Origin of the sequence: Polaribacter sp. L3A8, from assembly GCF_009796785.1 — a bacterium.
In the GTDB taxonomy this organism is placed as follows: Bacteria; Bacteroidota; Bacteroidia; order Flavobacteriales; family Flavobacteriaceae; genus Polaribacter.
In genome coordinates, this window is sequence record NZ_CP047026.1 from 3,385,247 (window position 1) to 3,500,589 (window position 115,343).

Genomic DNA, 115,343 nt, shown 5'->3' on the forward strand with positions numbered 1-115,343 from the left:
TACGTAGATCTTAGGTTTTTTTATTAGATAGGTGATTAATGATAATGCTACAGCAACTATTAAAAACCTGTTTAAGTTCTTATATTTTTTAAGTTTATAAAATGTTGAAAAGAAAAGACTTAAAAGAATAAACTGACCAATAAAAAAATAATGGCTTAAAAAAAGGTTGTGTTCATTTAAATTAGATAAATACGAGGAATAATACTGAATTGTACAACAAAGTATTAGATACATAATAAAGTATTTTAAAGCTTTGTCTTTTTTTGTATAACTTATTATAAATGAGAGGGTGTTTATAGCTAAAAAAAAATAGCCACCATTTGTAAGAAATTCATCAAAAGTCATTTAGTTCTTCGTATTTATAAATTTCTATTCGTGTTTTATAAAAGTACTATTTTTTATGTTTTTTTTTAATTTAAAATTTTTATACCATTCTATAAAGATTAAGATTTGGTAAACTAAATAGAGTATGGCATTTAAAATCCAAACATATTTTTTAAAAGAAGATAATGACAAGTTAACAATATTACCAACAGAAAATAAAAAAGTACTAGAAATTAGATAAATAAAAACGCCACAATTTAAATAAATAAATTTTTTTGAAGAATTTAGATTTTCAGAAAAATAAAAAATAGAGAATAATACAATGGGTAGTGATGTTAAGATTACTTCTATTAAGTTAAATTTAAAATAGTTTAAAGGATTTATTATGTATAGAATAATAATAACAATAGGAATCGTGCTTAAAAAAAAATTAACAACTCTTTTTTTTATTTGAGACTTTAAAATTTCTTTATAAAAAAAACTCAGAAAGAGAAATTGCCCTACAAAATAATAATGCGATAAATAAAGGTTGGGTATATTATGAGCGCTTAAATAAGTTGCGTTTAATTGTATTATTAAACAAAACAATAGGTAAAAAGGTATAATTTTAAAAGCTATCGATTTTTGTCGATAGCTTTTAAAAAATAAAAATGTATTAATGGCTAAAACTAAATAGCCTAAATATATAATAATTTTAAATAGAGGCATTTAGTTCTTTAATTTAGAGGGCTGTCACCGTCGCAAGCAGAAGGACAAGGGTCTGTAAAATCGAAAATACCACTATCATCTGCACTTTCTGCAGCTAAAGTATTTCCCTTAGTAGCACTAGGCAACATATCTTTTCCGTTTTCATCTACGCCTACAATCATTAATTTTTCTTCATATTCCTTTTCACCTTTACTGTTTGTAGATTCTTTTACACCAATATATGCGCGTATACTTTCTACTCCGTCTTCCGCAAGAACTTCTTGTAAATCTATTTTTGGGATGTTAAAAGCACGACATTTATGGTATTTGTTGTAGTCAGATTCTAAGTTTCTCCAATTTTCTGCCCATTTTTTGGCTTCGTCTAAAGAAATGGTGTTTACCTTAGAAGGTGTTGGTACTGGAGTCTTTTTTTTAGTACCATTAATATTAATGTTAAAAGTAATGTTGGTGTTTTTGTTGTTTTTTACAGTTAAGTCTACACTTTCTTTTAAGTTTTCTAAGTTTTCGTTACAATTACACATAAGGCAAAATTTAAGTTTGGTTAAAATTATATTTAGTTAGGCCATAAAGTTATGTAAAAATAAATATAATAGTAGGGGAAACCATAATATAAACTAAAAGTAGGTGTTGTTATGCTATAATTCTATTATATATTGGTTTAAAAATCCGTAATTTCGTGCAATGCCTACACCTTTAGAACTTCAAATTAAAACCTTACCAAATGAACCCGGAGTTTATCAATATTTTGATAAAGAAGATGTAATTATTTATGTAGGTAAAGCTAAAAATTTAAAGAAAAGAGTAAGCTCTTATTTTAATAAGCATCATGAAAATGGTAAAACCAGAGTTTTAGTAAAAAAAATTGTTAGCATTAAGCATATTGTGGTTAATACAGAAACAGATGCTTTATTATTAGAAAATAATTTAATTAAAAAATACAAACCACGTTACAATGTTTTACTAAAGGATGATAAATCGTATCCTTGGCTTTGTATTAAAAAAGAACGTTTTCCTAGAGTTTTTATGACACGTAGAGTTATAAAAGATGGATCAGAATATTTTGGTCCTTATACTTCTATAAAAACGGTGCGAATTTTATTAGATTTAATAAAAGAGTTATACCCGCTAAGAACGTGTAAGTACGATTTAAGTCATCAGAATGTAAATGAAGGAAAATTTAAAGTCTGTTTAGAATATCATTTAAAAAATTGTAAAGGTGCTTGTGAAGGCTTAGAAACAGAAAGTCATTACAGTAATTCTATTGCAGAAATTAGAAATATAATAAAAGGTAATTTTAAAGAAAGCTTAGATAAGTTTAACCAAATGATGTTTGACTTTGCAGCAAAAATGGAGTTTGAAGAGGCGCAGAAAATTAAAGAAAAGTTACACTTATTAAGCAATTATCAATCTAAAAGTACCATTATAAATCCGTCTATAAATAATGTAGATGTTTTTTCTATTATTTCTGATGAAACGCATGGATACGCTAACTTTTTAAAGATTTCTAACGGATCTATTATTCAGTCTCATACTACAGAAATTAAGAAAAAATTAGAAGAAACAGATAAAGAATTATTAGAGCTTTTTATTGTTGAAATTAGGCAACGATTCGACTCTCAATCTCCAGAAATTTATGTTCCTTTTAAAGTAGATTTGGGAGGCATTGTAAAGGTTACGATTCCTAAATTAGGAGATAAAAAGCGCATTGTAGAATTGTCTGAAAGAAATGCAAAATATTACAGACAAGAGCAATTTAAGCAAGTACAAATTGTAGATCCAGACAGGCATGTAAAAAGAATTATGGCGCAAATGAAAAAAGATTTACGTTTGCATGTAGAGCCACGTCATATAGAATGTTTCGATAATTCTAACATCCAGGGTACAAACCCTGTGGCAGCTTGTGTTGTTTTTAAAGACGGAAAACCAAGTAAAAAAGATTACAGACATTATAATATTAAAACAGTTGACGGACCAGATGATTTTGCATCTATGGAAGAGGTTGTCTATAGAAGATATAAACGTTTGTTAGAAGAAGAGCAGCCTTTACCACAATTAATAATTGTTGATGGTGGAAAAGGACAATTATCTTCTGGTTTAAAAGCGTTAGAGGCTCTAGGCTTGCGGGGTAAAATAGCAATAATAGGTATTGCAAAACGTTTAGAAGAAATTTATTATCCAGGAGATCCAATTCCTTTATATCTTGATAAAAAATCGGAAACGTTAAAGATTACGCAGTATTTAAGAAACGAAGCACATAGATTCGGAATTACGTTTCACAGAAATAAGCGTAGTAAAAGTGCCATTAAATCTGAGTTAGAACAAATTCCTGATGTTGGTAAGCAAACAATTACAACTTTATTACGTAAATTTAAGTCGGCTAAACGTGTTAAAGAAGCTTCTTTAGACGAATTAAAAGAAGTTATAGGAAATGCTAGAGCTATAAAAGTATATCAATTTTTTGAGCTTCAAAAAAAATGAAAAAATTATTAGTACTATTTATTGTGCTGTTTTCGGTTAGTTTTTATAGCCAAGAAAAACAACCAAAAGTTGGGTTAGTTTTAAGCGGAGGAGGTGCAAAAGGCTTTGCTCACATTGGTGTTTTAAAAGAAATAGACAAAGCTGGTTTACAGATAGATTATATTGGAGGCACAAGTATGGGCGCAATTATAGGTGGCTTATATGCAATAGGATATTCTGCAGATCAAATAGAACAGATTGTTTTAGAAACCGATTTTGTTTCGTTATTACAAGATAAAATACCCAGAAATTCTGAACCTTTTTTTGAAAAAGAATTTGGAGAGAAAACAGTATTTACCCTTCCTGTTCATAAAGGAAAAATAGGGTTGCCTAGAGCGGTTTCTAAAGGGCAAAATGTACTCAATTTTTTAATGGAATTATTAGCTTCTGTAGAAGGTATTTCTGATTTTAAAAAATTTCAAATTCCTTTTTTTTGTATTGCAACAGATGTAGAAAACGGAAACGGTGTTTTATTAGAAAAAGGTTCTTTGCCTTTAGCCTTAAGAGCTAGTGGTTCTTTTCCAACATTATTAAACCCTGTGGTTTTGGGAGATAAATTACTGGTAGATGGTGGAATTGCAAATAATTTTCCTGTAAGTGTTATGAAATCTAAGGGGGTAGATGTTGTAATAGGCGTAGATGTAGAGGGTAAGCTGTACGAAAAAGAAAATTTAAACTCCGTGGTAGCTATTATGAACCAGATTGTTAGTTATAAAATGTATGGTAAATCTGACGCAGAAAAAGAAAAACTAGATGTGTACATACATCCAGATATAAAGGATTACAATGTTGTTAGTTTTGATAAAAAAGAAGAGATTTTACAAAAAGGGATAGAAGAAGGAGTAAAATTTAGTAAAGTTTTTGAAGAATTAGCCTTAAAACAAACCTATAAAAAAAAGCTTAAAAAATTAAATTTTGATGATCAGAAATTTAGAATTACTGATATAGATTTAACTGGATCCAAATATTATACAAGGGCTTTTGTTTTAGGTAAAATAAAAATAAAAGAAGGAGATAGTCTGTCTAGAAAAGAAATTACAAAAAGAATTTACTTTTTATCATCAACAAAAAATTATGAAAGAATAGCATACAAACTAAGTAAAAAGGATGATAATAGCTATAGTTTAAAATTACATTTAAATGAATCTGATGAAAATGCTAATTTAAAACTAGGGGTTCATTATGATTTTTTATATAAATCTGGAGTATTGGTAAATTACAATCAAAAACATTTATTATTAGAGAATGATTTATTTTCCGTTGATATGATTTTAGGAGATAATTTAAGATATAACTTAGATTATTTTGTTGATAATGGGTTCTATATTAGTTATGGTCTTAGATCTAGATACAATCACTTTAGATCTAATTCTAAGTTTAACCCAATTACTTCTCAGTTTCCTGATGTGAGTAGTATTAATTTAAAATATACAGATATAACCAATCAATTTTTTCTACAAACTACTTTTAATAGAAGGTTTGCTGTAGGTTTAGGTTTAGAGCATAAGTATGTAAAAGCAACCACAGAAACAATTGCTTCTGCCAGTAACCAAGAAACTATTTTTGATGCGAGTCATTATTTAAATAGTTTTGGGTATCTAAAATTAGATACGTATGATAAAAAGTATTTTCCTACCACAGGTTATTTAGCAGATTTAAACTTTAAGTGGTATATGGCTTCATCAGATTATAATGAAGATTTTACACTTTTTGCACAAACAAAAGGAACCTTAGGGTTTGCAACTACTTTTTGGGATAAACTTACCTTACAAGTAACAAGTGAAGCTGGTTTTACTCTAAATGACACCAATTCTGATATTTTTGATTTTTATTTAGGAGGTTATAACAAAAACTACATTAATACCTTTGTTTCTTTCTATGGATATGATTTTGCAGAACTGTCTGACAATACTTTTTTAAAGTCTGAGTTTAATTTTAGATACTCATTTGTAGACAAACATTATGTGTCTTTTATTGCTAATTATGGACGATTAGAGGATAATGTTTTTAGAAATATAGATCTTTTTAGAGATGTTAAATCTGGTTATGCTTTAGGCTACAGTTATGATACTTTTATAGGCCCGTTAGAAATAAAATACAGTTGGTCTCCAGATAATAAAGACAGTTATTGGTTGTTTAACTTAGGTTTTTGGTTTTAAAAAAATGTAAAGATTAATTCTATTGATGTAATAAAAGCTTATTAAATTATTATATGTTATAAAGGTGTTTTTTTATGAATTATTAGAGTTTTAAGTGGTGGTTAGTTTAAATGTATCACTTCTTATTTTAAATATAATAAGTCCTTAAAACAACTTAAAGTAAGTGTTACAAAGTATTTTTAATTGATGTTGTAAAATGATACTGTTTTTATCAAAAAAAAAGCCCTGTTAAGTTTTAAAGCTTAACAGGGCTAGTAAGTAAAATAGTGTCTTTATTTTACTTGTTTTGTACTTAAATGAAACTCTTCGTAAGTTTCTAATAAATTCATTAATGCTTTAATTAAATCTTTTGTTTCTAAAAGAATACTAAAGTATAATGTTGTGTTTTTAGGACTTGTTTCATCTGTTCTAATTCTTGCAACTTGCTTTTCTATAGATGATGATACATTCTTTAACAACTCCGTTTTTTCTATTAAAAGCCCATTAAGATTATCTAAATCTCTTTTTTCGAAGATTGTAGCTTCTTTGGTTAATAAAGTAGATAATTGAGCGCTAATTTCTTTTAGATCAGTTATTTGTGCTTTCTTTAAATTTTTATGATTATTATTTACGTGCTTATAACTTGCTCTAGAAATATAACTAATAGATTGTGCTACATCTTGTAAATAACCCAATACCATAATATAGAATCTACTTGCTTGTACAGAAGTTTCGTCTAAAGATTTAATAAAGTAGAAAACACCGTCTTTTAAACCATCAATTTCATCATTAAGTTTAGCAACGTGTTTGTCTGTTTTACGTAGTTTATTTAAATCGTGGTTAGTTAAATCATTTACAACATTTGTATATAATTTATTTACACGGTTTACAACCTCAGAGATATGATCTGCACTTTCTTCAATGACTCCGTTAATTGTAATTAATTCTGCTCTTTCTATAAACTCTTGTTTTTTAACTTCTTTAGATTTTTTTCTATGGTTTAACGTGTTTCTACCTATTAAGAAGGCAACAACTGCTAATAAAATAGGAATCATAATCATGTCCCAACTTATTAAATAAGCAACTAAGGCTGCCGCTAAAAATGCTATAATTGCTGTTAAGAACCATCCTCCAACAACATTTATTACACCTGCAACTCTATACACAGCGCTTTCACGTCCCCAAGCTCTATCTGCTAAAGATGTTCCCATTGCAACCATAAAAGTTACGTAAGTAGTAGATAAAGGTAATTTCATTGATGTTGCAATAGATATTAAAATACCTGCAACAATTAAGTTTACAGAGGCTCTAACCATATCAAACGCAGGTAACTCATACGTTTTGTCTTTTGGTAACTCTATAACCGGTTTCTGAAATTTAGCATCAATAAAAGTCAATGCTTTTTTAGGTACCACCATGCTGATTCCTGTATTTAAAAACATTGCAAATCTAACAACAACTCTAGATAATGGGTTTGGCTGAAATTTTTCATGTCCTTCTCCTTGTCTAGATAAATCGATACCAGTTTTTATTACATTCTGTGCCTTACTAGAAGTCCATAAGGTAACTACCATAATTCCTCCAGCTGCTAATAATAACCAAACATTAGATGGTACTTTCTTAGCTAAAATTCCCATAGAAAAAGCATCCGCAGTTAATTCAGGAACTAATATTTTTGCTTTCATAAATTCTTGATAAGAATTTAAAGCAGCAATTGGTACACCTACAAAGTTTACCAAATCGTTTCCAGAAAACGCCATTGCTAACGAAAAAGTACCAATACCTATAATTAACTTTAAAATATTAACGTTAAAGAATTTTATTAAAACTTGAGAGATAACAGACCAAATAAGAAAACTACCTGCTATAATTAATATGGTGTTTCCTTCAATTAAATGTTTTACATCACTATAAAAAGGAGTTCCTTTCATTCCTTTTATAATAATAAAGTAAGTGATTGCTGTAATAGCAAACCCACCAAACAAAGCGCTAATATAGGTAGCTCTTTTATTAAAGTTAAAGGTATAAATTAGTCTAGAAACAAACTGAACAATTGCTCCAACAGAAAAGGCAACTACAACGGATAATAAAATTCCACTAATAATTTCTAAAGCTGTTTCATGGTTAATGTATTTCCAAATATCAGAGAATGATTGCGCTTCATTTGCAGATATTTTAATTAATGAAATACAAACCGCGGCTCCTAATAATTCAAATACAATAGAAACGGTAGTTGAGGTTGGCATACCAAGGGTATTAAAGATATCTAGTAATAGAATATCTGTAATCATTACGGCCATAAAAATGAACATAATGTCTTGAAACATAAACATATTAGGGTTAAAAATTCCTTTACGTGCAACTTCCATCATTCCACTAGAAGTAACGGCTCCAAAAAACACACCTAAGCTAGCAATAATCATTATATTTCTAACAGATAATGCTTTTGAACCTATTGCTGAATTTAAGAAATTAACAGCATCGTTACTAACACCTATTACTAAATCTACAATAGCTAAAATAGCTAAAGCAACTAACATTAAAATATATGGATCTCCCATGTTGTTTATTTAATTTTTTTTGTGTCTGCAAATTTACAAACACAAAAAATTGTGAATGTTACCTTTACGTTATTATAATTTATTTTAAAAATGAATATCTACTTGTAATCTAAATAATAGTTGATTTGACTTGAAGCCAATATCCGTATAGCTTACATCTGTTTGTACTTTTAATTTATGACCTGCAATATATTTAGATACACCTAAAGTGTATTGATTTTCTGCACCTTTACCTGTAATATTTTTATCTAAAGTAATGTTGGTATAACGTGCAGATACTTCTACTGTTTTAGATAAAAGATAACCAGATTGTAAATTTAATCCGTTTCCAACTTGTACAGTGTCTCCCGTTAAAGTACCATCAGCATTTTTAGCAAATGCATCATCCGCTTTTCTAGTTGCATATTCTGCCATTAAAGAAAACCCTTTGTATTTATACATGGCATCAATAAAAACATTAGAAACATCTGTACTGTATAATGAACCACTGTTGTTTATCATATAGTCACCTTGGTTTCCTCTAGTTCTAGCAGCGTCTTTATTAATGTTGTATCCAAATGCAACAGATAGTTTTTGATGCTCTTCAAATTTTAAATCACTTCCTTTATAATCACCTTTGCTTGTGAAATCTCCAAAAGGGAAAAACTCAACTCTTGCGGTGTATTGATGACCACCTTCATTTCCAGTAGTAACATTTCTTCCTTCACCTTGAGAGATAGAAAGTGTTTCTTTCATTAAAAAGGTTTCAGATAGCTTGGTTTTATGTTTTAATTGAAGTCCAATATCTCTGTCTATATTAAATCTACTATTTAATAAAGAACGATCTATCATTTGTAAATTTCCAGAAGAAATAACACGTTCTCTATTTCCAGGTAATTTTGTTTGTCCAAACCATAAGACAAAATTTCCAGAGAAATTCCATTTTAAAACAGCATCCATTATATATCTAGGTGAGTTGTGTGTGTATTCAGATCCCCCAGATAGATCTCTATTAGATAAACCTAATTCTACTTTGTATTCTAATTTAGGCGAATAAGCAAAACCATTAAATTTTAAACGAGATCTTCTAATTAACATCGAAGTTTCTGGATTAGAAAGACCATTATTTACATCCCATTGAGAAGTTGCTAAGGTTTGGAATCGGAAACCTACTTTCATGGTCCAAGTACTATCTTTACCTACTAAGTTAAATAGCCCTTTACCAAACTTTGGGGTATTAGTTTCTTGTCCGTTTGTGTTTAAGAAAGTACACATACAAACAAATATTACTGCTTTAAGCAGTATAGGAAATTTCATAATTATTAGTTTTTGTCACTGCAAAGAACCGATAATTATGTTAAATTAGTTAAAGAATCCTTAAAAATAAATAAAAGAAACTGCCTTGGCCAAAGGCAGTAGTCATATAAAATAGTCGACAAAAACTAATTAATTTATGATGACATTTCATCTTTAAAGATGTTACAAAAATGCAATCAATTATTAAGTCTAATGTTTTCTTTAGATTAACTAAAGGTTAATTAAATTTTTATTGTTAACCTTTAGTTAATGTTTCTGTAATACAAGCATAATTTTCAACTAACATATAATTTACAAATGCGGTGGACTTTTGCGGGGTAAATTATACGAAAAAAATGAAGAAATTTTTATTTATTACTTTTTTAGCTTTCAGTCAATTATTAATTGCGCAAAGCAAAGGGACGTTAAAGGGTTTATTAACGGATAAGGAAACAAATAATGAGCCGCTGCCATTTGCAAACGTGTTTATTAAAGGTACTACAGTTGGAGCAACTACAGATTTTGATGGAAATTATAGTTTAATTGTACCTGTAGGAAAGCATACCGTAGTTTTTAGTTTTTTAGGATATAAAACAATTGAGAAATCAATTACAATTGTTGCAGGAGAGACCGTAACTGTTAACCAAGTATTATCTGCAGAAGAAGGCGTTTCTTTAGATGAGATCGTTTTAAAATCTTCTACTAGTAAAGAGAAATTAAGTGCTTTAATTCTAGATCAAAAGAAAGCGGTTTCTATTAAGACTACTATTGGGGCGCAAGAGTTAGCAACCAAAGGAGTTTCTGATGCAGAAGGAGCGGTAACAAAAACTGCAGGAGTTTCTAAAGGTTCTAAAAATGTAATTGTAAGAGGTTTAGGAGATAGATACAATTCTACAACTTTAAACGGATTGCCTTTGCCTTCTGAAGATCCAGAATACAAAAATATTTCTTTAGACTTTTTTGATACTAGTATCATTAAAAATATTGGTGTAAATAAAGTGTTTACAGCAGATCTTAATGGAGATGTTGGTGGAGCAAACATAGATATTGTTTCTAAAGAATTGGTAAAAAAGAGTCTTTTGAGTGTAGGTGTTTCTTTGGGAGCAAATACACAAACTGTATCTAAAAGTTTTTTAACTATAGATGGTACAAATAGATTTGGTACGCAGAGTACAGGGATTCCTGTAAATGATTTAACAAAGTATTCTTTTAATAATTCTTGGAAACCACAAAGCCAAGACTTTCAGTTAAATAATAGTATTTCTTTTGCAGGAGGAAAGAAATTTGATATTGGTGAAGATACTTTTAGCTTTTTTGTTGTTGGTGGTTTTGATGGGAGTTATAATTATGTTGATGGTAATATAAAACAAACAACAAGTTCTGGGGAAGTTTTTCAGGACCAAGATTTTCAAAAATATGACTATAACGTATCGCAAATCTTAATGGCAAACTTAAAATATAAGTTTGAAGAAGGACATAGTATTGCATACAATCATTTGTTTATTCATAATAATAAACAATCTATTGGAGATTATTTAGGGTCTAATAATCCTGAGCAAGATGGAGATTTAGAATATCAAAGAAGACAGCAAACTAACAATAATGAGTTGTATGTAAATCAACTTATTGGAAACGTAGAATTGTCTGATAGATTAAATCTTGAAGCAAAGGGTTCTTTAAACTTTATTAGAGGTAGTGAGCCAGATAGAAGAACTAATAAATACCTTTTTAGAGATGATTTTTATAGTCCTCAAACAAGTTCTGCAGGAGAAAATGAGCGTTACTTTGCTAAGTTAGAAGAAAATGATTATGCTGCTAAAGGAAAGTTTTCTTATAAATTAAAAGAAGATGATGAAGATATTAGTGTTTTTGAGTTTGGAGGAGATTACAGATATACAGAACGTTTATTCTCTTCAACAATTTTTAATCATGATTTTTCTAGTAGAGTCGCAATAGACTTAGAGGACCCAGATGCTATCTTTAATCAATCTTCTATTGATAATAATATTTTTGATTTAGAAACAGGTAGAGGTGGTTCTAGTAATCCTTCTGCATTTTTACCATTTACTTACAGAGGTAAAAGACAAATATTTGGTGCATTTGGTAACTTAGTATATCAACTTGGTGATAATTTAATCGCTTCAGCAGGAGCAAGATTCGAGAAAATTCAACAAAGAGTTACATATAATACAAACATTGCACAATCTGTAGTAGACGGAGCATCAAACCTAGATAATACCTATGTTTTACCAAGTTTTAATATAAAATACAATTTTAACGATAATAGTATTTTTAGAATTGCAGGTAGCCAATCTTATACATTTCCTCAGTTTAAAGAAACTGCACCATTTAAATATCAAGATATTAGTTTCTCTTCTCAAGGTAATCCAGATTTAAAACCATCTGATAATTATAATTTTGATGCAAAGTATGAGTATTACTTTTCTTCATCTGAATTGGTAACGGTAACAGGTTTTTATAAAAACATACAAAACTCTATTGCAAGAACAGAAATTCCTTCTGGTGGTAATACATTAACTTACTTAAACGTTGGTAATGCTTCTGTATATGGTTTAGAAATAGAAGCAAGAAAAAATTTATACGAAATAGAAGATAAAGATTTAAAAATTGTGGGTGGTTTAAATACTTCAATTTTAGTTTCTAATGTAGATTTAGATAAAGGTTCTATAGCACAATTTACAAATGCAACTAGTAATTTAGAAGGAGCAACACCTTTATTACTAAATGCAGATATTTCTATCAATAAAAAGTATAATGATAACATTTTTATCTCTTCTTTAGTCTTTAATTATTTTAGTGAGAGAGTTTACTCTATTGGTACAAGAGGGTTTGAGAATATTTTAGAAAAAGGGATACCAACCTTAGATTTGGTTTCTTCGTATAATTTTAATAAAAATTATAGTATTAAATTAAAAGCAACAAATATATTAAATCCAGATTATCAGTTAACCAGAGCTGGTTTTGATGGAGGTGAAAACATTGTGTTAAGAAATTATAAAAAAGGTGTTAACCTAAGTTTAGGATTTTCTTACAATTTCTAAGCAAACCCTTATTTTAGTAACAATTCTTTAAGATTTAGATAAAACAAAATAGACATTGTTAGTGCAACTTTGCAAAAGTTAATAGAACTAAATAATTTAAATAAATTAATAAAAACAAAAATGAAAAAATCAATTTTATCAATCGTTGCAATTGCATCTTTAGTATTAAGTAGTTGTTCTTTAAGTGATGATGACGCTGCAGTAATTGTTGGAGGGGAAGTAACACCACAAAACCTAGCAGGAAATTTAACGTCTGATTTAACTTTAAGCTCTGGTGTTGCTCATAATTTAACAGGAGCACTTTTAGTAAAAGATGGCGCAACTTTAACAATAGAAGCTGGTACAACGATTAACGCATTAGCTGGTGGTACAGATGTTTACATTTTGGTAGAAAAAGGAGGTAAGATTATAGCAGATGGTACTGCAGAGAATCCTATTAAATTTACTTCTAGTGCAACTGTTGCAAATGCAGGAGATTGGGGTGGAATTATCTTAAACGGTAATGCTCCTTTAAGTAGACAATCTGGTGCAGAGAGTAATGCAGCAACAGAGGTTAAAAATTCAATTTTATTTGGAGGTTCTGATGTTGATGATAATTCTGGTATTTTAGATTATGTAATCTTAGAGTATACAGGGGCAAGAATTGATGACGAAGCTGAACACAATGGTTTAACTTTAAACGGAGTTGGAGCTGGTACAACAATCTCTAATATTGCTATTTTTAATGGTGATGATGATGGTATCGAATTTTTTGGAGGTACTGTAAATGCATCTAATATTTTAGTGGTAAACGCAAAAGATGATATGTTTGATTTTACTCAAGGTTATGCAGGTACTTGTACAAACTTATACGGAATTAGAGAAAACGGTTATACTGCTGTAACTTCTGATCCAAGAGGAATTGAAGCTGATGGTAATTTAGATGGAAATTCTCCTTCTGATATTAATGAATCTGTTTTTACTATTAATGGTGTTACAATTATAAATAATGCTGATGGTGTAGAAATGTCTGACGGAATTAAAATTAGAAGAGGTGCTACTGCAACTATTACTAATGCATATTTAGCTTTAGGAGCTGGAGCATTATTTGGAGATGTTGTAGACTTAAAAGATGGTAAATCTGATTCTGCAGAACTTACCTCTATAACTGGTGTTGCAAATACTGCAAACGGTTTAGATATTGCAGATATCAAAAACACTACTGTTGGTGGAGCTAGTATTATTTTAACAGTTGGTACAACTGGTGGAGCAGATAATTCTGTATTTTCTTGGACTGGTTATAACTTCTAAGAAGATATAATAAATAATTTACTTTAATAAAAAGCAGGCTTTTAAGCCTGCTTTTTTTGTAATAAATTTTTGTTTTTTAAAAGTAGATTTACATTTATACTTTTAATAGTTAACGTTAATAACAATATTATTGTAGTATTTCTTTTAAAGATTCTTTACAGCAGGCAACCGTTTTAAATTTTCTACTTCATTATATTTTGTATCAATAGGCAAAGAACAATAAAGAGCTAAATACACCTCAAAATTACCAAGAGTTATGTCTGTTAAGAATTAATATTTCTTTTAACAGGGCACTTTAAAAAGAGCTTAGAATAAGAAAAAGCACCTTAAATTATGCAAAGTCCTAAGAAATCTATTTTCAGAATATAAAAAGATCAATTGTAAGCTACAAATTGGTTTGTTTAAAAGAAGAAAAGAGGTGTCATTCTATAGTATTTATAAAGTTCAACAAGTTGATGATTCTTTAGGGTAAGAATTGTAACAAGTTTTCTTTAACCAAAAAAAACGCACTCTAGAGTGCGTTTTATAAATTATAAAGTAAACGGTAATTTAGAATCTCCAACCAACATTTACACCTATTCTAGGCACTAATGTAGGTGCAGCTGTACTAAATAAGTTTCTACCAATACCAGCATGTACATCAATTGTTAAACCGCTTTCTGCAATGTATTTTGTACCAACAGCAACACCTAAAGCACCATCTGTATATTTTTCATAAGTAAAGTCGCTACCTCCATTATTAGGTAGTTTTTCTTTTCCCCAATTGATCCCAAAAAAAGCTTCACCAAAAAAGTTCCATTGTTGGGTTGCAGAAAAATAATTACGGTAATAAGGCGTAATCATCGTATTTTCATTGTACCTAAATTTAGCTTCTTGTTTTGCTAAGTTAAAAGCAGTAGAAACCCCAAAAGAAGAGTTTTCTGTGATGTAACTTTCGTAAGAAAATTCTAAATTTTTTATAACCAATGCATCTCCAATATCTAATTTAATTTCTTGTTGAGCATAACTTAAAGAACTAACTAAAAGTCCGAAAGCTAAAAGTAATTTTTTCATGTTTTTATTTTTTTGTATTTCCTTTTATTAAACAGCAAATTTAGTAAATAAGATTGATTTTTAGAATCTGTACCCTAAAGATATTCCTCCTCTACCAACGGCCTCTAAAGAGCTGTTATTTCCACCTAAATTACGGCCTAAGCCTAAGTAAATTTCTGTAGTAAAGCCTTTTTTAGAAATAAATTTTCCACCAACAGAAATACCAACGGCAAATTCTGTATTCGTTTCGTTATTACCGTTGTTTATATAATTACCATTGTAATCATCATAATAGTCGTAATTATTTTTTTCATAAGAATGTAACATTCCAAAACCTTCCACAAAAAAACCTCTAGCAAATTTACTAGAAAAGTATCTTCTATAATAAGGCGTTAAAGAAAATTTTCTATATTCTGCTATGTCACTATCATTATTAAAACTAACTAATGCGCCTACACCAAAAGAAGACTCTTCATTAATTAAATATTCATAAGAAACATCTATCCATTCAAAGGCTAGAATTCCCAAAACGTTTAATTTTACTTCATGTTTTTTGTTAATGTCTTGTGGGTGTTTTTCTTCTTTCTCTTGAGCAACAATAATTGTGCTAATAAATAATAAAAGTAATAGTGTAATTTTTTTCATTTTCTTTTTTTTGGTTGATGTTGCAAACATATCTTAAAAAAAGCCATTAATCTAAAAAATAGCTCTTAATTGCACGTTTCCGGTATGTATGGTTTTGGTGTTTTCGCTCTTTCTACCTAAATAATTTAAATTTAGATTTAAAAAAGAATTTAGTTTTTTATTAAATAAAAGATTCCAAGTATAATTTTTTCCTGCTTGTAAACCTTCTAACATTTGGTAGGCAACGGGTGTATTTGTATCTCCTGTAAAATCATTTAAAAATACATTTACATTGGCAGAAATTTGATTCTTTTTACTGTTGATATAAAAATATTCAATTCCGAATTTTTGTTGCTGCAATAGTTCAAAATCTTGCAACTTATTTTCTTTGTTTTTAAAGTGATAAAAAGCGGTAAGACGATTGTTTTCATTATACAAGAAACTAATTTTAGGCTGAATCTCATTGGCATTAATCGTATAGTTTCTGTTGTTAAAATTTTGAGTTTCTAAATCATTTTTAGATGTTTTTCCCATCAACTCAAACAGCCAAAAAGAGGCAAATTTATGAGCAAAATCTATTTGATGTAATTTTATATTGTTTTCTTGATTACCTATAAAATATTGTTGCTTACTTCTGTTTTTTCCGTAGGTGTATGTTGTACTATATTTCTGAAGATTTTTGTTAAAATAAAGGCTGTTTCTAATACTAAAATTAAGTCCTATTAGTTTGCTTTCGTCAAAATCGAAAGGATTAAAATTAAACGAATTTCCTATTCTTTGTTGTTCATTTTCTACACTTAAAAAACTCTGATTGTAAAATTTAGAAAGTACTTTTTTAATTCCGTTTTTAGACGCCCAAACTCTTGGGTTTACCGTTATAGATTGTGTAAACTTTGCTCTTTGCGTAGCAATAAATTGCAAATTTGGTTTTGGTAAACGTAAATAAGATGCTTGATCTTGAAATTCTGCAATTTCAAACTCATCAAAATCCTTAACGCCATCGCTGTTATAATCTATCCAAGTATAATAGCCCAAACCAGGTTCTGTTTTTATATAAATGTATTCTTGTCTGGCAATATTACCAGATGAGGTTTCATAAACAGTACCTAAATTAACGAAACTATTAAATAATTCTTGATTTAAAACAACTTTAGAATTTAACGATTTTTTGTTGTCTGTAAACTTGTTTTCTGTAAGTCTGTAATTGGCAAAAATACTTAAATTAGTCTGCTTGCTTTGTATTATTTTACTGTTGAAGTAAAACGTTTTTCTATTATTAACTTCTGTAAAAGAATTCGATTTTATACTATCATTATTTCGGTAGTTAAAACCAAATTTAGCGTAGACGTTTGTAGAATCTCCAATACCAAAATAGGTTTCGTATTCTTTAAATTTATGACTTGTTTTGATGAATTCTTGCGAGGTAATATCTTTTCTACTATTGGTTTCGAAGTTGATAAACGCACCCAACCACCTTTTATTAAAATTGTGTTCTGCTTTTGCTTTAGCGGTAAAAAAGGTATCGTCTTCTGTAGTTGAGGTGTTTTTTAAAAAACTACCATTTATATAAAAAGACGTATTTTTTAACTTCATTTTAGATTGTAACTCATGTTTGTTTCCAGAAAAAACATCCTTGTAGGTTAAGTTGTTGTATCGATATAAAAGAAAGCCTGTTTTTTTATTTTGTAAAGAAAATTCAGATTGAAAGAAACTTTTGGTAGCATTATTGGTTAATAAATTCCAATCTCTATTAAATTCTACAGACTCCCAACGTTGTGCTGTTTTAAAGCTTTTTTGTACAAACTCATGACTGATATTACTTTGCAATTGCCACTTTTTATCAATCAATGTTTGTTGCCAATCTACCTTTGTGGCTATGGCTTTGTTTTCTGTATCATCTAATGTAGAAAACAGATTTGCATCATTATTACTTAAAGCTACTTCTGTATTAATTGTTGTTTTATTAGAAGGATTATAGGCCGATTGCACTATAAATAACTGCGATTTTGTGGGCGGAATTAAACGAATTATGGGCTTGTAATTTCCTAGATTTGTGCCTACAAACAAAAAAATATTTCCAGTGGCAGTGGTTTTATCTAAAATGTAGTCTCCTAAATTTGTACCAACGTTAGAAAAAGTTACCGTGTATAATTCATCTGTTGAATTTGTGGAGTACTCAAAAACTTCTTCAGTGCCATTTAAAACTTTTTTGTAGAGAATTTTATTTTCATCAAAAGTATCTTCATAAGCACTTTCTGCCACCATTAAATAGGTATTATTACCTGCATTTTCTAAGATTATTTTTTGCTCTGTAGTTAAACTCTGTTGTATTGGTTGGTTTTTTGCATCATTTTCCGAATAAAAATAACCAGCAATACTAAACTTTTCACTTTCGTAAGAAGCTTCATTATAGGTTACAAATCGGGTGTAGTTTTTTTCTGAATATTGAAAATCAATAGCTATTCTCATATCATTGGTTATCGGGTAAGTAGTGTTAAATTCTATTTCACCAAGGTTGTAATCTATTGTATAATCATTCTCTTCGCCACGTTTAATTAAAACTCCATTAATGTACACTTTCTCGCTACCTTCAATAATTAAAATAGCACTTTCATTATTAGCACCTAATATTTTATACGGACCTTGATTTCCTTCTACTCCAGTAATTTTGTAAGTACTAAATCGTCCTCTAACTACTGCTCCAGAAGCGGCTACTTTTAAGTTGTCATTAATTTGGGCTTGTACCAATAAACCAGAAACTTGTTTGGTTAATGGTAAGAAATAACTTTTTGTATTTTCTAGTGAAATATCACCAGCTCTTACACGCCAATTATCGGTAAACATTTCAATAAAAATACGATCGAAATCGGTGATGTTTTGCGAATATCCGTTTTCTTGAATAGGAATATTGGTGTCAAAAATATTGGCTCTTAATGTTACGTCTTTAGAGAGTTTACCCGATATTTCTAAATCTAAAGCAGAGTTGGTAACCGCATTCTGATTGTTACCTGTGGTAATGCCTCTACTAATATAACCTTTGGTTTGTAAACCATCAAACAATTTTATTTCTGATGCTTTTTTGTTGGTGGTTAAACTGTATAATTTACCTGTATTTGTGCCATTCGGAACCATAAATTTTTCATCGAACGGTGTATATATTTTTGTGATAAAATCTGGTAGACGAAAATATTCAACAGTAATTTCTGTATATTTTTTAGAGTTGATGATTAAAACCGCATTACTAAAATCTACCGTATATTCTGATGGAGGAATTACTTTTAAAAATGTATTTAAGACTTTAAATTTATGAGGATTTAAAGCCACAGAATCTAATTGAATCGTATCGTTTTCAATTAAATATTTTTGAACTCTAAAATCTTTAGATACAGTTTGAGATTGGATTGAGAATCCAATAAAAAGTAAAAAGAAGAAGAGAATTCTTTGAATCATAAAAAACTATATGTTCTAAACGTAAAAATATGTTTTTTAATGTTTGAAAATAAAAATTAAAATAATGATTGTTGCTTTACGGGGTTTTCGTGCGCTAACAACCATTTTTTACGCCAAATTCCGCCAGCATATCCTGTTAAAGAACCATCCGAACCAATAACTCTATGACACGGAATGATAATCCAAATTGGGTTTTTACCATTTGCAGAGGCAACCGCTCTAATGGCTTTTACATCTCCCAAAGCTTTGCTTTGTTCTAAATAAGTTCTCGTTTTATTAAATGGAATATTTAATAATTCTTGCCAAACTTGCTTTTGAAAATCGGTTCCTTGCGGATTCAATTTTAAATCGAAATCAATTCTTTCTCCAGAAAAGTATTGACCTAGTTGAGTGACACACTCTTGCAAGCATTCAGGGATTTCAGAATTTGTCACTTCGAGCGCAGTCGAGAAGTCTTCATCTAAAACCGAAACCGATTGAATTCCGTTTTCATCACCCTCAATTTTTGCGGTTCCTAGTGGTGTTTTGTAGTATGTGGTTTTTAAACTCAATTAAAGTTGTATTTTATTCTTAGTTCTTTTGCCTCTTCGTCAGATGAATAATTCATCAGTAATAAGCCTTCGACAGTTTTTATCTTATTGTTCTTAATTTGTTCTGCAATATAATTTCTTGCTGCTGTTGTTTTCTTAAAATTGTCAGTAAAAATAGCAATTAACTGTTTCGGATTTGCTTTTGTAAACTTGTTTTTTACAATTTGTGCAGATAAAAAATCAGAAATTAAATGCGTCTCTCTTAAGCTACAAATTTGAATTTGTTTTTCTATTTTTTTATCATCCGTAGAGATCTCTACAAAATTATTAACACCTATGCTATACATTGGTTTAATGCTAGAATGTGTGTTTTTTGCTCTTCCTTCATAATCATCAATAGATAATTTAATTGAAATAACATCAGTGAAATTTATTTTTTCTTTATCAATAATAAATTCATCCGAAGTTATTTTTAGGTATCCTGTATAATTTATCAGAATATCTTCTTTAGAAAACATTGTAAAAAATACAGAAGCGATAAAGGTTATAAAATAAATAACAGCTACTGGATAAAAAATAGTTTCTATAAAATCAAATTCTAAATATACTTTGTTGATTGAAATAATTACAAAAGCAAAAATTCCAATTGCTAGTCCTAAATTAGTATACGTTTTAGGGTGCTCAAAATTGAAGAATTTTTCTTCTGTTGTAATTGTATCAAATACCATTTATATACCAAAAACATCTTTAGAATTCTGAGTTGTAATTGCAGCAATTTCATCAAAAGAAAGACCGTAAATATCTACTAGTTTGTCTACAACATTTGTAATATAAGCACTTTCGTTTCTTTTACCTCTATAAGGAGTTGGTGCTAAATAAGGCGCGTCTGTTTCTAAAACAATGTGTTTTAAATCAATTTTATGTAGAAACTTATCAATCTTACCATTTTTAAAAGTAGCTACACCACCAATACCTAATTTCATGTTATAAGAAATAGCTTGTTTTGCTTGGTCTAAATTTCCTGTAAAACAGTGAAAAATCCCTCTTAAATCATCGCTTTTTTCAGATTCTAAAACTTCAAAAACTTCATTAAAAGCATCTCTACAGTGAATGTTAATAGGCATTTTTTTCTCTTTTGCCCACTGTATTTGTGTTCTAAAAGCGTTTTGTTGCTCTTTTAAGAAACTTTTATCCCAAAATAAGTCCATGCCAATTTCGCCTACGGCGTAAAATTTCTTTTTATCAAGCCATTCTTTAACGTGTGCCAACTCTTCTAAATAGTTTTCAGCTACAGAAGTAGGATGTAGGCCCATCATTAAAAAAACATCTTTTGGATACTCTTTTTCTAATTGTAACATTTTATCTGTATATGAAGCATCAATAGCAGGAATAAAAAACCTAGTAACACCAGCGTCTTTAGCGCGCTGTATCATAGCAGGTTGGTCTTCGTTATACTGGCTAGAATATAAATGGGTATGTGTATCTGTAATCATTTTGTGTAAAAATTTCTAGTGCAAAACTACTAAATATTCTTAGTGAAAAGGGCTATTGTTTAGCGTTTTATAAAACGTACCTTTGCAGAAAAATATTAAGAATGACTTTTCAAGATTTAGGAATCTCTAATCAATTACAATATGCTATTGATGATTTGGGGTATGTGAACCCAACACCAATACAAGAACAAGCATTTTCTGTTGTAAGATCGGGGAAAGATGTTGTGGGAATTGCGCAAACAGGTACAGGAAAAACTTTTGCGTACATGATGCCTATTTTGCAAGATTTAAAATTTGCTACGCAAAAACACCCAAGAGTATTAATTTTAGTGCCAACGCGTGAGTTGGTTTTACAGGTGGTAGAACAGATAGGACAATTATCTAAATATATTAATACACGTGTTTTAGGGGTTTATGGTGGTGCAAACATCAACACACAAAAACAAGCTATTTTACAAGGACAAGATATTATTGTTGCAACTCCAGGACGTTTGTATGATTTGGCGTTGAGTAATGCTTTAAAGCTAAAATCTATTCAGAAATTGGTAATTGATGAAGTTGATGTAATGTTAGACTTAGGTTTCCGTTTTCAGTTGATGAACATTTTTGATGTGATACCTGCAAGAAGACAAAACGTATTGTTTTCTGCAACGATGACAGAAGATGTAGATGCCTTAATTTATGATTTTTTTAAAAACCCGGAAAAAATATCTGTAGCCGTAAGTGGAACGCCGCTAGATAATATTGAGCAAGTTTCTTATAATATCCCTAACTTTTTTACCAAAGTTAATTTATTACATGAGCTTTTAGCAGATAAAGAAACGTATAATAAAGTATTAATTTTTGTTGGTTTTAAGAGAACGGCAGATTTATTGTTTAAACATTTACAAGAAGTGTTTAATGATGAAATGTGTGTTATTCACTCTAATAAAACTCAGAATTATAGAATTCGTTCTATAAAACAGTTTGATGAAGGTAAAAACAGAATTTTATTAGCTACAGATGTAATGGCTCGTGGTTTAGATTTTGATAATGTTTCTCATGTTATCAATTTTGATACTCCAGAGTTTCCAGAAAACTATATGCATAGAATTGGTAGAACGGGTCGTGCAGAACGAGCAGGAAAGACCATCCTTTTTTCTACACCAAAAGAGCAAGAAACAAAAGCAAGTATAGAGGCTTTAATGGATTATGAGATTCCGGTTTTAGATTTACCAGAAGAAGTTGAAATTTCTAAGTTATTAACGGAAGATGAACGTCCGAAAGAAGACCAAGGAATTTCTAAAAACAGAACTTCTTTAGAGTATGTTCCTGGACCTGCTTTTCATGAAAAAAGTGAAAAGAATAGTCAAGTAAACAGAGGTGGTTCTTATAGAAGAGAAATTGCAGCTAAATATAAGAAGCCTAAAACCAGAGGAGATAAAAATTACAATAAACATAACAAGAAAAAGAAAAAATAATGCAGGTTTTAACAGCACAAGAATTGCATAATTTAGCAATGAATATTGTTGGCGAGAAGCTTATAAAAATGGGGTATGAGTTTCAGGCTATTAATAGTCAGTTAAAAAGACATCCTCAGTTTGTGTTATTTAAAAAAGGAGCACCTACTATTTTTGTATTGGTAAAGGCGTCTAGTAATATTCAGAATCCAAATGAATACGATGCTATTTGGATGGAAACCTTTATAAATCATGCAAAGAAACAAAATGCGAAAGTTTGGTTTGCAGGTGTAGGAATTGCCAATGCAGAAAGTGTGGAAAGTCCGGTTTTTAAAGATCAACCTTACTATGTGGCTTTTGAAGATTTTATTAAGGTGTTGGAGTAAGGTTCGTTTAACGTTGTTTTGTTATGAAAAGTTGCGTGTTTTAAGCCATAAATTTTGTAAACAAAACACAGATTTAAAGCCTGCGAGAACTTTCGTAAATAAGCAATAACTAGCAATAAATTATATATGGTGTTAGGCAACGTTTTTATTCCAAATCATTCTTTTTTATCAAGTTAAGTGTAAAGTCCATTTGAGTATCTTTTTGATTCAGATAATCCTCATATGTTTGAGTCACATTATAGTCGGGAATAGTTCCTCTATTATAAAATTGATTGGGCTTCTTAGGAACATCTTGTTCAATATTATCTATGGAAAACTCTGTCGCAATTTTTGATTTAGGCAATATGTATTCAAATGAGGTATGTCCATTGTGTCCGTAATATCCGCCCATAGTTTCTTCTCCAATGGTAATGGTGTTTTGATTACCTGCAACCATAGCTGAAAATAAACTACCTGCCGAAGCAACTCTTGGACTTATTAAAAGATAAATGTTTCCTGTAAAAGCATTTTTATTAGGTTTTCTAACTTTCATTTCATTTGTTTCCTTGCTTATGAAATATTTTCCGTTTTTTTCCGTTGGAAACCTTTTTTGAAAATAACGGTTGAATTTTCCAACACCCAAAGGTCTTAAAAAAGCAGGAATTGGTGAATCGTAATATTTTAATAGTGGAATTTTCTTGAAGTTAATCCAAACCTGTTTACTTTCTTGGAATTTTCTTGAAGTCAAGTAAGAATATGTAATTACATCATTTGGATCTGTTCCTCCACCATTATTTCGTACATCGACAATAAGGTTTTTGATACCGTTTTTTTTGATGTTTACAAAAATGCTATCCAACCAATTTTTGTATATTTTATGCTCTGCTGCCTCTTCATTTCCTCCAATATCGAATGAGTTTACTGTTAAAACTGCAGTGTTTTTGTTTATTTGTTTATAGTTGTAAATTTCATCTTCGTTTGGGTCTTCATATTGTAAACGATCGAAAGGTTTAGAATGTCTATTTTTAAAGTTTTTTCGATAGTCAGAATATCCTACACCTTTTACAATGATAGTTTTTTTTGTGTCCGAACTTTTAGTTTTGAAAGTGATTTTAAATTCGTTTTCAAGCCCAAACAAGTATCTATAATATTTACTGAAAGAACCATTAATTCCAATTTGTTTTCCCGTTTTGTTGATTCCGTCAGTTGTATAGAATTTATATGTGTTCGGAATTATATCGTTAATTTCCAGGGCGTTAATCGAAACTATTTCAGCGCCTAAAGGGATTTCGCTTGTTTGGAAATTGAGCAGGACTTTATTTTCTACAATTTTTACTGGAAAAGGAAAATATCCTATATATTCTTTTTTTATTGTTTCAAATCTCTTTTCTGGAAAAAAGGTGTTATTGTGTAAACTTCCTTCATAATCGGTAAGAGTGGAAATTAGGTTATAAAAATCTATGTAAGTCGATAGATTGTTAATTTCCTTTTCTGCCCAATTATAGATACTGTCAATTTGTTCTTTAGTTCGGTATTTGTATAGCCCAGAGTTAGCTTTTAGGCGTATATTTCTAAATATCTCTAAATCTTTTTGCATTTTTATTTGTGAAAAAGAATCGTCAATAGATTGAGAAAATGAAATGTTAGATATTATAAAAAAGAAAAGAGATAAATAGGTTACTTTGTTCATTTGGATATTATTTTTCTCCAAATGTAATTTTAAGAGATTGTAACCACTTGTATAATATTGGTTACTTCATTTTTGCAATTATACTTGCTTTATATTTTTTTGGTGAAATCCCAATAAAGCGTTTAAACGTTTTAGAAAAATGAGCCATATCTGTAAAGTTATATTGATATGCTATTTCGGTAAGTTCTGAATTTGAATTAATCGCTTTTTTGCTAGAAAATATTTTCCTCATTAAAATATAATTCATTGGTGTCATACCTGTTGAAGTTTTAAATTTTTTTGCAAATCCAAATTTATTTATGTTTGCTATTTTTGATAATTCATTTAGTTGAATTTTATCATAAATATGATTTTCAATGTAGTTGTTAACTTGACTAAAACTATCGAAATTTAACTCTGAATATTCTTTTTCATTTTCTTGAGAGTAAAGTTTCAAGACATTAACGAATTGTGATAGAGTAAACTCAATTACTTTATCATTTTTTGTGTCCAAAGCGTTTTTTAGTTCCAAGAACAATTGGTTAGCTTTTTTACTCTTAATTTGTCGGTTTACAAATTTGATGTTTTCCCCATTTAAAACCGCCTGCATTAATTCATTCGGTATATAGATAGTATCGAAATTAAGGTGTGATTTGTCCTCAATTACAGGATTAGAATGTATTTCGTAGGGATTGGTAATTGATATACTTCCAGCTTCAGTAAAAAGACTTTGATTTTCAAAATCAATTTGTTCAACTCCTGCGTGGATAAGTGAAACACAAAACGTATCGTGAAAATGTTTTGGAAAACTAGTTTTTTGGTTTTCAATACTTATATATTCTAAATTATCAAATATCATTCTTGTTTTCTCGGTGTTTCTGTATTGTCCTGATATAGGTTGACCTTTTTTTAGGTTAATTTATACCGTTCAAACTATTTTTTTAGCCGTTTAGAAGGCAAAAAATATTTTGAACTATGTTTGTTTTTAAATTGTAAGTTCAGTCAAATTTACATTATTTTTTCGATACGATTTGTATTTGATGTTTGGATTTAAATGTACTTCTGCTGGTTTTCTTAAGTCTAGGCTAAAATGTGTTCTTAAATTGTTGTAAATATCTACAGCCTGTTTAGCTGAATTTTGAGCAATAAGAGTGTTTTTAAGACAGTTTCTAAGTCCGTATTCATATTTCAAAGTTCTATTGATTCTCTCTGCAATAGCGTTTTCATATGGGTCATATTGCTCTGTCATGCTCATTGTTATTCCATTATTTTCAGCAAACTGGGTATATTCTGTGCAACAGTATTGCATACCTCTATCAGAATGATGAATCAATTTTTTTGATGGATATTTTCTGTTTTTTAAAGCCATCTTTAAAGCGTCCTTACAGAGTGATACTTTCATATGGTCCTCTAGTTTGTAGCCCATAATTTTCTTTGAATATGCATCAGTTACAATTGCTAAATAGTTGTGTCCTTTTTCTGTTTTAATGTTTGTAATATCACTTACCCAAAGTTGTTCGGGTCTAGTAGGTATTTTGTTTTGAATGAGGTTTTTATATTTTTTAAATAGATGATTAGAGTTTGTGGTAGTTATGTAGTTTTTGAGTTTAGGTACGAGTAAATTATGCAGTCTTAATACATCAAAAAACTTATCTCTACCGATTTTAATATCTAGTTCTATCAACTGATTTTTAAGTTCTTTATAGAGTTTTTTTCCTCCAGTTCTGGAGCTTACTTTTTTACGATATTCTTTAACCATCGTAATTATTTTAGTGTCGTTTATAGCTTTACTTTGTTTTACTTTTTCTCTTTTGTAAAAGGCTTGTTTACTAATCCCAAAACACTGATAGAACCATTTTCTTTTAAACGGTTTTTCTTTTTTAGTTCTATCTCTTTCGCTAATGTTTTGGGTAACGACTTTTTTGATAAATCGACGCCAGTAATAATTTCCATATCTGCAATAATATCTTGCTGAAAATCCTTTACAAACTCCAGTTCTTCAATACGCTCCTTTAGTTTTTTAATTTCATCTAATTTACTCATACCTGTGTTTTGTTGGACTAAAGTACTATATTTTTTGATCCAATACCCAATTATTGTTCTTGGAACGTCATATTTTTTGGAAGCAAAGTTAGTAGAAATCTGGCCATTTTGAATTTGGTCAACGACAGATAATTTGAGTTCAAGTGTTGCTTTTTGATAGCTTTTTTTTCGCCAGTGTTCTTTTTGTGTTTTCATAAGTGACTATAATTAAATGTTTAATTTTTAGTCAACCTATTTCAGGACGCTTCTTGGAGTAAGGTTCGTTTAACGTGTTTGTGTATGATTAGTTGCGTGTTTTAAACAGTGAATTTAGTAAATAAAGCACGAACGGCGAAATTCCGAAGGAATTTCCCAAGTGAGCTAAAACTAGCAATTAATTATACACGTTGTTACCACACGTTTTTATTTTATTTCTTCAATCGGAATGTTCAATAAATCTCCATCGTAATGAACTTCGTTTTTTTCAAACTGTTCTTTCGTAAAAGCTTTTAATTTCTTTTTAGGTTTTAAATATTCCCCAAAATAGTTTATGTCAATTAATTCATTAAAATTCAGTTTAGTTTTCACTATTTCAAAGTCCGTATTTGGGAATTTTCGTGAATATTGTAATTCGTCAAAATATTGTCCTTGTAGATATAATGTTTCATTTTCCGATATTTTAATATAAAATCCAGAACCCAAATCGTAAGTTTGCTTTCTCTTAATTACTTTTTCCGTTTTGATTTTCAGAATTTGTGCTTTTCCGTTTTTTATTTCGTTTTCAACTTTTTTATTCCAACCTATTTCTCCGTTTTTATTCATAAGATAAACAACAATTCCGATTGAAATTATTAACAAAGGAATTGAAGTCAGAAGTTGTATTTCAGAAGAAACTTTTCCAACAACTTTTTCATAAATTAATAATGGTGCTAAAAGTATTAGTGTTATAAAAATCCATTTCATTCCGAAGTTTTCAAAATGTTGCCAAAGAGAATTTTTCCGACTTCTCAAAGTTTTAATTTCTTCTAGATTATATGGGCGTTCGGTTTTTTTCAAATGTGTGGTAACTATAATGATATCGAACGTTTTAATGTTTTATATCAGAAGTTAAACGAAGTTAGTTGATTTTTTTGAGAAAGTCAAGTCGATAAAAACAAGAAACCATCTTAAAGTGGTATTAGAATAAGTTTATAATTTTAAATACAAATGAGGTATAAAATTGTTGAATAATTACAATTTTATACCTCGTTTTTGTTCAAGTTGTAATTACAAACTTATGGGTTTGTAGACCATAAAGAAGCACCTTTAAGCATGGCTCTTCTTGGTAATTTTAATCCTGCAACAATTAATTCTGCAAAATCTTCTGGCTGTAAAACACGGTCTTCAGAATCTTTATTTGCAATACCTAGTTCTATAGACATGTCTGATGCAATAGTACTAGGTGTTAGTGTGCAAACTCTAATATTGTTTTTACGTACTTCTTTCATTAAAGATTCCGACATACCGATAACTGCAAATTTAGATGCTGAGTAAGCAGATGTGGTTGCGTTTCCGCTAAGTCCTGCAGTAGATGCTACATTAAATATATCACCTTCGTTTTTAGCTATTAAATAGGGTAAAACTTCTTTAGTAACGTAATACATACCCATTACGTTGGTCTGAATAATTTGGGTCCATTTGCTAACTTCCATATCGTTAAGCGTTCCAAAAGCAGCAATTCCTGCATTGTTTACCAAAATATCTACAGTACCAAATGTGTTTATAATGTTATTAATTCCTGTTTTTACTCCTTCATAATTGCCAACATCAAAAACAGCGTAAATAGCGTTAACACCAAGTGCTTTTAATTCTGCAACCGTTTCTTTTAAAACAGTTTCATTTCTACCTGTAATGGCTATATTAATTCCTTCTTTAGCAAATGCAAGTGCAGTTGCTTTTCCAAGACCTCTTCCTCCACCAGTTATAATTGCTTTTTTGTTTTTTAATTTTTCCATTTTTTATTGTAATTTATTTTTTTAAATCAAAAAAACCATCTGAGTTTCAGATGGTTTTTTACTGTTATTTAAGAATCAAATTACTCTTTATCTTGCTCTAACAAATCAAAAAATTGATTTAATTTAGGCATGATAATAATTTTTGTTCTTCTGTTTTTTGCTTTGTTAACACTAGAATCATTAGGTACTAATGGTACATATTGACTTCTACCCGCAGCAATTAATCTTGCTGGTTTAACACCAAATTTATACTGTAAAACTCTTGTTATAGAAGTAGCTCTTAATACAGATAAATCCCAGTTGTCTTGAATTAAATTTCTCTTTATAGGAGTTGTATCTGTATGTCCTTCAATCATCACTTCCATTTCTGGTTGATCTTTAATTACTTTCGCAATCTTATCTAAAACACTGTATGCATTTTCGTTTACGTTATAACTACCGCTTTTAAATAATAATTTATCAGAAATAGAAATAAATACTACCGTTTTTTCTACATTTACTTCAATGTCTTTATCTTGAATTCCGTCTGTTAAGTTTTTAGTTAAATGATACTTAATAGCAAGATTTAATGAATCTTTCTGACTCATTGCTTTTCTAACACCGTTAATATATTTGTCTTTTTCACTTAATTGAGAAATAACATTTTTAATGTTATCAGAAGACGATTGAGTTAAAACTGTTAAGTTTTCAACTTGTTTTAAGGCACCTTTTTTATCCTCTTTTAATGTTTTTACCTGTTCTGTTAAGGTAAACACTTTGGTAGACTCTTTTTCGTTTTCAATTAGACACTTTTGTAAACTAGCTTTTGTATCTAATAACTCTGTTTTTGTTTCGGTATGTTCTGCTTGTAAAGAAGCAAATTCTTTTTTAGAAACACAAGAACTTACCGTAATAGCAGTTAATAATAAGAATGATATTTTTTTCATTTATAAAAGATTAAATTAAGTTAACAAATTTAGCGAATTGTAGGAACAAAAAAGAACTATTATTGATATTTTATGAAAACTTTATGTTCTATTTTTGTAGAAATATTTTACAATTTATGATACTTAAAAATAAAATTATTTTTATAACATTTATATTGGTTCTTATTTCTTGTGCTGAAAAAAAGACAACAAAAGATTTTACTTTAAAAGGATATGTTTTTGGAACATCTTATAAAATAGTGTTTTTAGATGCACCTCAAAACTATCAGAAATCTATTGATAGTTTGTTTTTTTTAATGAATAAGTCATTATCAACCTACATGCCTGAGTCTAATATTTCTAAAATTAATAAAGGAGATTCTACCGTTGTTGTAGATGATTTGTTTTTGGAAGTTTTTAAAAAATCGAAAAGAATTTATAAAGAAACCGATGGGTATTTCGATCCAACGGTTGGCAACCTTGTAAATGCTTGGGGTTTTGGACCAAAAAGAGAAAAAATAAATTTAACGGAAGCGCAGGTAAAACAAGAAATGCTCTATGTTGGTTTAGATAAAGTTACCATTGTTGATGGTAAAGTTAAAAAGCAGGATCCTAACATTTACTTAGATTTTAATTCTATAGCTAAAGGATTTGGAATTGATGTGGTTGCTCGTTTTTTAGATCGTAAAAATATTGCCAATTATTTAGTGGAAATTGGAGGCGAAATTAGAGCAAAAGGAGTAAAAAAGGAAAACCATCCTTGGGTTATTAAATTGGTAAACCCCATAAAAAAAGATAGTACTAAGGGGTTTAGAAATATCAATTTATCTAACAAATCTATGGCAACTTCTGGTAATTATAGAAAATTTAGAATCACCAAAGATGGGCGAAAATATGTGCACACAGTAAATCCGAAAACAGGGTATGCAATAGAAAGTAGTTTGTTAAGTGCTTCTGTAATAGCTAATTTAGATTGTGCAGATACAGATGCGTATGCTACTGCTTTTATGGCAATGGGACTAAATAAAGCTAAAGAATTTTTACAAAAACATAAAAATATAGATGCTATTTTATTGTTTATTGATGAAAAAGGAAAATTAAAAGAATATAAGACAAATGCCTATGAGTAGTGAGTTTTAAATGATGTCTTTTTATTATATTGCATTTTTTAACTTAGACTATTTAGTATTATTATGAAAAAATTATTTCTTACACTTTTATGCTTATTTACTTTTACACTTACCAATGCGCAGTCAAATCAAGATATTGCTAATGTGTATATTAAGAGAGCTAATGAAGCAATAGAAACAAGTATTAATTACAAAGAAGCTTTAGTACAGTTTAACAAAGCTTTAAAATTTATGGATACCATAACAGATAGAAATGTAGCATCGTTAGCATCTCTTATCTATTATGAAAATCACTTGTATCAAAGTACAGAAAAAGAGAAATTAGATTTTTTAAAAAAATCAGAATCTTATAGTAGAGAATACTTTTTACTTACCATTGATAAAACTTCTGAAGAATATGCAAATAACTTAGACAATCATATTTTAATAAAGGAAACTATTGAGGAGTTAGAAATTAAGATAAAGAAACAAGAAGATGAACGTATCAGAAAAGAAAAAGAGCATAAAAAAATAGATTCACTAAAAACTATTTGGAGTAATAAATCGGAAACTTTATCATTAAAGGTTGATAGTATTTATAATTTTAATGCAAATAATATTGCGTTATACACCAAAGGAGAAAATTTTGGAGTTATAGATGATAGAGGTAGAATTCTTGTAGAAGCTAAAACATATAAAGATGGCATCAATTCTGAAGGTTTTATTTTGTTGAAGAATAAAAAAGAAGAAGCTACTAAAATTTATTGTTTTAATACAAATGATAAAAATGGTTTTCTTTTACCAGATGTTTTAGCGTTTAATGCTACTGCTACGCATTATGGTAAGCTAATGTTACCAAGAGGTAATGGTAGGTTGGTTAGCTATCCAGATAATTCTAAAGAGCCAATGGTGTATGATTTAAATGTAAAGAAAATAGTTAGAGCTTCTGATAATACAGCGTTGTTTAAATCCTTAAAAAAGAGTGATATCATAGATAAGTACAATAAAGATGGAGAGGTTAAAGTACAAAAAGAATGGTATCTATTTGGAGGTGATTTAGGTGGTGGAATATATCCTTTATATGCTGAAGATAGATCTGATATACATTCATTTTTATGTGCAACTAATGGAAAAACATTAAATTCAGAATCGGGTTATGAATATGTTGGTGCTTTTTATGAAGATAAGAGCCAAGTAATTAAAAAAGGTAAAGTAATTTGGATAAACCAAGAAGGAGCAAAAGTAAGTGTCGCAAAAGATGCCTATGAAAAATATGCAGGAGATTCTAAAGTTGTTAAATTAGAATTAGGTAAATATCAGATTTTAAGAAATGACGTAATTGTGCTAGGTGATGAGGAACTAGAGAAAATGGGAGAGTTTTTAAGAAAACATAAAGGCAATTAACTCTTATAGCATACCGGAAGAATTTCGTGCTTCATTAAACAAAATCGTTCTAGTTTTTTTGGAGCGATTTTTTGTGTATAATCAATTTCATCAACCAAAAAACCTATAGAACGTAATTTGTTAAAGTAATCTCTACCGTAAACTCTCACGTGATCATATTGTCCGAATATTTTAGCACGTTCTTTTCTGTCTGTAATAGAATTGTCTTCAAACGTTTTTTCTCTTGATAAATCTTGCGGAATCTGAAAAATACCAAATCCGCCTTTTTTCATCACTCTAAACAGCTCTTGCATTGCTTTAGTATCATCTGTAATATGTTCTAACACATGGTTACAGAAAATAACATCAAAAGAGTTGTCTTCAAAAGGTAAGTCGCAAATATCTGCTTTAACATCTGCAATTGGAGATTCTAAATCTGATGTTGTGTAAGCCAAGTTTTTTTGCTTTCTAAAAATATCTAAGAAACACTGCTCTGGCGCAATATGTAAAGTTTTTAGTTTTTCTTTTGATGTAAAAAAAGTAGTTTCGTCTCTTAAGAACAACCACATTAATCGATGTCTCTCTAAAGATAGCGTAGAAGGAGAAAGTGCATTTTCTCGCTGTTTTCCATATCCGTATGGTAAAAATTTACGAAAACTTTTACCATCTATAGGATCTGTAAATGTATCGCCCTTTAAAGAAAAAGCAATTATAGGCCTTACTAGGTAACTAGCTTTTATTAACCAAGGTCTTGGGATGGTATTTAATATGGATTTAAAGAGTTTCATGGTTGTTGTGTCACAGAGATTCGCAGAGAATTTTCACAGAGAATCACAGCGTTTTAAATTGTGTTTATAAAACGTTTTAATCCGTTTTTTAATAGTTTTGTATGGAAATTAATTAATAATCCTAATGGGTAATTGCCTAATTTCATATATGTTAAAATTTGAGCAGAATGAACATCTGTTAAAGACTCTACCGTTTTTAGTTCTAAAACTATTTTATCTTCAACCAATAAATCAATTCTATAACCGTGATCTAATTTTATTTCTTTATACATTATTGGTAGTGAAACTTCCTTTTTTACGTTTAAACCTAGATTTTTTAGTTCAAAGAATAAACACTCTTGATAAGCAGATTCTAACAAACCTGGCCCAAGAGTTTTATGAACTTCAATGGCTGCACCAATAATCTTTTCTGTTATTTTATTATCCATAGTTTATTTACGAAATGGTTTTATAATATAAACAATTTCTCTGTGAAACTCTTTTACATCATAATAAAATAAACTCTGTGAATCTCAGTGTAAATACTTATTGTCTAAATGCATCCTCTTCATCGGTAACAATACCCAATGCGTCATGTACATATTTAAATGTAGAAAGTAATTCTGGTTTACCGTTAACAATTGCTATATCATGTTCAAAATGAGCAGAAGGTTTGTTATCTAAAGTAGTAATGGTCCAACCATCTGCATGTTGTTTAATTTTATGAGTTCCTAAATTTGTCATTGGTTCTATAGCAACCACCATTCCTTCAACAAATTTCTTTCCTCTTCCTCTTTTACCGTAGTTTGGCATTTCTGGATCTTCGTGCATTTCTCTACCTAAACCATGACCTACCAATTCTCTTACAACTCCGTAACCATGATCTTCTGTAAATTTCTGAATAGCAAAACCTACATCGCCAACTCTATTACCCGCTTTAAACTCGCGAATACCAACATATAAACTAGCTCTAGTTACGTCTAAAAGTTCTTTTGTTTCTGGTGCAATTTCTCCAACAGCAAATGTATAGGCATGGTCTCCGTGAAAACCATTTTTATATGCGCCACAATCTATAGAAATAATATCGCCTTCAATTAAAGGTTTTTTATTTGGAATACCGTGTACTACCTGAGAATTTGGGCTCATACAAAGTGAGTTTGGAAAATCGTATAATCCTAAGAAACCAGGTACAGCACCTTCAGCTCTAATAAAATCTTCGGCAAGTTTGTCTAAATACAAAGTGGAAACCCCAGGTTTTACTTCTTTTGCAAGCATACCTAATGTTTTAGAAACGATTAAGGCACTTTCGCGCATAAGTTCTATTTCTTCTCTTGTTTTTATCTTAATCATGTTAAAAAAATTGAAAAGCAAAGTTACTATATTTTAGGCGAAAATAGGAGTGTTTATCTATTTGAAAAAAGAGAAAAATCCTTTCTTCTTTTTTTTAGGTGGTTCGTAATTAAAGATAGATTTATAGATGGCTGTCCATCCTAAAAAACCGCCAACATTTCTATCATCTATAAATAAGTCGGCATGAATTTTACGACTGTGTTTTTCATCAAAAACTTCTTCTGGAAAATTCTTATTTACGGCATAGAATTCAAGGTCGTTTTCTTTACAAAAAGCAACAGCTTCATCGAGTCTTTTTCCATGTCTGTAAGTCCATAAGATTAATCTATGGCCTTCAGATTGTAGTTTTTTTAATGTGTAAAAGGCAAAGATTAACTCTTTGCCTATTTTTGGGTATGCATCTTCTACAATGGTGCCGTCAAAATCTACAGCAATTATTAATGGATTTTCTGGCAGCATTAATGGTCGTAAGAATGTTTATAGATATCACCTGAAACAATTTTTAGCATGTCTTTTTCTAAAGATTCGCGAGCATATTCTACATATCTACCAATTTCTTTTCCTTTTTTATAAAAGATAAAAGTTGGTACTCTTTTTATGTTGAAACCCTCTTGTAAGTTATCAGGTGTTTTTTTACTTCTGTTTACTGTAATTAGTTCAAAATTATTTAAATTAAAATCAGTTTGTTCTAAGATTTTAAAAAAACGCGGAGTTTCTCTTTTACTATCTCCACACCAAGTTCCCATAAAACCTTTAATTGTAACCCCTTCTAATTCCTTTTTAAGGGAAGCAATTGTTGCTGCATCTGGAGTATAAATATCAAATTTTTGATCAAACCAAGTTTTGTAAGGAGTTTGTTGAAAAGACGCTTTATTTGCTAATCCAATTAAATCTCCTCTTTGGTTTTTTACTGCAGTTGCTTTTTTTGTTTCAGTTGCTTTTTGTTGTACGTTGCAAGATGCAAGTACAACAAAGCAAGCTAATAAAAAGAGTTTTTTCATTCTTTAAAAAAAGATTAAATTATAATAATGAATGTTGTGTCATTTCTTTAGGCTGTTCTAAGCCCATTAAATCTAAAATAGTAGGAGCAATATCACCTAAAACACCACTATTTATCGATTTTATTTCTTTATCAATTAAAATAAAAGGAACTGGGTTTGTTGTATGCGCTGTATGAGGAGATCCATCAGGATTCATCATTGTTTCACAATTACCATGATCTGCAATTAATAAAATAGAATAACCATTATCTAAACCAGTTTCTATTACTTCTTTAGCACAAATATCTACAGCTTCACAGGCTTTTATTGCAGCATCCATCATTCCTGTATGCCCAACCATATCTCCGTTTGCAAAGTTTAAACAAACAAAATCAGCTTCACCTTTCTTTAAATCATCACACAAAGCGTCTTTTAATTCGTACGCAGACATTTCTGGTTTTAAATCGTAAGTAGCTACTTTTGGTGAGTTTCTTAAAATTCTAGATTCTCCTTTAAACGGTTCTTCTTGTCCTCCAGAAAAGAAAAATGTTACGTGAGGATATTTTTCAGTCTCCGCAATTCTAATCTGTTTTTTACCAGCTTTAGATAAAACTTCACCTAAGGTATTTTTAATGTTATCTGTGTTGTAAATAGTGTTTATCCCTTTAAAACTTGCGTCATACAAAGTAATGGTTGTGTAATATAGGTCTAATTTTTTCATTCCAAATTCTGGAAAATCATTCTGAGATAAAGCGTTTGTTAATTCTCTTCCTCTATCTGTTCTATAGTTAAAGAATAAAACTACATCACCTTCTTTAATTTGTGTTTTTGGCGAACCATCTTCATTCGTTACAATGATAGATTTATGAAATTCATCTGTAATTCCGTCTTCATAATTCTTGTTCATGGTTGCAACAGCATCCGTGGTTTTAGTACCAACACCATTAACAAGGCCATCATAAGCTTCTTTTACACGTTCCCATCTATTATCTCTATCCATTGCATAATAACGCCCAGTTACAGAAGCCAATTCTCCTGTGCTTTCTTTCATGTATTCCTGAATGTCGTTAATAAAAAAGGTTCCAGATTTAGGGTCACAATCTCTACCATCTGTAAATGCGTGTAAATACACATTTCCTATTTCGTTTTCTTTTGCAACATCTAACAATCCTTTTAGGTGATCTATATGTGCGTGAATTCCTCCGTTAGAAAGTAAGCCTAATAAGTGAACATCCTTTTTATTTTCTTTGGCATATTTAAAAGTATCTAATAATACTTTTTCTTTACCTAAAGTTTTTTCTTTTACCGCTTTATTGATACGAGCTAAATTCTGATAAACAATTCTACCAGCACCTAAATTCATGTGACCAACTTCCGAATTACCCATTTGTCCTTCAGGTAAACCAACATGTTCTCCATCTGTCCTTAATTGAGCATTTGGGTACTTCTCATATAAACCGTTAATAAAAGGTGTTTTTGCATTGTAAATAGCAGATACTTTAGGGTCTTGTGTAATTCCCCAACCATCCAAAATCATAAGGATAACTTTCTTGTTCATTGTCTTAAAATTGAACAGTAAAATTAAGAAATATTTTATCGCTTTTATTGATTTTATCAATTTTTTACGAAACCGATAACGTAAATAAACTTTATAAATTTAGAATAAATAGTAGGTGAGTAGAATTTAACGGTTATTGAGTTTTTCTTGGTAAATGCTATTAGTTAAATACTTGTTAATTGCTGTTGGTTGTAGAAACATAACAAAGCGTTAATAGTCTTTTAAGTATCAGAAACAAATTAATTATAAACCCAAAACTTATTTATTATGAAAAAATTAATCTTACCATTATTACTTTGTCTTTTTGCCTTTGGATCTGTAAATGCAACAGCTCTAAAAAACGAAAATCCTAAGAGCGTAGTCACAATTAAATCGCAATATAATGTTAGTGCTTTTTTTAAGTTGATACGTATGGGGAATTATGAAGCTGTAAAATCTCTGATTGAAACGGGAGAAAATGTAAACAAAAAATCGAATGGTTTAACGCCTTTAATGTATGCAGCTAGGTATAATAAAGTTAGAGTTGTACAGTTTTTAATTGATAATGGAGCAAAATTAAAGACAAAATCAGACAGAGGAAACATGACAGCATTAGATATGGCAAAAAGATCGAAAGCTTTTGATGCAGTTAAAGTTATAAAAGAATCGCTTTAGTCTTATTATTTGAATTAATTAATCTAAAGCAAAACAGGCTATCTTTTTAAGGTAGTCTGTTTTTTTTGTTATAAAGAATAGTCCATATAATTTAAAGTGATTAAAAGAATAGTAATTAATAGTATTAGGATCATTACTTTTCTTTTGAAAGCAATTTCATTTTCTTTGATAAGTTTTTCTTTGATTTTTTTTAATTGAGATGGGCTTGCCTTGTTATTAAAATGGAGGGCTGTTTTTTTACTTTTTTTAGAATTTTTAATTTTATCAAAAGTAGAAATATGAGATCGTTTATTTGTATTTAAACTTGCAATCATGTGTGCTATAAATCCTCCTCCTGCCATAATTAATAATTTTGTATTTAGTTATAAGTAGTGAAAAAGTGTAAAATGTTACATGTAGTTTTTTAGAATAAACTTAAAAAATAAAGTTTTACAAGAAGTTAATTGTGAAATTAATATTTTAAGATGTAATTTCGTAAGAATAATTCAATACAAATTTAATGAGCGTCCATTTCGAACTAAAAGAAGTTACTAAGAAACTACCCAAACATTTACATAAGTTCGTGGTAAAACAACCTTATGATGAATATACAGCACAAAATCAAGCTGTTTGGCGTTATGTAATGAGAAATGAATGTAGCTTATTTGAGTAAGGTAGCACATAAATCTTATATGACAGGTTTAGATAAAACAGGTATTTCTTTAGAAAACATTCCTTTTATGGAAGGTATGAATAGAATATTAAAAGAAATAGGTTGGGCTGCAGTTTCGGTAGATGGTTTTATTCCGCCAAATGCTTTTATGGAATTTCAAGCTTATAATGTTTTAGTAATTGCTTCAGATATGAGAACCATAAATCATATAGAATACACGCCTGCACCAGATATTATTCATGAAGCAGCTGGTCATGCACCTATAATTTCGAATCCAGAATATGCTGAGTATCTAAGAAGATTTGGAGAAATAGGAAGCAAGGCAATTTTTTCTTCTAAAGATTATGAAATGTATGAGGCAATTAGGCTTTTATCAATCTTAAAAGAAAACTCAAATTCACCAGAAAAAGAAGTGGAAGCTGCGCAAGAAAAAGTTGCATACCTTCAAAATAATATGGGCGAATTATCTGAAATGGCTAAAATTAGAAATTTACATTGGTGGACTGTAGAATACGGGTTGATTGGTACTTTAAATAATCCTAAAATATACGGAGCAGGTTTGCTTTCATCAATAGGAGAAAGTGCTTGGTGCATGAAAGGTGAAGTGAAAAAAGTAGGGTATTCTATTGATGCTGCAACCGTAAATTTTGACATTACAAAACCACAACCGCAATTATTTGTAACACCAGATTTTGCTTATTTAAGTCTGGTTTTAGATGAGTTTGCAAATACAATGGCTATAAGAACTGGTGGGTTAAGAAGTATTCAAAAACTAATAGATTCAGATAATTTTGGAACGATAGAACTAACAACAGGTATTCAAATATCTGCTGTTTTTTCTAAAGTTATTCAGTATAAAAATAATAAAGTTGCTTATTTTCAAACAACAGGAGCAACGGCTTTAGCAAATAGAGATAAAGAATTAATAGGACATGGAATTACAAGTCACGCAGGTGGTTTTGGAAGTCCTGTTGGTAAATTAAAAGGAATTAACTTACCGATTGAAGATATGAGTCCAAGAGATTTAAAAGCGTATGGAATCTACGAAGGTGAGTTTATGACCTTAGAGTTTGAAAGTGGAGTTGTTGTAAAAGGAAAAGCAATTACTGGCACTAGAGATTTAAGAGGTAAGATTTTAATTATTTCTTTAGAGGATTGTACGGTAACTTATAAAGACGAAACGTTATTTAAGCCAGCATGGGGAATTTATGATATGGCAATTGGTAAAGAAGTAGTTTCTGCGTATGCGGGTTCTGCAGATGTAGATTCTTTTTTAGGTTTAGGTAAGGTTTCTGAAACTAAAACACATAAAATTAGTTACACAGAAAAAGAACAAGAGTTGTATGGTTTGTATGAGGAAGTAAGAAAGATGCGAGAAGATAAATCATCAACAAATAAAAAAATAACAGAACTATTTAATCAGTTAAAAACTCAATTTCAATTAGATTGGTTATTGTCATTAGAATTATATGAATTAGCTTTGCAAGAGCATTTTTCTATTCAATCTGCTATTTTAGAGAGATTAGAGGAGTTAAAATGTAACAAAAGCTACACAAAGTTAATTGAAAATGGACTAATTTTGTGTCGAGTTTAATATTTAAAAAATACAACATGGGTCTATTTGACATGTTTAAAAGAAAAGATATGAGTGCAGAAATTAAAGAATATTTAGAAAAAGGAGCTGTTGTTTTAGATGTTAGAACACAAGAAGAATGGGATGAAGGGCACACAGAAGGTGCAGAGCACATTGTTTTAACCGTAATTCCTTTAGAAGTTGAGCAAATTAAAGCTTGGAACAAACCTGTAATTGCAGTTTGTAGAAGTGGAGCAAGAAGCGGACAAGCAACTCAGTTTTTAACAAACCATGGTATCGATGTGATTAACGGAGGACCTTGGCAAAATGTAGATCAGCACGTTTCTAAATAGTGTGTGAGTTATTTTAAATAATCGATGTGTTTTTGATTGTTTTTTTAGTGTTCTTCTGATAGAACAATAGTGCATAAGAAAGTGTGTAAGTTTCAAAAACTTAGTGTTTAATCAATTCTGAGTTTTGAAACTTACACACTTTATAAAATATTGCCACCTTAATCATAATTGGTTGTTATTTAATCTTTTTATTATAGAATGCATTTCTGTCCATCAAATGGTATAATTATATATCACATGATTAGGTTAAGTAATTTAGAGAATGCCTTTTAATAATATGTTTATTTAATTCCTTTAGAAAAAGGGCGTTTCTTAAACAACTATTTTTATGTTTTTACCGAAGGAAAAATATCGCATAAAATTTTATATCGAAAAGCAAATCAACATAGAAAAGTTTAGAAAAGAATTAAAACTTATAGAGGTCAGTATTTAAATTCATATCTTTAAAAACAACAAATACAGTAATATTATGAATATATTTAAAGGACAAAACCTTCTAGAGTTTGCTGATCGGTTTAAAACGGATGAAGATTGCAAGAAATACTTGGCAGATATTAAGTGGAAAGATGGATTTCAATGTGTTAAATGTGGTCATAACAAGGCTCAAATAAGAAAAGATTTTTCACGGACATGTAATATTTGCTCTCATCAAGAATCATCTACATCAAACACACTTTTTCATAAAGTAAAGTTTGGTGTTAGAAAAGCTTTCTTTATTGTTTTTGAAATGAGTACGAGTACTAAAAGCCTTTCTGCTAGTTATGTTGCAGTTCGTTTTAGTGTAACAGAAAAGACTGCACGTTTATTTATGCTCAAAATTAGAGAAGCTATGGAAAGTAGTGGAAATAGTCCTATGACCGGTATTGTTCATGTGGATGAATTTGTTTTGGGTGGACGAGAAAAAGATAAAGTAGGAAGAAGTTATAATGCTAAGAAAAAGAAAGCTATAACTGCTGTTGAACTAACTGAAGATGGAAAAGTTAAAAGAATGTATGCCATGAGAATCGAAGATTTTTCAGCTAGTTCTTTGCAATATATTTTTGTGAATCATATCAGTCGAGAAGCTAAAGTGATAACCGACAAATGGAGAGGTTACAGACCTATTGTGAAAGCTTATAATATTACTCAAATAGAAAGTAATGGAGGTATGAATTTTAAAGCACTTCATACAATGATTCATCAAGTGAAATCTTGGATAAGAACAACGTATTCTTGGGTAAGTGACTATAATCTAACTAACGTGAGTTCGATGTAAGAAATTTTAATTAAACCTATAAAAAAAGCAGAATATTTAGTATATTAAAGTACTGAATTCTAATATATTAATAAATATCCTGCTTATGATTTCTGATAGTAAAATTATAGAAATTTTCTGTTCTTTAGATGATTTTATGAAAGAATTTAACTTAATTCTTAATAAAAACAGCATTTCTGATGGTTCAACAACTAAAAAACGTAATAGAAAGTTCAAAATGTCTGATAGTGAAGTGATGACCATACTTGTTATATTTCACCTAAAGTCTTACCGAAACCTTAAACACTTTTACTTAAACCATATTTGTAAATACAGACAAGATCTGTTTCCAGATTGTGTTTCTTATAATAGATTTGTAGAACTTCAAAAAAAGGTTACACAACCTTTAGCCGTTTTTATGAAAATGTATTGTTTAGGCGATTGCACAGGTATCTCTTTTATTGATTCTACTCCTTTAAAAGTATGTCACTATAAAAGAGAAAAACAACATCAAGTATTTAAAGATATTGCCAAAAAAAGCTATGGAACTATGGGGTGGTATTTTGGATTTAAACTACATATTGTCTGCAATGACAAAGGAGAAATTATTGATTTTATGTTCACTCCAGCCAATGTAGACGACAGATTCCCTCTCAAACAAAAGAGTTTCACGACAAATTATTTGGAAAAATTTTTGGAGACAAAGGATATATTGGGAAAGATTTATTTGAAAGACTTTTTGTAGACGGAATTCATTTAATAACTAAAGTTCGAAAAAACATGAAAAAGAAAGCAATGGACTATATGGATAAAGTTATCCTAAGAAAAAGAGCAATCATCGAAACAGTAAATGATGTACTAAAAAACACTTGCCAAATTGAACATTCTAGACATAGATCTTTTGATAATTTCATAACAAATATGATCTCTGGATTAATTGCATATTCTTTTTTACCTAAAAAACCTTCTATAAAAATCCCGAATATGTTACCGAATATTGCGATTGATTAGCTCGAACTCACGTTAAATAGATATTTTAATGAATTTTGTTTTAGAATTAATCGATCACAAAGTAAAGCAACAATATTCAATAACTTAATAACAAAAATGGTTCAAAAGGATAAAGTAGAGCAGCACAAAATTATATGTAACTAACTACTGACCTCTAAAAACTTAAATCACTTTTTGATACTTATTAAAGTCTGAATTATAAAAGTGATTATGTATTAAAATGTATATAATTTAAACAGTAGTAAGAGAGTTCTTGTAATAAAATGTTGAAAAAAAGCCTCTCTTAATGAGAAGCTCTTTTATTGATAAAGGGGGGGGAGCAATATTTACAAACAATCTTTTATCATTTTTACAGCTTGTTCTGCTGTAATATCTCTTTGTGGAGTTCCGAACATTTCATAACCTACCATAAATTTCTTTACAGAAGCGCTTCTTAATAATGGTGGATAAAAACTCATGTGCCAATGCCAATGCTTGTTTGCATTACCATTTGTTGGTGCTTGGTGAATACCACTAGAGTAAGGAAAAGAAGTGTTAAAAATCTTATCGTAAGCTTTGGTTAAAACAGCAATTGCTTCTCCGTATTGTAAAGCTTGTTCATCATTCATTTCTAAAATATTAGCTTGGTGTTTTTTAGGAACAATCATGGCTTCGAAAGGCCAAATAGCCCAAAAAGGAACTAAAACTACAAACCCATCATTTTCAAAAATAATACGTTCTTTCTTTTCTAATTCTTGCGTTAAGTAATCACCCAATAAACTACTATTGTTATTGTTATAGTAATTTAATTGTTGTGTATTTTTTTTATCAACTTCGTTGGGTAAAGAAGACTGGCTCCAAATTTGTCCATGAGGATGTGGATTACTACACCCCATAACTGCACCCTTATTTTCAAAAATTTGAACATAATTGATTTTAGGATTTTCAGCCAATTCAGTAAACTCTCTTTGCCAAGCAAAAACTACTTTCTGAATTTCTGATGCAGACATATCTGCTAAACTTTTAGAGTGATCTGGGCTAAAGCAAATTACTTTACAAATACCCGTTTCACTTTGTGCCTTTAAAAGTCCGTCATTTACATTAAATGTAGGAGAGTCGTTTTGTAAGGCTGCAAAATCGTTTGTAAAAACAAAAACATCTTTATACTCTGGGTTTATTTCTCCGTTAATTCTTGTGTTTCCAGAACATAAATAACAAGATTCATCATGAGATGGTCTTTTTTCGTTATTTACCGCTTCGTTTTGTCCTTGCCAAGGTCTTTTAGCTCTGTGTGGAGAAACTAAAACCCATTCTCCGGTAAGAATATTAAAACGCTTGTGCGAATAATCTTGTAAATTTGTATTACTCATCTTTTAAAGTTGTAGTTGATTATTTTACGATATGTGTTCCTTCAGAAAGTTCAATAAAATATACAGAACATTCAGTGTTAAATTTATTTTTGTAAGCTTTAGATGCTATTTCTGCAAATGCTTTTGCTTCGCTTTTATCAACTAAATTAATAGTACAACCACCAAAACCACCACCCATCATTCTTGCGCCTAATACGTGTTTGTTTTTTTTAGCTTGGTCTACTAAAAAATCTAACTCATTACAACTAACATGGTATTGGTTAGACAAACCTTCGTGAGATTGATAAATTAAAGAACCTAATAACTGTAAATCATTATCCTCAATAGCTTTTGCGGCTTTTAGAGTTCTTTCGTTTTCTTGAATTACAAATAGTGCTTTTTGGTAGTTTGCAGGTGTTACCTTGTTTGCAATAGTTTCTAAATCTGCTTCAGTAGCATCTCTTAGAGCTTTTATACCTAGTAATGCAGATACGCCTTCGCAAGCAGAACGTCTATCATTATAAGCGCTATCAGACAAACTGTGTTTTACGTTGGTATTTATCAACATTAATTGATGATCTTTAAAATCTATTTTATAAGGTTTAGATGCTACCGTTCTACAATCTAAGTGTAAAGCATTGTCTTTTATACCAAACATACTTGCGTATTGATCCATAATACCGCAATTTACACCCACATAATTATGTTCTGCTTTTTGTGATATTAAAATCATTTCGTGTTTGGTAAGACCTAAATTAAATATTTCATTTAATCCAAAAACCACACTATTTTCTAAAGCTGCAGAAGAAGACATACCTGCACCTCCAGGAATATTACCTTTAAAGATAATATTAAAATCACCAATCACTTTATTTTTATTCTGAATTTCGGCAACAACACCAAAAACATAATTTTCCCAGCTTCCTTCTTTAGAAGGTTTTAATTTATCTAGTGCAAACTCAATGGTACTGTCTAAATCTAAGGCGATGGCTGTAGAACTACCGGAATCACTTTTTTGAATAGCTGCTGCAATTCCTTTATTAACGGCTGCAGGAAAGACAAAACCATCATTATAATCTGTATGTTCTCCAATAATATTTATTCTTCCAGGAGAAAAAATTAATAAAGGGTCTGTTTTAAATTTGTTGATAAATGTCTCTTTTACATCCTTAATTAGTATTGCACTCATGTCTGCTTGGTTAATTGTTATTGATGTTTATTTTCCAAACGATGTAATATTCTTCATTTGGGTTTAATGTTTGTAGCCCTATTTTATTATTAAAACTATCAGAAACTCCGGTAGTAGGTTCTATGGCTATTGTATTTAATCTAGGTGGCGTATAAGCTTGTAAAAAGTTGTCTTTTACAGAAGAAGAAAAGTTTAATTGATATTTAGGAGTATTAAACTGAACTTTATCGGTATTTAAAACCCAACAATCATCTAATTGTTTGTTTTCTATATTTAAAACCACTTTAGATTTAACATCTTCAACACCTGTAGTAATATTTCTATCTCCAATAATTAGTTTTTGATTACAATCAAAATTTATAGAACTTTCAGATAAATTATCACTTATAAAATAAGGATGCCACCCTAAAGTAAAAGGGAACGTTTTAGTGTCTGTATTTTTTACATATATAGCTAAACTTACATTGTTATCATTAAAAACATACGTTACTTGTATTGTATAAGTATAAGGGAAGCCTGCTGTTTTAGCATGTTCTATATATTCTAAAGTTAGATTAGCAGAACTTTCTGTAGTTTCTTGTTCTATTAATTTAAAGGTTTTATTATAAACAAAACCATGTAGTGCGTTTCTTTCTTCTTTTTGATTGGTTTCTAGTTGAAAATCTTCATTGTTAAAAGAATATTTTCCATCTTTTATTCTATTTGCAAACGGAAATAGAATAGAGGAGGCGTAGGTAGAATCGTACTCTAATGGATGTAAATCTTGAATAATTGCTTGTCCATCTAACGTTAATTCTTGCAAACTAGCTCCTAGGTCTAAGTAAATTTTACCGAAAACAGAATTTTTAGTGTTTTTAACTTCAATGCTGTTTGTTTCTGAGTTGTGATTTATAGTATACACTGTATGTTATATTGAGTTTCTAATTATTAATTTATTAGGGTTTTCTATTTTAATTTGTTCTTTATTCAAAATCATTTGAGCTAGTCTTTTACCCATTTCATTAAAGTCTGTTGATATTGTTGTAATGCCTCCTTCTACAATTTCCTTTAATAAGGTGTCATTATATGAAAGTACTCCAATATCTTGCCCTAAAACGAAATTTTGTTTTTTCATTTTTTTGATAACCCTTAATAAGCTTTTATCATCCGGAATTACAAATAACTCATCTTTTATTAAGGGTAGATCAGATGTTTTTTCTACGATTTCATAAGAAATTTCTTTTTCTTCACAGAATTGAACAAAACCTTTAATTAAACTTTTAGGTTGGTTATCATTTAAGGCTATAAGATTCAGTTTTTTGTATTTTTTTATAGATTCTGAAATTGTATTTAAATTCGTGTAAATAGTTTTTTCAAAATTTTGATAAACAGACGGATAATTTTCCAAATCTTTATGAATTTGATCTAAAATATATACCTTCTCTTTTGGTAAAACTTTAATAGTTTTACCTGTGTTTTTAAAATTTGCAGGCATAATTACATACGCATTATAATCACCCGAATTATCTTGAATCAATTTTTTAAAAATAGTTTCATTAAAGTGGTGAAAGAAAATATCTACCTGAATATTCGGAGTTAAGTTTTCTAAAAAAGAATTATATAAATCTTCTTTAAAAGAGTTTAATTCATCAAAAAGTAAAAATATTTTTTGTTTAATATCTATGTTTTCACTAGATACATAATATCCTTTACCTACTACGGGTTTTATAATTCCTCTGTTTTTTAATTCGTTAAAAGCCGTTAAAACTGTGTCTCTAGAGAGTTTATTTAGCTTTCTAATTTCGTTAATAGAAGGTAGTTTATCTCCTTTTTTTAGTTTTCCATTATTTATTGCATCCTCAATGTTGAGGATGATTTGTTTGTATTTTGGAATTCCTATTTTATTTTTAACTTCGATCATATGGTATACAAATATACAAATTTTATAACAATTACCTACCAGTACGTACTAGTTTGTGTAAAAGGACTAATTTGTTATTAATCTTAAATTAATATACATATATTTGAATATTAAATAATTAACTAAACAAAAATTATGATGCAAATTTTAACTTTTTTAAGCTTCACTATACTTGTTGCCGTCATTTCTTATTTTGCTACAAGAAATACAGAAGAATCTTCTTCTGATGGCTATTTTTTAGGAGGAAGAAGTTTAACGGCAGGTGTAATAGCTGGTTCTTTGCTATTAACAAACTTATCAACAGAACAAATTGTTGGTCTTAATGGTTCCTCTTACCAAAGTGGATTATCTGTAATGGTTTGGGAAACTTTGGCAGCAATTGCAATGGTACTTACTGCTATGTTTTTATTACCAAGATATTTAAAAGGAGGTTTAACAACGGTACCAGGATTTTTAGCAAAAAGATTTGATGTTACCACTAAAACATTAACTTCTGTTTTGTTTTTATCTGGTTATGTAGTTGTTTTATTACCAGTAATTCTTTATTCAGGTTCCCTTGCAGTAAGTGGTATGTTTAATGTTCCAGAATTATTAGGAGTAACACACACGCAATCTATTTGGATTTGTGTTTGGGGAATAGGAATTATAGGTTCTATTTATGCAGTTTTTGGAGGTTTAAAAGCGGTTGCTGTTTCTGACTCTATTAATGCGATTGGTTTATTAGCTGGTGGTATTTTGATTCCAATTTTTGGATTAATGTTGATTGGTGATGGAAATATTATTGATGGATTAAATATAATTACAACATCACATCCAGAGAAATTTAAATCTATGGGTGGGCCAACAGACCCTGTTCCATTTTATACCATTTTTACAGGAATGATGTTAGTTCAATTGTTTTATTGGGGAACAAATCAACAAATTATACAAAGAGCTTTAGGTGCAAAGAATTTAAAAGAAGGTCAAAAAGGATTATTATTAGGATCTTTTATAAAAATATTAGGACCAATTATTGTTGTGTTACCTGGTATTATTGCTTTTCATATTTTTGATGGTAAATTAGAAAACCCAGATAGTGCCTATCCTATGTTAGTAAATAAAGTGCTTCCAGATGCATTTGTTGGCTTTTTTGCAGCAGTTTTATTTGGTGCAATTTTAAGCTCTTTTAATAGCGTATTAAACAGTTCTGTAACCTTATTTGGTATTGATATTTACAAAGAACATATAAACAAAGATGCAGAAGAGAAGACAGTAGTAAAGTACGGTAAAATGTTTGGAATTGTATTAGCAATTGCAGCGATGTTTATTGCACCGTTAATTGCTAATGCAGGAAGTTTGTTTGCATACTTACAAGAAATTAATGGTATTTATAGTATTCCTATTTTAACGATTATTGTAGTGGGATATTTTACAAAACGTGTACCTGCAATTGCTGCTAAAGTTGGTTTAATTTCTGGATGTTTATTATATATAATTAGTCAGTTTTTTATGCAACCTTATTTTGTAAATTCTGCAATTGATGAAGCAAAAGCAAAAGGAATTACAGATGTTGCAGAGTTAGCTTTGGTAAAAGCCCAAGCTTATCCTCACTTTTTAGATGTAATGGCTATTTTATTTGTTTTAAATGTAGTAATTATGTTAGTAATTGGTAAGATTAAACCAAGAGAAACAGATTTTGTACAAGAATATACCCAGCAAGTAGATATAAAACCTTGGAAACACGTTAAAAGTGCAGGAATAGGAATTTGTATTATTGTTATTGTAATTTATGCTTATTTTGCATAAGTAAATACTTTTTTAAGATAATAAAAAACGTCTAAAATTTTTTTAGACGTTTTTTTATTATCTATTTAACGTGAGTTCGATGTAAGAAATTTTAATTAAACCTATAAAAAAAGCAGAATATTTAGTATATTAAAGTACTGAATTCTAATATATTAATAAATATCCTGCTTATGATTTCTGATAGTAAAATTATAGAAATTTTCTGTTCTTTAGATGATTTTATGAAAGAATTTAACTTAATTCTTAATAAAAACAGCATTTCTGATGGTTCAACAACTAAAAAACGTAATAGAAAGTTCAAAATGTCTGATAGTGAAGTGATGACCATACTTGTTATATTTCACCTAAAGTCTTACCGAAACCTTAAACACTTTTACTTAAACCATATTTGTAAATACAGACAAGATCTGTTTCCAGATTGTGTTTCTTATAATAGATTTGTAGAACTTCAAAAAAAGGTTACACAACCTTTAGCCGTTTTTATGAAAATGTATTGTTTAGGCGATTGCACAGGTATCTCTTTTATTGATTCTACTCCTTTAAAAGTATGTCACTATAAAAGAGAAAAACAACATCAAGTATTTAAAGATATTGCCAAAAAAAGCTATGGAACTATGGGGTGGTATTTTGGATTTAAACTATATATTGTCTGCAATGACAAAGGAGAAATTATTGATTTTATGTTCACTCCAGCCAATGTAGACGACAGATTCCCTCTCAAACAAAAGAAGTTTCACGACAAATTATTTGGAAAAATTTTTGGAGACAAAGGATATATTGGGAAAGATTTATTTGAAAGACTTTTTGTAGACGGAATTCATTTAATAACTAAAGTTCGAAAAAACATGAAAAAGAAAGCAATGGACTATATGGATAAAGTTATCCTAAGAAAAAGAGCAATCATCGAAACAGTAAATGATGTACTAAAAAACACTTGCCAAATTGAACATTCTAGACATAGATCTTTTGATAATTTCATAACAAATATGATCTCTGGATTAATTGCATATTCTTTTTTACCTAAAAAACCTTCTATAAAAATCCCGAATATGTTACCGAATATTGCGATTGATTAGCTCGAACTCACGTTATTTATTTTAAAGCTCTATTTCTTCAAAAGCGTCACTTCGTTCTGCAATATCAAATAGGTGTTGGGCTTCTTTTGGTGGTACGGTTAGTTTTCTTTTTGTTAAATCTATCCAAGCTCCATATACTTTTATAATGGCAGATAGTTTCCCTGCTTCGTTAAAAACATGATGTGTAATTTTCCAACGTTCGTTGTTTTCTGATAAACCAGAAAGTTTAAAATCTACAGTAATGTTTTCTCCTAAATGGATTTCTTTTCTAAAAGAAGTTTCTTCCGTAAATAAAATAGGACCAATATTGTGTTTTGTAAACTCTTCTATAGAAAAATTTTGTTCTCTAAAATAGCGTACTCTAACTTCTGCAGCATAATCATTATATGCAGTATGACGCATGTGTCTGTTTGGGTCAAAATCTGCCCATTTTGTGTGAAATGTAACTTTAAAACTCATTCTTTTTGATATTTAAAAACCTGATAATACACTATTTTGCATTATCAGGTTTGTTCTTATTAAGTAATTAGTAATTAGTGTTTTACTAATTTATTATTCGGGTTCAATTTTAATTCGCTTAAAACATTTAAAGCTTCAAAAACATATACGTCTTTAGATAAATTTTTATGCCATGCCAATCTTTTATCGGCTAAAACAGTATCTTTTTTAAATAGAGATTGTTCATATTCTGGAGAAGTAAAGTTTAAATCCGATTTATAATCAAAAACTGCTTTAAATTTTTCAGCATCTTTTTCATTCGCTACATTTTCTTTTTCGAACAATTTATAGTTTAGAGTATAAGAGGTATCATCTTGTTTCTTTTTTAACCATTTTGCATATTCATTGATCAATTTAAATTTAGAGTCTGTTGCAATTCTTTGTTTGCTATTATAAATTACATCAGAAAAATTTTGATAAGAACTTGTTTGCACATACTCTGCTTGTTTTACTTTATCCCAACCTAATGCGCCCTTTAAATCTCTTTCACCAAACTTCATGTAACTATATCTGTCTGGCATTGCAATATCAGAATATACCCCTTCTATTTGAGTAGAGCCACCATTAATTCTGTAGAATTTTTGAATGGTCATTTTTAAAGCGCCTAAATCTTTATCATACTTGGTAAATTGGTTAATAGGTAATACACTTTGCACTGTTCCTTTACCATAGGTTTGGTTTCCTCCCATAATTACCGCTCTTTTATAATCTTGCATTGCTGCAGCAAAAATTTCTGATGCAGAAGCAGAAAATTCATTTACTAAAACAACAACTGCTCCATCCCATTGAATCTTAGGGTCGATATCTTTTTTAATAATAGGGTTTTCACCTCGGTATTTTACTTGTACAATAGGGCCTTCATTAATAAATAAACCGCTAATTTCTATAGCTGTTTTAAGTGAACCACCACCATTATTTCTTAAATCTACAATTAAACCAGTAACTCCTTCTCCTTTTAATCTTGCAATTTCTTGCTCCATGTCTTTTGCAGAGTCTCTATAGTCTTCTTCTTCAAAATTTATATAGAATTTTGGTAGATCTATAATTCCGAATTTTTTACCATCCTTTTCTACAATACTAGATTTTACAAAAGTTTCCTCTAGTTCTACAACATCTCTAATAATAGAAATTACTTTGGTAGAGCCGTCTAATTTTTTCTTAACCGTTAATTTAACCTCGGTCCCTTTTTTTCCTTTAATAAACTTAATAGCATCATCTAAACGCATGCCCACAATATCTAATGGTTCTTCAGTTCCTTGTGCAACTTCTAAAATAATATCACCAGGTTCTAAACTACCTTCTTTCCATGCCGGACCTCCAGAGACTAATTCAAAAATTTCGGTATAAATTCCTTTTTTAACCAAACGTGCTCCAATTCCTTCTAATTTACCAGACATATCTTGGTCAAAACGTTCTTTTATACTTGGTGCCATATAAGTTGTATGTGGGTCAAAAGCGCCAACTACTGTGTTTAAAAAAGTAGAAAACCAATCTTCATGTTCTAATTCTTCAATTCTAACATACAAATCGTCCATGTTTTTAAGAACTTCTAAACGTGCTTCTTTTTCTAGTTCACCAAATTTTTTAGTTTTAAAATTTTTATCCTTTTCTACCTTTGCTTTTTGTTTTTCTAATTTATCTTGAATTCTAATTAGAGTGCTTAATTTTAATTGTTTGCGCCAGTAATCAATTAGTTCGTTTTCATTTTTAGCAAACGGAACTTTTTCATAATCTACATCAATGGTTTCATTTTTATTAAAATTGAAAGGTTGTTTTAATAGATCTCCATAATATGATTTTGCATTTTTAATTTTGCTAGAAAACCGATCGTACACCAAGTTATAAAAAGAGACATCTTCTTTTAATAATTGATTATCAATATCATATTTAAATTTAGAAAACTCTTTAATATCTTCTTGTGTAAAATATCTTTTATTAGGGTCTAAACCATCAATAAATTCATTAAAAACATACTCAGAAAAATCGTCATTTATGTCTTTTACAACAAAATGACTTCTGGTAAGAATGTTTCTTAAAAGATATACTAAAATTTTATCTTTTTCAGGATCTGAATTCGTGTCTATATTTGATGCAGTAGCCTGAAAGCTATTTGCAAATAGCAACATTGCTAATAAAAATGTGGTGATTTTATATCTTGTTTTCATATTTCTTCTGTCGTTACTTAAATTCTGTAATTACTTCTTGTTCTTTGCTAAACTACTAAAATAATGCCAAAATTATTTAGTAAGTTTTTATATTATTCTCTTTTGTTATTCTTATATACTTTTAAAAGATAACAATAGCTTTGTGTTATACAATATTACGGAAAAAAGAGAAAATCAATTCTTTACAAACTGTTAAAAAGGAAATAGTATAAAAATCAATTATATTTGCCTAAAATAATTCAAAATTTAAAGTTCAATATTTAAATTGAAAACTTCCTGTAATTTTGAATTCTTAATTTTGAACTTTAAACGAAAATGATGCAAGACAAGCCTTTAATTTTAATTACAAATGATGATGGTATTACAGCTCCTGGTTTAAGAGCTTTAATTGGCATAATGAATAAAATTGGTGAAGTAGTTGTTGTTGCGCCAGATAGCCCACAAAGTGGGATGGGACATGCTATAACAGTAGATAATGTGTTAACCTGTAATGCCATAACAATTGATGATGGGCCACAGTTAGAATATACGTGTTCTGGTACACCTGCAGATTGTGTAAAAATGGCTGTCAATGAAATTTTAAATAGAAAACCAGATTTATGTGTTTCTGGTATTAATCATGGATCTAATTCATCGATTAGTGTTATTTATTCTGGTACCATGAGTGCTGCAATAGAAGCAGGAATAGAAGGTATACCTGCAATAGGTTTTTCTTTATTAGATTTTAAATGGCATGCAGACTTTAAACAATCAGAAGAATTTATAAAAAATATTACATTAAATGCTTTGTTAAACGGTATTCCCGAAGGCATTGTTTTAAATGTAAATATTCCTAAGTTAAAAAAGGAAGAAATAAAAGGGGTTAAAATTTGTAGACAAGCAAATGGATATTGGAGAGAAATTTTTGATAAACGTAGAAACCCAATGGGTAAAGAGTATTACTGGCTTTCTGGTGAATTTGTAAATAAAGATAAAGGAGAAGATACAGATATTTTTGCGTTAGAAAGTGGTTATATTTCTGTAGTTCCTGTTCAGTTTGATATGACTGCGCATCACATGATTCAAAAATTAAATTCATGGGAACTGTAAAAAAAGATATTTTAATAGGAATTTTGGTTTCGTTATTTGCCACTTTTGGAGGCGTTTTTTTCTATTTAGAATATATTTCTAAATTTGGTTTTTACGAAACCATCAATTTAATAAAAGATGGCGATTTGTATGGTAAAGTATTGTCTTTAGCTGCAATTCCTAATTTATTTGTTTTCTTCATTTTTATCAAAAAGAAACAAGATAATAGGGCTAAAGGAGTTTTATTGGCTACTATTTTAATAGCATTAACTACTTTGGTTTTAAAATTTATTTAATAGAGATAATGTCTCCTCGAGCGCAGTCGAGAGGTTTAATAAGGTCTCGACTGCGCTCGACCAGACAAGTAAAAACTTATGAAATATTACATTATTGCTGGTGAGGCTTCAGGAGATTTACATGGCTCTAATTTAATGAAAGCTTTGTATAAAGAAGATACAAATGCAGACATTCGGTTTTGGGGTGGAGATTTAATGAAAAATGTTGGCGGAACTTTAGTGAGTCATTATAAAGAAAGAGCTTTTATGGGGTTTTTCGAAGTTTTAATGAATCTTTCTAAAGTATTAGGTTTTATTAAATTTTGTAAAAAAGATATTGCAGAGTTTAAACCAGATGTTCTTATTCTTATTGATAATTCTGGTTTTAATTTACGTGTTGCCAAATGGGCAAAAGAACAAGGTTTTAAAACCAATTATTATATTTCTCCTCAAGTTTGGGCAAGTAGAGCGGGTAGAGTTAAAGACATTAAAAGAGATGTAGATAAAATGTTTGTAATACTTCCTTTTGAAAAGGAATTTTATGAAAAATACGATTACAATGTAGAATTTGTTGGGCATCCTTTAATTGATGGAATTGCAGGCAGAAAACAAGTAAGTGAAGTTGCTTTTAGAAAAGAGTACAACTTAACAGACAAACCCATTATTGCGTTATTACCAGGAAGTAGAAAGCAAGAAATTACCAAGATGTTATCTGTAATGCTATCTTTAATTGATGATTTTTCTGACTATCAATTTGTAATTGCAGGTGCTCCTAGTCAGGATTTAAGTTTTTATAATAATATTATTGGAGATAGAAAAGTGAGTTTTATCAGCAATAAAACCTACGATTTATTAAGCATTTCTTACGCCGCTTTAGTTGGGTCTGGTACAGCAACTTTAGAGACAGCTTTATTTAAAGTTCCACAAGTAGTTTGTTATAAAGGAGGCAGTATTTCTTATCAGATTGCTAAAAGAATTATCACCTTAAAATTTATTTCTTTGGTCAATTTAATTATGGATAAAGAAGTGGTAAAAGAGTTAATTCAGAATGATTTTAATTCCAAGAATTTAAAAACTGAATTGACTAAGATTTTAGATGATCGTTATAGAGAGAAACTGTTTTTAGAATACTTCGATTTAGAAAAGAAACTTGGCGGAAAAGGAGCTTCAGAAAAAGTTGCCAAACAAATTGTAGGCGATTTAAAAAAGGAAGAAAACTAGCTTACACATTATGAATTATAATAATAAGAAATTTAGAGTAGTTCAAAATACTGAGAATGGTGAAACATCAGAAGAAACCATTTTTAAATATCAACAAAAGGGTACTATTCTTACTTGTGAATACAAAGGAGGACAAATAGTAAAAGGTCATTTAATAGGTCTTGTAGATGAAGACGGAAATATAGAAATGCGTTATCATCAAGTGAATCTTAAAGGAGAGTTAATGACAGGTACTTGTAGTTCTAAACCAGAGTTAACTTCTAATGGAAAAATAAGACTTTATGAAAATTGGCAATGGACTTCTGTTGATAAGACAAGTGGGGAATCTATTTTAGAAGAAGTTTAATTAAGTGTACAAATTATACCTAAAAGAATATTTAATATGAAGAAATGGGGTTTTTTATTAGTTGTATTTTCTTTACTATTAAGTTCTTGTTCCTCTACTAAAAACGTTGTTAAAAAGACAACTAAACCAACTACAAAAGTAGATAGAATTGTATCTAATGCCTTAAAATATAAAGGAGTCCGTTATAAATTTGGAGGAACAACCCAAAGAGGAATGGATTGTTCTGGTGTAGTTTATGTTGCCTTTGGAAGCGAAAATGTACAATTGCCAAGAATTTCTAGAGACATGGCAAAAAGAGGAAATAAAATCTCTTTAAATAAAGTAAAAAAAGGAGATTTATTATTCTTTAGAACCAGTAAAAGTAGACGAAGCATCAACCACGTTGGTTTGGTGGTTTCTCATAAAAAAGGGCAAATTAAGTTTGTGCACGCCACAACATCTAGAGGTGTAATTGTTTCTACTTTATCCGAAAAATACTGGAAAAAAGCATTTGTAAAAGCAACAACCATCTTATAATTAGTAGTTAACGTTTTTTTTAGTAACTTTAACTTGCTATGAAAAGGTTGTACAATTACATACCCTTGCACTTTGTTGTGCTTTTAATTATTGGAATTTGTTTCCAATTTTTCACGCAATTTTGGAGTTATAGTTTTCTAAAAACCTCGTTGTTTTTAGGGGGGCTCGCTGTGCTTGTTTTTCTGATAACAAACAAAGTTATAAGAACAGGTCTTGCTTTTATTTTATTCTTTTTTGTGGGTGTTTCAGCTGTCTATTTAAATGATGACAGAAATTATGATTCTTTTTATGAGCATCAATTAGAAGATAATGCTACTGTTATTTTACAAATTGATAAAATTTTAAAACCCGGGAATTATTATCAAAAATATGAGGCTAAAGTTATTAAAGTAAATGCTGATAAAACTATAGGAACTGTCTTGTTGAATATTCAAAAAGATAGTTTTACAAACCCTTTACATGTAGATGATCAAATCTTATTAAAACCAACTTTAAAAGAGTTAATTCCTCCTTTAAATCCGCATCAATTTAACTACAAATCTTATTTAGCCAAACAAGGTATTCATCATCAGTTATTTGTTGCAGAAAATCAGTTTTTAAGGTTAAATTCTAAAAGAACTTCGTTATTAGGCTTGTCAGCAAAATTCAGGAATAAAATTCAAGAATCATTAAAGAAATACCATTTTAAGGATAATGAATTAGCGGTAATTAATGCTCTGTTGTTAGGGCAAAGGCAAGATATTTCTAAAGAATTGATTGTAGATTATCAAAGAGCAGGCGCCATCCATATTTTAGCAGTTTCGGGGTTGCACGTTGGCGTTATTTTATGGATTTTATCCTTTATTTTTAAACCTCTTGAAAGAATTAAATATGGATTGTTTTTAAAAACCGTTATCATTGTTTTATTACTTTGGATGTTTGCTTTTATCGCTGGTCTTTCGGCCTCGGTAGTTAGAGCCGTTACCATGTTTACTTTTTTAGCAATCGGCTTATCTTTGAGAAGGAAAAACGTAGTAGAATTTTCATTTATTTCATCCATGCTTTTCTTACTATTGATAAAACCCATGTTTCTGTTTGATGTTGGTTTTCAATTAAGTTATTTAGCCGTTTTTGGCATTCTTTGGGTACAACCAAAATTGTATAAAGTTTACAATCCAAGATTTTTTTTAGACAAGAAAATTTGGCAATTATTCACCGTTTCAATTGCAGCTCAAATAGGCATTTTACCTTTAAGTATTTATTACTTTCAACAATTTCCAGGGTTGTTTTTAGCATCAAATTTAGTAATCATTCCTTTTTTAAGTGCTATTTTAATCGGAGGGATTTTAGTTATTATTGCATCACTTTTACATATTTTACCTCAATTTTTAGCGGATATTTATGGAGTTATCATATCTGGAATGAACGACTTTGTAAGTTGGGTTTCTCATCAAGAAGAATTCTTGTTCAAAGAAATTTCAATATCATTTATTACGATGTTGTGTTGGTATGTATTCTTATTTTTAGGTGTTTATTTTCTTATAGAAAAATCATCCAAAAAACTCATTTACTTTTTTATTTCAATTTTATTATTACAAAGTGTTTATCTAATAGAATCGAATCAAAATAAAGTAAAAGAAGAGTTAATTGTATTTCATAAAAGCAGGTTTTCTATGATTGGAAAGCGGGTAGGAGCGCAACTCTTTTTACAACACGATATAGATAGTGTAAGGTTTAAAAAAGAAAATAGTATTAAATCGTATAGTGTTTCAGAAGGAATTATACAAGTTAAAGAAACCAGTTTTAAGAACTTTGTAAAGTTTTCTAATAAAGACGTTTTATTGATAGACAGTTTGGGTGTTTATAATATTACAGGATTAAAAAAGCCAATTGTTGTGATGCAATATTCGCCTAAAATAAACCTAACAAGGTTGATAAAAACAATAAAACCATCGCAAATTATTGCAGATGGTTCTAATTATAAAAGTTATGTAATTCGTTGGGAAAAGTTGTGCTTAAAACATCAAATACCTTTTCACTACACAGGACAAAAAGGAGCGTTTATTATTGATTAATTTTTCTGTAAAGTTTTTTCTTTTTCTTAGAAATATTTCCACTAAGATTTTATAGATTCCTGCCTTCGCAGGAATGACAAAATGGAAATAGTTTATAAGTATTATTACAAATTACTTTTAAAATCTTTATCAAATTCACCCCATTTTTTAGTTTCGTATATTTTTTCAGAAAAATAGACCAATACCTTTTCCATTGTTTCTGTATCTAAATACCCAGGAATTCTGTCTAATAATTCCTCTTTTTCAGTCAGAAATAATGTGGTTGGGTAAGATAATTTACCATCCATTAAAGTAGCAGCTAATTGGTTATAACCACGTCTTCCTTCTTTTTGATATTTAAAGGTATGTTCATTAAAAAGAATGTCCTTTTTGCCTTCTCCATCTAGTTTAACGGCATAAAAGTTTTTATTAATATAATCGCCTATAGTCTTATTAGAATAAGTGTTTAAATCCATTTTTTTACAATAGCCACACCAATCTGTATAGACATCAATTAAAATAGGTTTAGGATTCTTTTTATTTAATTTAATGGCCTCTTCAAAACCAAGCCATTTTATATTTTCTTGTGCATTTATATTCAAACAAAATAGTAAAATTGCAATAAGTAATTTAAAGTTTTTCATGCTTTATAAGTCGAAATAGGTGTATCAAATTTACAAAAAAAAAAGTAAAGCATCGAAATACGATGCTTTACTGAAATATTTATAAGGAATAAAATTACTTTACTCCGTGCATTAGTTTTTTTAATAAAGGGTTTAAAACAATAGATATTAAACCAACAGCTATTGGTACTAACGTAAAAATTAAAAAGAAAGTACTTAATGAGTGTTCTTCTGTTATTTTATCAATCATTCCTCCCATTGTACCTGCAGCTTTTTGTCCTATTGCAATGGCTAAATACCAAATACCAAACATAAAACCAATCATTCTACCTGGTACTAATTTACTTAGGTAAGATAAACCTACTGGTGAGATACAAAGTTCTCCCATGGTATGAAATAAATAAGCAAATATTAAGAAAAACATACTAACAGAAGCTGTTTTAGCTCCTTGTTCTATACCCATTGTACCTATAACTAATACGCCAAAACCTAAACCTAAAAGAATAAGACCTAAACCATATTTCATAGCTGCACTTGGGTTGTATTTACTTTCCCACCATTTAGAAAACAAAGGAGCGAGTGTAATGATAAAGAATGAATTTAAGATACCAAACCAAGAAGCACCAACTTCTGTTGCATCTGCACTAAATTCTCTGTTTACTTTCCAAATAACAATTCCCCAAAGAGTAACAAATGCCAACCCTAAAATGATATTAGAAAAAGGAATTTTAGAATATGTTTTCTTAAATAATAAATAGAGCACCCAAGTAATAATTGCCAAAGGACCTACTGTTAATATTAAATCGATTATTTTAAATATCATTGCAGATGATCCTGCAAGTGTTCTTCCTGTATAATCTCTAGCAAAAATGGTCATTGAACCTAAAGATTGCTCAAAAGCAGCAAAGAAAAATACCGTAAAAATTCCGAAGATAGCAACGGCAATAATCTTGTCTCTAATAATTTTGGTATATCTAGAGATTCTAGAGATTACTAAATATAAGAATAGCACCAATGCTGTTAGAATGGTAACGTTAGAACCATCCATAGATCCTATTTTAAAATCTAAAATATTAATATCTCCAACTTTAGACATTGGGTCATTAAAAAGATATAAAACACCTCCTAATGCAGAAAGTATAATCAAAATTTTATCTAACCCTGTAAAAGGATTTAATTTTTCTTCTGATGAGTTCTGTTCTGTTGGACTAACTTCATTAATGTTTTGAGCAAGTTCTACTTCGTATACTTTTGATGGTTTTTCTCCAATACTACCAAATAAATCTTTAGCTAACCAGAATTGTAACATTCCTAAAAACATAAAAATTCCTGCAAGACCAAAGCCCCAAGACCATCCAATATTTTCTGCTAAATATCCACAAAGCATCATTCCGAAAAAAGCACCTGCGTTAACTCCCATGTAAAATATGGTGTAAGCTCCATCTTTTTTAGATTCTTTTCCTTTATACATTTCAGAAATCATAGAAGTTACATTCGGTTTAAAAAAACCAGTACCAATAACTAATAATGCTAAACCTAAGTATAATGTAAATTGTGTTTCAAATACCATAGAAGCATGGCCTAACATCATAATAAAACAACCAATAACTACTGCCCACTTATATCCCGTAATTTTATCAGCAACCCAACCACCAACAATAGGTGTTAAATATAAAAGAGATGCATAGGTACCAATTAAAGCTAACGCATGTTCTCTTGGCCATTCCCAACCAGGGTTATCACCAATTAATGGAGCTGTTAAAAACAGTACCAATAAAATTCTCATTCCGTAAAATGAAAAACGTTCCCACATTTCTGTGAAAAATAAAACAAATAATCCAGCAGGATGTCCAATAACCTTGTCTTTAAACAGGTTTTCTATGTCTGTATTCATAAAATGATTTTTAAGTAATATAATTGTAAATAAAAAGCCCCGTAAACAGAGTTTATGAGGCTTTTTATTTGTTCTTTATTAGTCTGCTAATTCAAAGCCTTCTGCTTCATTATCGTGAATTTCAACTTCATTATCTTCAGCACCATGAGTTAATCTTTTTAAAGGTTTAAGTAGTGCGATTACTAGTAGCCCGAAAATTACAGTAAATATTACTATTCCTGTAAAAATAGTATATTCACCAAACTCAGCTGATTTTTCACCTAAAACACCTGCAACTTTACCTCCAAGGCCAGTTGCAGCAAAATATAATCCCATCATTAATGATGCATATTTTACAGGTGCTAATTTTGTAACAAATGATAAAGATACTGGTGATGAAGATAATTCACCAATTGTATGGAATAGATATGCTAAAATTAACCATTGCATACCAGAACTACCATTTGCTTCATATTCTCTAACAGCAAGAATCATAAAAACAAAACCTAGTCCCATAATAATGGTTCCCGTTGCCATTTTAAATAATGAAGAAGCTTCTTTATTTTTAAGTTTTCTTTTTGCCCATATATTTGCAATCCAAACCGCTAATAAAATAATGAAGCCAGCATTTAAACCTTGAAACATAGGTGTAGGTATAAGCATACCAAATAACATTCTATCTGTTTTTTGCTCTGTATAAACACTCATTAAGCCTCCAGCTTGCTCAAATGCACCCCAAAATACAACAACTAATAAGAAAGATAATAAAAGTACTAGGAATCTATCTTTCATTATTTTAGATTCTAAATCTTTATAAATCATCATTAATAAACCTACTACTAAAGATAAAAATACAAAGAGTGCTCCGTATCCCCAGTGATCAACACCTTCTTTAGTGTATCCAAAATATAGTGATAAAACTATCATCACTGTCATTATCCCTAAGTGTATTGGGGATTTGAATATATTTCCAAATATTTTTCCAATAGATACATTGTCTTTACTTTCTTTTGCTACAACTTTATTACCTACATGAGTTATAAATTTTTGTCCCCATATATATACAACTAAACCAAGTATCATTGCAATTCCTGCAAGACCAAATCCAGCGTGCCATCCCCATTTAGCTACAACCAATCCAATAAAAGTTGTTGCTAATAAAGAGCCTAAATTAATACCAATATAAAAGATACTAAATCCTTTATCTCTTCTGATATCGCCTTTTTTATAAAGACCACCAACCATTGTAGAAATATTAGGTTTTAAACACCCAACACCAATAATAATAAAACCCAAACCAGTAAAAAATGCCCAATCTTGTTCAATTGCTAATACTCCATGACCTATAGATAGAAGTACAGCACCTAACATTACTGTCTTTTTTTGGCCTAATACTTTGTCTGCTAATATCCCTCCAGGAATAGAGATAAGGTACACCAACATTACATACCAACCATATAATTGATATGCTTCTAACTCTGTCCATCCTAAACCAGGTCCATTTTTATCTGATGCTTGCGCAATCATATAAATTACCAAAATAGAACGCATTCCATAATAAGAAAAGCGCTCCCACATTTCTGTAAAAAATAAAACGTATAACCCAACTGGGTGACCAAATAATTCTTTTTGGTGCGGTAACTTAGCAGTATTGCTCATATATTTATTCTTTTATTTGTTTGATTTGTTATTTAAATTCTCGTCGATAAAGTTAGTCATTTTTGTAAACAAATTTAAACGCATATTTCTTCCTTTATAAATGCTGTGTGTTCTGTCTGGTACAATAAACATATCAAATTGTTTATTCGCTTCAATTAAAGAATTTATCATTCTGTAAGAGTTTTGTACATGCACATTATCATCACCAGTTCCATGAACCAATAAGTAGTTTCCTTTTAATTTATCGGCATAATTTATAGGCGAATTATCATCATAACCACTTGCATTTTCTTGTGGAGTTTGCATATATCGTTCTGTATAAACAGAATCATAAAAACGCCAAGAAGTAACAGGAGCAACGGCAATGGCTGTTGTAAAAATATCATTTCCTTTTAAAATACAATTTGTACTCATAAAACCACCATAAGACCATCCCCAAATACCAACATTGTTTTTGTCGATATAAGAACGTTCTACTAATTTTTTTGCAGCTGCAATTTGATCTTCAACTTCGTATTTACCTAATTCTTTCTGAGTTACCTTTTTAAAATCGGCACCTTTATAACCTGTTCCGCGTCCATCAATACAAACTACAATAATTCCTTTTTGTGCCAACATATTATGCCAGTAGTCGTTGCTCCCGTTCCAAGTATTTCCAACTTGTTGAGAACCAGGACCAGAATATTGAAACATTAAAAGTGGATATTTCTTTGTCTCATCAAAATCTAAAGGTTTTACCATCCACATATTTAAGTCGTTTCCATTAATGTTAATGGTAGAAAATTCTTTAGGACTCATTTTATATGCTGATAATCGTTCTTTTAAAGCAACATTATCTTTTATCACTTTTAACATTTTCCCTTTAGCTGTATATAAAGAATAAACAGGCGGAGTTTCTGCAGAAGAATACGTGTTGATGAAAAAGTTTAAGTTTTTACTAAAAGCAGCCGTATTTTGACCACCTTCATTACTTAATAATTTTTTACGTTTTCCATTTAAATTGATAGCGTAAACACCTCTGTTAATAGAACCATTTTCTACAGATTGATAGTAAATGGTTTTCTTTTTTTCGTTAAAACCATAGTAATTAGTTACTTCCCAGTTCCCTTTTGTAATTTGGTTGATGAGTTTTCCGTTAAAATCATAATGATAAATGTGGTTGTAACCGTCTTTTTCGCTCGTCCAAATAAAACTGTTGTCAGCTAAAAAAGTAAGGTTGTCTGTAATATCAATATATGCTTTGTCAGTTTCATTTAATAATAAAACTGTTGTTGCTTTTATAGGATTTACTTTGTGTAATTTTAAATTATTTTGATGGCGATTTAAAGTTGTTGCTACTAAAACATCGGCATCATTAGACCATTTAATTCTAGGAATATATTCGTAATCGCCTAAAGAAATTTTCTTTGTACTTGCTGTTGATAATGTGTACATGTGTAACGTTACATCTGCATTTTTTTCTCCGGCTTTTGGGTATTTAAAGACTTGTTGTGTTGGGTATAATTCAGTACCAACAATATCCATAGAAAAAGTAGGAACATTTGTTTCATCAAAACGTAAAAAAGCCAAATGTGTTCCGGTTTTGTTCCACTCAAAAGCTCTTACAAAGGCAAATTCTTCTTCGTAAACCCAATCTGTAATACCATTAATTACTTCATTTATTTTACCATCATTTGTAACTTGTATACTATTGTTTGATGCTAGATTTTTTATAAAAATATTGTTGTCTTTTGCATAGGCTATATTTTTATTATCCGGAGAAAAAACAGGTTCTTGAATATTTTCTTCAATTAAAGTTAAATTTTTTGATGCAATATCATACGCATAAAAAGTTCCTTTAAAAGAATGTCTATATATTTTCTTGAAGTTTGTACCTAAAATCAATTTGGTTTCATCATTATTAAAACTGTAAGATGAAAAGCTATTTAAGTCCTTTAAATTGGCGCTATTTACAATTGTTTCTACTTTTTCTAACGTTTTGTAGCTGTATTTGTCTACAGATACCGATCTAGTTTGTCTATTATAGTCTAAAACAGCATAAAAATCGCCATTCATAGAGTTTAAAGAATTCATTCTTTCTGCAGAAAACGTTCCGTTCCAGATTTCTTCTAGCGTAATTTCTTTTAAATTTGATGTTTGTTTTGGTGTTGTTTGTGCTGTAGATATGTAACTTGTTAATAATAGAATAGTTACAAAAAAGATTCTTTTTTTCATGGTAGACCTTGAGATTTGATAAAACTTTGCCAAGTTTACGGAAAAATCCATAAAAAATATCTTAAAAAATCAGAAAACTTGAATATACCTTAATGTTTTAACAGTTTGACTTATCTTTGTTCTTGATACTTTTATACTCAATTGAATGAACAAACTTATTTCAGGTTTTTCTAAGTTAACTAAAGATGAAAAGATTACCTGGTTAACCGAGAATTATTTCCATAATCAATCAGAAGCCAAAGCTATTATTAAGCAGTATTGGAACAACAATAATGATTTACAACAACTGCACGATGATTTTATAGAAAACACAATTTCTAATTTTTATATGCCTTTTGGTATTGCACCAAATTTTGTGATTAATGATAGAACTTACGTAATTCCTATGGTGGTAGAAGAAAGTTCTGTGGTTGCAGCAGCTTCTTTGGTTGGTAAATTTTGGAGCACTAGAGGCGGTTTTAAAACAACGGTTATTGGTACTACAAAAATTGGGCAAGTTCATTTTATGTATGCGGGTGATAAAAAGGAACTCGAAGCCTATTTTATTAAAAATAAAACAGAATTATTTGCTGCTACAGCTTCCATTACTAAAAATATGGAAAAACGTGGTGGCGGAATTTTAGATATTCAATTAGTTGATAAAACTGATCAATTAGAAAACTATTACCAATTACATGTAACCTTTGAAACGAAAGATTCAATGGGCGCAAACTTTATCAATTCTTGTTTAGAGGCAATTGCTAAAAAGTTTGAAAAAGACGATATAGAAATTGTAATGAGTATTTTATCTAATTACGTTCCAGAATGTGTGGTTAGAGCAGAAGTGAGTTGTAAGATAGAAGAATTAGGAGGAGAGAATCCTCAGAGATTTGCAGAGAAATTTTACCAAGCAGTAAAAATTGCAGAAATAGAACCTTATAGGGCGGTAACGCATAATAAAGGAATTATGAATGGAATTGATGCTGTTGTTTTAGCAACTGGTAACGATTTTAGAGCAGTAGAAGCTGGTGCGCACGCGTACGCTTCTAAATCCGGACAATACTCTAGCTTGTCTCATTGTACTATTGATGATGGAATTTTTAAATTCTGGATTGATATTCCGTTGGCTTTAGGAACCGTTGGTGGCTTAACAGGTTTACATCCTCTAGCAAAGTTATCTTTAGAAATGTTGCAAAAACCATCTGCAAGAACTTTAATGCAAATTATGGCAGCAGCAGGTTTGGCTCAAAATTTTGCAGCTTTAAGAGCTTTAACGACTAAAGGGATTCAGCATGGACACATGAAAATGCATTTACAGAATATCTTAAATCAGTTTAATGCTACGGATGAAGAAAAAGAAATAGTTACTGCTTTCTTTGATAAAAAAACGGTGACACATTCTGCAGTTGTAGAAAAAATAGATGCTTTAAGAAAACCTTCTATCAATTGGATTGATTTTTTTAATAAGACTTTGGTAAGTTATAAACTGGCTAAGATTGATGAAAAGACAAAGCCGCTTTTTGGGAAGATGAATGGGCAACAAATGATAGAACATTTAAGTTTTTTATTACAAATTTCTAATGGAAAAATAGCTGCTGATTATTATGTATCTGATGAAAAATCAGCAAGAAGAAAACCTTTTTTAAATACAGAAGGGGAGTTGCAAGTTGGGTTTAAAGCAAGTATGTTGTCTGAAGAACCAAATGCCTTAAAATTTAATTCTGTAGGTGAAGCAATTCATGATTTATTCATTCAAATTGATGCTTTTAAGATTCATTTTGAAACAGCCAAAGCTGAAAATCATCCGTTTTTTGGGGAATTAAATTATGAGTATTGGCAAAAATTTCATGTAAAACATTTTACACATCATTTTAAACAATTTGGATTGGTATAATGAATTTTTATTCTAACGGAAAACTTTTATTAACAGGAGAATATCTTGTTTTAGATGGCGCAAAATCTTTGGCAATTCCAACTAAATTTGGACAAAATTTAAATATTGAGAAAATAAAAGAACCTCAAATTATTTGGGGAAGTTTTACACACACCGGAGAATGTTGGTTTGAGGCTGTTTTCGATTTAAAAAAACTACGTTTGATAAATTGTACTTTCAACTCAGATAAAGAAGGAAGTGGAGAGGTTATTGCAGAAACGTTGTTAGATATTTTAAAAGAAGCTAAAAACTTAAATCCAGATTTTTTAAAATCAGAAAACGGATTTGTTGTAAAAACAAACCTTACATTCCCAAGAAATTGGGGATTAGGAACTTCATCAACATTAATAAATTCTGTAGCTTCTTGGGCAAAAGTAGATGCTTTTCAATTGCTTTGGAATTCCTTTAAAGGAAGTGGTTATGATATTGCTTGTGCACAAAACGATACGCCAGTTTTTTATCAAATAGAAAATAAAAAACCTGTTGTTGAGCAAGTGGAATTCAATCCGAGTTTTAAAGAGAATTTGTTTTTTGTTCATTTAAATCAGAAGCAAGATTCTAAAGAAGGAATTGCAAAGTTCAGGGAGAGTAACATTAATTTTGATAAAGAAATAAAAAGAATTTCAGAAATTTCTGATGAATTTTTAACTACAAAATCATTAGAAGAATTTGAAGATTTAATTGTAGAACATGAACAAATTATTAGTTCTATTATCAAATTGAAACCGGTAAAAGAAAAATTATTTCCAGATTATTTTGGAGCCATAAAAAGTTTAGGTGCTTGGGGAGGAGATTTTGTTTTAGTTACAGGAGACGCATCAACACCAAGCTATTTTAAAAATAAAGGATTTGAAACCATATTGACTTACAGTCAGATGGTTTTATAATAAAATATTAGGTCTCGACTGCGCTCGACCTGACAATTAATATTCTAAATGTCTCCTCGAGCGCAGTCGAGAGGTTTTATACAAGATAAACAAATGAGTAAAGTAATAATTATTGGAGGAGGAGCAGCAGGATATTTTACAGCGATAAATGCAAAAGAAAATAACCCTGAATTAGATATTACAATTCTCGAAAAAGGAAAAGACGTTTTACAAAAGGTGAAAATTTCTGGAGGTGGAAGATGTAATGTTACACACGCATGTTTTATTCCAAAGGACTTAACAGAATTCTATCCAAGAGGAAAAAAAGAATTGTTAGGGCCTTTTCACCAGTTTATGACAGGCGATACTTTTGAATGGTTCGAAAACAGAGGAGTTCCTTTAAAGATAGAAGACGATAATCGTGTTTTTCCAGAAGCAAATACAAGTCAGGCAATTATAGATTGTTTTCAAAATGCTGTTGATAACTTAGGAATTAAAGTGTTAACAAACTGTGGTGTGAATTCGGTTTCTCAACAAGACAATAAATGGATTATCAACACAAAAGAACAAATTTTTGAAGCAGATAAATTAGTAATTGCTGCAGGAAGTTCTAAAAAAGTATGGGAATTATGCCAAACATTAGATCATAGCGTTGTAGAACCAGTTCCGTCTTTATTTACCTTTAATATTAACGATAAAAGATTGGTAGATTTATTAGGAACTTCTGTGCCAAATGCTACAGTTACCATTTCTGGAACAAAATTAGAAGCATCCGGACCTTTGTTAATTACACATTGGGGAATGAGTGGTCCCGCGGTTTTAAAATTATCCGCCTTTGGCGCAAGAATTTTGGCTGATAAAAATTATCAATATAACGTAGAAGTAAATTGGTTGTCTAGACCAACAGATAAAGTTTTAAATGTGCTTTTAAATTTAAAAAAGAAAGAACCTAGAAAAACAGCTATTTTAAAATCGCCATTTGCTGAGGTTTCTAAAAGATTGTGGGAACGTTTTGTAATTGCAGCAGGAATTAAAGCAACTCAGAATTGGGCAGATTTAAATAATGCGCAGTTAGAAGGTTTAGCAAATCAGTTAACAAAAGGAGTTTTTAATGCCAACGGAAGAACTACTTTTAAAGATGAGTTTGTTACTGCCGGTGGAGTAGATTTAAAAGAAATTAATTTTAAACGTTTTGAAAGTAGAAAGCATAAAAATCTCTTTTTTGTAGGTGAAGTTTTAAATATTGATGCTGTTACTGGAGGATTTAACTTTCAGAATGCTTGGACAGGTGGTTTTATCTGTGCAAATGCTTTGGCAGAGGATTAATAAAGTACAATTTATGTCATTGAGAGGGACGAAGAGGAATCTTATCGTTATGATGAGATTCCTCAATCGCCTAAAAAGGCTCATTTCGGAATGACAAACTAACAACTAAAAACCAACCACTAATAACTAATTATTATGGCAAGAGCAGAATCGAACGAGTTTAAAAACGGAACAATAGCACCTGATTTTACTTTATTAAATACAGTTGATGACTCTTTTGTTTCTTTAAATGAAGCAAAAGGAGGAAAAGGAACTGTAATTATGTTTATTTGTAATCATTGTCCGTTTGTAATTCATGTAAATAGTGAGTTGGTAAAAATGGCGAATAATTATCAGCAAAAAGGAATTAACTTTATTGCGATAAGTGCTAATGATGTTGATAATTATCCACAAGATTCACCAGAATTGATGAAGCAATTGGCTGAAGAAGAAAACTATCCTTTTCCGTATTTGTATGATGAAACTCAGGAGGTAGCAAAAGCGTATGATGCTGCTTGTACACCAGATTTTTATGTGTTTGATACTGATTTAAAAGCAGTTTATCACGGACAATTAGATGCTTCTAGACCCGGAAACGGAAAACCAGTTACAGGTATCGATTTAAGAACTTCTTTGGATAATTTATTAGAAAACAAACCTGCTTTAGAAAACCAAAAACCAAGTATGGGGTGTGGTATTAAGTGGAAATAGTTTGAAGTATTATAAAAAAATAAAAAGGAATCTTACAGGCCAATTTTTGGTAAGTAAGATTCGTTTTTTATGCAGACTATGCCGCTTTACTTTGTTGTTTGCTAATTAGCAGACTATTAATTGTTTTATTCCATTTTTCTATAGAATCGAACTCATTACCTGGCTGAAAACTAATGTCAGAATTGTAAAACTCTAGCACAATGCTTGGTTTTTTTTTGTCGATGGCACTTAACTTAAGTATTAATTTATCAAGTGTTGTTTCGTTCTTTCCTAAAGACTTACTAATGTTGTTTATCTCACAATTTTTAATAGTTGTAAGGTCTACAAATTGAAGGCTTACTTTTTCTTTTGTTTTTTGTAAAAATGAAACAGTGTTTTTAGAAGTATCTATACCAATGGCGTAGTTTTCTCCTATTTCATGCTGTGTTATTTCAGAGCTATGTTCTTTAGCAAAACTTGTAAGCGTGTTTAATAATTCTTTTTCTTTTTTCTTTTTATTGTTGTTTGTTAATACAAAAGGTAGAGCACATACTGCAATACATATTAACCCTATAATAGCTGTTCCTAAATCCATGTTATTTGTTTTAAATTTTTTGAGATACTAATTTTTGTATGAGGCGATCATTCGCAACATAGCAGTGTTTTTAATGTAACTATGCCAATGATAGTTCTAATAAAAAAGAAGTATTACCAAAAATTATGGAAAGGAAAAATAAGATCAGACTTTCGATGTCTGATTAAAGTATTGTCTAAGTAGTTTTTATACTGTTTAAACTTAGAATTGAAGTCTAATTTATTCGCATAAGAAATTGCAATAAAATCGTCTGAAGACAATTTAAAATTGGGTAAAGAAAATTCTACAAGTTCAGAAATTGAGTTTTCTGATTGCTGTGTATGTGTATAAAAAACTTTAGAAGCAGTGGTAGAAAACGTTGCTTTTTCTGTATTTGTAAAAACGTTATGTGTACCAAAATAAGGAAGTGTATTTGCCGAAAGATACATCCCAGAGCAATAAATTGCAATGAGTAGTATTACTTTAAATATCTGCTGCTTTTTCTTCATTATTTTTTGGTCATATAACATACAACACTGCAAATTTAGTTTTTTTTACAATAGAACAAATTAAAAAGTTTATTTGTTATAAAATATTTAACTATTGTAAAATGAAACCAGATTACCCAACTTCACCTCGATGAGGTTTTAAGGCATCTCTATAAGTTTTCATATCTTTTTCATCAACAGTTATAAAAGCCGCAAACAACATTGGGTTCTTTTCTTCAATATCAATTTCATGATAAATTAAGTTTTCTAGATCTGCAAATTCTTTTAAATGAATGGTATGATGTTTTGCTGTTTCTTGTGCATCAGGACCTCTAAAATCCCACAATAATTTTATTTTTCTACTCAATTTTTTTGTTTTTAATGGTTGATGAAAATGAATAATTCTCCGCTTTCAAAAGTAATTTTTATATTGTTTGCAATTGCTTTATTTCTTGTGCCAATTCTTTCTCCGAAAGTTAAATCTTCCTTGTCTAAATGATATTGCAATCCTACAGTACTAATATTTTTAGCTTTAGGGAAAGGAACTAAAGAAATCGTTTTATCTATACAATTAGTAATATCAGTGCTTTTATCAGCTAAAAAATAACGACTATGATTATCAAAAAAAGTAAGGTTTAATTTGTTTTTCCACTGAATGGCAGTGTGCAGGTTTCCTAAAAAATGATCTTGTTCTTTTCCGCTTGCACCAAAAACATCAACGTTTTTAAAACCTTTATCGAAAAGGATTTTTAGCATTTTATCAAAATCTGTAAAATCTTGATTCGGAGTATGAATTACTTCAATGTTTTCTGGAATGTTTTCTATAGAATCAAAATCTCCGCTAATAAAATTGGGCTTCATTTTATTCTTTTCTAAAAATTGATAAGCGCCATCAGTAGCACAAATAATTTCATATTCCTCTAAATTAGGAATTGCTTTTGGAGGTTCTCCGTTTAGAAGTAGAAAAACTTTTTTTGTATGCATAGAATGCAAAAATACCCATTTCAGAATTAATGAAATGGGTATTTTAATCAAGTAATTTTTTACTTATTCTTTTTTAATCCACGTAAGTGTAATAACTCCTAATCTACCAATAAGAAAAATGATAAAACCAAATATAGTTGGTGTAATTTCGCATTTTAACCCCCGTGCTAAAACTTGGTGAGATACATCGTTAGCGACTGCTATCATAGTAAACATTTGGTATAATCCTAGAAAAAGACCAAAAAAACCAAAAACAAGGGCAAATAAACTTATCGATTTAATAAGTTCTCTATTTTTTGTTGAGTTCGTTTTAAAACTTTTTGCGATTAGGAAAAGAGTTAAAAATAAAAGAATAATTAAGGGAATCATAAATTGAATACCTCCTTCGATAATATATTTCATAGTATATGTTTTAAATTCATTTCAAAAATAGTAGGAATGTTTGTTCTTAAAATATAATTGAGGTGAATGAATCCTTTTTACTTGGTTTCTACAAAAAACAGGTAGTTTTAGTATAAAAAGTGTCAAATTTGCTTTTTAGAGATTAAAATAAGTAATCCGTCGCTAATTGTCCTAAAAATTAAATCTTTATTTTTATTTTGTAACATATGCAAAAAGAACTGATTTTAGTCTTAAAAAAAATACCCATACATTTTTTATGTTGGATGATTGTTTGGTTTTTCTTCAAAAGTTTTTTTAGTGTAGGTTCATCAAACAAAGCTTTTTTATTTTGGTTTTCTTCTCTTTTAAGTATTGTAACATTAATTATTGCGTATGTTTTTGTATATGATTTAATTCCTAAATATTTATTAAAAAAACAATATAAGAAATTTGTTCTTTATACTATTTATTCAGGTGTTTTTGTTGCTGCAACTATTTTAATGATAGAAGTAGTGGGGTTTGTGTTTTATTTTAATTTAGAATTTAAAAAAATGCCAGCATTAACTACAAATCCTGCTGTAATTTTGGTTTGTATTTTTTTTATTGTGATTTTGGCAAGCGGATTAAAAATATTAAAAAGTAATTATAAGTCTTTAGATGAAAAAAAGACTTTAGAAAATAAATTTTTACAAACTAAGTTAGAGTTAAAAGAACAAGAGTTAAAGTTCTTAAAAATGCAAATTCATCCACATTTTTTATTTAACTCTTTAAACACAATTTACGGTTTTGCAATCGCTAAAGCGGATGAAGCACCAGAAATGATTTTAAAATTATCTAATTTGTTAGATTATATTTTATATCAAGTTGATAAACCTAAAGTACTTTTAATAGAAGAAGTAAATCATTTAGAAGATTATATTTCTTTAGAGAAAATGCGTTTTCACGATACTTTAAAAGTGAATTTCAATAAAGAGAAATTAAAGGTTTCTCTTCAAATACCACCAATGTTATTAATTCCTTTTGTAGAAAATAGTTTTAAGCATGGTTTTGCTGCTAACGGAATTTTAAAAGTTGACATTCAACTTAAAGTTGATGCTAATTATTTGTTTTTTGAAATAGAAAATTCATCTAAAGAAAAAGAAGATATAAATGGCGGAATTGGTTTAGAGAATATTAAAACAAGACTAGAAATGTTATATCCGAAGAAACATCAACTAGAAATAATTGATAAAAAGGATGTATTTAAAGTATCTTTAAAAATTGAATTTTAATAGAGATTGTCATTTCGACCTTTTGGGAGAAATCACATAAAGTAACTCAACATTGTGTTATCACTGTTATGCGACTTCTCTCGCTATTCGAAGTGACAATTCTTGTGGTTTTTGTGTATTTTAATTTATTATTACTCGCTTTTTTTTACCCAGTTTGTCATTTCGATAGAATGAGGTACGAATGACGAGAAACCTTATGCTTTCTAATCTAAAAATAAATAGCTAAAAAAATGAATACTATAAATTGTGTTATTGTTGATGACGAGCCAGTTGCAAGAAAAATTATAGAAACTTTTGTGGCTAAAATTCCGAATTTAACTTTAGTAAAAAGTTGCAAAAACGCCATGGAAGCTTTCGAGATCGCAAATTCTAATAGCATAGATTTATTCTTTTTAGATATTAATATGCCAGACATTTCTGGTTTGTCTTTGACTAAATCAATAAACAAGAAGTCTAAAATTATTTTTACAACTGCTTACAGAGAATATGCTGTTGATGGTTTCGATTTGCAAGCGGTAGATTATTTACTAAAACCAATTGCATTCGATCGTTTTTTACAAGCGGTCAATAAGTTTTTTGAAACGCAAATTGTTATTGTGAAACAAGTGGATGTTGAGGAAGTGTCAGTAAAGAATGATTATATTTTTGTGCGTTCAGAACGTAAAATGGTAAAAGTTAATTTTGATGATATTTTATATGTTGAGAGTTTATCCGATTATATCAAAATTCACACAAAAGACATCGTTTTAGTAACTAGAGAAACGATTAGTAATTTAGAAATGAAATTGCCTTCTCAACAATTTTTAAGAATTCATAGGTCTTATATTATCAATTTAAGTAAGACAGATTCTTATACGAATGAATTTATTGAAATTGAAAAAAATGCAATTCCTATAAGTAGAACGTACAAAGAAAATGTACTTAAAAAGTTAAACGAAAATTCTTTGAAATAGTTTTATCTTTGAGGTAAATTTTATACGTTTGGATACAGCACAATTTATTTCAGAATCAAATAACAATTCAGTAGAAAAAGCAAGCTTTACGTGGCAAACACCAAGTAATATTGCGTTGGTAAAATATTGGGGAAAGAGTAATCCGCAAATACCAAAAAACGCTTCTATTAGTTTTACGTTAAACAATTGTCATACCATTACTACAATTGATTTTAAGCGTAAGCGTAATTCTGAACTTGATTTAGAATCTGAAAAAGTAGATTTCGATTTGTTTTTTGAAGGAAAACAAAAAGATGCTTTTAAACCAAAAATTGCTGAATTCTTTACAAGAATACAAGAATATTGTCCGTATATTTTTGACTATAAAATGATCATTAAATCAGAGAATTCTTTTCCGCATTCTAGTGGTATTGCTTCTTCCGCAAGCGGATTAAGTGCCATTGCAATGTGTTTGATGAGTTTAGAGTCTGCCTTAAATCCTGATTTATCAGTAGAAGAAATTAATAAAAAAGCTTCTTTTTTAGCGCGTTTAGGTTCGGGTAGTGCCAGTAGAAGTATAGAAGGACCAATGGTTGTTTGGGGAAATCACCCAGAAATAGAAGGCAGTTCAGATTTGTTTGGTGTAAAATTTCCTTACAAATTACATTCGGTTTTCGAGAATTATCAAGATGCAATTTTATTGGTTGACAAAGGCGAAAAGCAAGTTTCTAGTACGGTTGGCCATAATTTAATGCATGAGCATCCGTATGCAGAAAGTCGTTTTACACAGGCTAATGATAATTTATCAAAAATATCAGAGATTCTTAAAAACGGAGATATAAAAGCTTTTATCGGTTTGGTAGAAAGTGAAGCATTAACATTGCACGCAATGATGATGACAAGTAATCCGTATTTTATTTTGATGAAACCAAACACGTTAGAGATTATCAATAGTATTTGGGCATACAGAAATGAAAACGATAGCAATATTTGTTTTACGTTAGATGCTGGTGCAAACGTACATGTTTTGTATCCGGAGGATGAAAAAGAAACTGTAAATCAATTTATAGAAAATAAGCTTTCTAAATACTGTCAGAAAAATCAGTATATTTATGACTCTGTGGGCTTTGGAGCCAAACAATTGTAAATATCAGCATAAAAAATAATCTTAAATGAAAACGTTTATCAAGTTTATAGCAATACTAATTTTTCTTTTTACGGTATCTGTATCAGCACAAAAAACCACTTGGTTAGATGTTGATTTAAAAGAAACAAATCAGGCGAATTCTGTTTACTATAAAGTGATTTCTACAGATGCTAAAACAGTAAGTTATTTTTATAAAAGCGGAAAAACGTTTAGAAAAATAGGATATGTTAATGGTAGATTTGAAGGTGTTTTTTCTGAATTTTATGAAACAGGAGAGTTAAGAACTTCTGGAATGTATGAAAACGGATTAGAAGAAGGAGTTTGGAAAACCTATTATAAAAACGGAAAAAATAAAGAAAAAGGTAAATATGTAAGAGGAGAAAAGGTAGGAGTTTGGAAAACTTTTTACAAGAATTTTTAATAGTACCACCTTAACATAATATGTTGTATTTTTGCAGTACTATAAAAAAGAAAAATGAAAGGACCATTGTTTTATGCTAAAATCCTTCTCTTCGGAGAATACGGAATCATCAAAGATTCTAAAGGTTTAGCAATTCCGTTTAACGCCTACCGAGGAGTTTTAAAAACTGATTCTAATTTATCTGGAAATCATAAAGTTTCCAATCAAAATTTAGAACGCTTTTATAAACACTTATCTTTTTTAAAAACAGATTTAGTTTCTTTTAATTTAAAAGAATTAAAAAAGGATATAGATAACGGTATGTATTTCGATTCATCAATACCACAAGGTTATGGTGTTGGTAGTTCTGGAGCTTTGGTGGCATCTATTTATGATAAGTATGCAGCTGATAAAATAACGGTATTAGAAAACCTAACAAGAGATAAGTTGTTAAAGTTAAAAGAAGTTTTTTCTTTAATGGAATCTTTTTTTCATGGTAAGAGTTCTGGTTTAGATCCTTTAAATAGTTACTTAAGTTTGCCTATTTTAATAAATTCTAAAACTAATATAGAGCCTGCAGGGATTCCTTCTCAAAAACAAGGAAAAGGTGCTGTTTTCTTATTAGATTCAGAACAAATAGGAGAAACCGAGCCAATGGTAAACATCTTTATGAATAAGATGAAGAACGAAGGGTTTAGAAAAATGATTAGCGAGGAGTTTGCAACAACAACAGACGCTTGTATTGAAGATTTTTTAGGCGGAAACGTAAAATCGTTATTTGGTAATGTAAAATCATTGTCTAAAATTGTTTTAAAGAACTTTAAACCGATGATTCCTGATGCTTTTCATAAAGTTTGGGAAAATGGAATTATCAGTAACGATTATTATTTGAAACTTTGTGGTTCTGGAGGTGGTGGTTATATTTTAGGTTTTACAGAAGATTATGAGAAAGCTCAAATAAGTCTTAAAAATTACAAGTTAGAGTTGGTTTATAGATTCTAGTTTTATGCCCAGTTTTAAAGCAAAAAGATTCCTTTTTAAACTTTTTAGTTTAGTTTCAGTTATAAGAGGCTACAATATTCTTGTTTTAGTTTTAGCACAATACTTAGCGGCTATTTTTATTTTTTCACCTAAAAACACACTTAGAAGTGTTGTTTTTGATGTAGATTTATTATACATCGTTTTGGCAAGTATCTGTGTGGTTGCTGCAGGATATATTATCAATAATTTTTATGATGCAAAAGTAGATAGAATCAATAGACCTTTAAAAACAGGCATTGATAATTATGTAAAGCAGTCTACCAAACTAAAACTATATTTTACTTTAAATTTTTTAGGATTTATTTTTGGTCTTCTTATTTCTGGTAGGGCAGCTTTATTCTTTGCCATCTATATTTTTGCTATTTGGTTTTATTCGCATAAGTTAAAAAAGTATCCTTTTACGGGTTTGGTTTCTGCCACTATACTTACAATTCTTCCTTTTTTTGCTGTATTTGTGTACTTTCAGAACTTTTCAAAAATAATTTTTGTGCATGCAATTTTTTTGTTTTTGGTAATTATGGTAAGGGAATTGCTAAAAGATTTACAGAACATGAAAGGGGCAATAGTGAATGATTATGATACTTTTCCGGTGGTTTACGGAGAGCTGAAAACAAAACAGTTATCAATATTTTTATTGCTATTAACTTTGTTTCCTGTAGTTGTTTTGTTTAGTTATCCTGCGTTAAGTTATATGAGATATTATTTTTATTTTGCTTTAATTGTGTTGGTTTTTTTAGGGTTTTATCTTTGGAAATCTACAGAAACAAAACAATATAGAATGATGCATAATGTTTTGAAAGTGTTGCTTTTAATAGGTGTTTTTTCTTTAATTTTTATTGATACCTCTCTAATTGTAGAAAAAGTAATAGACAGATTGAATTAAGGTTTTTTATGCGTATTTTTGCAAAAATTTTAAGTAATGAATTCAAATAAAAACTCGTCGAGAGGACGACAAGAAGGTAAAAAAAGCACTCCACTAAGTAGAAAAAGTAAACCTTTAGCTAGAAAGAGTCCTAAAAAAACTTTTACCAAAATTAAAGAAACTCCAAAGTCTGATGAGACAACAGGAGTTCGTTTAAACAAATACATTGCAAATTCTGGAGTATGTTCTCGTAGAGAAGCAGATACTTATATAGAGCATGGTAGTGTAGAGGTAAACGGAAAACTAGTTACAGAAATGGGGTACAAAGTTCAGCCAGACGATATTGTTCGTTTTGATGGAACTTCTATTACGCCAGAACAAAAGAAATATATTCTTTTAAATAAGCCTAAAAATTACATCACCACTATGGATGATGATAGAGGAAGAAAAACCGTAATGGAATTGATTTCAAATGCATCTAAAGAAAGAATTTATCCTGTAGGTAGATTAGATAGAAATACAACAGGTTTGTTGTTGTTTACAAATGATGGTGATTTAGCTAAGAAACTAACGCATCCAAAACACAATGTTCGTAAATTATACCACGCATCTTTAGATAGAAAATTAGAGTTAAGAGACCTAGAAAAACTACGAGGAGAAGTTATTATTGAGGGGAGAAAAGTGTTTATTGATGCTGTTTCTTATGTAGATGGTCAGCCAAAATCAGAAATAGGTATCGAAATACATTCTGGTAGAAACAGAATTGTTCGTAAGATTTTTGAACACGTTGGTTATAAGGTAAACAAATTAGATAGAGTTGTTTTTGCAGAATTAACCAAGAGAAATTTACCTAGAGGTAGGTGGAGAGAGTTAACTAATTTAGAAGTTACCAATCTTCAGATAATGAAATAGAATCATTTAAAATCCAGCTAAAAGCTGGATTTTTTTGTCTTATTTTAAGATGGTTCTATTATCTATATCAACTACTTTAGATAAGTTGTTTTAGTTTATATAAAGCTTGTTAGGCTATTAAATGTTTTTAATAAGAGAGGTTGGGTTCTTTATCTAATAGAATAACAAAGTAATAAATAAGTTCACTTAGTATTCGTTAATGGAAAATAATAATTTTCTAAAAATTGTTGGCCAAAAAGTTTGTAAAAGCAAAAAACCGTTGAAAATCGTAAGATTAACAACGGTTATTGTACTGAAGGCGGGACTTGAACCCGCACGGCCATTACTGACCACTGGATTTTAAGTCCAGCGTGTCTACCAATTCCACCACTTCAGCATTGGTATTTTATTTAGTAAAGTAAAGTCAATTTAGACATAGTCAAAATGATCTATTTTTACTTTATTAATTTTTTAAGAACTTTTATTATTACCCTTGTTTTCAAGAGAGGTGCAAATATACTATCTTTTTATTGTAAAAAAGAAGTTTTCAAGATAAAAAACACTTTTTATTTTATTTTTTAAAAAGTAATTTATATTCAGATTGGTAAGTAGTTTATTTCTATGGATTTATCTTTTTTTTCTGAAAATTATAAAAACTTAAAATTATTGAATTTTTAAAAAAAAGACGGAAGTTTTAAGTTTGTAAAAGCAAAAAACCGTTGAAAATCGTAAGATTAACAACGGTTATTGTACTGAAGGCGGGACTTGAACCCGCACGGCCATTACTGACCACTGGATTTTAAGTCCAGCGTGTCTACCAATTCCACCACTTCAGCATGGAAATTGAACAGAGCGAAAGACGGGATTTGAACCCGCGACCCCCACCTTGGCAAGGTGATGCTCTACCCCTGAGCTACTTTCGCAGTCATTATTTTAAAAGAACTTTTCTTTTTGTTGCTCTTATTTCTAAGAGCGGTGCAAATATAATATCTTTTATTGTTTTGGCAAATTTTTAATTAATTTTTTTTTGCTTTTTTTTATTTGGTTTTATTTACTCATTAAAAAGATTGTTTTTAGTAGTAAAAAGAGGGGTAAAACTAATTAGTTCTTGTTTTTATTTTATAAAAAAAAATGATTTTATGTTTAAGCATTTTTAAAGGACTTAATATATTATAAGGTGTAAAGCTTGTTTCTTATTAAATAGAATTAACAAAGGTGTTTTAAAAGTTGTATCTGAATATTATGTTTCCGTAAAAGAGAATAGAGGTAAATAATTTTACTTAGTAGAAAGGATATATTCTTTAAATTATAAAAAAAGCATCCTAAATTTAGGATGCTTTTTTATAATTGAGGTAACTCACTCATTTACTTAAGTTAGTTACTTAAAAACAACTGTGTTGCTTATTTTGCTGCTGCGTAACGATTTTCAACTTCATTCCAGTTAATTACATTAAAAAATGCATTAATATAATCTGGTCTTCTGTTTTGGTAGTTTAAGTAGTAAGCATGTTCCCAAACGTCTAATCCTAAGATTGGAGTTCCTTTACAAGTAACACCTGGCATTAATGGATTGTCTTGGTTTGGTGTAGAACAAACTTCTAATTTACCTCCAGGTAAAACACATAACCATGCCCAACCAGAACCAAACTGAGTAGCTGCTGCTTTAGAAAAAGCGGCAATAAATTCATCTTTAGAACCAAAAGCAGCCTCAATAGCATCTTTTAAGTCTCCAGATAAATATCCTTTATCATTTGGGTTTAATACTGTCCAGAATAATGAGTGATTGAAAAAACCACCACCATTGTTTCTTACAGCACCGTTGCTCATGTCTAAATTAGTAAGAATATCTTCAATAGATTTCCCTTCTAAATCCGTACCTGCAATTGCATTGTTTAAGTTGTTTGTATATCCTTGATGATGTTTTGAATGGTGAATTTCCATTGTTTTTGCATCAATATTTGGTGCTAAAGCATCATAAGCGTATCCTAATTCTGGTAATTGAAAAGCCATTTTTATGTTTTTTTAAAAGTTATTATATTATATAGAACTGTAAAATTAACTATAAAAATATAGTTTTACAAGTAGTTTACGGTTTCATAATTTATTACAGTATAAAGAAGATTTATTCTCCGTGTATTTGCATAAATTCTTCTAGTTTATTTACCATATTTTTGCTTCCACAAATAAAAGGAACTCTTTGGTGTAACTCTGTTGGTTCTACATCCATAGTTCTTGTGTAACCATCAGAAGATTTACCGTTTGCTTGTTCTGCTATAAAAGCTATCGGGTTACATTCATATAATAAACGTAATTTTCCATCAGGGTTTCTAGAGCCTTTTGGATACATATAAATTCCTCCTTTAATCATATTTCTATGAAAATCAGAAACTAAAGAACCAATATATCTACTAGTATAAGGTCTGTCTTCTTCTTCTTCCTGACAATATTTTATGTATTTTTTTACACCTAAAGGAAAATCTAAATAATTTCCTTCATTAACAGAATACATTGTTCCATCTTCTGGAAACTGCATGTTTGGGTGCGATAAATAAAATGAACCAATTGCAGGGTTTAATGTAAAACCATTAACACCATCTCCAGTAGTATAAACAAGCATTGTAGAGGTCCCGTAAACAACATAACCTGCAGCAACTTGTGCACTACCTTTTTGTAAAAAATCTTCTAACTGAACAGGAACTCCTGTTGGTGTAACACGTCTATAAATAGAAAAAATGGTTCCTACAGAAACATTTACATCAATGTTAGATGAACCATCTAAAGGGTCAATTAAAACAACATATTTATTTTGATGGTTTTCATCGATACTGTTAATTGTAATAAAACTATCTTCTTCTTCACTGGCAATTCCACAAACAATATTTCTTCTGGTTAGCGTCTGAATAAACTTATCATTAGCATAAACATCTAATTTTTGTTGATCTTCACCTTGGATATTTGTATCTCCAGCTGCACCAATAATATCTACTAAACCCGCTTTGTTTACTTCGTGGTTTACCACTTTTGCGGCTAATCTAATAGAATTTAAAAGGCTTGAAAGTTCTCCGGAGCTATATTTAAAAGCATGTTGATTTTCAATAATAAATTCACCTAAAGTTTGTTTTTTTACTGCCATGTTGCTTAAAATGTTATTTTTTTAACAAATATCTATTTTTTTTAATTATTATCTGACTTTTTGTGTCTGTTTTTGGGTAATAATAGCTATTTATTTTAAGTTTTTTAAACAAATCAAAAAATATTGTATAAAATATTCAAATATTTTTAATGGATATGAAAAGAACTATCTTTGATTAAAATTTGTAAAAAATGGGTTTTATTATAAGAAAAGGAGTAGAAAAGGATATGGAGTCTGTATTAGATTTAATTACAGAATTAGCCGTTTTTGAAAAAGAACCAGATGCTGTAGAAATTACTGTAGAAGATTTAAAAAGAGATGGTTTTTCTGAGAATCCGAAGTTTCAAATTTTTGTTGCAGAACAAGAAAATAAAATTATTGGTATTGCTTTGTTTTATGAACGTTATTCTACATGGAAAGGGAGAACAATTCATTTAGAAGATTTAATAGTTACCCAAAGTAAACAGAAAATCGGAGCAGGAAAAGCATTGTATACCGCAGTTTTAAAATATGCGTATGACAATAATTTTAATAGAGTTGCTTGGGAGGTTATCGATTGGAATACCAATGCAGTAGAGTTTTACAAAAGTACAGGAGCCACTTATTTAAACGATTGGTCTGTAGTACAAATGAACAAAGAAAACTTATCAAAATTTATTCAAAATAGTTAAAATGAAGATTTTTAAATTTGGAGGAGCATCAGTAAAAGATGCAGCAAGTGTAAAAAATGTAACTCAGATTTTACAAAGTGAAGGAACAGAAAGTACAGTAGTTATAATTTCTGCAATGGGTAAAATAACCAATGCTTTTGAAGAAGTAATAGATGCATACTATAATAAGACAGATTTATTGTCGGAAAAACTAGGTGTTATAGAAGATTTTCATAAAAACTTAATGAATGATTTATTTGATAAAAATGATGAAGTTTATAAAGAAATTGATATTCTTTTAGGGGAATTAAGTTGGTTTTTAGCAAGAAATACTTCACAGAGATATAATTACGTTTACGATCAAATTATTTGTTTTGGAGAGCTTTTATCAACCAAAATAGTAAGTGCATATTTAACAAAAATTGGTGTAGAAAATAACTGGTTTGATGTTAGAAATTACATCAAAACAGATAGTAATTATAGAGATGCTAAAGTAGATTGGGATTTAACTCAGGCTATTATTAGTAATAAACTAGATGCTTCTAAATTAAATATTACACAAGGTTTTATTGCTGCAAATGATACAGAAAATACGACTACTTTAGGTAGAGAAGGGTCCGATTATACAGCAGGTATTTTTGCTTATTGTTTAGATGCAGAAAATGTAACTATTTGGAAAGACGTTCCGGGGGTTTTAAATGCAGATCCAAGAGTGTTTACAGATACTACTTTACTAGAACAAATATCTTACGAAGAAGCAATAGAAATGGCATTTTACGGAGCATCAGTAATTCATCCAAAAACGTTGCAGCCATTAGAAAGAAAAGACATTCCTTTATTGGTTCGTTCTTTTATCAACCCAAAAGAAATAGGAACAAGAGTTTCTAAAGGCACAAGGTTAGTACCTTATATACCGTGTTTTATTGTAAAGAAAGATCAGGTTTTAGTGTCTATTTCTGCTTTAGATTTTTCTTTTATGGTAGAAGATAACATTAGTTATATTTTTAAGAAATTACACGAATATCAGTTAAAAGTTAACCTAATTCAGAACTCCGCTCTTAGTTTTTCTGTTTGTATAGATAATAAATTTAATAAATTCGATGAATTTTATAATGAGCTAAAAACTCAGTTTAAAATAGATGTTCAAAAAGGAGTAGACTTATTTACAGTGCGTCATTTTGATGATAGAGCAATTACAAGTATTGAAGAAAAAGGAGTATCTTTATTGACACAAGTAAATAAAGAAACGATTCAAATTGTTTTAGCGACAAATTAATAATGTAATAATTCTTTTTTAGTATGTTTGCAGTTCCGTCTAATTATAATTTATGGCATTAGTAACATCTAAAGAAATTGCGCAAGTAATTGGTTTACATAAACTTGGGTTTTTGGGAACCTTTATGGGGTGGATCCTGTTAAGAATACTTCGCATCTCTGCGATCAATAGAATATACGAAAAAAACAAAAACAAGATTGATTTAGACTTTTTAAACGGCATTTTAGATGACTGCAATATAAAATTTGAAATCCCAGAAGAAGATTTAAAAAGAATTCCTAAAGAGGGACCTTTTATTACCGTTTCTAATCATCCTTTAGGAGGTATTGATGGTGTTTTGTTATTAAAATTACTGATAGAAAAAAGAGACGATTATAAAATTATAGCCAACTTTTTATTACATAGAGTAGCACCATTAAAGCCTTATGTAATGCCTGTAAATCCTTTTGAAACTAAAAAGGATGTAAAATCTAGTGTTGCGGGTATTAAAAACGCTTTGATGCATTTAAAAGAAGGAAATCCTTTAGGTATTTTTCCTGCAGGAGAAGTATCTACTTATAAAGATGGAAAATTAAATGTAGATAAACCTTGGGAAGAGGGTGCTGTAAAATTTATTAAGAATGCAAATGTACCTGTAATTCCTATTTATTTTCACGCAAAAAATAGTCGTCTTTTTTACTTTTTATCAAAAATATCAGACACTTTACGAACAGCCAAATTACCTTCGGAAGTAATCTCTCAAGGCGGTAAAGTGATAAAAGTAAGAATAGGGAAACCAATTTCTGTTAAAGACCAAGATGAGTTTAAAGATATTTCTTCTTATTCTGAGTTTCTAAGAAAGAAAACCTACATGTTGGCAAACCCTTTTGAAAAAGCCCATAAGTTACTTTCTACACAGAACATCAAAATTAAAAAATCGGTTAAGAAAATAACGCCTCAAAGAAGTACAGATTTATTTATTAAAGAAGTAGATGCTTTAAGAACAGGAGAGGGTAGGTTACTAGAAAGTAAGAGCTACGAAGTATTTTTTGCAAGTGCCAAGGAGATTCCTAATTTGTTACATGAAATAGGTAGATTACGCGAAATTACTTTTAGAGCCGTTGGTGAAGGAACAAATAAAGAAATAGATTTAGATAAGTTTGATAAATATTATCATCATTTGTTGTTGTGGGACAGAGAAGCAAACTGTTTGGCAGGAGCCTACAGAATGGGCCTTGGTAAAGCAATCTATAAAAAATATGGTATTAATGGATTCTATATTCAAACCTTGTTTAGAATAGAACCAGAACTATATCAAATGATGGATAACACCATAGAAATGGGGCGAGCTTTCATTATTGGCGAGTATCAGCAAAAACCAATGCCGCTCTTTTTATTATGGAAAGGAATTGTACATGTTACACTACGTTATCCAGAATATAAATATTTAATGGGCGGAGTTTCTATTAGCAATCAGTTTTCAGATTTTTCAAAATCGTTAATGATAGAGTTTATGAAATCTCATTATTACGACCCATATATTGCACAATACATTCACCCGAAGAAAGAATACAAAGTAAAATTAAAAGACGGCGATAAAGATTTTGTGTTTGATGCAACCAAAGCAGACATGCAAAAGTTCGATAAAATTATTGACGAAATAGAACCAGGAGCATTAAGAATCCCTGTGTTAATTAAAAAATACGTAAAACAAAATGCACGCTTGGTGGCCTTTAATGTAGATCCTAAATTTAATAATGCGGTAGACGGTTTAATGTATATAAAAGTGGCAGACATACCAGATAGCACTGTAAAACCTGTTATGGAAGAATTTCAGGCAGAGTTAGAGCGCAAGGCTACAGAAATGCAAAATAAGTAATATTTTTTTTATTTGGGCGTTCCCCAAAAGGGTCGGGCTTTACGTTGCAAGTCCTCGGTCGTTCCTCCCTGTGGGCTTTTCACTACAATCCCTAACGCGAGCTAGTTTATCTAAATAAGTTTTTTAATAAACTTCTGATTTCCCTTTTATTTAATAGGGAAATCAAAAGCGAAAATAATTCATAAAATACCTTATACACGCACGTTACCATCTCCAATAATATAATATTTATTGGTCACTAATTTTTTTAACCCTAACGGACCTCTGTGGTGTAATTTGTCTGTACTAATAGCTAATTCTGCGCCAACACCTAATTGCCCTCCATCTGTAAACCTTGTAGAAGAATTTTTATACACAGCAGCACAATCTACTTGTTGCATAAAACTTTCTGCATTTTCATCATTTGTGGTCATTATTGCTGCAGAATGTCCTCCAGAATATTTATTAATCATTTCGGTTGCTTCGTCTAAATTCTCTACAGCACCAATACAGCATTTTAATGCTAAAAATTCTTCTTTCCAAACACTCTCTTCAGAAATTACAGTTTCGTCTGTTAATATTTCTTTAACGCTTTTATCAACTAGAATAGTTACATTTCTTTCTTTTAAAACAGCCTGTAACTCTTTTAATTTTTCCTCGTAATTTTCTATATTTTTATTAATAAGAATTTTATCTAACGCATTACAAGCAGAAATTTTAGCTGTTTTTGCATTAATAATAACAGCCAAGGTTTTGTTCCATTCTGCATTTTCATCAATATAAATAAAGTTATTTCCTCTACCGCTAATTAAAACGGCACAAGTTGCATGTTCTTTTACAAAATTAATTAAGCGTTCGCCACCTCTAGGTACAATTAAATCTAATTGTTCTGTTGGGTTTTTTAAAAACGCTTGTGTTTCTGTTCTATCCATTTGCAAGAACTTTATATAATCTTCACTTAGCTTATTTTCTATTAATGCTTTGTGCCAAAGAGCTACTAAGAATTTGTTACTATGTATGGCTTCTTTACCGCCTTTTAGTAAAATTCTATTATTAGATTTAAAAGCTAAAACGGCAGCTTCTACGGTAACATCGGGTCTAGATTCGTAAATAATCATAATGGTGCCAAAAGGAGCCGTTTTATTGGTAACTTTTAATCCGTTTTCTAAAGTTTTATGACTTATAATTTGATTTACTGGGTCTTCTTGCGCTTTTACTTCATTGATGGCTTTTATCATTCCATCAATTTTTTGATCGTTTAAAATCAAACGGTCAAACATTGCCTGATCTTCTTTATTAAAAGCATCTAAATCTCTTTTGTTCGCTTTTAATAATGCTTCTCGATTTTCATCAAGAATTCTGGTCATGCTTGTTAATACGTTATTTTTAATGGTTGTATTTAATAATTTCATCTTATAGGTTTTAAAGTGCCACTTTTGTACCGACAGACTTTCCGTCAATAATATCAATAATCGTGTTATCCCTTTTTCCATTTGCTATATAAGTAGGTATGTTGTTAGAGGCTGCTTCTTGTGCATAATCTAATTTAGAACCCATTCCGCCTCTACCTTCTCCAGGTTTCTTATTGCTATCTTTTATGTATTTGTCCAAATCTTCATCTGGATTTACATTGGTAATTAAATTACTACTTTCTGCTTCTGGGTGTCCTGTATACAATCCATCAATATCGGTTAGAATAATTAATTTATCAGCATTTATTAACTGAGCAATTAAACTAGCCAACTCATCATTGTCAGAAAACATAGACATGGTTACAGAGACTGCATCATCTTCATTGGCAATGGGGATGACTCCTTCGGCCAATAAACCTTCGCAACAATTAATCATGTTTTGTCTATGCACACCCGGAGAAAAATCTCTTTTTGTTGGTAAAACTTGTGCACATTTCATTCCGTAATCATTAAAAATATTGTAATAATGACGCATCATTCTTGGTTGTCCAATGGCAGAATATACTTGTCTTCTTTGTGTTTCGTTTTCTATATTAGATTCTCCTAAAACTTCTTTACCAGCAATTACAGATCCAGAAGAAACTAGGATACAAATAATTCCACGTTCATATAATTCTGCAACCTGTTTTACTAAACGTCTTAAAACAGGTCTAACAATTCTGTTATCCCTATTTGTCATTACGTTGGTGCCTACTTTTATTACTATTCTTTCTTTATACATTCTAATGTTCTTTACCCATTTCTACAGCCCTGTTAAAAGCAGCAAAAGCAGCGTCTTTAATTAATTCATTTACATTATTATCTTCCATAGAATCTAATGCCGCACGTGTAGTACCACCTTTAGAAGCTACTTTTTCCATCCAAGAATTTGGCGATAAGTTAGATTGATTAAATAATTCTACGGCGCCTGTAAAAGTCTGACTTACCAATACAGAAGAATCGTTTTTTGAAAAGCCCATTTTTAAGGCTGCTTCCATCATACTTTGCATAAAGTAAAATACATAAGCGGGACCACTACCAGAAATTCCTGTAGATGCATCAATCAATTTTTCACTACTTACTTCCATAGATTTACCTGTGGTATCTAATAGGCTTTCTACAGTTAATTTTTCTATTCTAGATACTTCTGCAGAAGTTACGTAAGAGGTTAAACCTTTACCAATTTGTGCTGGTAGGTTTGGCATTGCTCTTACTATTTTGTTTAGTCCAGAATATTTTTTGATGTTTTCTATATTAACACCAGCCATAATAGATACAATAACCTGACCCGGTTTTGTAAAGGGTTTTAATGCTTTAAATAGGTTTTCTGCATGATATGGTTTTACTGCAATAAAGATAATGTCTGCTTTTGGTACACAGTCTTCTAGTTCCTTAAAGGCATCAAAGTGAGATATTTGGTTTAATTCTTCTAGCTTTTCTGCAGATTTGTCTAAAACCATGATGTTTTTTTTCTTTAACAATCTAGATTTAGACATTCCTTGGGCGTATGTTAGTCCCATGTTTCCTGCGCCAATTACTAATATTTTCATTTTGTTTGTATTAAGTGTTACTATTTTTTAATTTTTATTTTGTAAACTATTTGTGCAATGTCATTTGAATTTTTTTTGATTCAAACCCGTTTTTCTTAAATAATTCAATGGCATTATTATCCTTATGTATGTTTAGCGATAAGTTACCGTTGCAATAATTGGTTGCTTTTTTTATTAATTTTGTTGCAATTTTTTGTTTTCTAAAATCTCTGTGAACAGCGAGATAAGTTATCAGATTTTCTGATTGATACTCATTCATACCTGTTTTATTGATAATAATTGCGCCAATTATGTTGTCTTTTTCTTCTACAATAAATGCATAACCACCTATGCTAGAAGTTTCTTTTGCGGCATATAAAAGAGACTTACGAATAGCTCTTTTTTCATTTTCACAATCTTCTAAATGTTCATATAAAAATTTTGAAATTTTATTAATATTTATGTATGACATCCTTGTAAAGGAATCAAAAGTTTTAATTATCATTATAATTATTGATTTGATTTATCTAAAACGATAAATAATGAAAAGCCGAAAAAGCTATGTAAAAACGTGTTAAACGAACTGTTTGTTTAACTAAAAAAAAGAAGGTGTAAGTTTTTAGACTGATTTCTAAAAACCTCTTACTAAAAATTGAATATTCTAATATTATTCAGTTTTTGTATCCTTGCTTAGAAGTACACAAAGGTACAAAAATGATATGCCACTGTCAAATTATATGGAGTTTAATAAAGGGAAGTGGGTGTTTTTACATTTTTAAATGTAGTTGAAATTGTGATAATTAAGTTGTTGAAAACGTTTAATTATCACCTGTGTTTACAGGTAATCTTGTTGGTTTTAAGTATCGCATTCATCCGAAGAAAGAATAGGTGTTTCGTTCTTTTATAAGATGGTATGATAAACTTAGAATTTAATTAAAACTAATAGAAACGGACTGTGTTTGCTACGCTAGTAAAGCTTTCTGAATTGCGTTTTTTATTAAAAAGGCTCTTTAGGTAATGCTTTTAAATTGTTATCATACCTAATTTCGTTAAACGGTTTTTTATTCTTTATAACATCTAATAATTCTATTGCCATACATTGACTCATAAATTGTTTAGATTCTGTTTTGTTGTACCCTAATTCCATTAATCGTTTATAAGTTACATTGCTTTCTTTTGGATTATTATCTCTAATTTGATTCTCGATAATTTCAAAGATTTGATTTTTTAAAGGATCGTTCGTGTTCATTTATTTGTAGTTTTTATCTATCAATAGATTTCTGTATTTTTTAGAAATATAGCGATCTAAATAAGTTAGTATATAAAGTAGCTAAGTTATCGGTTTTAAGTTAAAAAACAAATTAGTTATTTATAAAACATGACAAAAATGCAGGCTTTTTCCTTTGGTATAGTTTTCGCATTTACCAACAAAGATTGTTATTCTTGTGTACGCAAGTATTTAAATTAAAAAGTATGAAAACATTTTTAAAAATTTTATTAACAGCTTTAGCCGTAATTATTTTAGCAAAGATATTGCCAGGAGTTAGCGTAGGTGGTTATGGAGCTGCAATTATTGTTGCAATTGTAATTGCATTATTAAATATGTTTGTACGCCCAATTTTAATCTTTTTTACATTACCAGCTACTATAGTAACTTTAGGGTTATTCTTATTTGTAATTAATGCTTGCATTATTTTATTGGCAGATAAATTGGTAGATGGTTTTGCGGTATCAGGATTCTTTGCAGCCTTATTATTCAGTGTCTTACTATCTGTTTTTAGATCTGCATTGTTTACCTTATTAAATGATGACAATAAATCAATAGAAAACTAAATAACATTACTGAAATAGAAGTATTTAACATTTGTGCAATCAATTAAAATGATTAATTTTGCACTCGATTTTTTTAAGATAAAAGACAAGAAATGAATATTACAAAAGAAAACATTGATGCGTTAAACGCAGTTGTAAAAGTAGATATTGTTGCTGATGATTATCAAGCAAAAGTAACAGGTTTATTAGAAGATTATCGTAAAAAGGCAGATGTTCCTGGTTTTAGAAAAGGACATGTACCAATGGGGATGATTAAAAAGCAGTATGGTAAATCTATCATGATAGATGAAGTAAATAAGCTTTTACAAGAGTCTTTAAATAAATTTATAACAGAAGAAAAATTAGAAATGCTAGGTAATCCTTTACCTAGAATGACAGAAGATTTTAATTGGGATGCAGCCGTTTTTTCTTTTGAATTCGAATTAGGTTTAGCACCTGTTTTTGATGTAGATTTAAAATCTAAAGAAAAAGTTACACAATATAACATTGTAGCAACAGAAGAATTACTTGACGAAGAAGTTAAGAACATTCTAACTCGTTACGGAAAAGTAAGTGCAATAGAAGAAGCTGCTGAAGATTCTAATATTACAGGTACTTTTGTAAATGAAGAAAAAGAAATTAACAAAAAATCTACTTTTATAGTAAAAGACTTAAATGGTGATGAGAACATTGCTAAACTAGTTGGTGCTAAAGTTGGTGATGTAGTTGAGTTAGGTACTAAGAATTTATTTGAAGACGCTCATAAATTACAACACATTTTAGGTGTTGAGCATGACGTAATTCACGATTTAGATGTTACTGTAACTTTAACGGTAGAAGAAATTACAAAAACAGAACCAGCTGAGTTAGACAAAGAGTTGTTTGATAAATTATTTGCAGACGGAAGTGTAACTTCTGTAACTGAATTAAGAGATAAAATTAAAGAAGACGCAGAAAAGCAATTTAAGCAACAAGGAGATCAACAATTATTAAATGCAATTACAGAGCATTTAGTAGAAAACACAAAGTTTGATTTACCTGCAGGTTTCTTAAAGAAATGGTTAAGAACAGCAGGAGAAAAACCTTTAACAGAAGAAGAAGCTACTGCAGAATTTGATAAATCAGAAAAAGGATTACGTTACCAATTAATTGAAGGTAAAGTAATGAAAGATAATGATATTAAAATAGATTATACAGAATTGGTAAACTATGCAAAAGGATTTATCCGTACGCAAATGGCTCAATTTGGTAACATGAATCCAGAAGAAAAAGAATTGGATGATATTGCTGGTAGAATCTTACAAAACCAAGAAGAAGCTCAGAAATTACAATCTCAATTAATCAGTCAGAAATTATTGGCTTTTTACAAAGAGAACATGAGTTTTAAATCGAAAGAACTTTCTTACGAAGACTTTATTAAAGAAGTGTATAAATAATTGTCATTGCGAGGAACGAAGCAATCTCTTCTTTAATTTACAGATTGCTGCGTACCTCGCAATGACTAGAAGACAAAAACCTGAGTTGTTAGATTCAGGTTTTTTTAGCGACAAACTGAAAGAAAATAGTAAAAAATAGTTCTTATATTTACAGTATTAAACTTAAAACAGCATCACGAAAATGGATTACGGAAAAGAGTTCGAAAAATACGCAACAAAACATCACGGAATTAACAGCAACTATTACGGTAAGATTACAAGTAGTGTAACGCCATATATTATGGAAGAGCGCCAGATGAACATTACACAAATGGATGTTTTTTCTCGTTTAATGATGGATAGAATTATCTTTTTAGGAACAGGAATTAATGACCAAGTAGCAAACATTATTCAAGCACAATTATTGTTCTTAGAAAGTGTAGATGCTAATAAAGATATATCAATTTACATCAATTCTCCAGGAGGAGGCGTTTACGCAGGTTTAGGTATTTATGATACTATGCAGTTTATAAAACCAGATGTAGCAACAATTTGTACAGGTATGGCAGCTTCTATGGGAGCCGTTTTAATGTGTGCAGGAGCAGCAGGTAAACGTTCTGCATTACCACACTCTAGAGTAATGATTCACCAACCTTTAGGTGGCGCACAAGGGCAAGCTTCAGATATCGAAATTACTGCAAGAGAAATTATAAAGTTAAAAGGAGAGTTGTATGATATTATTGCAAACCACTCTGGTCAATCTGTAGAAAAAGTACACAATGATTCTGATAGAGATTATTGGATGAAAGCAGACGAAGCAAAAGCTTACGGAATGATTGATGAAGTTTTAGCAAGAAAGAAGTAATTATTTAGCGATAAGCAATAGGCTTTATGCGGTAAGAGCTGCATAAGGCATAAGGCATAAAGCCTAAAGCCATTTAAAATGTCAAAAGAAGAAAATTTAGAGTGTTCGTTTTGCGGACGAAAAAAAGCAGAAACAGACTTGCTGATTGCAGGGATGGATGCTCATATTTGCGATAAATGTATAGAGCAAGCACACGGTATTGTAGAAGAAGAAATTTCTGATGCAAAATCTGGCGACTTGTCTAAAGATTTAATGCTAAAAAAGCCAAAGGAAATAAAAGAATTCTTAGATCAATACATTATTGGTCAATTAGAAACTAAAAGAGCCATGGCTGTTGCTGTTTATAATCACTACAAAAGATTATTACAGAAAAAAGACGAAGAAGATGATGTAGAGATAGAAAAATCTAACATTGTTTTAGTAGGAGAAACCGGTACAGGGAAAACTTTAGTTGCAAAAACAATTGCAAGAATGCTAAACATTCCTTTTGCTATTGTAGATGCAACCGTTTTAACACAAGCAGGTTATGTTGGTGAAGATGTAGAAAGCATTTTAAGTAAATTATTGCAAGCTGCAGACTACGATGTAGAAAAAGCACAAAGAGGTATTATCTTTATCGATGAAATTGATAAAATTGCAAGAAAAGGAGACAATCCTTCTATTACAAGAGATGTTTCTGGAGAAGGTGTACAGCAAGCTTTATTAAAATTATTAGAAGGTACAGTTGTAAATGTTGCACCTAAAGGTGGAAGAAAACACCCAGAGCAAAAATTTATAGAAGTAGATACTAAAGAGATTTTATTTATTGCTGGTGGTGCATTTTCTGGTATCGAAAGATATATAAGTAAGCGTTTAAATATGCAAGCTGTAGGTTTTGGAGCATCTTTAGATGATGATAAAGTAGATGAAGAAAACTTGTTACAATACATTATCCCTTCAGATTTAAAAGCATTTGGTTTAATTCCAGAAATTATTGGACGATTACCAGTTTTAAGCTACATGAATCCTTTAGACGCTAAAACGTTAAGAGCTATTTTAACAGAACCTAAAAATGCTATAATTAAGCAATACTCTAAGTTATTTACAATGGATGATGTTGCCTTTTCTATAGAAGAAGAAGCCTTAAATTATATTGTAGAAAAAGCAGTTGAATATAAATTAGGCGCAAGAGGATTGCGTTCTTTATGCGAAGCAATTTTTACAGACGCAATGTTTGATTTACCAAGTTCTAACGAAAAAGAATTTAATGTAACCAAAGAATATGCAGAAGCAAAATTATCAAACTCAACATTAAAGAAATTAAAGGCAGCTTCTTAAGTTTTTTTAGGCGTTACCACAAGGGTCAGGCTTTTGCACTCGCTTTTTTTGTAGAAAAACAAAAAAGAGCTCAAACAATTGCGCAATCCTTAACGCGTATAGCTAACTAAAAAAAGGAAGTCTATAAAAATAATTTTTTTAAATTTATACAAACCTCAAAGGTTTTAAAAACCTTTGAGGTTTTTTTGGTTTACAATGGGTTAATCTAATGATATTTGAAAATAGAATAAAAAAATGTTTTATTTTTGAGTTGCCTCAGGCTTTAGCCTGTGTTATATATAAGGAGTAGATTAATGGCTTTAGCCAAATTATAAAAGATCTGTAGTTTACATTATTTAAAAAATAAGCCTTCCAAAACCTGTTAGGTTTAAAAAGCATAAACAACAACAAATGATATTAAGAAGTACTATAGACCGCATTTTCGAAACTGCAAGAGTAGAAGAGGTTATTGGCGAATTTGTGGTGCTAAAAAAAGCAGGAAGTAACTTTAAAGGTTTAAGCCCGTTTACAGACGAAAAATCACCTTCTTTTATGGTGTCTCCCGTAAAACAAATTTGGAAAGATTTTTCTACAGGAAAAGGGGGCAACTCTGTTTCATTTTTAATGGAGCATGAACATTACACCTATCCAGAAGCATTAAGGTGGTTAGCCAAAAAGTACAATATAGAAATAGAAGAAGCAGAGCAATCATCCGAAGAAAAAGCTCAGATGAATGAACGCGAAAGCATGTTCTTAGTTTCAACTTTTGCCAAAGACTATTTTAATGATGTAATGCTAAATTCTAATAAAGGAAAAGCGATAGGTTTATCTTATTTTAAAGAACGAGGTTTTACAGATGAAACCATTACTAAGTTCGAATTAGGATACTGTATTGACGAGTGGGATAATTTTACAAAAGCAGCATTATCAAAAGGGTACGACTTAAAGTTTTTGGCATCTACAGGATTGACCATTGTAAAAGAAAACAAGCAATTCGACCGTTTTAAAGGTCGTGTAATGTTTCCGATACATTCTATGTCTGGTAGAATTTTAGGTTTTGGAGGTCGTATTTTAACTGCGGATAAAAAAGCAGCTAAATATTTAAATTCACCAGAAAGTGATATTTACCATAAGAGTAAAATTTTGTATGGATTGTACCAAGCAAAAAAAGAAATAGCCAAACAAGACAATTGTTTTTTGGTAGAGGGTTATACAGATGTAATTTCTTTTAATCAATCTGGTGTAGAAAATGTTGTTGCTTCTTCGGGTACCGCTTTAACCCCAGATCAAATTAGATTGGTAAACAGACTGACTAAAAATATTACGGTACTTTTTGATGGAGATGCAGCTGGTATTAGAGCTTCCATTCGTGGTATCGATTTAATTTTAGAACAAGGAATGAACGTAAAAGTAGTTCAGTTTCCTGACGGTGAAGATCCAGATAGTTTTGCAAAATCAAACTCAAACGCTGAGTTAAAAAAATATTTAGAAGATTCTGCACAAGATTTTATCAACTTTAAAGTATCTCTCTTATTAAAAGATTCTAATAACGACCCTATTAAAAAAGCAGGCGTAATTAGAGACATTGTAACCAGTATTTCTAAAATACCAGACGGCATTCAACGAGAAGTTTATGTGCAAGAATGTTCTAGAATCATGGATATTTCTGAACGCGTTTTGTTTAGTGAATTGGCACAGTTATTAAAAAAAGGAGCGCAAGAAAAAAATAAAGTAAGCAGACAGCAAAACAACACTCAGCAAAACTCTAATGAGCCACCTCCTGGATATTTTATGGAGCAAGAAAAAGGCAAGATGGGATTGGTAAAAGGTGGCGCTGTTGCGTCTCAAAAAATAGATCAACTTTCGATTTTAGAAAATGAAATTATTAAAATTTTACTTTTATACGGAAATGAAGAGGTAGAATTTATTGAAGAAGTAATTCATGTTGATGAAGAAGGAAGGGAGAAGATAGATACTAGAAAGTATGAAAACACGGTTTCAGCAGAAATTTATGTGCATTTACATGAAGATGAAATAGAATTTTCTAATGCTCTCTTTCAAGAAATTTATACAGAAATTATTCACCAATTAAATCAGTTAGAAAAATTAGATATTGATGGTTTGATTAATCACAAGAATTCAGAAATATCTACCATTGTAACCTCTATTTTAATGGAGAAAGAAAACCCGAATAGACAACTAAGTGATTGGCAAGGACAAAATATAGAAGTAAAATCTGCCCTAGAAGTTTTAGCAAAAGACGTAAACGATGTGGTGTATAATTTAAGGAGAGTCTTAATCGGTGAAAAAATTGAAGAGTTGATGGATGACGCTGTTAAAAACCAAGGGGCTGCAATAGATTTGGAGGTTATTAAAAATTATACAAGCTTAAAAATGAGGCTATTTGAAAAACTAAATAGGGTTGTGTAACATTAACAAATTGTAAAATAGGGTGTTTAACCCCATAGCAATAATTTATCATTAGATAGAATTATTGTATATTGCACTCGCAAAAAGAAAATATTGTTACTATGAAAACACTACTACAATTACTAAAAATTATTCAGTTATTCATTTTGCTACCATTTGAAATATCTAAAGGCTCAAAAAAACGAGCCTATATGAGAATAAAAAAAATGATGGTTGCAGCAAATATTCTGTAATAAAAAAAACCTTAATATAGCCAAATTAAGGTTTTTTTTATACAAAAACTTTATTTAATATTTTCAGGTATTTTACAAATAGGTATCGGTAACATTTTATGTTGGTTAATTCTATTTAGTCTCGTATAAATTTTAAAGACCTCTAGTTCTCTTCCTTTAAAATCACCTTCTAATTTTCCATTCTCTTGCATATTCATTGCCCACTCTAGTTCATCGTAAGAAGCGCCAATTTGATCTTCATCTGTTCTACTATCACCAAATAACCCATCTGTTGGTTGTGCTTTTTGTATAGAATTTGGTACACCTAAAAATGCAGATAATTTATATACTTCAGATTTCATTAAGTCTGCAATTGGACTTAAATCTACACCTCCATCACCATATTTGGTGTAAAAACCAACTCCAAAATCTTCTACCTTATTACCTGTTCCTGCTACTAAATACCCGTGCAAACCTGCTAAATAGTATAAAGTGGTCATTCTAAGTCTAGCTCTAGTGTTGGCTAAAGATAAATCTACGGTTGCAGAAGGTTCTGCAGCTGGTAAAACATTTTTAAAATCTTCGAAGGTAGACGTTAAATCTACTTTTACATCAGATACATTTTTAAAATTATCTTTTAACTGCGTAATATGTTCTTGTGCTCTAGTTACTTGGCTAGGAGCTTGATGAATAGGCATTTCTACACATAAAGTAGGGAATCCTGTTTTTGCACATAAAGTGGATGTTAAAGCAGAGTCAATTCCGCCAGAAATTCCAATTACAAATCCTTTTACTTTTGCATTTTCAGCATATTCTTTTAACCATTTTATGATGTACTCGGCAACCTTTTCAGTCTTCATTGATAAACTATTTTAGTATTTTTAGCGTTCTTAAATCTAAAGACTAATATACAAAGAATATGAGATTTTATTTTATGAATTTAATGGTTTTATGTGCAATTTTTTCATGTTCTGATAAAAAAAACAATCAAATTGATGTTTCAACCATAAATGTTGATTTTTCCATAAAAAGATACGAGGTTGATTTTTATAATAGTACTGAAAATAAATTACCAATTCTTAAGAAGAAGTATCCTTATTTGTTTCCAAAAACATTTACAGATAGTTTAGCAATTGTTAAGCTAAATAACAAAGAAGAACAAGAATTATTTAATGAAACTCAAAAGCTATATAAGAATATTCCAGAATTAAAAATTGAGCTATTAGATCTTTTTAAGCATATAAAACATTACAATAGGAAGTTTAAAGCGCCTAATGTAGTTACTATGATCTCTAATATAGATTATAAAAGTAGAGTTATTTATGCAGATAGTTTGCTGTTTATTTCTTTAGATGTTTATTTAGGAAAAACACACAAATTTTATTCAGATTATCCAAAGTATATTAAAGAGAATAATACCAAAAATAATATAATTGTTGATGTTGCAAATTCTATAATAGAAAAGCAATTAGTGCCTTTACCTAATAGAAGCTTTATTGGTAAGATGATTCATGAAGGAAAAAAAATCTATCTATTAGATATATATTTACCAACTATTTCCGATAAATTAAAAATAAGATATTCAAAAGAAAAAATGGATTGGGCTCTTACAAATGAAGAGGATATTTGGAAATATTTTATAGAAAGAAAATTGTTATTTAGTACAGAAACACAACTAAACAAAAGATTTTTGGAGGAAGCTCCTTTTTCGAAGTTCTATTTGCAAAATGATAATCAATCTCCAGGAAGAATAGGAGTGTGGTTAGGATGGCAAATAGTGAGGTCGTATATGAAAAATAATGATGTATCTTTGCAAGAATTATTAATAATTGATTCTCAAGAGTTATTCAAAAGATCAAAATACAAGCCTAAAAAATAATGTCAATAAAACATAATTCACAAATTAATTTCGAAATTGGTTTAGATGAAAACAAAGTTCCTGAAGAAATTTCTTGGACGGCAAAAGATGGAGATATAAATAAGGAAGCATCCAAAGCTATTATGATTTCTGTTTGGGATCATAAGAAAAAAGATACTTTACGTATGGATTTATGGACAAAAGATATGCCTGTAGATGAAATGAAACAATTTTATCATCAAACACTAGTTTCTATGGCAGATTCTTTTGAGCGTGCAACAGATGATCAAAAAATGAGTGCAACTATGCGAGATTTTTGTGCTTATTTTGCAGAGAAATTAGAGCTGAAATAAATAAAATATCGTTTCACAAAAAAAAGGTTGTTCAATTATTTGAACAACCTTTTTTTGTGCTTATAAGATTTTATAAATTCCTTATTTATTCTTTTTAAGAATTAAAGTTTTATAAATAGATAATCTATACCAAAAAAAAAAGAGACTACATATGTAGTCTCTTTCTTTTGATATAAATTATTTACTATTCATCAATTCTTTCTACAGGTCCAATTGCATCAATTGGTTTAATTTCAACCCTTCTGTTCAATTGTCTTCCGCCTGCATTAGCGTTAGAGAATTTTGGTCTAGATTCACCATAACCTTTAGGGCTCAATCTGTCATTAACAATACCTTGTTTAATCATATACTTTCTAACACTTTCTGCTCTTCTTTGAGATAAGTATAAGTTGTATTTATCACTATTTCTATCATCTGTATGACCTTCAATAACAAACTTAACATCTGGTATTTTCTTCATTAACATAATAATTTGATCAATAGTACTGTAAGATATTAATTTAATAACATCACTATTCGTGTCAAAGTAAATACTAGTAGCTAACAATCCAATTTGTTGTGTAATATTAACTGGTGGTACAACTTCTTGTTTAGGACAACCTCTGTTTTCTACTGGTCCAGGTGTGTTTGGGCATAAATCTTTTACATCCATTACTCCGTCTCCATCTGTATCAACATTTAAAGGACATCCTTCATTTGATATTGGACCGTATTCTAAAGGACATTTATCTTTATAATCTGGTAAGCCATCTTTATCTGCATCTACAGCCTGACCATTACCATATACCATTGCTGCTTTAGGAGTGTTTGGCTCAACATCTAATTGATCCATTACACCATCTCCATCTGTATCAATAATTTTAAATTCTGCACCTGCAGGCTTTTCAACAGCCCAAATGATATGTTCTTTTTTCTTTCCTAGTTTTAAAACAACTCCTAAACTAGTAATAAAAAAGTTTTCCCAATTTTGTTTATCAGAAATAGCTGCGTCTAAATGATCTTCATGATTAAAGTACATTCCTGTTCTAAATTCAAGATCTACTCTTCTACTTATTTTTCTTTTAACACCTAATTGTGCAGATAGAAAAATTGAACTAGCTTCGTTTACACTATTTCTTTGTGGGTTATAACCAAAATCTGCGTCAGAAATTTTTGTATAAGAACCATCAGGTAATTTATCAAATAAAGCAGAATCGTATTGGTGGTATCCAACACCAAAGTATCCAGCGATGTTCCATTTACGTGCATCCCTCTTAAAAAGGTTAGAAAAACTTACAATTAAATTTAACTCAGCACCGTAAGATCTACCTTCAAATTTCATATCATCTCTAATAACACCATCTGGTACATATAAAAGTTTATAGATACTTGAGAAATATTGTGCTCCACCAGACATTTTATTATAGGTAGCTTTAAGTTCTAGTCCTAATATTGGATTAAACATTTTATCTACATAAACATAACCTCCAAAATTCCAGTAATTCTTGTCATCACTGGTACCAATAGAGCGTAAATCTCCGTGCATAATAAAATTACTAAAACCACCACCTATTGACCAGGTGTTACTTTCTTTAATAATATCAGTGCTTTTTACCTCTGTACTATCTTTGTGAATAATTTTGCCATCATTAGATTGACTAAAAGATTGAGCAATAATAAAAGTGCTAAATAGAATAAATAAATAAATTCTCCTCATTTTAATTTGATTTTTTGTTTTTAAACAATATAGGGGGAATAATTCCTACAAAAATATAATTTTTTTTTTTTAAAAATGCTTTATTAAGTTAACAATTTTAACATAATCGACTCTATTATGAACAAAATCCATTTTTGAAACATCTATTACTTGCAAATTTAAGCTTTTTTCTGTTTTGATAAAGTTTTTATATCCATTATGGATTTGTTTTAGATAATTTGGTTCAATTTTTTGTTCATATTCTCTTCCTCTTTTTTTGATGTTTTCAAGAAGTCGTTCTGTATCTTGATACAAATAAATATATAAATCTGGTTTTGTAATTTCTTTATACATTAAATCGAACATTTTACGATATAAAAGGTATTCTTCCTTTTGTAATGTAACTTGTGCAAAAATTAAAGATTTAAAGATATAGTAATCCGATACAATGAAGTTTTTAAATAAGTCGAATTGTGCTAAATCATCGGTTAGTTGTTGATATCTGTCGGCTAAAAAACTCATCTCTAACGGAAATGCATAACGCTCTTTATCTTCATAAAATTTAGGGAGAAAGGGGTTGTCTGCAAAGCGCTCTAATACCATTTTTGCATTAAATTCTTCTGAGATCATTTTAACTAAAGAAGTTTTACCTGCACCAATGTTTCCTTCAATAGCCATGTAATTATATTTTTCTGAAATAGGGATTGGTCTTTGTAGTTTCTGATCTGTTATAGTAATTTCTGATGAATCATCACAATCTTGTAAGCAAGCAGAAATTTGTTTTTTTACTATTGGATGAATAACTGTTGCAGCTATTTCGACTAAAGGAATCATTACAAACTTTCGTTGTAACATTTTAGAATGTGGAACAATTAATGTTTTAGAAAAAATAATCTCATCATTAAATAACAGAATATCTATATCGATGTTTCTATCTTGATATCCTTCTTTAGAAGAACGTTCACGACCTAATTTGTCTTCTATTTTTAAGAGTGAAATCATTAAGATTTCTGGTTCTAGGTTTGTAGCAACTTTAATACAAATATTAAAAAAATCTTCACCATTAAATCCCCAAGATGGAGTTTTGTAGATGGATGATATTTTTTGAATACCACCAACATTGTCATCTATTAAATTAATAGCATTTTGTAGGTTTTCTAGTTTGTTTCCTTGGTTGGTTCCTAGAGATAAATATGTGATATGTTGTATTTTCATAAAGCGTTACAAAGAAAATAAAAGCATTTAGATAATTAGCTATAAACAAAAAAAATCGCCAAAATTAATTGGCGATTTTTATATATCAATTTAAAAAGAAATTACTCTTCTTTTCTTGGTTCTCTTGGTTTTCTATCATCACGTCCGCGATTGTCTCTGCTTCTGTTATCACGTCCACCAGAACGTTTGTCATCTCTTGGTGGTCTTGCTACATAACCTTCTGGTTTTGGTAACAATGCCTTTCTAGAAACTTTTTCTTTACGAGTTCTTGGGTCTAAACCAAAGTACTTCACATCAAAAACATCGCCCATGTTTACTACATCAGTAACGTTTTCTGTTCTTTCCCATGCTAATTCACTAACGTGTAATAAAACTTCATTTCCTGGAGCTTCTACATATTCTACAACGGCACCAAAATCTAACATTTTAATTACTTTCACTTCGTAAGCACTGCCAACTTGTGGTTTAAATAACATTGACTCGATACGAGCAATAACTTGTTCTATTCCTGCTGGGTCTGTGCCTAAAATTTCAATAATTCCTTCTTCAGTTACAGCGTCTTCAGTAATTACAATTGTAGTTCCTGTTTCTTTTTGTAATTCTTGAATATGTTTACCTCCTGGTCCAATAAATGCACCAATCATATCATTAGGAATACGTCTGTTAATCATTTTAGGAGCATGTGCTTTTACTTCTCCGTTTGCAGTTGCAATCGTATCAGTAATTTTACCTAAAATATGTAAACGACCTTCACGAGCTTGTTTTAGTGCATTTACTAAAATTTCGTATCCTAATCCTTTTACTTTAATATCCATTTGGCAAGCAGTAATTCCTTCTGAAGTACCAGTTACTTTAAAATCCATATCTCCTAAGTGATCTTCATCACCTAAAATATCAGATAAAACAGCATAACGATCACCATCAGAAATTAATCCCATAGCAATACCAGATACTGGTCTCGTCATTTTTACACCTGCATCCATTAATGCCATTGTACCAGCACAAACAGTTGCCATAGAAGAAGAACCGTTAGATTCTAAAACTTCAGATACTACTCTTACTGTATAAGGACAATCTGCAGGAATCATTCCTTTTAAACCACGTTGTGCTAAATTACCATGACCAACTTCTCTACGAGATGTTCCTCTTAACGGTCTAGCTTCACCTGTACAAAAAGGAGGGAAGTTGTAATGTAAATAGAAATTTTCTTCACCTTCGTAAGATGGCATATCTATTTTCATTGCATCTCTAGATGTTCCTAAAGTTACGGTTGCTAATGCTTGCGTTTCTCCACGAGTAAAGATTGATGAACCATGTACTGATGGTAAATAATCTACTTCACACCAAATTGGTCTAATCTCATCAGTTTTACGTCCATCTAAACGTAAACCTTCTGCTAATGTTAATTCTCTAACTGCACTTTTTTGAGATTTGTTGAAGTATTTTCCAACTAAATCACCGTAATCTGCTAATTCTTCTTCTGTAAATGAAGCTTTTAATTCTTCTTTTACTTCTGCAAATGCAGTAGTACGTTCTACTTTAGAAGTTCCTTTTTTAGCAATTGCATAACACTTATCGTAAGTAAGTTCATTAATTTTTACTGCTAATTCTTCATCTTCTCTTTCTCCTTGGTAAATTCTAGTTTCTTTCTTACCAAAAGCTTCTGCTAATTTTACTTGAGCAGCACACTGAATTTTAATAGCTTCATGGGCAAATTTAATTGCATCTGCCATTTCTTCTTCAGAAATTTCATCCATTTCACCTTCAACCATCATTACAGAATCTGCAGATGCTCCAATCATCATATCGATGTCAGACTCTGCTAATTGTGCTCTGTTTGGGTTGATTACAAATTCTCCGTTGATACGACCAACTCTTGCTTCAGAGATAGGGCATTCGAATGGAAAATCTGATAATTGTATAGCTGCTGATGCTGCTAAACCTGCTAATGCATCTGGCATAACGTCTTCATCATGAGACATTAATTGAATCATTACTTGTACTTCTGCATGGTAATCTTTTGGAAATAATGGACGTAAAACACGGTCTACAAGACGCATTGTTAAAACTTCTCCATCACTTGGTCTTGCTTCTCTTTTAAAGAAACCTCCAGGATATCTACCTGCAGCGGCAAATTTTTCTCTATAATCTACTGTAAGCGGTAAAAAATCAACGTCAGATTGTTTGTAGTTAGAAACTACTGTACATAACAACATTGCTTTTCCCATTTGAACAACAACAGAACCGTGCGCTTGTTTTGCTAGTTTACCGGTTTCTAATGAGATGGTTCTTCCATCTCCAAGGTCTATAACCTCTCTAAATACTTTTGGAATCATAAATTTTAATTCTAAATTTTTAATTTGTTTGTTGTTGTGTTGTTGTATGTTGTTGCAATGGAAATTCAAGAATGCTGTTACTATCCTTGATTTTTTTTTCTGCTTTAGCAGAAATAACGGTTAATAATTTAACCTTTTTTATATAGATTCTGTTTGTTAGTCAGAATAAATTACTTTTTTGATTCCCATGTTTATGGGAAAGACAAATTTACTATTTTGTAGCAAGCTACAAGAGTTTATTGTAAAAAAAAAAGAGGCACGTTTATAGAGCCTCTTTTTGTAAGAATTATTTTCTAATTCCTAATTCTTTAATTATTTCACGATATCTTACAATATCAGTTTTCTTTAGATAATCTAATAAACTTCTACGTTTACCAACCAACATTACTAATGAACGCTCTGTATTATAATCTTTACGATTGTTTTTTAAGTGTCCTGTTAAGTGGTTAATTCTGTAAGTGAATAATGCAATTTGACCTTCTGAAGAACCAGTATCGTTTTTTCCTTTACCGTGCTTTTCGAAGATGCTTTCTTTTACTTCTTTAGTTAAATACATTCCAATATTATTTAAATGATTATTATGTACATCAATGAGATATTCATTGAAGCTGCAAATATATAATTATTTTTTTAAATAAAAACTGTACTAAAGTTGTTCTTTTAATGGTTTTAACTATAAAACAAAAAACCCAGCAATTGCTGGGTTTTTATGTTATGATCTAATAGGTATATTTTGTATTAAATCGATATACAAATTTACCTGTTTTTTTAAGTTTTTACGCTCGTAGATAGCGTCTAGGAAACCATGTTCTAAAACAAATTCTGATTTTTGAAATCCTTCTGGTAAATCTTTACCGGTGGTGTCTTTTACAACTCTTGGTCCTGCAAAAGCAATTAATGCATTTGGTTCTGCAATATTAATATCACCTAACATAGCGTAAGAAGCAGTTGTTCCGCCAGTTGTTGGGTCTGTACATAAAGAAATATAAGGAATATTAACTTCTGCTAACTGTGCTAATTTTGCTGATGTTTTTACTAATTGCATTAAAGATAAAGAAGCTTCCATCATTCTTGCCCCTCCAGATTTAGAAATCATTAAAAAAGGAATTTTATTTTTTATTGAATAATCGATAGCTCTTGCTATTTTTTCTCCAACTACAGATCCCATTGACCCTCCTATAAAAGCAAAATCCATTGCTGCAATTACAATTTCTTTTCCTAATGATAAACCAACGGCAGTTCTAACAGCGTCTTTTAGTTTTGTTTTTTCTTGTGCTGCTTTTAATCTATCTGGATATTTTTTTGTGTCTTCAAACTTTAAAGGATCTTTAGAGGTAAGGTTTGCATCTAACTCTTTAAACTTGTTTTCGTCAAAAAACAATTCGAAATATTCTTTACTACCTATTCTTACGTGATATCCATCTTCTGGACTAACATATAAGTTTCTTTTTAATTCTTCTGTATCTATTACTTTTCCACTAGGTGTTTTGTACCATAACCCTTTTGGAGTATCTTTTTTATCTTCTGTTGAAGTCTGTATTCCTTTATCCGTTCTTTTAAACCAAGCCATACTTGTTGTTTTATTTTAGGTTGTTTTCTAACTAATCAAAAATAAATTAGAAGCACAAATGTAAAAGTTTTTTCTTTAAAGTTCCCTTTTTGATGTGTAAAGTCATAAAAAAAGCACTTTGGTTGTACCAAAGTGCTTTTCTCTTCTATTTAAAATGATAAATTTTATAATGTATCTACATTGTTTAAGTCAGAAAAGGCTTGTTTTAAACGTGTAATAAAAGTAGCTTCACCTTCACGTAACCATTTTCTTGGATCGTAATGTTTTTTGTTTGGAGATTCAGGTCCATCAGGGCTTCCAATTTGAGATTTTAAATAAGCGGCTTTTTCTCCCATGTAATCTCTAATTCCGCTCATAAAAGCATACTGCATATCAGTATCAATGTTCATCTTAATAACACCGTATCCAATTGCTTCTCTAATTTCTTCTAATGTAGAACCAGATCCTCCATGAAATACAAAATCGATATGATTTTCTTCAACACCATATTTCTTTGTAATAAATTCTTGAGAATTTTTTAAGATTTTTGGAGTTAACTTTACGTTTCCTGGTTTATAAACACCGTGTACGTTTCCAAAAGCTGCAGCAATTGTAAATTTGTCACTTACTTTAGACAGTTCTTCATAAGCATAAGCAACTTCTTCTGGTTGTGTGTATAATTTAGATTCATCAACATCACTATTGTCAACACCATCTTCTTCACCACCTGTAATTCCTAATTCAATTTCTAAAGTCATACCCATTTTACTCATACGAGCTAAATATGTTTTACAAATCTCAATATTTTCTTCTAAAGGCTCTTCAGATAAATCGATCATGTGAGAGCTATATAAAGGTTTACCAGTTTCTTCAAAATGTTTTTCTGAAGCATCTAATAATCCGTCTATCCAAGGTAATAATTTTTTTGCACAGTGGTCTGTATGTAAAATAACAGGAACTCCATAAGCAACTGCTAATTCGTGTACATGTTTTGCACCAGCAATACCACCAGCTATGGCAGCTTTTTCACCTTCGTTAGATAAACCTTTTCCTGCATTAAATTGAGCACCACCATTAGAAAACTGAATAATTACAGGAGCATTTAAATCTCTTGCCGTTTCTAAAACACCATTAATAGTGTTAGATCCAATTACGTTTACTGCTGGTAAAGCAAATCCTTTTTCTTTTGCAAAATTAAAAATATCTTGAACTTCTGATCCGGTTGCAACACCTGGCTTTATATTATGACTCATGTTTGTTTTTTTTTAATCATTAATTTACTTATCAAAAGTACTAAAAATACAGCTTAATATGGGTATAAAATAACGAAAACGTTATAGGCTTATTATCTGTTCTAGAAGGGGTAGTTGATGCCTATATTGTAAACGGCGTTTGCAAAGTTGTAGTTTTTAAGCCATTTATTGCCAGTTAAATAAGGTTCGTAGGTTTTAAAACCAACATCTAAACGTAGAATTAAAAAACTAAAGTCTAATCTTGCACCAAAGCCAGAACCTATTGCAATGTTTTTTAAAGAGGATAAGTCATTAAATTTCGATTCTTCTTCAACAAAATCAGAACCGGTGATGTCCCAAATATTTCCAGCATCAATAAACAATGCTCCTTTTAATTTACGAACCACATCAAATCTGTATTCTGCACTGGTTAAAAATTTAAGACTACCTACATTATATTCTAAACCAGTATTGGTGCTTCCTGGTCCTAACTCGTATGTTTGCCATGCTCTAATGTCATTAGAGCCTCCTGCAAAGTAGCTTTTTGTAAAAGGAATGGCTGATTTATCATAAGGAATAATAGCGCCTAAAAATGTTCTAAAGCCGAAAACGGAGTTTGTGCCAGCATCCCAAAACTGTTTGTATTCTAAGTCTGTTTTAAAGTATTGAGCTAACGGTATGTTAGCAAATGTTTTTTTACCATTCTCATTGGTTTTTTTTGATATTAACCCTAATACATTTCCAGAATTTGCAACTCTTATTTTAAGAAATGAAAAATTATTATCATTAAAGTTTGTTTGACTATTGTAAGTATAAGAATAGGCAAGAACAGGTATTAAAAAATCTGATGTAATAATATTATATCTGTTTAAAATATTTAAAGCAGTATTGTATTCGTCTGAATTTGTAGTTTTAAAACCTGTTGTATTATCAGCTACTTTCCCCATAAAAGAAAGTGCTTCGGATACTTGATTGCTTAAGTCGGAAGAAAGTGGGTAGTTTGTAGTAGTATTATTAGCGATGTCGAAGGCTTTAGCTACTTCGTTTAGGTTAGAAAATTCTGAGCTGTATATGTTAAAATAACTACCAATATTTAAGTTTTGAATGTATTGTGTATTAAAAATTTCTAATTGAATTGTTTTTTTTGCATTAAACTGCCATTTGTAATCTGTTAAAAATGTAAATGTTTGCCTGTCTAAACCAATGTTTTTCTGAAAACTAGATCCAATTGAAAATAAGGTTCTTGGAGACATTTCTTTTGGTACCAATTTATTTAAACCAAAAGGAGCAATAAACCGAGGTATTTCTAATGATGCATCTGCACCTGCCTCCCAACCTGGACCACTGTTCGAATTAAAATAAGAACCTAAAAAAGAGAGTTTTAATAATTCTGCCCCTCTAAAAGCATTTCTGTTAGATATAGAAAACTTAGCAGACGAACCAATGTTTCTGATGTTAGAGTGTGTTATTTCGGTTTCTAAACCTAAAGTAAATTTTTCTATCGGAGTTAAAAACACATCCATTTTTAGTTCATCGTCGGTTCCGGAAATTGGACTGAATTTAATATTGGTAGATTTAAAGTTTTTAAGTGCTTTTAAGTGATTTCTTGTTAAATTTCTTAATGTATCTTTATAGATACTTCCTGGTTTTAAGAAAATAGATTGTGCTAAATATTTAGGGTTATATTTTAGCTTGCGATAAGCTAAAAAATTAATTCCTTTATAATCGATTGAGTTAGATGGGGCTTCTCCTTTTTTTAAAAAAGAATAATCTGTAATAACATTTACTTTGGTTACTTTTTGTACTTTATATGGGGTATTAATATAAGCACCCTCTATTTCTTTTAATCGATTTCCTGATATTAAAAAATCTACATTTGTTTTATAATCTGTTCTTGTAGAGTCTACATAAAAACCAATAGCAGATTCTGTGAAGTTATAAATACCATTGTTTCTAAAGAGTTTTAAAACTCTACCAGCCTCGTTTCTAAATATTTTGTCATTGTATTGGTTTCCGGTTTTTAACAATGAAGATGTGCTAGAATTGGTATAAATAGAATCTAATACGGGAGATTCTATTTTAAAGTTTATACTGTCTAATAGAGTAGGTCTTCCTCTTGCGATATTATAAGAAACAGTTGCTTTTTTATGAAGAGAATCTCTATTAATTTTAGAGGTAACTTTAGATTTAAAATAACCTTGATTTTTGTAATACGTTAATAAGTTATTTTCGGTGTTTTTTATTTTTCGCTCGCTAATAATAGCAGGTCCTTGATAATTTAAAAACCATTTATTTAACCCAATAAAAGATTTTGCATATGCAATACTTTGTTTTTCAGAAAAAACATTTTTAATAAAATTATAAGAACGAGAATTTTTTTTCCCCCACTCAGAGGGTGTTTTAGGGTTGTTAGGATCTCCTAAATTATGAAAATAGAGTCCTACTGGTAAATTTAAAAATTTTGGATTCGGTTTTTGAAGAATGTATTTTTGAATATCAGTGCTTTTATTTCTAATGCTATCAACATAAATATAATTTTGAGTAAGCATGTGTTCATCTTCAGCAACATGCTTTGTAGAATTGCATGAAACCAAAATGAGAAGAAATAAAAATGATAAAGAAAGTTTTTTCATTAATTTAGCAGTGCTATCAAATTCAAAAATAGTATTTTTCGACGGTTTATTTCCAATTACAATCAATTAATGACTATATCAAAAAATCAACTTAAATTAATAACAAGTTTATCTCAAAAAAAGTATAGACTAAAGCATAAATTATTTATTGCTGAAGGGATAAAAGTTGTGCAAGAACTCTTAAATTCTTCATTTGACCTTGAAACTCTTTTTTGTAAAAATGATTTTACTTCGGATGTTTCCGAAGAACATATTGTTCGGGTTTCAGAAACTGATTTAAAGAAAATTAGTAATCTAAAAACACCTAATAAAGTTTTAGGGGTTTTTAAGATTCCTGATGAAAAACCTTTTACAAACAATGGTTTAATAGTTGCTTTGGATGCTATTAATGACCCTGGTAATTTAGGGACTATTATTCGCTTATGCGATTGGTTTGGTGTTGATGAGTTAATATGTTCTAGCGATACGGTAGATTGTTACAATCAGAAAGTAGTGCAAGCAAGTATGGGGTCTTTAACGAGGATTCCTATTCGTTATGTAGATTTAGCAGCCTATTTATCTGAAACGAATTTAGCAACTTTTATTGCTGACATGGATGGTAAAAATGTCTATAAAACAAGTTTACCAAAAGATGGAATATTAATTATGGGTAATGAAGCAAATGGTGTTTCTGATGAGATTAAAAACTTAATTACACATAAAATATCTATTCCTAGATTTGGAGAAACTCAAGAAACAGAAAGCTTAAATGTTGCTACTGCAACGGCAATTTTATTAAGCGAGTTTAAGCGTGAGCTATCGTAAATAATTTAGATAACAGTTTTTTAGTGAATAATTGTGCAGCTTTGTAACGATCTTAAATGTTTCGGCTCTTTCTTATTCAAAAGCAAAGGTTAGAAATACACCACGAGTTCCCATATAATTTACAGGTGCTGTCCAAGGGCTATTAACATCTTTATCGTATTTTAATTCACTTGGTAGTGCAAAAACACCTCTTATAGAAGGAGAGAATTTAAAGTAGTATAAGTAAATATCTATTCCTACGCCCACCTCATACATAAAGTTATGAGTCTTCATTCTAAATTGACTAGCAGAATTATCGTCTGAATTGTTTTCATTACTAGAAAAATTATAGTTGTAAGAAACTCCACCTAGTACATAAGGTTTAACGTTTTTATATCTATTGGTACTAAATTTAAAAATTAAAGGAACATGTAGATACGTAGAACTAACATCTCTAACACTGTCTAAAGGGTTAGCGCTGTAGTTTTTTAAATGATGAAAATATATTTTCTTAGAATTGGTCATTAAACCAGGCTCTAAACGTAAGTTTAAATTTTTATGCAAGCGTAAATCTGCAATTAAACCAACATTAAAACCAGTAGATGGCTCTACTGATATTTCTGCATCTGGAATTCCTGAATTGTTGTTATAACTAAATTTAAAATCATTCTGGTTTAAACCTAAATAAAAACCGTAATGCAATGTTCTTTTATCAAAAGTAGGTAGGTATTCAACTTTTTCTCTTTGCGCAAAAAAGGCAATAGAAGTTAAAAGGAAAAAACCGAATATTATAAATCTCTTACTCATCATTATTTACTTGCTGTATAAATTGTAGCTACCCCAAAAGTTACTGGCGTATCTTCTGTATGTGTAAACCCATTTTTTTGTAAAATATTGTTGAAAGCTTCTCCAAAAGGAAAAGAATTTGCAGTTTCTGATAAATAGGAATAAGCAACCTTATCTTTAGAAAACAATTTACCAACAACAGGTAAAAATAAATTAGTATATAATTTGTAACCTTGTTTAAAAGGAAATTTTGTTGGGTTAGAGGTCTCTAAAATAACCAACACACCTGTTGGTTTTAAAACTCTAGCTATTTCTTTAATTCCTTTCTCTAAATTAGCAAAATTACGAACGCCAAAAGAAACTGTAATAGCATCAAAAGTATCGTTAGCAAAAGGCATTTCTTCAGAATCGCCAACAATCATTTCTATTTTATCAGAAAGATTTTCTTTTGCAATTTTTTGTTTACCAACCTCTAGCATTCCTTCAGAAATATCTAAACCTACAATTCTGTCTGGATTTAAAGCAGCCATCATAATAGCTAAATCTCCAGTACCTGTAGCGATGTCTAAAATTTGTTTCGGATTGTTTTGCCCAACAATTTTTACTACTTGTTTACGCCATTTAACATCAATCCCTAAAGAAATAACTCTGTTTAAACCATCGTAGTTTTCAGAAATATTATCAAACATTTGAGCAACTTGCTCTTTTTTTCCTAATTCTGAATCTTTATAAGGCTTGATTGTTTTAGACATACTTTTTATCCGTTAATTGCTACTACTTCGTTAATTTGATTTGGTAACATTTCTTTTAATAAACTTTCTATTCCGTTTTTTAAGGTAGCTGTAGATGATGGGCAGCCACTACAAGCACCTTGTAATACTACACGAACTACTTTGTTTTCTTCGTCATAAGAACGGAAAGCAATATTACCTCCATCACTTGCAACAGCAGGCTTAATATATTCATCTAAAATATCAGAAATTTGTGCAGATATACCTTCTAATTTTACTTCTGGTACTTCAATTTTATTTTCTGATGTAGATTTTTCTTCTGTTGGTAATTCTTTAATAATCGTTTTTCCAGAAACTAAATATTCACGGATAAAAGTTCTTACCTCTGTAAAAACCTCATTCCATTCTACCATATCATATTTGGTAACAGAAATGTAATTATCAGAAATAAATACTTCTTTTACAAAAGGAAAATTAAAAATAGCTTGTGCTAAAGGAGATGACTTACTGGCTTCATCTATATTTTTATATTCAACATCTGTTTGTGTTAAAGATTTGTTGCTGCCAAATTTCATTACTGAAGGGTTTGGAGTAACCTCTGCATACACTTCAATTGCTTCTTTTTTAGAAGAAGTTTGCGATTCATTTACCACAACTCCTTTATCGTTTAAATAAGCTTCTATTTGTTCTTTTACTTCTTCCTGAACATCTATCCATTCTAAAATATCGTAACGCTGTATCGCAATAAAATTTGCTGTTATAAAAATTTTCTTTACAAAAGGTAAATAAAATAATTCTTGCGCTAAAGGAGAGTTTTTAGCTTCATCTATGTTGTTATATTCATAACTTCCACCATTAATTAAAATTTGATTGGTATTAAATTTTATAATGGTATTGTTTGTAGTTTCTTGAATGGTAATTTTTATATCTTGTGTCATACTAAAAATTGAATTGCAAAATTAAGGGAAAAAAGGGAAATAGAATTGGTTTTGATATGATAAATAAAAATTCCGCTAAAAGAGTTGTTTTTTTCTCTTTTAACGGAATCTAAATTTATGTGTAAAGCTTACAGGTTTAAAGTAACTGTAGCTGTAATTGTTTTATTGTCTATTTTTAATGCTGCTGGGTCTATTGAGTCAAAATCAGTATAGAAATTGTATAAATTAGTTTTATTGTTGTTGCTAAATGCAAAATCTAATTTAAAGCTACCAAAATTATAACCAGCACCTAAAGAATAACCTTTTAGGTTGTTTTTACTTTCTGCATGTTTGCTTGGGTCTTGCTCGTATTTATAACCTGCTCTAACACTAGCTCTATCAAAACGCCATTCTGTACCTAAATTAAAAGAGTGTGTGTTTCTTAAATCATTTTCAAAAAATTGATTTTCATCAGTAAAATTGTTACCCTTCAATTTCATGTTTTGATAACTTCTATTGATGTAATCTAAACTGATTAAACCATCTTTTCCAAAAATAAAGGCGGTACTTGCTGTTAATTTACTAGGTGTTTTTAGTTTGTATAGTAACTCTTGCGTAGGAAAAAAACCTCCAGAAGTGTTATTATAAACTAAATCATCATTACTAACGGCAATTTCTGTATCTCCAAGAAAACCGTCATTATCTGTAATGTTTGTGCTTTCAATTATTTCTGAGAACCAAGTAGGAGTTTGGTAAGCAAGTCCAAATCTAAAATTTGAATTTACTTTGTATATAAATCCTGCGTTAGCAGAAAAACCAGTACCTGTTGTTTTATTTTCTTGATAATAATTTGCGTCTAAATCATTGCCGTTACCATCATTATTAAACTCTGTTAATAGTGATTGCTGGCTGAAGTCTAGGTCGTAAAAATTTAAACCTAAACCTAGGTATAATCTATTTTGATGTACAGAAGAAAAGGCAATATTAAATTCTGATATTTCTCCACTATAATCATTTGCAAAACGTTGCTCATCAGCAAAGTCATAAGATAGGGTAGGTGTGTTGTTATCTAAGGGGAAGTCTCTAAATGTAGGGGTGCCACTATTTCCTTGCGCTATAAAGCTATTTTTAAAATCTTTTGTAATTCTATAGTTAAAACCAATGGCAAATTTACTCCAGTCAGATTTGTAAGCACTATCAAAAACTAACACAGCTCCGGCATGAGAAAGATTAAAAAAATTATCCTTGGTTTTTAATGAATTGCCATAATATTTAGAGTTTATATTTGTATTTCTAGAATTAAATGTTCCAGAAAAAGAACTGTTTTTAAATACAGCAATACCTGCAGGGTTTATGCTCATGGAAGAGATGTCGCCTCCTAATGCTCCAAAAGCACCGCTCATAGATGTAAAACGCGCAGATCCATTATCATCATTTTGAGAAAATAAAACACCTAAATCTTGGTATCCTAAAGACTGACCATAAGATGTAATTGTTGCTATAAATAAGATTGCTAATGCTATGTTTTTTTTCATACTACTTAACTATTTGTTTCTAATTCTTTAAAGAAAAAAGGTGTATTTTACTGTCCTCTTCTTCTAGATGATGTTGATGAACTTCTAGAGCTACTACTTCTACTTGGTGTGCTTCTTGTAGATGAGCTTCTCGTTGAAGACGAACTTCTTGAAGAAGGTGTGTAAGTGTTATTTCTACTAGATGAGGTAGTAGTTCTTCTTGGTGTAGAATTAGTAGTTGTGCTTCTTGTTGAACTTGTATTTCTTGATGTTGTAGATCTGCTAGTACTTCTAGATGAAGTGTTAGAACTTCTGTTTGTAGAAGGTGTAGATGATCTTCTAACAACTACAACTTGTCTATTGTTTTTAGAGTTTGTATTGTTGTTTACGCTAGTATTATTTCTCCTTGTAGATGAACTACTTCTAGTGCTTCTTGTAGGAGATGTACTTCTTCTTGTGGTTGTAGAGCTTCTACTAGGTGTAGTGGTGCTTCTCCTTCTAGACGTACTTGTAGGTTGTTTACTTGTAGTTGTACTTCTTCTACTATTTGCTGTTGTGCTGCTGCTTCTACTTGTTGTTGTATTTCTATTTCTTGAGTTAATAGTGCTATTTCTTCTATATGAGCTGTTGCTTGTATTTCTTCTTCCGTAATTATTATTTCTGTTACTATAATTAGTATACCTATTATTGTTATATCTATAGTTGTTTCTATATCTAGAATAGTAAGGTTGGTAATAATATGGTGTATAAAAACCTACATTCCAAGCATAAGAATTATGGTAAGGATGCCAATAAGGGTTGTAGTTCCAATTGTAACCTCTATAATTCCAGTTTCTGTATCCCCAAGTATCAAAAGTGTTGTAGCCATAGTAATTATTCCAATAAGGGTTTTCAATTACGTTAACACTTACAACAACGTCATTGTTGTCATTTTGTCCCCAAGGTTGGTTTTGTTTATAGTTTAATGTATTATCAATATCCTCTTCATCAACATAGATAGTATCTACAGAATTATATTCATCAACATCTGTAAAAACGTCATTATTATCTGAGTTTTCTAAACTATTTAGTTTGTTTAAAAAATAATTATCATTGTAGTCGTCATATTCTTCATTATCAACTATAATTACTTTATTAGACTCTCTATACTCTGTTTCATCACCATAAATACCGTCATCATTATATGCACTTTGATAAGTTCCGCAAGAAACCATTACCAAACTTGTTGTTAGTAAAATTAATAGCTGACTTAGGGTTCGATTTATATATGGTAGTTTCATAATGAATATATTTAGATGAATACTTATTTTATTACTTAAATGTAGTTAAAACTCTTTTAATTATAGTAGTTTTGTACTGTTTTTGTAAAATATAACTAATTTTTAACGAACACTTACACAATAAAGGTAACAATATTTGTGCCAAACTTTTGATTATGAGTAAACATTTAACGAAAAGAGCCGACGATTATTCTAAATGGTATAACGAGCTAGTAGTGAAAGCAGATTTAGCTGAAAATTCTGCAGTTAGAGGTTGTATGGTTATTAAACCCTATGGTTTTGCTATATGGGAAAAAATGCAAGCAGAACTGGATAGAATGTTTAAAGAAACAGGGCACGAGAATGCCTATTTTCCATTGTTTGTTCCTAAAAGTTTGTTTGAAGCTGAAGAAAAAAACGCAGAAGGTTTTGCTAAAGAATGTGCAGTAGTAACACATTATCGTTTACAAAACGATCCTGATAATCCAGGTAAATTAAGGGTAGATCCAGAAGCTAAATTAGAAGAAGAATTGGTTGTAAGGCCAACATCTGAAGCGATTATTTGGAACACGTATAAAGGTTGGATTCAATCTTATAGAGATTTACCATTGTTAATAAACCAATGGGCAAATGTTGTTCGTTGGGAAATGCGTACGCGATTATTTTTGCGTACTGCAGAGTTTTTATGGCAAGAAGGGCATACTGCTCATGCAACAAAAGCCGAAGCAATAACAGAATCTAGACAGATGCAAGATGTGTATGCAACATTTGCAGAAAACTTTATGGCAATGCCAGTTGTCAAAGGGATAAAGTCTGATAGTGAGCGTTTTGCGGGTGCAGAAGATACCTATACTATAGAAGCTTTAATGCAAGACGGAAAAGCTTTACAGGCAGGAACAAGTCATTTTTTAGGACAAAATTTTGCAAAAGCTTTTGATGTGAAATTTACTTCTAAAGAAGGAAAAAAAGAATATGTTTGGGCAACGTCTTGGGGCGTTTCTACACGTTTAATAGGTGGTTTAATTATGACGCATTCTGATGATTTAGGTTTGGTTTTACCG

At 30.0% G+C, this 115,343-nt stretch carries 99 protein-coding genes, 3 tRNA genes and 5 pseudogenes (1 of these 107 cut by a window edge); 46 read left to right on the forward strand and 61 right to left on the reverse strand.

Annotation, left to right across the window (positions count from 1 at the left end; translation table 11 throughout):
* Positions 1-1,040: 1,040 nt before the first annotated feature.
* Positions 1,041-1,553 (reverse strand): hypothetical protein, encoded by a 513-nt coding sequence (locus GQR92_RS13915; protein WP_158840552.1) that lies wholly within the window; start codon positions 1,551-1,553, stop codon positions 1,041-1,043.
* Positions 1,554-1,713: 160 nt separating this feature from the next.
* Between GQR92_RS13915 and uvrC the strand changes: the two genes are divergently transcribed.
* Together uvrC and GQR92_RS13925 are read left to right on the forward strand one after the other, a co-directional pair.
* Positions 1,714-3,510: an excinuclease ABC subunit UvrC gene (gene uvrC, locus GQR92_RS13920; RefSeq protein ID WP_158840554.1), complete on the forward strand. Its 1,797-nt coding sequence runs from the start codon at positions 1,714-1,716 to the stop codon at positions 3,508-3,510.
* Positions 3,507-5,708 carry a patatin-like phospholipase family protein gene (locus tag GQR92_RS13925; RefSeq protein ID WP_158840556.1) on the forward strand — a complete coding sequence of 734 codons (2,202 nt, stop codon included), beginning with the start codon at positions 3,507-3,509 and terminating at the stop codon, positions 5,706-5,708. The genes uvrC and GQR92_RS13925 overlap by 4 nt, the downstream gene beginning before the upstream one ends.
* Positions 5,709-5,980: 272 nt before the next feature.
* On the opposite strand, the gene GQR92_RS13930 is transcribed toward GQR92_RS13925, so the two are convergent.
* Complete coding sequence (locus tag GQR92_RS13930) at positions 5,981-8,248, reverse strand: inorganic phosphate transporter (protein WP_158840558.1); 2,268 nt, start codon at positions 8,246-8,248, stop codon at positions 5,981-5,983.
* Between the two features lie 84 nt (positions 8,249-8,332).
* On the reverse strand, positions 8,333-9,544 hold the full coding sequence (locus tag GQR92_RS13935; RefSeq protein WP_158840560.1) for a porin: 1,212 nt from the start codon (positions 9,542-9,544) through the stop codon (positions 8,333-8,335).
* Between the two features lie 335 nt (positions 9,545-9,879).
* On the opposite strand from GQR92_RS13935, the gene GQR92_RS13940 reads away from it, so the two are divergent.
* A complete protein-coding gene (locus tag GQR92_RS13940; RefSeq protein WP_158840562.1) occupies positions 9,880-12,585 on the forward strand; it encodes a TonB-dependent receptor in 2,706 nt (901 codons plus the stop codon).
* Between the two features lie 120 nt (positions 12,586-12,705).
* A complete protein-coding gene (locus tag GQR92_RS13945; RefSeq protein WP_158840564.1) occupies positions 12,706-13,875 on the forward strand; it encodes a hypothetical protein in 1,170 nt (389 codons plus the stop codon).
* Between the two features lie 549 nt (positions 13,876-14,424).
* Here GQR92_RS13945 and GQR92_RS13950 read toward each other — a convergent pair.
* The 6 genes from GQR92_RS13950 to GQR92_RS13975 are packed head-to-tail and all read right to left on the reverse strand — an operon-like array spanning position 14,425 to position 21,004.
* Positions 14,425-14,928: a DUF3575 domain-containing protein gene (locus GQR92_RS13950; RefSeq protein ID WP_158840566.1), complete on the reverse strand. Its 504-nt coding sequence runs from the start codon at positions 14,926-14,928 to the stop codon at positions 14,425-14,427.
* A gap of 60 nt (positions 14,929-14,988) precedes the next feature.
* Entirely contained in the window at positions 14,989-15,552 is a 564-nt protein-coding gene (locus GQR92_RS13955) for a DUF3575 domain-containing protein (RefSeq protein ID WP_158840568.1), read from the reverse strand.
* A gap of 51 nt (positions 15,553-15,603) precedes the next feature.
* Positions 15,604-18,981: a hypothetical protein gene (locus GQR92_RS13960; protein WP_158840570.1), complete on the reverse strand. Its 3,378-nt coding sequence runs from the start codon at positions 18,979-18,981 to the stop codon at positions 15,604-15,606.
* 56 nt (positions 18,982-19,037) lie between these two features.
* On the reverse strand, positions 19,038-19,532 hold the full coding sequence (locus GQR92_RS13965; protein ID WP_158840572.1) for a methylated-DNA--[protein]-cysteine S-methyltransferase: 495 nt from the start codon (positions 19,530-19,532) through the stop codon (positions 19,038-19,040).
* Positions 19,529-20,239 (reverse strand): hypothetical protein, encoded by a 711-nt coding sequence (locus GQR92_RS13970; protein WP_158840574.1) that lies wholly within the window; start codon positions 20,237-20,239, stop codon positions 19,529-19,531. The genes GQR92_RS13965 and GQR92_RS13970 overlap by 4 nt, the downstream gene beginning before the upstream one ends.
* On the reverse strand, positions 20,240-21,004 hold the full coding sequence (locus tag GQR92_RS13975) for a TatD family hydrolase (RefSeq protein ID WP_158840577.1): 765 nt from the start codon (positions 21,002-21,004) through the stop codon (positions 20,240-20,242). It lies immediately after the preceding gene.
* 101 nt (positions 21,005-21,105) lie between these two features.
* Here GQR92_RS13975 and GQR92_RS13980 point away from each other — a divergent pair, with 101 nt between their 5' ends.
* Together GQR92_RS13980 and GQR92_RS13985 are read left to right on the forward strand one after the other, a co-directional pair.
* The gene (locus GQR92_RS13980) at positions 21,106-22,464 is read left to right on the forward strand and encodes a DEAD/DEAH box helicase (RefSeq protein ID WP_158840579.1); all 1,359 of its coding nucleotides are present in this window, start codon (positions 21,106-21,108) and stop codon (positions 22,462-22,464) included.
* Positions 22,464-22,829 (forward strand): Na(+)-translocating NADH-quinone reductase subunit F, encoded by a 366-nt coding sequence (locus tag GQR92_RS13985; RefSeq protein ID WP_158840581.1) that lies wholly within the window; start codon positions 22,464-22,466, stop codon positions 22,827-22,829. The genes GQR92_RS13980 and GQR92_RS13985 overlap by 1 nt, the downstream gene beginning before the upstream one ends.
* Positions 22,830-22,974: 145 nt before the next feature.
* Here the strand turns inward: GQR92_RS13985 and GQR92_RS13990 are convergent, their stop codons facing one another.
* The 7 genes from GQR92_RS13990 to GQR92_RS14020 form a co-directional block, all read right to left on the reverse strand.
* On the reverse strand, positions 22,975-24,498 hold the full coding sequence (locus tag GQR92_RS13990; RefSeq protein ID WP_158840583.1) for a S41 family peptidase: 1,524 nt from the start codon (positions 24,496-24,498) through the stop codon (positions 22,975-22,977).
* Between the two features lie 61 nt (positions 24,499-24,559).
* On the reverse strand, positions 24,560-25,336 hold the full coding sequence (locus tag GQR92_RS13995) for an AraC family transcriptional regulator (RefSeq protein WP_158840585.1): 777 nt from the start codon (positions 25,334-25,336) through the stop codon (positions 24,560-24,562).
* Between the two features lie 126 nt (positions 25,337-25,462).
* On the reverse strand, positions 25,463-26,380 hold the full coding sequence (locus tag GQR92_RS14000) for an IS3 family transposase (RefSeq protein ID WP_368074181.1): 918 nt from the start codon (positions 26,378-26,380) through the stop codon (positions 25,463-25,465).
* Positions 26,275-26,715 carry a helix-turn-helix domain-containing protein gene (locus tag GQR92_RS14005; protein ID WP_233269872.1) on the reverse strand — a complete coding sequence of 147 codons (441 nt, stop codon included), beginning with the start codon at positions 26,713-26,715 and terminating at the stop codon, positions 26,275-26,277. Before GQR92_RS14005 ends, GQR92_RS14000 begins: the two co-directional genes overlap by 106 nt.
* Before the next feature lie 207 nt (positions 26,716-26,922).
* Positions 26,923-27,462: a hypothetical protein gene (locus tag GQR92_RS14010; RefSeq protein ID WP_158840587.1), complete on the reverse strand. Its 540-nt coding sequence runs from the start codon at positions 27,460-27,462 to the stop codon at positions 26,923-26,925.
* Positions 27,463-27,773: 311 nt separating this feature from the next.
* Positions 27,774-28,493 (reverse strand): 3-ketoacyl-ACP reductase, encoded by a 720-nt coding sequence (locus tag GQR92_RS14015; RefSeq protein ID WP_158840589.1) that lies wholly within the window; start codon positions 28,491-28,493, stop codon positions 27,774-27,776.
* A gap of 80 nt (positions 28,494-28,573) precedes the next feature.
* A complete protein-coding gene (locus GQR92_RS14020; RefSeq protein ID WP_158840591.1) occupies positions 28,574-29,419 on the reverse strand; it encodes an OmpA/MotB family protein in 846 nt (281 codons plus the stop codon).
* A 116-nt stretch (positions 29,420-29,535) separates the two neighbouring features.
* Between GQR92_RS14020 and GQR92_RS14025 the strand changes: the two genes are divergently transcribed.
* Entirely contained in the window at positions 29,536-30,528 is a 993-nt protein-coding gene (locus tag GQR92_RS14025; RefSeq protein WP_158840593.1) for an FAD:protein FMN transferase, read from the forward strand.
* 63 nt (positions 30,529-30,591) lie between these two features.
* Positions 30,592-31,911 carry a hypothetical protein gene (locus GQR92_RS14030; protein ID WP_158840595.1) on the forward strand — a complete coding sequence of 440 codons (1,320 nt, stop codon included), beginning with the start codon at positions 30,592-30,594 and terminating at the stop codon, positions 31,909-31,911.
* On the opposite strand, the gene GQR92_RS14035 is transcribed toward GQR92_RS14030, so the two are convergent.
* From GQR92_RS14035 to gpmI, 6 genes are all read right to left on the reverse strand, one after another.
* On the reverse strand, positions 31,908-32,678 hold the full coding sequence (locus tag GQR92_RS14035) for a class I SAM-dependent methyltransferase (protein WP_158840597.1): 771 nt from the start codon (positions 32,676-32,678) through the stop codon (positions 31,908-31,910). The two genes, GQR92_RS14030 and GQR92_RS14035, sit on opposite strands and share 4 nt — an antisense overlap.
* A 53-nt stretch (positions 32,679-32,731) precedes the next feature.
* On the reverse strand, positions 32,732-33,106 hold the full coding sequence (locus tag GQR92_RS14040) for a GxxExxY protein (RefSeq protein WP_158840599.1): 375 nt from the start codon (positions 33,104-33,106) through the stop codon (positions 32,732-32,734).
* A 97-nt stretch (positions 33,107-33,203) separates the two neighbouring features.
* Positions 33,204-34,007, reverse strand: coding sequence for a type I methionyl aminopeptidase (gene map / locus GQR92_RS14045; RefSeq protein ID WP_158840601.1), 804 nt, complete (start codon positions 34,005-34,007; stop codon positions 33,204-33,206).
* A 57-nt stretch (positions 34,008-34,064) separates the two neighbouring features.
* Positions 34,065-34,466 carry a BT0820 family HAD-type phosphatase gene (locus GQR92_RS14050; protein ID WP_158840603.1) on the reverse strand — a complete coding sequence of 134 codons (402 nt, stop codon included), beginning with the start codon at positions 34,464-34,466 and terminating at the stop codon, positions 34,065-34,067.
* On the reverse strand, positions 34,466-35,008 hold the full coding sequence (locus tag GQR92_RS14055) for a thioredoxin family protein (protein WP_158840605.1): 543 nt from the start codon (positions 35,006-35,008) through the stop codon (positions 34,466-34,468). The genes GQR92_RS14050 and GQR92_RS14055 overlap by 1 nt, the downstream gene beginning before the upstream one ends.
* Positions 35,009-35,027: 19 nt before the next feature.
* Positions 35,028-36,545: a 2,3-bisphosphoglycerate-independent phosphoglycerate mutase gene (gene gpmI / locus GQR92_RS14060; RefSeq protein ID WP_158840606.1), complete on the reverse strand. Its 1,518-nt coding sequence runs from the start codon at positions 36,543-36,545 to the stop codon at positions 35,028-35,030.
* A gap of 267 nt (positions 36,546-36,812) precedes the next feature.
* On the opposite strand from gpmI, the gene GQR92_RS14065 reads away from it, so the two are divergent.
* A complete protein-coding gene (locus tag GQR92_RS14065; RefSeq protein ID WP_158840608.1) occupies positions 36,813-37,199 on the forward strand; it encodes an ankyrin repeat domain-containing protein in 387 nt (128 codons plus the stop codon).
* 68 nt (positions 37,200-37,267) lie between these two features.
* On the opposite strand, the gene GQR92_RS14070 is transcribed toward GQR92_RS14065, so the two are convergent.
* Entirely contained in the window at positions 37,268-37,540 is a 273-nt protein-coding gene (locus GQR92_RS14070) for a hypothetical protein (RefSeq protein WP_158840610.1), read from the reverse strand.
* Positions 37,541-37,698: 158 nt separating this feature from the next.
* Between GQR92_RS14070 and GQR92_RS14075 the strand changes: the two are divergent.
* From GQR92_RS14075 to GQR92_RS14095, 5 genes and pseudogenes are all read left to right on the forward strand, one after another.
* Positions 37,699-39,445, forward strand: a pseudogene (locus tag GQR92_RS14075) (aromatic amino acid hydroxylase).
* A 50-nt stretch (positions 39,446-39,495) separates the two neighbouring features.
* A complete protein-coding gene (locus GQR92_RS14080) occupies positions 39,496-39,777 on the forward strand; it encodes a rhodanese-like domain-containing protein (protein ID WP_158840612.1) in 282 nt (93 codons plus the stop codon).
* 469 nt (positions 39,778-40,246) lie between these two features.
* A pseudogene (locus tag GQR92_RS14085) lies at positions 40,247-41,011 on the forward strand (IS1595 family transposase); the annotation flags it as partial.
* 106 nt (positions 41,012-41,117) lie between these two features.
* Positions 41,118-42,022, forward strand: a pseudogene (locus GQR92_RS14090) (IS982 family transposase).
* A 12-nt stretch (positions 42,023-42,034) separates the two neighbouring features.
* Positions 42,035-42,166 (forward strand): annotated as a pseudogene (locus tag GQR92_RS14095) (IS1595 family transposase); the annotation flags it as partial.
* 182 nt (positions 42,167-42,348) lie between these two features.
* Here GQR92_RS14095 and GQR92_RS14100 read toward each other — a convergent pair.
* Genes GQR92_RS14100 through GQR92_RS14115 form a run of 4 tightly spaced genes read right to left on the reverse strand, consistent with a single transcriptional unit; the run spans position 42,349 to position 46,439 of the window.
* Positions 42,349-43,371: a UDP-glucose--hexose-1-phosphate uridylyltransferase gene (locus GQR92_RS14100; RefSeq protein WP_158840616.1), complete on the reverse strand. Its 1,023-nt coding sequence runs from the start codon at positions 43,369-43,371 to the stop codon at positions 42,349-42,351.
* A 19-nt stretch (positions 43,372-43,390) separates the two neighbouring features.
* Complete coding sequence (gene galK, locus GQR92_RS14105; protein WP_158840619.1) at positions 43,391-44,539, reverse strand: galactokinase; 1,149 nt, start codon at positions 44,537-44,539, stop codon at positions 43,391-43,393.
* 10 nt (positions 44,540-44,549) lie between these two features.
* Positions 44,550-45,440, reverse strand: coding sequence for an aldose 1-epimerase (locus GQR92_RS14110; RefSeq protein WP_158840621.1), 891 nt, complete (start codon positions 45,438-45,440; stop codon positions 44,550-44,552).
* A 6-nt stretch (positions 45,441-45,446) separates the two neighbouring features.
* Positions 45,447-46,439 (reverse strand): GntR family transcriptional regulator, encoded by a 993-nt coding sequence (locus GQR92_RS14115; protein WP_158840623.1) that lies wholly within the window; start codon positions 46,437-46,439, stop codon positions 45,447-45,449.
* A gap of 135 nt (positions 46,440-46,574) precedes the next feature.
* On the opposite strand from GQR92_RS14115, the gene GQR92_RS14120 reads away from it, so the two are divergent.
* The gene (locus GQR92_RS14120) at positions 46,575-48,224 is read left to right on the forward strand and encodes a solute:sodium symporter family transporter (RefSeq protein WP_158840625.1); all 1,650 of its coding nucleotides are present in this window, start codon (positions 46,575-46,577) and stop codon (positions 48,222-48,224) included.
* 170 nt (positions 48,225-48,394) lie between these two features.
* A complete protein-coding gene (locus GQR92_RS14125; RefSeq protein ID WP_158840627.1) occupies positions 48,395-49,300 on the forward strand; it encodes an IS982 family transposase in 906 nt (301 codons plus the stop codon).
* Positions 49,301-49,321: 21 nt separating this feature from the next.
* On the opposite strand, the gene GQR92_RS14130 is transcribed toward GQR92_RS14125, so the two are convergent.
* Together GQR92_RS14130 and GQR92_RS14135 are read right to left on the reverse strand one after the other, a co-directional pair.
* Complete coding sequence (locus GQR92_RS14130; protein WP_158840629.1) at positions 49,322-49,759, reverse strand: acyl-CoA thioesterase; 438 nt, start codon at positions 49,757-49,759, stop codon at positions 49,322-49,324.
* A gap of 74 nt (positions 49,760-49,833) precedes the next feature.
* On the reverse strand, positions 49,834-51,963 hold the full coding sequence (locus tag GQR92_RS14135) for a carboxy terminal-processing peptidase (RefSeq protein ID WP_158840631.1): 2,130 nt from the start codon (positions 51,961-51,963) through the stop codon (positions 49,834-49,836).
* A gap of 318 nt (positions 51,964-52,281) precedes the next feature.
* Between GQR92_RS14135 and surE the strand changes: the two genes are divergently transcribed.
* The 6 genes from surE (at position 52,282) to GQR92_RS14165 (ending at position 57,443) form a co-directional block, all read left to right on the forward strand.
* Complete coding sequence (gene surE / locus GQR92_RS14140) at positions 52,282-53,052, forward strand: 5'/3'-nucleotidase SurE (RefSeq protein WP_158842175.1); 771 nt, start codon at positions 52,282-52,284, stop codon at positions 53,050-53,052.
* On the forward strand, positions 53,040-53,327 hold the full coding sequence (locus GQR92_RS14145; protein WP_158840633.1) for a hypothetical protein: 288 nt from the start codon (positions 53,040-53,042) through the stop codon (positions 53,325-53,327). The genes surE and GQR92_RS14145 overlap by 13 nt, the downstream gene beginning before the upstream one ends.
* Before the next feature lie 78 nt (positions 53,328-53,405).
* Positions 53,406-54,527: a lipid-A-disaccharide synthase gene (lpxB, locus tag GQR92_RS14150; RefSeq protein ID WP_158840635.1), complete on the forward strand. Its 1,122-nt coding sequence runs from the start codon at positions 53,406-53,408 to the stop codon at positions 54,525-54,527.
* Positions 54,528-54,537: 10 nt separating this feature from the next.
* Positions 54,538-54,873: a n-acetylglutamate synthase gene (locus GQR92_RS14155; RefSeq protein ID WP_199269144.1), complete on the forward strand. Its 336-nt coding sequence runs from the start codon at positions 54,538-54,540 to the stop codon at positions 54,871-54,873.
* 36 nt (positions 54,874-54,909) lie between these two features.
* Positions 54,910-55,389 carry a C40 family peptidase gene (locus GQR92_RS14160; protein ID WP_158840637.1) on the forward strand — a complete coding sequence of 160 codons (480 nt, stop codon included), beginning with the start codon at positions 54,910-54,912 and terminating at the stop codon, positions 55,387-55,389.
* A gap of 38 nt (positions 55,390-55,427) precedes the next feature.
* Positions 55,428-57,443 (forward strand): ComEC/Rec2 family competence protein, encoded by a 2,016-nt coding sequence (locus tag GQR92_RS14165; protein ID WP_158840639.1) that lies wholly within the window; start codon positions 55,428-55,430, stop codon positions 57,441-57,443.
* A 104-nt stretch (positions 57,444-57,547) separates the two neighbouring features.
* Here the strand turns inward: GQR92_RS14165 and GQR92_RS14170 are convergent, their stop codons facing one another.
* The 4 genes from GQR92_RS14170 to GQR92_RS14185 form a co-directional block, all read right to left on the reverse strand.
* Positions 57,548-58,066: a thioredoxin family protein gene (locus GQR92_RS14170; protein ID WP_158840641.1), complete on the reverse strand. Its 519-nt coding sequence runs from the start codon at positions 58,064-58,066 to the stop codon at positions 57,548-57,550.
* A gap of 94 nt (positions 58,067-58,160) precedes the next feature.
* Complete coding sequence (locus tag GQR92_RS14175) at positions 58,161-59,939, reverse strand: peptide MFS transporter (RefSeq protein WP_158840643.1); 1,779 nt, start codon at positions 59,937-59,939, stop codon at positions 58,161-58,163.
* A 78-nt stretch (positions 59,940-60,017) separates the two neighbouring features.
* Positions 60,018-61,577 (reverse strand): peptide MFS transporter, encoded by a 1,560-nt coding sequence (locus tag GQR92_RS14180; RefSeq protein ID WP_158840645.1) that lies wholly within the window; start codon positions 61,575-61,577, stop codon positions 60,018-60,020.
* Positions 61,578-61,589: 12 nt separating this feature from the next.
* Positions 61,590-63,791, reverse strand: a complete 2,202-nt coding sequence (locus GQR92_RS14185) for a S9 family peptidase (RefSeq protein ID WP_158840647.1) — start codon at positions 63,789-63,791, stop codon at positions 61,590-61,592.
* Between the two features lie 145 nt (positions 63,792-63,936).
* Here GQR92_RS14185 and GQR92_RS14190 point away from each other — a divergent pair.
* From GQR92_RS14190 to GQR92_RS14205, 5 genes and pseudogenes are all read left to right on the forward strand, one after another.
* Positions 63,937-65,205: pseudogene (locus tag GQR92_RS14190) on the forward strand (hydroxymethylglutaryl-CoA reductase, degradative); the annotation flags it as partial.
* A 249-nt stretch (positions 65,206-65,454) separates the two neighbouring features.
* Complete coding sequence (locus GQR92_RS18260; protein WP_441339147.1) at positions 65,455-65,664, forward strand: DUF1569 domain-containing protein; 210 nt, start codon at positions 65,455-65,457, stop codon at positions 65,662-65,664.
* Positions 65,664-66,590: a GYDIA family GHMP kinase gene (locus tag GQR92_RS14195; protein WP_158840651.1), complete on the forward strand. Its 927-nt coding sequence runs from the start codon at positions 65,664-65,666 to the stop codon at positions 66,588-66,590. Before GQR92_RS18260 ends, GQR92_RS14195 begins: the two co-directional genes overlap by 1 nt.
* Before the next feature lie 93 nt (positions 66,591-66,683).
* Positions 66,684-67,895, forward strand: coding sequence for an NAD(P)/FAD-dependent oxidoreductase (locus GQR92_RS14200; protein ID WP_158840653.1), 1,212 nt, complete (start codon positions 66,684-66,686; stop codon positions 67,893-67,895).
* A gap of 135 nt (positions 67,896-68,030) precedes the next feature.
* A complete protein-coding gene (locus tag GQR92_RS14205; RefSeq protein WP_158840655.1) occupies positions 68,031-68,585 on the forward strand; it encodes a thioredoxin family protein in 555 nt (184 codons plus the stop codon).
* 76 nt (positions 68,586-68,661) lie between these two features.
* On the opposite strand, the gene GQR92_RS14210 is transcribed toward GQR92_RS14205, so the two are convergent.
* The 5 genes from GQR92_RS14210 to GQR92_RS14230 form a co-directional block, all read right to left on the reverse strand.
* The gene (locus GQR92_RS14210) at positions 68,662-69,159 is read right to left on the reverse strand and encodes a hypothetical protein (protein WP_158840657.1); all 498 of its coding nucleotides are present in this window, start codon (positions 69,157-69,159) and stop codon (positions 68,662-68,664) included.
* Positions 69,160-69,272: 113 nt separating this feature from the next.
* The gene (locus tag GQR92_RS14215; RefSeq protein WP_158840659.1) at positions 69,273-69,647 is read right to left on the reverse strand and encodes a hypothetical protein; all 375 of its coding nucleotides are present in this window, start codon (positions 69,645-69,647) and stop codon (positions 69,273-69,275) included.
* A gap of 112 nt (positions 69,648-69,759) precedes the next feature.
* On the reverse strand, positions 69,760-69,993 hold the full coding sequence (locus tag GQR92_RS14220; protein ID WP_158840661.1) for a hypothetical protein: 234 nt from the start codon (positions 69,991-69,993) through the stop codon (positions 69,760-69,762).
* 11 nt (positions 69,994-70,004) lie between these two features.
* Entirely contained in the window at positions 70,005-70,610 is a 606-nt protein-coding gene (locus tag GQR92_RS14225) for a thiamine diphosphokinase (protein WP_158840663.1), read from the reverse strand.
* 63 nt (positions 70,611-70,673) lie between these two features.
* Positions 70,674-71,012, reverse strand: coding sequence for a hypothetical protein (locus GQR92_RS14230; RefSeq protein WP_158840665.1), 339 nt, complete (start codon positions 71,010-71,012; stop codon positions 70,674-70,676).
* Between the two features lie 206 nt (positions 71,013-71,218).
* Between GQR92_RS14230 and GQR92_RS14235 the strand changes: the two genes are divergently transcribed.
* The 7 genes from GQR92_RS14235 (at position 71,219) to GQR92_RS14265 (ending at position 77,556) form a co-directional block, all read left to right on the forward strand.
* On the forward strand, positions 71,219-72,262 hold the full coding sequence (locus tag GQR92_RS14235; protein ID WP_158840667.1) for a sensor histidine kinase: 1,044 nt from the start codon (positions 71,219-71,221) through the stop codon (positions 72,260-72,262).
* Positions 72,263-72,492: 230 nt separating this feature from the next.
* Entirely contained in the window at positions 72,493-73,215 is a 723-nt protein-coding gene (locus tag GQR92_RS14240; protein ID WP_158840669.1) for a LytR/AlgR family response regulator transcription factor, read from the forward strand.
* Positions 73,216-73,243: 28 nt separating this feature from the next.
* Positions 73,244-74,341 (forward strand): diphosphomevalonate/mevalonate 3,5-bisphosphate decarboxylase family protein, encoded by a 1,098-nt coding sequence (locus GQR92_RS14245; RefSeq protein WP_158840671.1) that lies wholly within the window; start codon positions 73,244-73,246, stop codon positions 74,339-74,341.
* A gap of 25 nt (positions 74,342-74,366) precedes the next feature.
* On the forward strand, positions 74,367-74,762 hold the full coding sequence (locus GQR92_RS14250; RefSeq protein ID WP_158840673.1) for a toxin-antitoxin system YwqK family antitoxin: 396 nt from the start codon (positions 74,367-74,369) through the stop codon (positions 74,760-74,762).
* 54 nt (positions 74,763-74,816) lie between these two features.
* Positions 74,817-75,743 (forward strand): mevalonate kinase family protein, encoded by a 927-nt coding sequence (locus GQR92_RS14255; RefSeq protein WP_158840675.1) that lies wholly within the window; start codon positions 74,817-74,819, stop codon positions 75,741-75,743.
* Between the two features lie 4 nt (positions 75,744-75,747).
* Positions 75,748-76,665 (forward strand): geranylgeranylglycerol-phosphate geranylgeranyltransferase, encoded by a 918-nt coding sequence (locus tag GQR92_RS14260; RefSeq protein WP_158840677.1) that lies wholly within the window; start codon positions 75,748-75,750, stop codon positions 76,663-76,665.
* Between the two features lie 36 nt (positions 76,666-76,701).
* Complete coding sequence (locus GQR92_RS14265; protein WP_158840679.1) at positions 76,702-77,556, forward strand: pseudouridine synthase; 855 nt, start codon at positions 76,702-76,704, stop codon at positions 77,554-77,556.
* Between the two features lie 290 nt (positions 77,557-77,846).
* On the opposite strand, the gene GQR92_RS14270 is transcribed toward GQR92_RS14265, so the two are convergent.
* The 5 genes from GQR92_RS14270 to fbp form a co-directional block, all read right to left on the reverse strand.
* Positions 77,847-77,932: transfer RNA gene (locus tag GQR92_RS14270), tRNA-Leu, on the reverse strand.
* A gap of 353 nt (positions 77,933-78,285) precedes the next feature.
* A tRNA-Leu gene (locus tag GQR92_RS14275) sits at positions 78,286-78,371 on the reverse strand.
* 15 nt (positions 78,372-78,386) lie between these two features.
* Positions 78,387-78,458, reverse strand: a tRNA-Gly gene (locus GQR92_RS14280).
* A 478-nt stretch (positions 78,459-78,936) separates the two neighbouring features.
* On the reverse strand, positions 78,937-79,545 hold the full coding sequence (locus GQR92_RS14285) for a superoxide dismutase (RefSeq protein ID WP_158840681.1): 609 nt from the start codon (positions 79,543-79,545) through the stop codon (positions 78,937-78,939).
* A 112-nt stretch (positions 79,546-79,657) separates the two neighbouring features.
* Positions 79,658-80,668, reverse strand: a complete 1,011-nt coding sequence (gene fbp / locus GQR92_RS14290; protein WP_158840683.1) for a class 1 fructose-bisphosphatase — start codon at positions 80,666-80,668, stop codon at positions 79,658-79,660.
* A gap of 191 nt (positions 80,669-80,859) precedes the next feature.
* Here fbp and GQR92_RS14295 point away from each other — a divergent pair, with 191 nt between their 5' ends.
* The 3 genes from GQR92_RS14295 to GQR92_RS14305 are packed head-to-tail and all read left to right on the forward strand — an operon-like array spanning position 80,860 to position 84,452.
* The gene (locus GQR92_RS14295; protein ID WP_158840685.1) at positions 80,860-81,339 is read left to right on the forward strand and encodes a GNAT family N-acetyltransferase; all 480 of its coding nucleotides are present in this window, start codon (positions 80,860-80,862) and stop codon (positions 81,337-81,339) included.
* A gap of 1 nt (position 81,340) precedes the next feature.
* Positions 81,341-82,594 carry an aspartate kinase gene (locus GQR92_RS14300; protein ID WP_158840687.1) on the forward strand — a complete coding sequence of 418 codons (1,254 nt, stop codon included), beginning with the start codon at positions 81,341-81,343 and terminating at the stop codon, positions 82,592-82,594.
* 52 nt (positions 82,595-82,646) lie between these two features.
* Entirely contained in the window at positions 82,647-84,452 is a 1,806-nt protein-coding gene (locus tag GQR92_RS14305; protein WP_158840689.1) for a GNAT family N-acyltransferase, read from the forward strand.
* Positions 84,453-84,643: 191 nt separating this feature from the next.
* Here the strand turns inward: GQR92_RS14305 and GQR92_RS14310 are convergent, their stop codons facing one another.
* The 5 genes from GQR92_RS14310 to GQR92_RS14330 form a co-directional block, all read right to left on the reverse strand.
* Entirely contained in the window at positions 84,644-85,843 is a 1,200-nt protein-coding gene (locus tag GQR92_RS14310; RefSeq protein ID WP_158840691.1) for a glutamate-5-semialdehyde dehydrogenase, read from the reverse strand.
* A gap of 10 nt (positions 85,844-85,853) precedes the next feature.
* The gene (gene proB, locus GQR92_RS14315; RefSeq protein ID WP_158840693.1) at positions 85,854-86,624 is read right to left on the reverse strand and encodes a glutamate 5-kinase; all 771 of its coding nucleotides are present in this window, start codon (positions 86,622-86,624) and stop codon (positions 85,854-85,856) included.
* A 1-nt stretch (position 86,625) separates the two neighbouring features.
* On the reverse strand, positions 86,626-87,432 hold the full coding sequence (gene proC / locus GQR92_RS14320) for a pyrroline-5-carboxylate reductase (RefSeq protein WP_158840695.1): 807 nt from the start codon (positions 87,430-87,432) through the stop codon (positions 86,626-86,628).
* A gap of 46 nt (positions 87,433-87,478) precedes the next feature.
* Positions 87,479-87,916, reverse strand: coding sequence for a GNAT family N-acetyltransferase (locus GQR92_RS14325; RefSeq protein WP_158840697.1), 438 nt, complete (start codon positions 87,914-87,916; stop codon positions 87,479-87,481).
* Between the two features lie 492 nt (positions 87,917-88,408).
* Positions 88,409-88,660 carry a hypothetical protein gene (locus GQR92_RS14330; protein WP_158840699.1) on the reverse strand — a complete coding sequence of 84 codons (252 nt, stop codon included), beginning with the start codon at positions 88,658-88,660 and terminating at the stop codon, positions 88,409-88,411.
* Positions 88,661-88,884: 224 nt separating this feature from the next.
* Between GQR92_RS14330 and GQR92_RS14335 the strand changes: the two genes are divergently transcribed.
* From GQR92_RS14335 to dnaG, 5 genes are all read left to right on the forward strand, one after another.
* Positions 88,885-89,244 carry a phage holin family protein gene (locus tag GQR92_RS14335; RefSeq protein ID WP_158840701.1) on the forward strand — a complete coding sequence of 120 codons (360 nt, stop codon included), beginning with the start codon at positions 88,885-88,887 and terminating at the stop codon, positions 89,242-89,244.
* Between the two features lie 92 nt (positions 89,245-89,336).
* A complete protein-coding gene (tig, locus tag GQR92_RS14340; RefSeq protein WP_158840703.1) occupies positions 89,337-90,659 on the forward strand; it encodes a trigger factor in 1,323 nt (440 codons plus the stop codon).
* A 181-nt stretch (positions 90,660-90,840) separates the two neighbouring features.
* Positions 90,841-91,503 carry an ATP-dependent Clp endopeptidase proteolytic subunit ClpP gene (gene clpP, locus GQR92_RS14345; protein WP_105050245.1) on the forward strand — a complete coding sequence of 221 codons (663 nt, stop codon included), beginning with the start codon at positions 90,841-90,843 and terminating at the stop codon, positions 91,501-91,503.
* A 78-nt stretch (positions 91,504-91,581) separates the two neighbouring features.
* Positions 91,582-92,820, forward strand: a complete 1,239-nt coding sequence (gene clpX / locus GQR92_RS14350; RefSeq protein ID WP_158840705.1) for an ATP-dependent Clp protease ATP-binding subunit ClpX — start codon at positions 91,582-91,584, stop codon at positions 92,818-92,820.
* A gap of 390 nt (positions 92,821-93,210) precedes the next feature.
* Positions 93,211-95,229: a DNA primase gene (dnaG, locus tag GQR92_RS14355; RefSeq protein ID WP_158840708.1), complete on the forward strand. Its 2,019-nt coding sequence runs from the start codon at positions 93,211-93,213 to the stop codon at positions 95,227-95,229.
* Between the two features lie 283 nt (positions 95,230-95,512).
* Here the strand turns inward: dnaG and nadE are convergent, their stop codons facing one another.
* Positions 95,513-96,301 (reverse strand): NAD(+) synthase, encoded by a 789-nt coding sequence (nadE, locus tag GQR92_RS14360; protein WP_158840710.1) that lies wholly within the window; start codon positions 96,299-96,301, stop codon positions 95,513-95,515.
* Positions 96,302-96,360: 59 nt separating this feature from the next.
* On the opposite strand from nadE, the gene gldB reads away from it, so the two are divergent.
* Positions 96,361-97,320 carry a gliding motility lipoprotein GldB gene (gldB, locus tag GQR92_RS14365; RefSeq protein WP_158840712.1) on the forward strand — a complete coding sequence of 320 codons (960 nt, stop codon included), beginning with the start codon at positions 96,361-96,363 and terminating at the stop codon, positions 97,318-97,320.
* Positions 97,320-97,652, forward strand: coding sequence for a gliding motility protein GldC (gene gldC / locus GQR92_RS14370; protein ID WP_158840714.1), 333 nt, complete (start codon positions 97,320-97,322; stop codon positions 97,650-97,652). Before gldB ends, gldC begins: the two co-directional genes overlap by 1 nt.
* 184 nt (positions 97,653-97,836) lie before the next feature.
* On the opposite strand, the gene GQR92_RS14375 is transcribed toward gldC, so the two are convergent.
* The 7 genes from GQR92_RS14375 to tamL form a co-directional block, all read right to left on the reverse strand.
* Positions 97,837-99,348: an OmpA family protein gene (locus tag GQR92_RS14375; RefSeq protein ID WP_158840716.1), complete on the reverse strand. Its 1,512-nt coding sequence runs from the start codon at positions 99,346-99,348 to the stop codon at positions 97,837-97,839.
* 69 nt (positions 99,349-99,417) lie between these two features.
* Positions 99,418-100,542: a 2-amino-4-hydroxy-6-hydroxymethyldihydropteridine diphosphokinase gene (folK, locus tag GQR92_RS14380; protein WP_158840718.1), complete on the reverse strand. Its 1,125-nt coding sequence runs from the start codon at positions 100,540-100,542 to the stop codon at positions 99,418-99,420.
* A 101-nt stretch (positions 100,543-100,643) separates the two neighbouring features.
* Complete coding sequence (locus tag GQR92_RS14385; RefSeq protein WP_158840720.1) at positions 100,644-102,878, reverse strand: polyribonucleotide nucleotidyltransferase; 2,235 nt, start codon at positions 102,876-102,878, stop codon at positions 100,644-100,646.
* Between the two features lie 286 nt (positions 102,879-103,164).
* On the reverse strand, positions 103,165-103,434 hold the full coding sequence (gene rpsO / locus GQR92_RS14390; RefSeq protein WP_158840722.1) for a 30S ribosomal protein S15: 270 nt from the start codon (positions 103,432-103,434) through the stop codon (positions 103,165-103,167).
* A 156-nt stretch (positions 103,435-103,590) separates the two neighbouring features.
* A complete protein-coding gene (gene accD / locus GQR92_RS14395; RefSeq protein WP_158840724.1) occupies positions 103,591-104,448 on the reverse strand; it encodes an acetyl-CoA carboxylase, carboxyltransferase subunit beta in 858 nt (285 codons plus the stop codon).
* 164 nt (positions 104,449-104,612) lie between these two features.
* Positions 104,613-105,680 carry a class II fructose-bisphosphate aldolase gene (gene fbaA, locus GQR92_RS14400; protein ID WP_158840726.1) on the reverse strand — a complete coding sequence of 356 codons (1,068 nt, stop codon included), beginning with the start codon at positions 105,678-105,680 and terminating at the stop codon, positions 104,613-104,615.
* A 101-nt stretch (positions 105,681-105,781) separates the two neighbouring features.
* Positions 105,782-108,292 (reverse strand): translocation and assembly module lipoprotein TamL, encoded by a 2,511-nt coding sequence (gene tamL / locus GQR92_RS14405; protein ID WP_158840728.1) that lies wholly within the window; start codon positions 108,290-108,292, stop codon positions 105,782-105,784.
* A 69-nt stretch (positions 108,293-108,361) separates the two neighbouring features.
* On the opposite strand from tamL, the gene GQR92_RS14410 reads away from it, so the two are divergent.
* Complete coding sequence (locus GQR92_RS14410) at positions 108,362-109,096, forward strand: TrmH family RNA methyltransferase (protein ID WP_158840730.1); 735 nt, start codon at positions 108,362-108,364, stop codon at positions 109,094-109,096.
* Positions 109,097-109,168: 72 nt separating this feature from the next.
* Here GQR92_RS14410 and porT read toward each other — a convergent pair whose 3' ends face one another.
* The 5 genes from porT to GQR92_RS14435 form a co-directional block, all read right to left on the reverse strand.
* Complete coding sequence (gene porT, locus GQR92_RS14415; RefSeq protein WP_158840732.1) at positions 109,169-109,885, reverse strand: type IX secretion/gliding motility protein PorT/SprT; 717 nt, start codon at positions 109,883-109,885, stop codon at positions 109,169-109,171.
* Complete coding sequence (ubiE, locus tag GQR92_RS14420) at positions 109,885-110,613, reverse strand: bifunctional demethylmenaquinone methyltransferase/2-methoxy-6-polyprenyl-1,4-benzoquinol methylase UbiE (RefSeq protein ID WP_158840734.1); 729 nt, start codon at positions 110,611-110,613, stop codon at positions 109,885-109,887. The genes porT and ubiE overlap by 1 nt, the downstream gene beginning before the upstream one ends.
* A 5-nt stretch (positions 110,614-110,618) precedes the next feature.
* A complete protein-coding gene (locus GQR92_RS14425; RefSeq protein WP_158840736.1) occupies positions 110,619-111,530 on the reverse strand; it encodes a NifU family protein in 912 nt (303 codons plus the stop codon).
* Positions 111,531-111,658: 128 nt separating this feature from the next.
* Positions 111,659-113,044: an OmpP1/FadL family transporter gene (locus tag GQR92_RS14430; protein ID WP_158840738.1), complete on the reverse strand. Its 1,386-nt coding sequence runs from the start codon at positions 113,042-113,044 to the stop codon at positions 111,659-111,661.
* A 47-nt stretch (positions 113,045-113,091) separates the two neighbouring features.
* Positions 113,092-114,303: a hypothetical protein gene (locus GQR92_RS14435; RefSeq protein ID WP_158840740.1), complete on the reverse strand. Its 1,212-nt coding sequence runs from the start codon at positions 114,301-114,303 to the stop codon at positions 113,092-113,094.
* Positions 114,304-114,458: 155 nt separating this feature from the next.
* Here GQR92_RS14435 and proS point away from each other — a divergent pair, with 155 nt between their 5' ends.
* Positions 114,459-115,343, forward strand: the 5' portion of a protein-coding gene (gene proS, locus GQR92_RS14440) for a proline--tRNA ligase (RefSeq protein ID WP_158840742.1). 594 nt of this gene lie beyond the right edge of the window; the window shows 885 of its 1,479 coding nt (coding positions 1-885); the start codon lies at positions 114,459-114,461; its stop codon lies beyond the right edge, outside the window.

What these genes read in the sequence shown, in the direction of transcription:
- proB (WP_158840693.1), bottom strand. Translation starts at nt 86,624, where the DNA reads ATGTATAAAGAAAGAATAGTAATAAAAGTAGGCACCAACGTAATGACA.
- GQR92_RS14020 (WP_158840591.1), bottom strand. Translation starts at nt 29,419, where the DNA reads ATGAAAAAAATATCATTCTTATTATTAACTGCTATTACGGTAAGTTCT.
- GQR92_RS14435 (WP_158840740.1), bottom strand. Translation starts at nt 114,303, where the DNA reads ATGAAACTACCATATATAAATCGAACCCTAAGTCAGCTATTAATTTTA.
- GQR92_RS14225 (WP_158840663.1), bottom strand. Translation starts at nt 70,610, where the DNA reads ATGCATACAAAAAAAGTTTTTCTACTTCTAAACGGAGAACCTCCAAAA.
- GQR92_RS13960 (WP_158840570.1), bottom strand. Translation starts at nt 18,981, where the DNA reads ATGATTCAAAGAATTCTCTTCTTCTTTTTACTTTTTATTGGATTCTCA.
- GQR92_RS14125 (WP_158840627.1), top strand. Translation starts at nt 48,395, where the DNA reads ATGATTTCTGATAGTAAAATTATAGAAATTTTCTGTTCTTTAGATGAT.
- GQR92_RS14310 (WP_158840691.1), bottom strand. Translation starts at nt 85,843, where the DNA reads ATGAAATTATTAAATACAACCATTAAAAATAACGTATTAACAAGCATG.
- GQR92_RS14430 (WP_158840738.1), bottom strand. Translation starts at nt 113,044, where the DNA reads ATGAAAAAAAACATAGCATTAGCAATCTTATTTATAGCAACAATTACA.
- GQR92_RS13935 (WP_158840560.1), bottom strand. Translation starts at nt 9,544, where the DNA reads ATGAAATTTCCTATACTGCTTAAAGCAGTAATATTTGTTTGTATGTGT.
- GQR92_RS14100 (WP_158840616.1), bottom strand. Translation starts at nt 43,371, where the DNA reads ATGAGTAATACAAATTTACAAGATTATTCGCACAAGCGTTTTAATATT.
- GQR92_RS14070 (WP_158840610.1), bottom strand. Translation starts at nt 37,540, where the DNA reads ATGGCAGGAGGAGGATTTATAGCACACATGATTGCAAGTTTAAATACA.
- GQR92_RS13915 (WP_158840552.1), bottom strand. Translation starts at nt 1,553, where the DNA reads ATGTGTAATTGTAACGAAAACTTAGAAAACTTAAAAGAAAGTGTAGAC.
- GQR92_RS14130 (WP_158840629.1), bottom strand. Translation starts at nt 49,759, where the DNA reads ATGAGTTTTAAAGTTACATTTCACACAAAATGGGCAGATTTTGACCCA.
- GQR92_RS14160 (WP_158840637.1), top strand. Translation starts at nt 54,910, where the DNA reads ATGAAGAAATGGGGTTTTTTATTAGTTGTATTTTCTTTACTATTAAGT.
- GQR92_RS14305 (WP_158840689.1), top strand. Translation starts at nt 82,647, where the DNA reads ATGGCATTAGTAACATCTAAAGAAATTGCGCAAGTAATTGGTTTACAT.
- GQR92_RS18260 (WP_441339147.1), top strand. Translation starts at nt 65,455, where the DNA reads ATGTTGTCTGAAGAACCAAATGCCTTAAAATTTAATTCTGTAGGTGAA.
- GQR92_RS13945 (WP_158840564.1), top strand. Translation starts at nt 12,706, where the DNA reads ATGAAAAAATCAATTTTATCAATCGTTGCAATTGCATCTTTAGTATTA.
- porT (WP_158840732.1), bottom strand. Translation starts at nt 109,885, where the DNA reads ATGATGAGTAAGAGATTTATAATATTCGGTTTTTTCCTTTTAACTTCT.
- GQR92_RS13985 (WP_158840581.1), top strand. Translation starts at nt 22,464, where the DNA reads ATGCAGGTTTTAACAGCACAAGAATTGCATAATTTAGCAATGAATATT.
- fbp (WP_158840683.1), bottom strand. Translation starts at nt 80,668, where the DNA reads ATGGCAGTAAAAAAACAAACTTTAGGTGAATTTATTATTGAAAATCAA.
- GQR92_RS14155 (WP_199269144.1), top strand. Translation starts at nt 54,538, where the DNA reads ATGAATTATAATAATAAGAAATTTAGAGTAGTTCAAAATACTGAGAAT.
- GQR92_RS14250 (WP_158840673.1), top strand. Translation starts at nt 74,367, where the DNA reads ATGAAAACGTTTATCAAGTTTATAGCAATACTAATTTTTCTTTTTACG.
- GQR92_RS14180 (WP_158840645.1), bottom strand. Translation starts at nt 61,577, where the DNA reads ATGAGCAATACTGCTAAGTTACCGCACCAAAAAGAATTATTTGGTCAC.
- clpP (WP_105050245.1), top strand. Translation starts at nt 90,841, where the DNA reads ATGGATTACGGAAAAGAGTTCGAAAAATACGCAACAAAACATCACGGA.
- GQR92_RS14145 (WP_158840633.1), top strand. Translation starts at nt 53,040, where the DNA reads ATGGGAACTGTAAAAAAAGATATTTTAATAGGAATTTTGGTTTCGTTA.
- surE (WP_158842175.1), top strand. Translation starts at nt 52,282, where the DNA reads ATGCAAGACAAGCCTTTAATTTTAATTACAAATGATGATGGTATTACA.
- GQR92_RS14015 (WP_158840589.1), bottom strand. Translation starts at nt 28,493, where the DNA reads ATGGAAAAATTAAAAAACAAAAAAGCAATTATAACTGGTGGAGGAAGA.
- GQR92_RS13990 (WP_158840583.1), bottom strand. Translation starts at nt 24,498, where the DNA reads ATGAACAAAGTAACCTATTTATCTCTTTTCTTTTTTATAATATCTAAC.
- GQR92_RS14210 (WP_158840657.1), bottom strand. Translation starts at nt 69,159, where the DNA reads ATGGATTTAGGAACAGCTATTATAGGGTTAATATGTATTGCAGTATGT.
- proC (WP_158840695.1), bottom strand. Translation starts at nt 87,432, where the DNA reads ATGAAAATATTAGTAATTGGCGCAGGAAACATGGGACTAACATACGCC.
- map (WP_158840601.1), bottom strand. Translation starts at nt 34,007, where the DNA reads ATGATTAAGATAAAAACAAGAGAAGAAATAGAACTTATGCGCGAAAGT.
- GQR92_RS14030 (WP_158840595.1), top strand. Translation starts at nt 30,592, where the DNA reads ATGAAAAAATTATTTCTTACACTTTTATGCTTATTTACTTTTACACTT.
- GQR92_RS13925 (WP_158840556.1), top strand. Translation starts at nt 3,507, where the DNA reads ATGAAAAAATTATTAGTACTATTTATTGTGCTGTTTTCGGTTAGTTTT.
- GQR92_RS14200 (WP_158840653.1), top strand. Translation starts at nt 66,684, where the DNA reads ATGAGTAAAGTAATAATTATTGGAGGAGGAGCAGCAGGATATTTTACA.
- GQR92_RS14055 (WP_158840605.1), bottom strand. Translation starts at nt 35,008, where the DNA reads ATGAAAAAACTCTTTTTATTAGCTTGCTTTGTTGTACTTGCATCTTGC.
- GQR92_RS14295 (WP_158840685.1), top strand. Translation starts at nt 80,860, where the DNA reads ATGGGTTTTATTATAAGAAAAGGAGTAGAAAAGGATATGGAGTCTGTA.
- GQR92_RS13930 (WP_158840558.1), bottom strand. Translation starts at nt 8,248, where the DNA reads ATGGGAGATCCATATATTTTAATGTTAGTTGCTTTAGCTATTTTAGCT.
- nadE (WP_158840710.1), bottom strand. Translation starts at nt 96,301, where the DNA reads ATGAAGACTGAAAAGGTTGCCGAGTACATCATAAAATGGTTAAAAGAA.
- GQR92_RS14205 (WP_158840655.1), top strand. Translation starts at nt 68,031, where the DNA reads ATGGCAAGAGCAGAATCGAACGAGTTTAAAAACGGAACAATAGCACCT.
- rpsO (WP_158840722.1), bottom strand. Translation starts at nt 103,434, where the DNA reads ATGTATTTAACTAAAGAAGTAAAAGAAAGCATCTTCGAAAAGCACGGT.
- GQR92_RS13970 (WP_158840574.1), bottom strand. Translation starts at nt 20,239, where the DNA reads ATGGTATTTGATACAATTACAACAGAAGAAAAATTCTTCAATTTTGAG.
- GQR92_RS14065 (WP_158840608.1), top strand. Translation starts at nt 36,813, where the DNA reads ATGAAAAAATTAATCTTACCATTATTACTTTGTCTTTTTGCCTTTGGA.
- ubiE (WP_158840734.1), bottom strand. Translation starts at nt 110,613, where the DNA reads ATGTCTAAAACAATCAAGCCTTATAAAGATTCAGAATTAGGAAAAAAA.
- GQR92_RS14165 (WP_158840639.1), top strand. Translation starts at nt 55,428, where the DNA reads ATGAAAAGGTTGTACAATTACATACCCTTGCACTTTGTTGTGCTTTTA.
- galK (WP_158840619.1), bottom strand. Translation starts at nt 44,539, where the DNA reads ATGAGTGCAATACTAATTAAGGATGTAAAAGAGACATTTATCAACAAA.
- GQR92_RS14025 (WP_158840593.1), top strand. Translation starts at nt 29,536, where the DNA reads ATGATACTTAAAAATAAAATTATTTTTATAACATTTATATTGGTTCTT.
- GQR92_RS14375 (WP_158840716.1), bottom strand. Translation starts at nt 99,348, where the DNA reads ATGAGGAGAATTTATTTATTTATTCTATTTAGCACTTTTATTATTGCT.
- GQR92_RS13955 (WP_158840568.1), bottom strand. Translation starts at nt 15,552, where the DNA reads ATGAAAAAAATTACACTATTACTTTTATTATTTATTAGCACAATTATT.
- GQR92_RS14410 (WP_158840730.1), top strand. Translation starts at nt 108,362, where the DNA reads ATGACTATATCAAAAAATCAACTTAAATTAATAACAAGTTTATCTCAA.
- GQR92_RS14135 (WP_158840631.1), bottom strand. Translation starts at nt 51,963, where the DNA reads ATGAAAACAAGATATAAAATCACCACATTTTTATTAGCAATGTTGCTA.
- gpmI (WP_158840606.1), bottom strand. Translation starts at nt 36,545, where the DNA reads ATGAACAAGAAAGTTATCCTTATGATTTTGGATGGTTGGGGAATTACA.
- GQR92_RS14035 (WP_158840597.1), bottom strand. Translation starts at nt 32,678, where the DNA reads ATGAAACTCTTTAAATCCATATTAAATACCATCCCAAGACCTTGGTTA.
- GQR92_RS14010 (WP_158840587.1), bottom strand. Translation starts at nt 27,462, where the DNA reads ATGAAATGGATTTTTATAACACTAATACTTTTAGCACCATTATTAATT.
- GQR92_RS14215 (WP_158840659.1), bottom strand. Translation starts at nt 69,647, where the DNA reads ATGAAGAAAAAGCAGCAGATATTTAAAGTAATACTACTCATTGCAATT.
- gldC (WP_158840714.1), top strand. Translation starts at nt 97,320, where the DNA reads ATGTCAATAAAACATAATTCACAAATTAATTTCGAAATTGGTTTAGAT.
- uvrC (WP_158840554.1), top strand. Translation starts at nt 1,714, where the DNA reads ATGCCTACACCTTTAGAACTTCAAATTAAAACCTTACCAAATGAACCC.
- GQR92_RS14255 (WP_158840675.1), top strand. Translation starts at nt 74,817, where the DNA reads ATGAAAGGACCATTGTTTTATGCTAAAATCCTTCTCTTCGGAGAATAC.
- GQR92_RS14195 (WP_158840651.1), top strand. Translation starts at nt 65,664, where the DNA reads ATGAATTTTTATTCTAACGGAAAACTTTTATTAACAGGAGAATATCTT.
- GQR92_RS14335 (WP_158840701.1), top strand. Translation starts at nt 88,885, where the DNA reads ATGAAAACATTTTTAAAAATTTTATTAACAGCTTTAGCCGTAATTATT.
- tig (WP_158840703.1), top strand. Translation starts at nt 89,337, where the DNA reads ATGAATATTACAAAAGAAAACATTGATGCGTTAAACGCAGTTGTAAAA.
- GQR92_RS13940 (WP_158840562.1), top strand. Translation starts at nt 9,880, where the DNA reads ATGAAGAAATTTTTATTTATTACTTTTTTAGCTTTCAGTCAATTATTA.
- GQR92_RS14235 (WP_158840667.1), top strand. Translation starts at nt 71,219, where the DNA reads ATGCAAAAAGAACTGATTTTAGTCTTAAAAAAAATACCCATACATTTT.
- GQR92_RS13995 (WP_158840585.1), bottom strand. Translation starts at nt 25,336, where the DNA reads ATGATATTTGATAATTTAGAATATATAAGTATTGAAAACCAAAAAACT.
- GQR92_RS13980 (WP_158840579.1), top strand. Translation starts at nt 21,106, where the DNA reads ATGACTTTTCAAGATTTAGGAATCTCTAATCAATTACAATATGCTATT.
- GQR92_RS14385 (WP_158840720.1), bottom strand. Translation starts at nt 102,878, where the DNA reads ATGATTCCAAAAGTATTTAGAGAGGTTATAGACCTTGGAGATGGAAGA.
- GQR92_RS14170 (WP_158840641.1), bottom strand. Translation starts at nt 58,066, where the DNA reads ATGAAAAACTTTAAATTACTTATTGCAATTTTACTATTTTGTTTGAAT.
- GQR92_RS13975 (WP_158840577.1), bottom strand. Translation starts at nt 21,004, where the DNA reads ATGATTACAGATACACATACCCATTTATATTCTAGCCAGTATAACGAA.
- gldB (WP_158840712.1), top strand. Translation starts at nt 96,361, where the DNA reads ATGAGATTTTATTTTATGAATTTAATGGTTTTATGTGCAATTTTTTCA.
- GQR92_RS14040 (WP_158840599.1), bottom strand. Translation starts at nt 33,106, where the DNA reads ATGGATAATAAAATAACAGAAAAGATTATTGGTGCAGCCATTGAAGTT.
- GQR92_RS14080 (WP_158840612.1), top strand. Translation starts at nt 39,496, where the DNA reads ATGAGTGCAGAAATTAAAGAATATTTAGAAAAAGGAGCTGTTGTTTTA.
- GQR92_RS14300 (WP_158840687.1), top strand. Translation starts at nt 81,341, where the DNA reads ATGAAGATTTTTAAATTTGGAGGAGCATCAGTAAAAGATGCAGCAAGT.
- folK (WP_158840718.1), bottom strand. Translation starts at nt 100,542, where the DNA reads ATGAAAATACAACATATCACATATTTATCTCTAGGAACCAACCAAGGA.
- GQR92_RS14050 (WP_158840603.1), bottom strand. Translation starts at nt 34,466, where the DNA reads ATGCTGCCAGAAAATCCATTAATAATTGCTGTAGATTTTGACGGCACC.
- GQR92_RS14230 (WP_158840665.1), bottom strand. Translation starts at nt 71,012, where the DNA reads ATGAAATATATTATCGAAGGAGGTATTCAATTTATGATTCCCTTAATT.
- clpX (WP_158840705.1), top strand. Translation starts at nt 91,582, where the DNA reads ATGTCAAAAGAAGAAAATTTAGAGTGTTCGTTTTGCGGACGAAAAAAA.
- GQR92_RS14115 (WP_158840623.1), bottom strand. Translation starts at nt 46,439, where the DNA reads ATGATCGAAGTTAAAAATAAAATAGGAATTCCAAAATACAAACAAATC.
- dnaG (WP_158840708.1), top strand. Translation starts at nt 93,211, where the DNA reads ATGATATTAAGAAGTACTATAGACCGCATTTTCGAAACTGCAAGAGTA.
- GQR92_RS14265 (WP_158840679.1), top strand. Translation starts at nt 76,702, where the DNA reads ATGAATTCAAATAAAAACTCGTCGAGAGGACGACAAGAAGGTAAAAAA.
- GQR92_RS14285 (WP_158840681.1), bottom strand. Translation starts at nt 79,545, where the DNA reads ATGGCTTTTCAATTACCAGAATTAGGATACGCTTATGATGCTTTAGCA.
- GQR92_RS14325 (WP_158840697.1), bottom strand. Translation starts at nt 87,916, where the DNA reads ATGATAATTAAAACTTTTGATTCCTTTACAAGGATGTCATACATAAAT.
- fbaA (WP_158840726.1), bottom strand. Translation starts at nt 105,680, where the DNA reads ATGAGTCATAATATAAAGCCAGGTGTTGCAACCGGATCAGAAGTTCAA.
- GQR92_RS14260 (WP_158840677.1), top strand. Translation starts at nt 75,748, where the DNA reads ATGCCCAGTTTTAAAGCAAAAAGATTCCTTTTTAAACTTTTTAGTTTA.
- accD (WP_158840724.1), bottom strand. Translation starts at nt 104,448, where the DNA reads ATGGCTTGGTTTAAAAGAACGGATAAAGGAATACAGACTTCAACAGAA.
- GQR92_RS14330 (WP_158840699.1), bottom strand. Translation starts at nt 88,660, where the DNA reads ATGAACACGAACGATCCTTTAAAAAATCAAATCTTTGAAATTATCGAG.
- tamL (WP_158840728.1), bottom strand. Translation starts at nt 108,292, where the DNA reads ATGAAAAAACTTTCTTTATCATTTTTATTTCTTCTCATTTTGGTTTCA.
- GQR92_RS14425 (WP_158840736.1), bottom strand. Translation starts at nt 111,530, where the DNA reads ATGACACAAGATATAAAAATTACCATTCAAGAAACTACAAACAATACC.
- GQR92_RS13950 (WP_158840566.1), bottom strand. Translation starts at nt 14,928, where the DNA reads ATGAAAAAATTACTTTTAGCTTTCGGACTTTTAGTTAGTTCTTTAAGT.
- GQR92_RS14240 (WP_158840669.1), top strand. Translation starts at nt 72,493, where the DNA reads ATGAATACTATAAATTGTGTTATTGTTGATGACGAGCCAGTTGCAAGA.
- lpxB (WP_158840635.1), top strand. Translation starts at nt 53,406, where the DNA reads ATGAAATATTACATTATTGCTGGTGAGGCTTCAGGAGATTTACATGGC.
- GQR92_RS14175 (WP_158840643.1), bottom strand. Translation starts at nt 59,939, where the DNA reads ATGAATACAGACATAGAAAACCTGTTTAAAGACAAGGTTATTGGACAT.
- GQR92_RS14005 (WP_233269872.1), bottom strand. Translation starts at nt 26,715, where the DNA reads ATGAAAACACAAAAAGAACACTGGCGAAAAAAAAGCTATCAAAAAGCA.
- GQR92_RS14185 (WP_158840647.1), bottom strand. Translation starts at nt 63,791, where the DNA reads ATGAAAAAAAGAATCTTTTTTGTAACTATTCTATTATTAACAAGTTAC.
- GQR92_RS14120 (WP_158840625.1), top strand. Translation starts at nt 46,575, where the DNA reads ATGATGCAAATTTTAACTTTTTTAAGCTTCACTATACTTGTTGCCGTC.